The organism is Pseudocolwellia sp. AS88 (assembly GCF_030551755.1).
In the GTDB taxonomy this organism is placed as follows: domain Bacteria; phylum Pseudomonadota; class Gammaproteobacteria; order Enterobacterales; family Alteromonadaceae; genus Pseudocolwellia.
Window position 1 is genome coordinate 57,672 of the sequence record NZ_JAUPEC010000004.1, and the last position, 115,343, is coordinate 173,014.

At 35.7% G+C, this 115,343-nt stretch carries 89 protein-coding genes (1 of these 89 only partly in view); 39 read left to right on the forward strand and 50 right to left on the reverse strand.

The annotated features are described in order from the left end of the window. Nucleotides 1–70: 70 nt before the first annotated feature. Both prsT (Q5N69_RS04350) and prsT (Q5N69_RS04355) read right to left on the reverse strand, forming a co-directional pair. Nucleotides 71–2,833, reverse strand: a complete 2,763-nt coding sequence (gene prsT, locus Q5N69_RS04350; protein WP_304367629.1) for an XrtA/PEP-CTERM system TPR-repeat protein PrsT — start codon at nucleotides 2,831–2,833, stop codon at nucleotides 71–73. A 39-nt stretch (nucleotides 2,834–2,872) separates the two neighbouring features. After that, nucleotides 2,873–5,617, reverse strand: coding sequence for an XrtA/PEP-CTERM system TPR-repeat protein PrsT (gene prsT, locus Q5N69_RS04355; protein WP_304367630.1), 2,745 nt, complete (start codon nucleotides 5,615–5,617; stop codon nucleotides 2,873–2,875). A 324-nt stretch (nucleotides 5,618–5,941) separates the two neighbouring features. Between prsT (Q5N69_RS04355) and xrt the strand changes: the two genes are divergently transcribed. The 5 genes from xrt to Q5N69_RS04380 all read left to right on the forward strand — a co-directional run bounded on the left by xrt (nucleotide 5,942) and on the right by Q5N69_RS04380 (nucleotide 12,872). Then, entirely contained in the window at nucleotides 5,942–7,324 is a 1,383-nt protein-coding gene (gene xrt / locus Q5N69_RS04360) for an exosortase (protein WP_304367631.1), read from the forward strand. Between the two features lie 222 nt (nucleotides 7,325–7,546). Continuing rightward, nucleotides 7,547–9,061 carry a hypothetical protein gene (locus Q5N69_RS04365; RefSeq protein WP_304367632.1) on the forward strand — a complete coding sequence of 505 codons (1,515 nt, stop codon included), beginning with the start codon at nucleotides 7,547–7,549 and terminating at the stop codon, nucleotides 9,059–9,061. A 6-nt stretch (nucleotides 9,062–9,067) separates the two neighbouring features. After that, on the forward strand, nucleotides 9,068–10,147 hold the full coding sequence (locus Q5N69_RS04370) for a GNAT family N-acetyltransferase (protein ID WP_304367633.1): 1,080 nt from the start codon (nucleotides 9,068–9,070) through the stop codon (nucleotides 10,145–10,147). Nucleotides 10,148–10,274: 127 nt separating this feature from the next. Then, entirely contained in the window at nucleotides 10,275–11,624 is a 1,350-nt protein-coding gene (locus Q5N69_RS04375) for an O-antigen ligase (RefSeq protein WP_304367634.1), read from the forward strand. 273 nt (nucleotides 11,625–11,897) lie between these two features. Then, complete coding sequence (locus Q5N69_RS04380; RefSeq protein ID WP_304367635.1) at nucleotides 11,898–12,872, forward strand: hypothetical protein; 975 nt, start codon at nucleotides 11,898–11,900, stop codon at nucleotides 12,870–12,872. Between the two features lie 56 nt (nucleotides 12,873–12,928). Here Q5N69_RS04380 and Q5N69_RS04385 read toward each other — a convergent pair whose 3' ends face one another. The 14 genes from Q5N69_RS04385 to Q5N69_RS04450 all read right to left on the reverse strand — a co-directional run bounded on the left by Q5N69_RS04385 (nucleotide 12,929) and on the right by Q5N69_RS04450 (nucleotide 28,292). Further along, the gene (locus Q5N69_RS04385; protein ID WP_304367636.1) at nucleotides 12,929–13,708 is read right to left on the reverse strand and encodes a hypothetical protein; all 780 of its coding nucleotides are present in this window, start codon (nucleotides 13,706–13,708) and stop codon (nucleotides 12,929–12,931) included. A gap of 79 nt (nucleotides 13,709–13,787) precedes the next feature. Continuing rightward, nucleotides 13,788–14,987 carry a polysaccharide pyruvyl transferase family protein gene (locus Q5N69_RS04390; protein ID WP_304367637.1) on the reverse strand — a complete coding sequence of 400 codons (1,200 nt, stop codon included), beginning with the start codon at nucleotides 14,985–14,987 and terminating at the stop codon, nucleotides 13,788–13,790. Nucleotides 14,988–15,185: 198 nt separating this feature from the next. After that, nucleotides 15,186–16,709: an oligosaccharide flippase family protein gene (locus Q5N69_RS04395; RefSeq protein WP_304367638.1), complete on the reverse strand. Its 1,524-nt coding sequence runs from the start codon at nucleotides 16,707–16,709 to the stop codon at nucleotides 15,186–15,188. Nucleotides 16,710–16,736: 27 nt separating this feature from the next. Continuing rightward, nucleotides 16,737–17,018: a serine O-acetyltransferase gene (locus Q5N69_RS04400; RefSeq protein ID WP_304367639.1), complete on the reverse strand. Its 282-nt coding sequence runs from the start codon at nucleotides 17,016–17,018 to the stop codon at nucleotides 16,737–16,739. Between the two features lie 299 nt (nucleotides 17,019–17,317). Continuing rightward, nucleotides 17,318–18,241: a glycosyltransferase family 2 protein gene (locus Q5N69_RS04405; protein WP_304367640.1), complete on the reverse strand. Its 924-nt coding sequence runs from the start codon at nucleotides 18,239–18,241 to the stop codon at nucleotides 17,318–17,320. 27 nt (nucleotides 18,242–18,268) lie between these two features. Next, nucleotides 18,269–19,345, reverse strand: coding sequence for a glycosyltransferase family 4 protein (locus Q5N69_RS04410; protein WP_304367641.1), 1,077 nt, complete (start codon nucleotides 19,343–19,345; stop codon nucleotides 18,269–18,271). Nucleotides 19,346–19,365: 20 nt separating this feature from the next. After that, nucleotides 19,366–20,712, reverse strand: a complete 1,347-nt coding sequence (locus tag Q5N69_RS04415) for a phenylacetate--CoA ligase family protein (protein ID WP_304367642.1) — start codon at nucleotides 20,710–20,712, stop codon at nucleotides 19,366–19,368. Between the two features lie 2 nt (nucleotides 20,713–20,714). Further along, nucleotides 20,715–21,713: a polysaccharide deacetylase family protein gene (locus Q5N69_RS04420; protein ID WP_304367643.1), complete on the reverse strand. Its 999-nt coding sequence runs from the start codon at nucleotides 21,711–21,713 to the stop codon at nucleotides 20,715–20,717. 16 nt (nucleotides 21,714–21,729) lie between these two features. Continuing rightward, complete coding sequence (locus Q5N69_RS04425) at nucleotides 21,730–22,893, reverse strand: hypothetical protein (RefSeq protein ID WP_304367644.1); 1,164 nt, start codon at nucleotides 22,891–22,893, stop codon at nucleotides 21,730–21,732. Then, nucleotides 22,893–24,035, reverse strand: coding sequence for a glycosyltransferase family 2 protein (locus Q5N69_RS04430; RefSeq protein WP_304367645.1), 1,143 nt, complete (start codon nucleotides 24,033–24,035; stop codon nucleotides 22,893–22,895). Before Q5N69_RS04430 ends, Q5N69_RS04425 begins: the two co-directional genes overlap by 1 nt. Beyond that, nucleotides 24,029–24,550, reverse strand: coding sequence for a serine O-acetyltransferase (locus Q5N69_RS04435; protein ID WP_304367646.1), 522 nt, complete (start codon nucleotides 24,548–24,550; stop codon nucleotides 24,029–24,031). Before Q5N69_RS04435 ends, Q5N69_RS04430 begins: the two co-directional genes overlap by 7 nt. Further along, complete coding sequence (locus tag Q5N69_RS04440) at nucleotides 24,531–25,658, reverse strand: glycosyltransferase (protein WP_304367647.1); 1,128 nt, start codon at nucleotides 25,656–25,658, stop codon at nucleotides 24,531–24,533. Before Q5N69_RS04440 ends, Q5N69_RS04435 begins: the two co-directional genes overlap by 20 nt. Next, the gene (locus Q5N69_RS04445; protein ID WP_304367648.1) at nucleotides 25,658–26,860 is read right to left on the reverse strand and encodes a TIGR04063 family PEP-CTERM/XrtA system glycosyltransferase; all 1,203 of its coding nucleotides are present in this window, start codon (nucleotides 26,858–26,860) and stop codon (nucleotides 25,658–25,660) included. The genes Q5N69_RS04440 and Q5N69_RS04445 overlap by 1 nt, the downstream gene beginning before the upstream one ends. 28 nt (nucleotides 26,861–26,888) lie before the next feature. Continuing rightward, complete coding sequence (locus Q5N69_RS04450; RefSeq protein ID WP_304367649.1) at nucleotides 26,889–28,292, reverse strand: TIGR03013 family XrtA/PEP-CTERM system glycosyltransferase; 1,404 nt, start codon at nucleotides 28,290–28,292, stop codon at nucleotides 26,889–26,891. A 216-nt stretch (nucleotides 28,293–28,508) separates the two neighbouring features. On the opposite strand from Q5N69_RS04450, the gene Q5N69_RS04455 reads away from it, so the two are divergent. The 6 genes from Q5N69_RS04455 (at nucleotide 28,509) to Q5N69_RS04480 (ending at nucleotide 34,732) form a co-directional block, all read left to right on the forward strand. After that, nucleotides 28,509–29,150: an XrtA/PEP-CTERM system exopolysaccharide export protein gene (locus tag Q5N69_RS04455; RefSeq protein ID WP_304367650.1), complete on the forward strand. Its 642-nt coding sequence runs from the start codon at nucleotides 28,509–28,511 to the stop codon at nucleotides 29,148–29,150. Between the two features lie 47 nt (nucleotides 29,151–29,197). Next, nucleotides 29,198–30,787, forward strand: coding sequence for an XrtA system polysaccharide chain length determinant (locus Q5N69_RS04460; protein WP_304367651.1), 1,590 nt, complete (start codon nucleotides 29,198–29,200; stop codon nucleotides 30,785–30,787). 3 nt (nucleotides 30,788–30,790) lie between these two features. Then, a complete protein-coding gene (locus Q5N69_RS04465; RefSeq protein ID WP_304367652.1) occupies nucleotides 30,791–31,651 on the forward strand; it encodes an XrtA-associated tyrosine autokinase in 861 nt (286 codons plus the stop codon). Beyond that, the gene (locus Q5N69_RS04470) at nucleotides 31,617–33,194 is read left to right on the forward strand and encodes a TIGR03016 family PEP-CTERM system-associated outer membrane protein (protein ID WP_304367653.1); all 1,578 of its coding nucleotides are present in this window, start codon (nucleotides 31,617–31,619) and stop codon (nucleotides 33,192–33,194) included. The genes Q5N69_RS04465 and Q5N69_RS04470 overlap by 35 nt, the downstream gene beginning before the upstream one ends. Before the next feature lie 4 nt (nucleotides 33,195–33,198). Continuing rightward, a complete protein-coding gene (locus Q5N69_RS04475) occupies nucleotides 33,199–34,239 on the forward strand; it encodes an XrtA/PEP-CTERM system-associated ATPase (protein ID WP_304367654.1) in 1,041 nt (346 codons plus the stop codon). Between the two features lie 133 nt (nucleotides 34,240–34,372). Continuing rightward, nucleotides 34,373–34,732 carry a hypothetical protein gene (locus tag Q5N69_RS04480; protein ID WP_304367655.1) on the forward strand — a complete coding sequence of 120 codons (360 nt, stop codon included), beginning with the start codon at nucleotides 34,373–34,375 and terminating at the stop codon, nucleotides 34,730–34,732. 12 nt (nucleotides 34,733–34,744) lie between these two features. Here Q5N69_RS04480 and Q5N69_RS04485 read toward each other — a convergent pair whose 3' ends face one another. Then, nucleotides 34,745–35,224: a hypothetical protein gene (locus Q5N69_RS04485; protein ID WP_304367656.1), complete on the reverse strand. Its 480-nt coding sequence runs from the start codon at nucleotides 35,222–35,224 to the stop codon at nucleotides 34,745–34,747. A 205-nt stretch (nucleotides 35,225–35,429) separates the two neighbouring features. Between Q5N69_RS04485 and Q5N69_RS04490 the strand changes: the two genes are divergently transcribed. Further along, nucleotides 35,430–35,882: a TlpA disulfide reductase family protein gene (locus Q5N69_RS04490; protein WP_304367657.1), complete on the forward strand. Its 453-nt coding sequence runs from the start codon at nucleotides 35,430–35,432 to the stop codon at nucleotides 35,880–35,882. Nucleotides 35,883–35,957: 75 nt separating this feature from the next. Here Q5N69_RS04490 and Q5N69_RS04495 read toward each other — a convergent pair whose 3' ends face one another. Continuing rightward, complete coding sequence (locus Q5N69_RS04495) at nucleotides 35,958–37,100, reverse strand: MltA domain-containing protein (RefSeq protein WP_304367658.1); 1,143 nt, start codon at nucleotides 37,098–37,100, stop codon at nucleotides 35,958–35,960. 305 nt (nucleotides 37,101–37,405) lie between these two features. On the opposite strand from Q5N69_RS04495, the gene Q5N69_RS04500 reads away from it, so the two are divergent. The 3 genes from Q5N69_RS04500 to Q5N69_RS04510 all read left to right on the forward strand — a co-directional run bounded on the left by Q5N69_RS04500 (nucleotide 37,406) and on the right by Q5N69_RS04510 (nucleotide 42,151). Next, complete coding sequence (locus Q5N69_RS04500) at nucleotides 37,406–37,717, forward strand: BolA family transcriptional regulator (RefSeq protein ID WP_304367659.1); 312 nt, start codon at nucleotides 37,406–37,408, stop codon at nucleotides 37,715–37,717. An 88-nt stretch (nucleotides 37,718–37,805) separates the two neighbouring features. Next, nucleotides 37,806–38,804, forward strand: coding sequence for a 1-aminocyclopropane-1-carboxylate deaminase/D-cysteine desulfhydrase (locus tag Q5N69_RS04505; protein WP_304367660.1), 999 nt, complete (start codon nucleotides 37,806–37,808; stop codon nucleotides 38,802–38,804). 113 nt (nucleotides 38,805–38,917) lie between these two features. Next, nucleotides 38,918–42,151: a DUF748 domain-containing protein gene (locus Q5N69_RS04510; protein ID WP_304367661.1), complete on the forward strand. Its 3,234-nt coding sequence runs from the start codon at nucleotides 38,918–38,920 to the stop codon at nucleotides 42,149–42,151. Between the two features lie 102 nt (nucleotides 42,152–42,253). Here the strand turns inward: Q5N69_RS04510 and Q5N69_RS04515 are convergent, their stop codons facing one another. Next, nucleotides 42,254–43,117 (reverse strand): YicC/YloC family endoribonuclease, encoded by an 864-nt coding sequence (locus Q5N69_RS04515; RefSeq protein ID WP_304367662.1) that lies wholly within the window; start codon nucleotides 43,115–43,117, stop codon nucleotides 42,254–42,256. Nucleotides 43,118–43,382: 265 nt separating this feature from the next. After that, entirely contained in the window at nucleotides 43,383–45,194 is a 1,812-nt protein-coding gene (locus Q5N69_RS04520; RefSeq protein ID WP_304367663.1) for a YfiR/HmsC family protein, read from the reverse strand. Nucleotides 45,195–45,984: 790 nt separating this feature from the next. Between Q5N69_RS04520 and rph the strand changes: the two genes are divergently transcribed. After that, nucleotides 45,985–46,698, forward strand: coding sequence for a ribonuclease PH (gene rph, locus Q5N69_RS04525; RefSeq protein WP_304367664.1), 714 nt, complete (start codon nucleotides 45,985–45,987; stop codon nucleotides 46,696–46,698). A gap of 16 nt (nucleotides 46,699–46,714) precedes the next feature. Beyond that, the gene (pyrE, locus tag Q5N69_RS04530) at nucleotides 46,715–47,368 is read left to right on the forward strand and encodes an orotate phosphoribosyltransferase (protein ID WP_304367665.1); all 654 of its coding nucleotides are present in this window, start codon (nucleotides 46,715–46,717) and stop codon (nucleotides 47,366–47,368) included. Nucleotides 47,369–47,468: 100 nt separating this feature from the next. Here the strand turns inward: pyrE and Q5N69_RS04535 are convergent, their stop codons facing one another. The 3 genes from Q5N69_RS04535 to bioH all read right to left on the reverse strand — a co-directional run bounded on the left by Q5N69_RS04535 (nucleotide 47,469) and on the right by bioH (nucleotide 49,734). Beyond that, a complete protein-coding gene (locus tag Q5N69_RS04535) occupies nucleotides 47,469–48,413 on the reverse strand; it encodes a putative metalloprotease CJM1_0395 family protein (protein ID WP_304367666.1) in 945 nt (314 codons plus the stop codon). A 1-nt stretch (nucleotide 48,414) separates the two neighbouring features. Next, on the reverse strand, nucleotides 48,415–48,699 hold the full coding sequence (locus Q5N69_RS04540) for a hypothetical protein (protein WP_304367667.1): 285 nt from the start codon (nucleotides 48,697–48,699) through the stop codon (nucleotides 48,415–48,417). Between the two features lie 219 nt (nucleotides 48,700–48,918). After that, a complete protein-coding gene (gene bioH / locus Q5N69_RS04545; protein ID WP_304367668.1) occupies nucleotides 48,919–49,734 on the reverse strand; it encodes a pimeloyl-ACP methyl ester esterase BioH in 816 nt (271 codons plus the stop codon). A 53-nt stretch (nucleotides 49,735–49,787) separates the two neighbouring features. On the opposite strand from bioH, the gene Q5N69_RS04550 reads away from it, so the two are divergent. Together Q5N69_RS04550 and Q5N69_RS04555 are read left to right on the forward strand one after the other, a co-directional pair. Next, nucleotides 49,788–50,561, forward strand: coding sequence for a ComF family protein (locus Q5N69_RS04550; protein WP_304367669.1), 774 nt, complete (start codon nucleotides 49,788–49,790; stop codon nucleotides 50,559–50,561). A gap of 124 nt (nucleotides 50,562–50,685) precedes the next feature. Further along, nucleotides 50,686–51,159, forward strand: a complete 474-nt coding sequence (locus Q5N69_RS04555) for a VOC family protein (RefSeq protein ID WP_304367670.1) — start codon at nucleotides 50,686–50,688, stop codon at nucleotides 51,157–51,159. 112 nt (nucleotides 51,160–51,271) lie between these two features. Here the strand turns inward: Q5N69_RS04555 and Q5N69_RS04560 are convergent, their stop codons facing one another. Next, a complete protein-coding gene (locus Q5N69_RS04560) occupies nucleotides 51,272–53,842 on the reverse strand; it encodes a M14 family zinc carboxypeptidase (RefSeq protein WP_304367671.1) in 2,571 nt (856 codons plus the stop codon). 239 nt (nucleotides 53,843–54,081) lie between these two features. Here Q5N69_RS04560 and nfuA point away from each other — a divergent pair, with 239 nt between their 5' ends. Further along, nucleotides 54,082–54,660, forward strand: a complete 579-nt coding sequence (gene nfuA, locus Q5N69_RS04565; protein WP_304367672.1) for a Fe-S biogenesis protein NfuA — start codon at nucleotides 54,082–54,084, stop codon at nucleotides 54,658–54,660. Between the two features lie 24 nt (nucleotides 54,661–54,684). Beyond that, nucleotides 54,685–54,924, forward strand: coding sequence for a hypothetical protein (locus tag Q5N69_RS04570; RefSeq protein ID WP_304367673.1), 240 nt, complete (start codon nucleotides 54,685–54,687; stop codon nucleotides 54,922–54,924). 3 nt (nucleotides 54,925–54,927) lie between these two features. Here the strand turns inward: Q5N69_RS04570 and Q5N69_RS04575 are convergent, their stop codons facing one another. Then, complete coding sequence (locus Q5N69_RS04575) at nucleotides 54,928–55,350, reverse strand: GNAT family N-acetyltransferase (RefSeq protein WP_304367674.1); 423 nt, start codon at nucleotides 55,348–55,350, stop codon at nucleotides 54,928–54,930. 284 nt (nucleotides 55,351–55,634) lie between these two features. Between Q5N69_RS04575 and Q5N69_RS04580 the strand changes: the two genes are divergently transcribed. Next, nucleotides 55,635–56,723: a polysaccharide deacetylase family protein gene (locus tag Q5N69_RS04580; RefSeq protein WP_304367675.1), complete on the forward strand. Its 1,089-nt coding sequence runs from the start codon at nucleotides 55,635–55,637 to the stop codon at nucleotides 56,721–56,723. 193 nt (nucleotides 56,724–56,916) lie between these two features. On the opposite strand, the gene Q5N69_RS04585 is transcribed toward Q5N69_RS04580, so the two are convergent. From Q5N69_RS04585 to Q5N69_RS04605, 5 genes are all read right to left on the reverse strand, one after another. Continuing rightward, nucleotides 56,917–57,555, reverse strand: a complete 639-nt coding sequence (locus Q5N69_RS04585) for an SCO family protein (protein WP_304367676.1) — start codon at nucleotides 57,553–57,555, stop codon at nucleotides 56,917–56,919. A gap of 56 nt (nucleotides 57,556–57,611) precedes the next feature. After that, the gene (gene cyoE / locus Q5N69_RS04590) at nucleotides 57,612–58,520 is read right to left on the reverse strand and encodes a heme o synthase (RefSeq protein WP_304367677.1); all 909 of its coding nucleotides are present in this window, start codon (nucleotides 58,518–58,520) and stop codon (nucleotides 57,612–57,614) included. Between the two features lie 8 nt (nucleotides 58,521–58,528). After that, nucleotides 58,529–59,533 (reverse strand): heme A synthase, encoded by a 1,005-nt coding sequence (locus tag Q5N69_RS04595; RefSeq protein WP_304367678.1) that lies wholly within the window; start codon nucleotides 59,531–59,533, stop codon nucleotides 58,529–58,531. A gap of 67 nt (nucleotides 59,534–59,600) precedes the next feature. Further along, complete coding sequence (locus Q5N69_RS04600; RefSeq protein ID WP_304367679.1) at nucleotides 59,601–60,161, reverse strand: hypothetical protein; 561 nt, start codon at nucleotides 60,159–60,161, stop codon at nucleotides 59,601–59,603. Continuing rightward, the gene (locus tag Q5N69_RS04605; RefSeq protein WP_304367680.1) at nucleotides 60,158–60,931 is read right to left on the reverse strand and encodes an SURF1 family protein; all 774 of its coding nucleotides are present in this window, start codon (nucleotides 60,929–60,931) and stop codon (nucleotides 60,158–60,160) included. Before Q5N69_RS04605 ends, Q5N69_RS04600 begins: the two co-directional genes overlap by 4 nt. 40 nt (nucleotides 60,932–60,971) lie before the next feature. On the opposite strand from Q5N69_RS04605, the gene Q5N69_RS04610 reads away from it, so the two are divergent. Beyond that, nucleotides 60,972–61,181, forward strand: coding sequence for a DUF2909 domain-containing protein (locus Q5N69_RS04610; RefSeq protein ID WP_304367681.1), 210 nt, complete (start codon nucleotides 60,972–60,974; stop codon nucleotides 61,179–61,181). A gap of 62 nt (nucleotides 61,182–61,243) precedes the next feature. Here Q5N69_RS04610 and Q5N69_RS04615 read toward each other — a convergent pair whose 3' ends face one another. From Q5N69_RS04615 to Q5N69_RS04645, 7 genes are all read right to left on the reverse strand, one after another. Further along, nucleotides 61,244–62,128, reverse strand: a complete 885-nt coding sequence (locus tag Q5N69_RS04615; protein WP_304367682.1) for a cytochrome c oxidase subunit 3 — start codon at nucleotides 62,126–62,128, stop codon at nucleotides 61,244–61,246. 41 nt (nucleotides 62,129–62,169) lie between these two features. Continuing rightward, nucleotides 62,170–62,721 (reverse strand): cytochrome c oxidase assembly protein, encoded by a 552-nt coding sequence (locus tag Q5N69_RS04620; protein WP_304367683.1) that lies wholly within the window; start codon nucleotides 62,719–62,721, stop codon nucleotides 62,170–62,172. A gap of 56 nt (nucleotides 62,722–62,777) precedes the next feature. Beyond that, nucleotides 62,778–64,382: a cytochrome c oxidase subunit I gene (ctaD, locus tag Q5N69_RS04625; protein WP_304367684.1), complete on the reverse strand. Its 1,605-nt coding sequence runs from the start codon at nucleotides 64,380–64,382 to the stop codon at nucleotides 62,778–62,780. A gap of 9 nt (nucleotides 64,383–64,391) precedes the next feature. Then, complete coding sequence (gene coxB, locus Q5N69_RS04630; RefSeq protein ID WP_304367754.1) at nucleotides 64,392–65,936, reverse strand: cytochrome c oxidase subunit II; 1,545 nt, start codon at nucleotides 65,934–65,936, stop codon at nucleotides 64,392–64,394. Nucleotides 65,937–66,642: 706 nt separating this feature from the next. After that, complete coding sequence (gene lexA, locus Q5N69_RS04635) at nucleotides 66,643–67,257, reverse strand: transcriptional repressor LexA (protein ID WP_304367685.1); 615 nt, start codon at nucleotides 67,255–67,257, stop codon at nucleotides 66,643–66,645. A 248-nt stretch (nucleotides 67,258–67,505) separates the two neighbouring features. Continuing rightward, the gene (locus tag Q5N69_RS04640) at nucleotides 67,506–68,528 is read right to left on the reverse strand and encodes a DUF1838 family protein (RefSeq protein ID WP_304367686.1); all 1,023 of its coding nucleotides are present in this window, start codon (nucleotides 68,526–68,528) and stop codon (nucleotides 67,506–67,508) included. 131 nt (nucleotides 68,529–68,659) lie between these two features. Continuing rightward, complete coding sequence (locus Q5N69_RS04645; protein WP_304367687.1) at nucleotides 68,660–70,039, reverse strand: M24 family metallopeptidase; 1,380 nt, start codon at nucleotides 70,037–70,039, stop codon at nucleotides 68,660–68,662. A gap of 530 nt (nucleotides 70,040–70,569) precedes the next feature. Between Q5N69_RS04645 and Q5N69_RS04650 the strand changes: the two genes are divergently transcribed. The 4 genes from Q5N69_RS04650 (at nucleotide 70,570) to Q5N69_RS04665 (ending at nucleotide 77,594) form a co-directional block, all read left to right on the forward strand. Then, nucleotides 70,570–72,927, forward strand: coding sequence for a TonB-dependent receptor (locus Q5N69_RS04650; RefSeq protein WP_304367688.1), 2,358 nt, complete (start codon nucleotides 70,570–70,572; stop codon nucleotides 72,925–72,927). A gap of 102 nt (nucleotides 72,928–73,029) precedes the next feature. After that, nucleotides 73,030–75,129 carry a serine hydrolase gene (locus Q5N69_RS04655; RefSeq protein ID WP_304367689.1) on the forward strand — a complete coding sequence of 700 codons (2,100 nt, stop codon included), beginning with the start codon at nucleotides 73,030–73,032 and terminating at the stop codon, nucleotides 75,127–75,129. Between the two features lie 45 nt (nucleotides 75,130–75,174). Next, nucleotides 75,175–76,356, forward strand: coding sequence for a cytochrome c family protein (locus Q5N69_RS04660; RefSeq protein ID WP_304367690.1), 1,182 nt, complete (start codon nucleotides 75,175–75,177; stop codon nucleotides 76,354–76,356). Between the two features lie 2 nt (nucleotides 76,357–76,358). Then, a complete protein-coding gene (locus Q5N69_RS04665; RefSeq protein WP_304367691.1) occupies nucleotides 76,359–77,594 on the forward strand; it encodes a serine hydrolase in 1,236 nt (411 codons plus the stop codon). A gap of 128 nt (nucleotides 77,595–77,722) precedes the next feature. On the opposite strand, the gene Q5N69_RS04670 is transcribed toward Q5N69_RS04665, so the two are convergent. The 6 genes from Q5N69_RS04670 to Q5N69_RS04695 all read right to left on the reverse strand — a co-directional run bounded on the left by Q5N69_RS04670 (nucleotide 77,723) and on the right by Q5N69_RS04695 (nucleotide 83,437). After that, the gene (locus tag Q5N69_RS04670) at nucleotides 77,723–79,795 is read right to left on the reverse strand and encodes a TonB-dependent siderophore receptor (protein WP_304367692.1); all 2,073 of its coding nucleotides are present in this window, start codon (nucleotides 79,793–79,795) and stop codon (nucleotides 77,723–77,725) included. Nucleotides 79,796–79,972: 177 nt separating this feature from the next. Beyond that, nucleotides 79,973–80,578 (reverse strand): DUF1294 domain-containing protein, encoded by a 606-nt coding sequence (locus Q5N69_RS04675; protein WP_304367693.1) that lies wholly within the window; start codon nucleotides 80,576–80,578, stop codon nucleotides 79,973–79,975. A 101-nt stretch (nucleotides 80,579–80,679) separates the two neighbouring features. Further along, a complete protein-coding gene (locus Q5N69_RS04680) occupies nucleotides 80,680–81,387 on the reverse strand; it encodes an SIMPL domain-containing protein (RefSeq protein WP_304367694.1) in 708 nt (235 codons plus the stop codon). 81 nt (nucleotides 81,388–81,468) lie between these two features. Continuing rightward, nucleotides 81,469–82,191 (reverse strand): TonB family protein, encoded by a 723-nt coding sequence (locus Q5N69_RS04685; RefSeq protein WP_304367695.1) that lies wholly within the window; start codon nucleotides 82,189–82,191, stop codon nucleotides 81,469–81,471. After that, complete coding sequence (locus Q5N69_RS04690) at nucleotides 82,188–82,781, reverse strand: RNA polymerase sigma factor (RefSeq protein ID WP_304367696.1); 594 nt, start codon at nucleotides 82,779–82,781, stop codon at nucleotides 82,188–82,190. The genes Q5N69_RS04685 and Q5N69_RS04690 overlap by 4 nt, the downstream gene beginning before the upstream one ends. Before the next feature lie 53 nt (nucleotides 82,782–82,834). Further along, the gene (locus Q5N69_RS04695) at nucleotides 82,835–83,437 is read right to left on the reverse strand and encodes a TonB family protein (RefSeq protein ID WP_304367697.1); all 603 of its coding nucleotides are present in this window, start codon (nucleotides 83,435–83,437) and stop codon (nucleotides 82,835–82,837) included. 223 nt (nucleotides 83,438–83,660) lie between these two features. Between Q5N69_RS04695 and Q5N69_RS04700 the strand changes: the two genes are divergently transcribed. From Q5N69_RS04700 to Q5N69_RS04715, 4 genes are all read left to right on the forward strand, one after another. After that, nucleotides 83,661–85,127 carry a methyl-accepting chemotaxis protein gene (locus tag Q5N69_RS04700; protein WP_304367698.1) on the forward strand — a complete coding sequence of 489 codons (1,467 nt, stop codon included), beginning with the start codon at nucleotides 83,661–83,663 and terminating at the stop codon, nucleotides 85,125–85,127. Beyond that, complete coding sequence (locus tag Q5N69_RS04705) at nucleotides 85,111–85,668, forward strand: DUF6436 domain-containing protein (RefSeq protein ID WP_304367699.1); 558 nt, start codon at nucleotides 85,111–85,113, stop codon at nucleotides 85,666–85,668. Before Q5N69_RS04700 ends, Q5N69_RS04705 begins: the two co-directional genes overlap by 17 nt. Before the next feature lie 99 nt (nucleotides 85,669–85,767). Next, complete coding sequence (locus Q5N69_RS04710) at nucleotides 85,768–86,232, forward strand: copper chaperone PCu(A)C (RefSeq protein ID WP_304367700.1); 465 nt, start codon at nucleotides 85,768–85,770, stop codon at nucleotides 86,230–86,232. A gap of 5 nt (nucleotides 86,233–86,237) precedes the next feature. After that, nucleotides 86,238–87,284: a WD40 repeat domain-containing protein gene (locus tag Q5N69_RS04715; RefSeq protein WP_304367701.1), complete on the forward strand. Its 1,047-nt coding sequence runs from the start codon at nucleotides 86,238–86,240 to the stop codon at nucleotides 87,282–87,284. Between the two features lie 39 nt (nucleotides 87,285–87,323). Here Q5N69_RS04715 and Q5N69_RS04720 read toward each other — a convergent pair whose 3' ends face one another. The 3 genes from Q5N69_RS04720 to Q5N69_RS04730 form a co-directional block, all read right to left on the reverse strand. Next, nucleotides 87,324–88,526 carry an SO_0444 family Cu/Zn efflux transporter gene (locus Q5N69_RS04720; RefSeq protein WP_304367702.1) on the reverse strand — a complete coding sequence of 401 codons (1,203 nt, stop codon included), beginning with the start codon at nucleotides 88,524–88,526 and terminating at the stop codon, nucleotides 87,324–87,326. After that, nucleotides 88,510–88,926: a Zn(2+)-responsive transcriptional regulator gene (zntR, locus tag Q5N69_RS04725; protein ID WP_304367703.1), complete on the reverse strand. Its 417-nt coding sequence runs from the start codon at nucleotides 88,924–88,926 to the stop codon at nucleotides 88,510–88,512. Before zntR ends, Q5N69_RS04720 begins: the two co-directional genes overlap by 17 nt. A gap of 78 nt (nucleotides 88,927–89,004) precedes the next feature. After that, entirely contained in the window at nucleotides 89,005–89,352 is a 348-nt protein-coding gene (locus Q5N69_RS04730; RefSeq protein ID WP_304367704.1) for a rhodanese-like domain-containing protein, read from the reverse strand. Between the two features lie 402 nt (nucleotides 89,353–89,754). Between Q5N69_RS04730 and Q5N69_RS04735 the strand changes: the two genes are divergently transcribed. Next, entirely contained in the window at nucleotides 89,755–89,886 is a 132-nt protein-coding gene (locus tag Q5N69_RS04735; protein ID WP_304367705.1) for a hypothetical protein, read from the forward strand. Here the strand turns inward: Q5N69_RS04735 and Q5N69_RS04740 are convergent. Then, complete coding sequence (locus Q5N69_RS04740; RefSeq protein ID WP_304367706.1) at nucleotides 89,883–90,662, reverse strand: spermidine synthase; 780 nt, start codon at nucleotides 90,660–90,662, stop codon at nucleotides 89,883–89,885. The genes Q5N69_RS04735 and Q5N69_RS04740 overlap by 4 nt on opposite strands. 431 nt (nucleotides 90,663–91,093) lie before the next feature. Between Q5N69_RS04740 and Q5N69_RS04745 the strand changes: the two genes are divergently transcribed. Further along, entirely contained in the window at nucleotides 91,094–104,473 is a 13,380-nt protein-coding gene (locus tag Q5N69_RS04745) for a tandem-95 repeat protein (protein WP_304367707.1), read from the forward strand. Between the two features lie 239 nt (nucleotides 104,474–104,712). Here Q5N69_RS04745 and Q5N69_RS04750 read toward each other — a convergent pair whose 3' ends face one another. Continuing rightward, nucleotides 104,713–106,137, reverse strand: a complete 1,425-nt coding sequence (locus Q5N69_RS04750) for a HAMP domain-containing sensor histidine kinase (RefSeq protein ID WP_304367708.1) — start codon at nucleotides 106,135–106,137, stop codon at nucleotides 104,713–104,715. Beyond that, nucleotides 106,127–106,828, reverse strand: coding sequence for a response regulator transcription factor (locus tag Q5N69_RS04755; RefSeq protein WP_304367709.1), 702 nt, complete (start codon nucleotides 106,826–106,828; stop codon nucleotides 106,127–106,129). Before Q5N69_RS04755 ends, Q5N69_RS04750 begins: the two co-directional genes overlap by 11 nt. 149 nt (nucleotides 106,829–106,977) lie before the next feature. Here Q5N69_RS04755 and Q5N69_RS04760 point away from each other — a divergent pair, with 149 nt between their 5' ends. From Q5N69_RS04760 to ahpF, 6 genes are all read left to right on the forward strand, one after another. After that, the gene (locus tag Q5N69_RS04760) at nucleotides 106,978–108,612 is read left to right on the forward strand and encodes a YHYH protein (protein ID WP_304367710.1); all 1,635 of its coding nucleotides are present in this window, start codon (nucleotides 106,978–106,980) and stop codon (nucleotides 108,610–108,612) included. Nucleotides 108,613–108,760: 148 nt separating this feature from the next. Then, nucleotides 108,761–109,309 (forward strand): hypothetical protein, encoded by a 549-nt coding sequence (locus Q5N69_RS04765; protein ID WP_304367711.1) that lies wholly within the window; start codon nucleotides 108,761–108,763, stop codon nucleotides 109,307–109,309. A gap of 90 nt (nucleotides 109,310–109,399) precedes the next feature. Beyond that, entirely contained in the window at nucleotides 109,400–110,683 is a 1,284-nt protein-coding gene (locus tag Q5N69_RS04770; protein WP_304367712.1) for a TMEM143 family protein, read from the forward strand. An 89-nt stretch (nucleotides 110,684–110,772) separates the two neighbouring features. Next, nucleotides 110,773–111,630, forward strand: coding sequence for an MBL fold metallo-hydrolase (locus Q5N69_RS04775; RefSeq protein WP_304367713.1), 858 nt, complete (start codon nucleotides 110,773–110,775; stop codon nucleotides 111,628–111,630). Nucleotides 111,631–112,052: 422 nt separating this feature from the next. Further along, complete coding sequence (gene ahpC / locus Q5N69_RS04780) at nucleotides 112,053–112,622, forward strand: alkyl hydroperoxide reductase subunit C (protein WP_304367714.1); 570 nt, start codon at nucleotides 112,053–112,055, stop codon at nucleotides 112,620–112,622. 173 nt (nucleotides 112,623–112,795) lie between these two features. Then, nucleotides 112,796–114,400, forward strand: coding sequence for an alkyl hydroperoxide reductase subunit F (gene ahpF, locus Q5N69_RS04785; protein WP_304367715.1), 1,605 nt, complete (start codon nucleotides 112,796–112,798; stop codon nucleotides 114,398–114,400). Nucleotides 114,401–114,635: 235 nt separating this feature from the next. Here the strand turns inward: ahpF and oxyR are convergent, their stop codons facing one another. After that, nucleotides 114,636–115,343, reverse strand: the 3' portion of a protein-coding gene (gene oxyR / locus Q5N69_RS04790) for a DNA-binding transcriptional regulator OxyR (protein WP_304367716.1). Its footprint extends 189 nt past the window's final position; the window shows 708 of its 897 coding nt (coding positions 190–897); the start codon falls outside the window, past its right edge; the stop codon is at nucleotides 114,636–114,638.

Below are 115,343 nucleotides of genomic sequence, written 5' to 3' on the forward strand. Positions count from 1 at the left end.
GCCTAAATAACATTACTGAGTAAAATAGCTTAAATCGAACTGAGATTATTTATCAATTGAAATTAAAATATCAATTCAATTGCTCAGATAACTTATTATATTTTTCTTTTAGCTCATCAGGGATCTGAGTAAATCCATTAAAGATCTCTTTAGCTTTAGTTAATTGATTAAGAGCTATGTAACCTTCAATAAGTATTAACTTCACACTCTCATTTAACAATGATTCATTGTCACTATGGGTGATTAGCTCTATAGCCTGATTTTCTTTCTTATTTGATACCAGAAGCATTGCATACGTATCAAGAGTTGCACTTGATTTACCTACAGTATACGCCTGTTTGGCATAAGGTAACCCATCATCAAACTCACCTAAATTGTAATAAGACAACGCTAAATTATTTAATACCGCAATATTATTAGGATGATCTTTATTTAATTCTAAATATAATTTTTTAGATTTTTCAGTATTTACGTCCAATAATAATTCAGCCAGTAATGCTTTATTAGCTGAACTTAAAGCTTGCACTTGCTCATGCTGCTCAAGGATATTTATCGCTTCAGTCGTATTATTATTTTTAATACGTGATTGAGCCCATTTTAATGCAAATTCATTATTTGGGTTAGCAGAATACAATGCTTCAAATTGCTCCACAGCTTCAGAAGCATTGTCTTGCTTCAAGTTTAGCTGAGCTTTTAAATATAATACTCGATTATTGGTAGGGTACTTCTCAAACAACTCATTTATAAGTGTTGCAGCGGTATCGTTGCGATCTAATATTAATAAAAGGTTTGCTTTTAAAAGTTGTAGACCTTCTTTTGCCTCAACAAAACCTAAAGCTTTATTAATGGTTGTTAACGAAGATTCAATATTACCCATTTTTTCATCAACTAAAGCATATTCTAACCAAAGTGAGTGATCTAATGGCGTTAAATCTACTAAAACACTATAAAGCTCTTTCGCTTCAGAAAACTTAAAGTCTTTAACGTAAAGCTGAGCTAAGTTTCTATTGAATCGTACTGACTTTCTTTCAACTTTCGACTTTTCTATAAGACGAATAGCTTCTTTGGTTTTACCTATTGAGCTTAGGTTAGCTGATAAGTCTATTAATATGTCTTGATTATTCGGGTACTTTAATAACAAGTCATTTAGATATTCTATGGTTTCGTCTTCTTTTCCTAGTTTGGTATTAATATATGACAAACGTGCAACAGAAGCTTTATGCGTAGGCTCAAAACTCAGAATATTAGTAAAGTATGCTTTAGATTCTTCCCATTTCTGTTCATTGAAATCGAACTCACCTAAATAATAGAGTGCTGAAATATTATGTGCGTCTTGCTCTATAACCCGTTTAAATACAGTTTTTGCCGAGTCAATATCATTACTATTTGCAAAAATGAAGCCTTCTAATAATTGACCTTTAATTTGACCTGCTTCTTTATCTTGCCACGCTCTAGCAACTCTCAAAGCGTTATTATAATCTTTATTATTAACATAATAGGTTGCTAAAACCATTGGAGCGTCTTCTGCACCTTCATTACTCTTTACAAGCTCTTCTAATAACGCGATTTGTTCTTTATCTCCATTCGACAATTTCAATGCACTGTACTTTAATGCTAAATCATTATCCCCAAGATCTGCTTGAATAACTTTACCTAATAAACCTTCCGCTACATCAACTTGCCCATTCTGAGCAAAAGCTCTGCTTGCCGCAGTTAAAAGATCTACATCATTCTCTGTGGTTGCCGTCATACCTTCAAAAGATGCCTGTGCATCAGTTGAAAACCCTAATTGTAATTGTAATATGGCTAGTAATTTTTTAATTTCATGGTTAGCAGGTAATAATGGTCCTATCTTACTTAAATAACTATACGCTAACTCAAACTCACCTAATCGATATGCACTCATACCTGCTATAACTTGGCCTAGATATAGAGAGCTGTCATTACTAATCGCTTTTTCAGCAGACAGTTTGGCTTCTGAGAACTTGTCATTATGGTATTCCACTTGAGCGTTATATAAACTCACAAGTGCATGATTTTTATATATCTTATTTAAGAGTTTAAGATGTTGTTCTGCTTCATCATATTTTTTGGCACCCAATAAACTATTGATCAAATATAATTTAATTTGAAACTGACGTGGATGTTTCTCTAAATATAAAGAATACATTTCAATAGCTTTTTCATACTTAAACTGTGCTTGATGTAAATGACCAGACAAAAGCAGAGCATCAGAAAAATCACTCGATTCCGACAAAATAGTGTCTAAAGTGTTAAAGACCTCATTATATTTCTCATTAGAAAAATTCAGCCAAGCATTACCTACTTGGCTATATAATGAATCAGCGCTAAGCATTGATGCTTGGTTAATATAATCTTCAGCCTTATCTTTTTTGTTATCAGATAGAGCAGCCAAACCAGCATAGGTTAAGATCATGACATACTGTTCGTTATCGAATGAGCCAGAATTGTCAGCAATATCATAAGTTTCATCAAACTTATTTAATAACATTTTTACTTTAGCTAGCTTAGGCAATAATAATGGCGCATCAAACCCAAGTTCAATCGCTTTTTCTAGTTCTTTCTCGGCCGAATATAAGTCACCTTCATTAAGATATAAACTACCGAGTTCATAACGGCTATTAGCATCTTTAGGTTGAAGTCTTACTGCATTCTTCAGAGATACGATTGCACTAGAGGCATCCCCTTGTTCTATTTGTGATTGTGCCGCAGTCATATATTCATCATATGATAAGTCTTTAGTACAACCACTTAAAACAGCAACAGACAACACAGCTGATAAGGTTATGAGCTTTATTTTGTTATTTTCCATAATAATATTGCCTTTATTTAGCGTTTATATACGTTAAAATTACAGTTTATTTTGTAATGTTGCTTTGCGCTTTGCTTGAGACGCTGTTGCACCTTTGATTGAAGATAAGATCTCACCCGCTTTTTTAAGTCGACTATTCGTAATCAGTGCTTCAACATAATTCAAAGTCACTTCGTTATCTTTACCTTCAGAAAGATCATAAGCCTTTGCTAAGTGATTTAATGCTTCGCTTTTCTTATCATGCTTTAACAAAATCATGGCATAAGTATCAATAACATTTACAACTTCAGGTGCTACCGCATAGGCACGTTCAGAGAATGATAAAGCCTCATCTAAAGCGCCTTGTTCCATTGATAACCAAGCAACATTATTTAGTACTAAAACATTATTTGGGAACTGCTTCAAAATTTCTTTATAAGCTGCAATAGCTTTATTCGGCTCACTACTTAAATAGAGACTCGCCAAAACTGCTCGCGCATTTTGATCATTCTTATTTGTATCTAAATACGCCTCTAGGTGTTCGATTGCTTGAGGACCTTTATTATCGCCTTGTAGTGCTGACGATAATAAAATCGCATTCTTAGATGTTGGTTGAGCTTTATAGAAGGCAGTAAGCAGTTCAACAGCTTTGCTATAGTTTTTATCGAGTAAAGCTATTTTACCCTCAATTCCCTGAGCAACATATTTCTTCATACTCAATGTTTTAATTTCTTCAAAATAACGCTTTGCTTCTCTTACTGAGCCTTTATCAATCAGTAATTGCATTTTACCCATTTTTAGCATGTTGTTATTAGCATGTTGATTTCGTAACGCTTTTTCAACCAAGTTCAAAGCTGTATCAGTATCTTTATTTCTTGAATAATAATCAGCTAATAAAATAATAGGTTCAACATGATAAGGATTAACTCGCATCCAATCTTCAAGGATAGTTTGCGCCTTATGCACATTATTTAATCCACTATGACTAATAACTTTTAACTGCCATAACTTCTTAGGTGTTTTAACCGAAGTTTCATAAGCATCAATCACATTAACAGCTTCTGTGAATTTTTTACCTTTAATCAATAATTCAGTGTAAAGCATTCCTATAGCTTGATTATTTTCATCGGATTTATATAGCTCTTTAATGCGTTCAAAGGCTTCATCGTTATTGTGGATAGAAAAATATTGTCTTAGGATATTTGCGTTACTAGGAAACTCTTGAACAGCGATACTTGATAGTCTTTTCGCTTCATCTTTATCACTTTCTAACATTGCAAGATTAGTTAGCTCGAGCAATGCGAATGCATTTTTCTGTGATATCTCTAAGCTTTTGGTTAATGCTGTTTTAGCTTCTCCAAGCAAACCTTGTTTTAAATAAACAGCAGCAAGTATGTTATAGCTACCTGGTTGGTCTGGATATTTTTCTTTCCATTGATTAGAAATTTCTATCGCTTGATCATAATCTTTTGATTGAATAGCCGCGTAAGCAAGCGCTAATTCAGCTCCAAGAAGATCAGGTTTAAGAGCAACTGCTTCTTTTAAGTTTTGTAAGCCTGAAGGGTCGTTAAGCATAAGCTTCAAAATACCATCACGCATATTTTGTTCGGCACTTTCTGGTGTTTCAGCCATTGCTTGTTTGGCAACTTCTTTGGCATTATCAAAAGCGCCTAATTCGGCTAATTGATAGCTCAAAGAGGATAAGAACTTTTCATCTTCTTTCGTTGTTGAATTAAAGCCTTCAAGTGTTTCAGAAATATCGTCTACCATTCCTAACTGCAATTGGCTTACGGCAAACATTTTACGAGCAGGATGCTCTGGCACTAAAAATTTAACAATATCTTCTAAATGAAAAAAACTGATTTCATAATTACCCAAAAAGTAAGCACTAACTCCAGCAATAAGCTTTAATTGAGCTTGGTTATATTGTGCTTTTAAAGCTGACTCAGCATGTTCTAATGCTTTCTGGTAGTTTTTAAGCTCAAATTGAGACATAGCTTTTATATAATTTGCTAATGGCTGATTAGGAGCTGCGGCTAAAATACTATCGGCATATCTTTCTGCTTCTAAAAATTTCTTTTCTTGTAATAAAGATTGTGCCAGTAATAAAATAACAATGTTCGATTTAGGTTGTAACTTTGCGTAACGTAAATAGAGTGGTGTAGCTTCAGCATGTTCACGCAAGGCAGTATTAATTTGGGCAAGCAAGAGAATAGCGTCAACCTGATCTGGTAGAATAGTAAGCGTTTTGTTTACAGCTCCTTTTGCATCATCAAACTCTCCTTTTGCCATTTTTAAATAACCATTAGCTAATAAAGCATAGGCATTGTTTGGGAGTATTTGTTCTGCAAGTGTTATATCTTGCTCTGCTTGTTCAACATTATTAGTGCGAATATCTGCTAATACTTTGTAGGCTAAGTAATGTACCTTTGATTCCTTAGATAAAACTGAGAAATCAGCGCTTAGATCAATAACGTCTTCATCAGATGTGGTAAGGATGTATGCTCGTGCTAGAAGAGGAATAACGGCATCTTTATCATAATTAAAGCTATAAGCTTTTTCTAATTCTTTAACCGCTCCAACACCAAACCCTTGAGATAAATAAGTTTCACCAAGTAAATATCGAGCTTCTGCATTCTTAGGCTCAAGCTGTACTGCATTTTTCAATGCGATTAATTTTAAATCGATTTCACTGGCTTTGAAGCTTTTGGCTTTTTCTATGTGAGTAAAAGCGGTTTCACTTTCGCCACAACCGGCTAAAGTTGAGATGACGCCTATACCCACTAATATTTTTGCTAGCTTCATTATTATTTATTCCTTTATCTATTTGTTTTTTAACAAGCTCTAAAATTTAGAGCAAATAAACTAAATTGTTGCTCTTTTATTATTCTAACGCTAATCAAAACTTTTAACAGAACTTTTTCCAATACATTTATTCTCATAATGTTTAAATTTAATACACATAATTTCTCTATGTTTACTTCAAATAAATATGGGTTAAGTGTTATCATAAAATTTGTTATGGGAAAAATAGTTAGATATGGATATTAGAAAAATTTATTCCATGTTTTCATTTCATATTTATCACAGCCTCCCTACCCACTATTGAAGTTCGGTAAAATAAACAGTATGAATATACCAAGTATTTACAAGCCTTTTGTAGGTTTAGTTCTTTTATTTACAGTTGTTTCTGTATTAAACATCCCTATTTTAGAAACACTCTGGCGAAATAGTTTTGATGATGGCACATATTCACACGCTTATTTAATTCCAATTATTACGCTCTATTTGTACTTCAAACTTTCGGCTAATGGTTTACTTGCTTATAGAGAATCTATTTCATATGTTTCTTTTGCCTTATTAATTGGCAGTGGACTTCTCTTATTTGTAACATCAAATGCTCAAATTAGTATAGGTTACTGGCTTTCTTTCTTAGCTGTATTAACATTTGGCGTGATGTCACTGTTTCGTTTTAATTGGTATGTTCTTTTCCCTACCCTATTCTTAATTTTCATTTTTCCTTTATGGGGATTATTAACCGAAGTCTTACAAGCAATATCAGTAACAGCTGTAACTTATATGATGAGTTTTACAGGTATACCAACTTATGTTGAAGCGCAGTACATTACAATACCAGCAGGCGTATTTGAAATAGCAGATGGTTGCAGCGGTTTACGTTACATCATTGTATCGTTAGCAATAAGTACATTATTTATATTTATGTACATCAACAATACAAAGAAAGCAGTGACGTTTTTGTCTATCGCTATTTTAGGTGCATTGCTAACCAATTGGATACGAATTACTGCGTTGATATTAATTGGTGAATATACTGATATGCAAAGTAGCTTGATGGAAGATCACAATACATTTGGTTGGTATTTATATATTCCGTTTATGTTTTTGTTATTTATGTGGGGTAATAAATTAGCGAATCATGATTTACTTTCAACACCTGAAAATGACACTAAAGAACCTGTTGGCATTTGTCCTAAACAATTTAATGTATTATTTCTGCTAGCCGCGATTACTATTTCATCTACAACACTAAAATCATTGTTTCTGCCTACGCTACCAAACAATTCATACGTTATAGCTGCAACAGAGATAAAACCTACCATTGAACGCTATACAAATGTTGAGCAAGTATCGTCTAATACATCTGACATAAAGCCAACAATTTATTTAAAGTACTTCTTTAATGGAGAGCTAGATAATGGAAAACCAACAGGCTTTGGTAACAACTTCATCCCAAAAGGTTGGTATGAAGTCGATCAAGAAATAATTGGACATTGGCGTTATATAAAAATAGCGAACAGAAAAGAAACTGCATTAATTCGATTAACGTTTGAAATTAACGAACTTCAAATCCCTTCTCCTGTTGGTTTCAAGAAGCAACGATTAATGGAAGCATTAACTGGAAATAGTGAAACTTATATTCATTGGCAATTTTTTAAGTGTTTAAGAAATTGTTCGCTAGAGCAAAGCGCTTTACAGAAAGCGCAATTGTAGTAGTGTTCTGTTTAAAATGAATACTGCTGACTCAGAACATTCTTTAAAAGATTGTTTTTTAAAAAAGCATATAGGTTTAAATTAAATAAAACACCACTTTCGTAATGATTTCTGAGTTATAAATAAGGTTTATCGATTTGAGGATAAGTCATATATTATTACTGCTAGAGCTGATTAAAAGAAGGTATTGGTTCCATAAAAAATAAGTGCTGAGCATTAATCATGGTTAATTATATACCGCAATATTCTATATTTACCTTTTTGCTTATAAGTTTCATATCGTTTAAAAGCATTGCTCAAGATTCTTCAATAGCGTTTTCTGCTCCTAGCAACCAAACAATATTGCTATTACCTGTACCAGACAAGCAAATGGAATCTAACTCTTTGCTAAAAATCACTCAACAAGGTAAAAAGGTAAGTGCTTCATATTCATTATTAAATACTTGGAATACAAAAGAAAACCAAAAATTTGTTCGTTTATTAGCTATTCAATTGACTCATGTAAGTAATACCGTAAATAACAAACCTTTGAACTACATATTAAGCTGGAGTGGTTCACACAAGACTATTCAAAAAGAAGCTTTTGTTTTAATAAAACAGCCTTATCTAGTTTTCCCAAATAAATCATGGTTGGCAGAAAGCATCTTATTACATCCTGAAACTAACGAAACCGAAAATAATTGGTATACAGAAGGGCAAACCTTATATGCCAACTTCATTACTAATGAATCTTTATTAAAAGAAAAAGGGTACCCCAAAACAAAGACTTCTCAATGGTTGTTTGATAGACCAAGAGCTATTTATCAATTATATATTTTAACGGGTGAGCTAAAGTGGCTAACAGAAGCCTCTAAGTTAACAGACTTCTACATAAATAATTTAGATAGTTCTGGTAAGTTCAAGTTAAAACAAGATTTTGATTTAAAGTATTTAATGCCTAATGGTTTGCTTTATGACTATTTCCTTACTGGTGATAGCGAAATTGAAGATCTATTAAAAATCCTTTTTGAGCAATCTTTACGATGGACGCCTGAGTATAAAGATGAATATAAGTTTTGGACTGAACGTCACCAAGCCGCAGCATTAAATTTAGCAATAGCTTATTGGGAAATATCCGAAAGCCAGAAAGCGAAAAACAGAATTGATGATATAGTTGAAGCTACAATTCAAATGGTATTTAATCCTATCAACAACTGGCCTTTAAGAGGATGCCCTCAACATACTTATAAATCACACGAAGGTAAATCAGGTAACTCCCCTGTTTGTTCTCCATGGATGATGGCATTACTTGGCGACGCATTATGGCGATATTATCGTTTAACTGATGATAAAAAATCTGCAGCATTACTTAATGCCTTTGGTGATTTTATGCCTAATTATGGTATTCATTTCGCTGACAAAAGATTAAAAAACATGGTACTTCCTCTCTATCTTTCTGCAATGGATGACAAAAACCTTGAAATAAAGAACCAATGGACTGATCGCCAACATGCTTGTGATGTAGCTAGCCTCATAGGTAAATCTATATATATTAAGAAAAAAACAAAAGAAGATACATTATTGTTACAAGAGCTTTTTAATGTATTTGTTCAACAATGCAAAGACATGAACAAACAGAGTAAATACAATAAAAAAGACTTTCTACCTATGCTTCCACCAAGACGTTTTGGCTGGACATATTCTACAACAAGTGATTTACCTTGGTTAACTTCATGGTTAAGCTCTTCTCAAGGTTAAATAGATATGACCTCAATAAAAAAAGTTGAACACAAAATAACATGGCAATTAATTGATAGTATTGATGAATTAATTGCTATTGAACCACAGTGGCAATTATTAGTAGGACAATCATCCTATTTAAGCCCTTTTTCATCTCCGCAATGGATTTTGACTTGGTATAAAATCTACTGGCAAAAAAATTGGCAGCTATCAACCTTTGTAGGCTACATCGACAGTGAACTTGTTGTGATGCTGCCCTGCTATATTCAACATTCGACTAAATGGCCATATCTGAAAGTCTTGTATCCCTTAGGGCAAGGCGAACCGGAAGAAGAAGAAATATCATCAGAATACTGTGATGTCATCGTATCCACAAATATTACAGAAATTACGTTAGTTGGGCTTCAAGAAAAACTAATGGCACTCAATATAGATCAAGTTCGATGGAATGCTACTGTACAAAACAGCTATATAAAAAAATTATTTGAAAAATCATTTGGCTATGAAACGCGATCAACTCACACTCGATATTATGTAGAGCGCTCAAAATGGTCACTAAAATCTCTCAGTAAAAATACAAGATCGCGTTATAAGCGTTCCATTAATCAATTAAATAAAATTGACGCAACGTTTCACTGGGTTGACCCAAAAGACTATGAACAGTACATCACATTACTAATTAAATACCATCAAAAACTTTGGCACAGCAGAAATAAAGACGGTGCTTTTTCTCATGCAAGCTTTAAAGACTTTCATGAAAAATATAGAGCGCAAAGTTCTATAAAAATAAGTGCTATAACTGTTAATGGCACTCCAATAGCAATTAATTATTACTTTTATGACCAAACCAGCCTTTATTTCTATCAAAGTGGCTGGGATAGTGAACAGTATTCAAATTTTTCATTAGGACTCTCCTTGCATTTATGGAGTATCGAAAACTGCCATTATAAATATTATGATTTTATGATGGGCGAGATGAAAGATAGCTACAAAGAAAAGCTTGGTGTTCAACAACAACCTATGATTAACATGAATATAACGATTAATCGAAAAAGAGTTTTCATACTTAAGTTAATGCATAAGATCATGTCTTTTATTCAGTAAAATGTATAATATGCACTATAAAAAATGGAATAAACATTCACTCTTTTAGTAGTTAATCATACTTATTATTACAACCATTGTTTCTCCATACCCAAACTTGACAGATATCTAAAGGACTTAACTTCAAATGGCACGTAAGTTTCCAATGAATCAAGAAAAAGACTCCAATGCCGCATTTTTCTTTTTGTTTCTTTATACCGCTTCAACATTAATTCGTCCTCATGAAATGTTTCAGGCGAGTGTCGATTGGATAGTTATTAAAGTATTTGCCATTATTGCTTTTTGTTTAGTTTTAATCGCTCAAAGACCACTCAAACTATACCCTCAACATTGGATGCTACTGGCTTTACTACCTTTTATTATTATGTCTGGCTTTTTAAATGGCTCAGGTATGTTTGGTATAGAAGAAGCTCAAATGCTTCTCATAAGTGCGATTATTCCCTTGTTTCTTATGAGTACCTGTATCACAACCATAAAACGCCAACACATGCTGATGATAGTTTGTTTAGTTGCTGCATTATTAATGGTACATAATGGTCATGTTCAACAAACGGCTTATGAAGGCTTTGGTTGGGCATTAAATTCTCACTCTGTTGGTTATATTGACTTAGGTGAAAGAAGAATAACGTATCTAGGCTTTTTTAATGATCCGAATGATTTAGGTATGTTTCTAGTGATGAACATCCCTTTTGTTATTTACTTTTATAAAAAAGGTGGTGGATTCATAAAATTAGTGATGTTAGGCATGTTAGGTATATTAGGATACGGTATTTATTTAACAGGTTCTAGAGGAAGTATGCTAGGTGCAGGAGGGCTACTTGGTATATATATATTAGTAGTGAATGCTGGACCAAAACTGTTCATTTCAGCTGTGTTATTAGCCCCTATTGCCGCGACCGTTGTTGCATCATTACAAAGTAGTATTGATGCATCTGCAAATGGTCGATTAGAAGCTTGGTATGCAGGTATCCAAATGCTTATGTCCAACCCTATATTCGGTGTTGGCAAAGGCCAATTTTTTGATAATCATGGCTTAGTTGCTCATAATTCTTATATACATGTTGCTGGTGAATTAGGGGTTCCTGGTTATTCTTTATGGGGAGGTGCTCTAATATTTACCGTATTAACAGGTTATCTATTTATTAAAGCCAGTAAATTAAAAAAAGATACGGAAGCAGATGCAAGTAAAACTAAAATAGATGAAGATAAAAACATAGCATTTGAAAATGAACGATTACTTAATAAAACATTATTCTTCTCTATGATTGGTTTTATGATTACAGGCTTTTTCATTAGTCGTATGTTTACACTGACACTCTTCATTTTTATGGGGATGACGATTGCTTCTCACATTCGAATGGTTAAAGTAAGTCCAGAGTATCAAGAGTATTTTACAAGTTCCTTAGCATTCAGATCTATGGGCTATTGTTGGGCCGTTATTGTAGCTGTATATATATCCTTAAAGTTAGGCTTATGATATTTTATCACATGGTATAAAAGTCGTTATCATAGAACAAACTAATATTAATATAATACGTAAATACTTTCATTAACGATCATAGTAAATTTGTTAGTGCTGGTATTACTCTGACTTCAAAAACCTATACCCATCTCCTCAATAAAAAGTAACTCCATTCTCACGCCTTTGGCATTAAATATAAAAATAAAAAGCAATAAAAAATATGTAACAAAATATTTATTTATTTTATAATAATCAAAACTATAATTTTATTATTAACAAGGAATGTTAATGCCTCACAGAAAAAGCAAACTAAAAGTTTTTTTAACTATCGACACTGAAGTATGGGAGTTTTATCAGGATATACACGAGAATATTTCTAGTGGTCTATGGGGAATTACTAAACAAGGGGAATATGGTCTTAATTTTCAACTTGAGATATTTAGAAAATATAACTTAAAGGCGTCATTCTTTGTGGAGCCCTTATTTTCTCATCAGGGAGGCGGCAAAGCATTAGAAAAAGCTATCAATAAAATAGCCGTTGAAAATCAAGAAATTGGATTACATATTCATACCGAATGGCTGAAAGGTGCAAGAAACCTCCCTTTTACGCTAGAAAGCTTACATAGAAATATAGGTGATTTCGATCTATCAAATCAATTAAAATTAATTGGTCATGCAAAGAATATGATTGAAAAGTATAGCGAAAGTGATATTTGTTGTTTTAGGGCAGGAAATTACGGTGCAGATAACAACACACTGAAAGCTTTGCATGAATTGGGGATCTCTTTCGATACTAGTTATAACAAACCTTACTTGAATAACCCTTGTAATATTATAATAGAAGGAACTTTAGCATCCCCGAAGTTAGTTAATAAAACCTTTGAGGTACCTGTCACTTACTTTGAAGACTATCCTAATCATAACAGACACCTACAACTAACAGCTTGTTCTTTCTTGGAGATAAGAGATATCCTGTTATCTAACTGGAAAGCGAAATCATTTTCTTGTGTTATTGTATTACATTCTTTTGAGTGGATTAAACGAAATAAGAGAACAGGCAAACATAGTTTAGATAAAGTTTGCTTAAAGCGCTTTTTAAAACTATGCAGGTATTTATCAGAAAACACAGATAAATTTGAGACACTTCATTTTAAGGATCTAATTAAAAGTGAAGTTTTAGCCCTAAAAAAAAGTACATTTATTGCAAAACCAAAACCATCAAGTACTCTTATAAGACTAATTGAACAAATATTAAGAAAGTAACTTTTAGAAGAGTGATAGTCTGTATATACTAATGTAACAAATTGTATGGTAGCTAGTTAGAGTCCTGAACGGTTCTTTATTTTATAAAACTCAACAGCTTCAATTATCTCAAAATAAGGCTGCGATAAAAGACACCAGATTATTTGGCACTCTGGTTGTTCTAACTTCATACAGGCATTATATACTTCGTCACAAAGTGCTCTTATTTGTTCACCTTTTCTACCCATAGAATAAGCGATAATGCCTGTGTTCATTACTCTATTATTAGCTATATAATCTACCATCAATTTCTCATTAATAAAGTCGATAGTTATATCCATATTCTTAGTGTATCTTTCCTGCCCTTTTGCTTCAGCTACTTCGTGCCATATAGTTGGTTTAAGCTTAGCCTCGTACCGAATAAGAATACCTTTTTGGTTCATCTTAAGTAGGTGAATGATATCATCAGTAATTCGTCGACTGTCCATATATATAATATGTTCAAAATAACTAAAACTAGTATCATCAACCTGTAAAAACTTAACTTTCTTAGCAAGTAATGAGGAAGCTATACTTTCCCCATTACTAAGCTCCCCCTCAACAAAACAGAAAAGCCACCCCTTAAACTGAATTTCAGTTTTTAACCTTTTATTATTTGAATAAAAATAACAACTATCAACACCTTTTGGTGCCTGAGGAATTATAGATATAAACCCTAATACATCTAATATTCTAAATGATAAATGGTTCTTTATTGTTGCGTAAATCCATATCTTACAGGTGTTAAATGAATTAACTTTTTGCGGTTTATTAAATCTAAGACCAAACCAGCACGACAATACAGCTACGTTCTTCATTTATTCACCCCCAGTAACTTTGAGTTCAAAAGTATAATTCTCCATAATTACGCTAGGAGGGCCTACACAATATATATATCTAGGAATTAATCAAAGCGCTAATTCTGTCAAAATTCTCCATATATTTATCAGTTAGATATTGTTCTTTATTAACAAGCTCTTCCTTAGGTATACCCATTGCTCTATCTATTGCATCTGATAATTCATTAGGTAAAACACCGCTAGGCATTTCAGCTAAGTCCCAAGTTGCCATATAATTTCGTTGTTTACGTAGTTTTGGTAATAAACCGACTCTTGGTACATGAAAAGCCATTGAAGTTATAAGACCATGTAAACTCGTACCGCAGTAACACTCTGAATTTTTTATAATATTCATCACATCGAATACACCACCATCAAGATATTCAGCAACCTTAATATTATTATCTAAATAGCGCTTTATTTTCTCTATTCCGTGAGAGTCGCTATGACCCGCGGCATTTCCAATTGCAATAAAAACAATAGTTAAATCATGTTTATTTGCTATAGCAGTTAAGTTCTGAGCAAACTCCTCTTCTAAACCTGCACTATGACCCGATGAAATTTGGAAAACTAAATATTTTTTTTCTAATTTATTGATCAATGAACTTGCCTTCTCTCCTGTTTTTTTGTTTATTTCCTCTTCAGAAAATATACTTGACATCACAGTCGCAGAATCAGGATATATATCATTAACATTAGCACCTATTCTTCTAATATTATCAGATGAAAACTCGTCTCGAACTGTTAAATAATCAGCATCATTTAAAGCTGCCGAAAGAGATTTAGCAGATTCACCTTCAACGCCTGATACAGCTGTAGCGCCTACAGAGTTATAAATTAACTTCATGTTACTACTAAGATCTTTTGACGTTAGATCGAATGGATTATCAGATTTCAAACCAATAATATTTTTTATTATTTTTTCAGTTAATTTAGGAATGTAACGAGCAAATGTGCGTTGAAATACTGAAAAAGAAAAATCAGATAATAAATAGCTATAAGCCGATAGCCAATCACATGAAACAACATCACCACCGGCAAGAATAACCGTAACATCTTGCTTACTCTGTTTTAATGCTTTCTTGATACCAACTGTACGTAACGCATTAAACTCAGTTAAGTCACTGTCAATTAACCCCGCAATTACAATTTTTTTATCAGGAAACCTTTCAGATAACATTCTCTCCATAACAAGAGGGAACAATAGGTCACCATAATTGTGCCTATCAAATGCGCCATATAATACAACGTCATACATATTTATATTTCCTTTAAATATTTTCATACAAATCAAACAAAACACTGGTTAATTAACTCAACCTTACTTATCCCTTACATCCTTATTCTATTATCTAAAACTAATTAGAAAATACATAAGTAAAATTACCGTACAGTTAAACTCAACACCACTTCAAGAACAGGAATTTATATTTATTTAATATCTTACAATATAAACTCATTTAAAATTAGTTCGATTTCTGGTGGTAATCTTCTTACTAATAGTCATAAAATAATCACCCGATATTTTTCTTAAATTAGAATCTAATACCAAAAGCCAACTAAGTATCAAGAACACAGTAAAACTTACGGCGCCATATATAACAAGTTCAAACCAAGAGATCTTTGTCATAACATTAAGAGCGAGCCATAAACCAACGCCAAAAACTAAGAAGTTAGCCAAAAATAACTTTCGTATGATCAACCAAAGTTTTAACTGATTATAATAACTATACAACCATAGACTTAGTACCACATTAGCGATAAATGAACCGATTGAAGTACCTATAGCAACACCAATAAGTCCATACTTCAAACCAAGTACGATAGACAAAGAAATATTAGTTATCGCCCCAAAAAGACTCACCAAAGAAATATATTGGTGTTGTGCTTGTGCAAGTAAGACCTGATTAACTGAGGTATAGATTGCTTGACAAAAGAAGGTGAAAATCAAGAAATATAGAATATTGGCGGCAGATTCAAACTCTTCGCCAACCCAAAGCACAATAAAAGCTTTTCCTAAAATAATTAAAGGAGCTGAAAAAAGTGTCGCAAAGAACAAATTTATCATTATCGCATTGTGAAATAAGTCATCTAAGTTTTCATTCTTCGACATTTTCTTCATAAAAACCGGAGACAAAAAACCATTCACTGTAAAAACAAACGACTTAATATGCTCAGCTAGGCGATTAGCTACACCATAAACAGCAACTGATGAGAGACCAATAAGCTTAGTCACTATAAATGGATCAGCTTTTGAATTTAAGGTATTAGCAACACCATTTGCTACAACATGTTTTGAAAAGGCAAAAAGTGATTTCAACTCGTCTTTAGAAACTAATTTAAAGCTGAATCCCATTGCAGGGTAAAGTTTCTTTATGTAATAGATCTTCACTCCATTCGTTAATACATCTGCAAAAAGAGTGGCGATTATAGCCCCCCAGATATTCATCGTAGGTATCAATAAAAAGATCAAAACAGACTTTATTAACACATTAACCATAACCAAATTAGAGTCAATATCTAGCCTTAAGAAGGCCGTAATGAAGCCATGAAAAGGGTTCATTAGAAAGTCCATCAGTATCTTTGCTGAAAGAACAAATAAAGCCATCCTCAATGCATCAGCATCAACTGTAGCTCCAAAAAAATCAGCTGAAAATAAAGCAACGCAAGCTAATAAAGCAACAGCAGCAAAACCAAGACAACCAAAAAGTACAATACTTGTGGAAAAAACAGTATTTACTTCTACAGGATCGTCCTTCTCCAAAGCTAATATAGTATGTCGTTGAACTGCAGACGGAAAGCCTAGTTCAATCACATTAAACCAACCAATTATCGAAAGAATCAGCAACCAAAATCCGTATCCATTAGCGCCAAGTACATTGATAAAATAAGGAGTAAGTAATAATGAAGATATAACTAATACTATTCTTTCTATAAATCGAAAAACGGAACTCTTAAAAAATAGTTTTTTAGTACTCATTGTTCAGTACTCGTGACATATTAATCATTATAAACACTTAGCGGGATTACCCACAACAATGGAATTAGATGGAATATCTTTTACAACAACTGCACCTGCACCTATCAAAACACCATCCCCAATAGAAACACTACCTAAAACGATAGCTCCAGTAGCAATACGTACATTATTACCTATGGTAGGCACACCAAAATCTTGCTTATTCCCTCCTCCTTTAGCACCGACGGTTACTCCGTGATAAATGGTGAGAAAGTCTCCATATATTGCTTTATGATTAAGTACAATTAAACCATAATGAGGTAAAAACAATCCTTTCCCAATCTTAGTTCGTCTAGGTATTTGTACCCCACTAAATATTCTTATCATTTTATATACAGGAATAGACAACCATCTTATTAATCTATTATCACTATTCGATAACCTATAAAATAAAACAATTATAAAGGTTGTCTTTAACAGCAAAGACAATAACCTTTTGATACGTGAATACACTGCCAATTCATGCTGTTCCACATAAATCAAATAGTCTTGATATAACGCTGACATAAAGAATAATTCTCTTCCGTTGTAGAAATAAATTAGGTAAATAAAAACAGATTAATTAGCTATCAGATAGCGCGTTTTGTTTTTTGCATGAATCGCCAAATAAAATTAGGCACGATTTTAAATAACCTGCCTTTTACTGACAATTTACTGTTGTTTTTCAATTTAGATGCTTCGAGCAGAGTGTCACCTGCTAGGTTAAACATCCCATTGTAAATATAGGTATTGGCGTATCTCACATGCAGGTTCTGTTTTATTTCATTCCAATCTACTGACTTATTATGTTTCTCAGCCATTGGTTGAATTTTATCTAAACAGACTAACTCAGCAGCATGCATTTTTTCTTCATTTGATGAATAGTTATCACCATGGAATACATGAATGGCTAAATGCTCAGGTACAAAATCAAGTTCACAAACTAAAGAAAGTTTTAACCATGCTAACCAGTCATCAACCCCCATCAAGCTTCGTTCATCATCAAATGCTTGTGTTTCTTGTAATAAGCTTTTACGTGCAATGGCTGTGCAGCACGTGAACATGTTAACTTGGATAAGCTTATCAAATACATCACCACGATATTTACGATCAAAACTTGGCTTATCTTGCTTGTTTAAATGTGCATAATCAGCAATAGCACCACAATAAACGAGCCCTACTTTAGGATTTTCAAATAAAGGAACTTGTTTACTTAACTTAGTGGGTAACCAGAAGTCGTCTTGATCACAAAAAGCGACAAGATCTCCATTTGCTCTTTCTATGCCGTAGTTTCGAGCTGCAGCTACGCCACCATTTTGTTTATGAAAACCATTTATAGAGCTATGCTGTTCTACTAAATTATTTATCAGTTGTTCAGAGTTGTCTTTACTACCATCGTTAATTAGCAATATTTCAACGTTATCGTAGTCTTGAGCTAAAATGGTATTAACCGTAGCTTCTAAGTATTCGGCTCCGTTATATACGGGTATAACAACAGAAACTAATGCGTTCATGCAAAGTCCTTAAGAATTAGTGTTCAATCAGCTATAAAGCTTCATATATTTTTGTGCGACTGTTTCTAGTGAGTAGCCTTGTTTCACTAGTTGATAAGCTTCACTCCCCCACTTTTCAATAAGTTGAGGGTTTTCGGCTATATCAGTCAACAATCTTGAAAGCTCTTTATCATCGTTATAATTGAATAACTGACCTGTTACATTACTTTCTACTAGTTTAGGGTTTCCACCAACTTTCGTTGCTAGCACAGGTATATGTCGCGCCATAGCTTCTAAAATGGCAATAGATAAGCCTTCCATTTCAGAAGTAACAACCATGACATCAATGTCTTTATAAATGTTTTCTCGGTCGACTAACATGCCATGGAAATAAACATTGTCAGGAAAAGCACTCTCAGCTGCTGCAGACTTTAATAACTCTTCACACGGACCATTACCAAAAAAGTGAATTTCAAACTTATTTGCTAATACTTCAGGCATTAATGAAATAGCTTTTAACAAACAGATCTGATTTTTCAAAGGTACCATTCTAGCGACGGAGCCTAATTTGATTTTAGAGTTTTGTTGTTCAACTGGTTGTTGATAACTTTCTCTTGGAATTAAGATTCCGTTATCAACAACTGACTGTGGCTTACTTTGCCAACCATTTACTTGATTAAATACTTTTTGTCCTTCATTTGAAACGAAGGTAATTTGATCAACAATTGAATGGGTTATTTTATGCATAACTCGCCACTTAAACTGATTAAATGGTTCAGCTCCGTGACGTGTATAAATAACTTTTTTTCGTCTACATAATATTGGGCCATAACAAGTAAACAATAAGGTAAAGGGTGAATGAAAATGTAAAACATCAAACCCGCTTACCACACGTTTAAATGTTTGTATTTTTTCTAATCTACTGCCTTTAACAAAATGTACTGGGATGTTGTTTTTTATACATTCTGCAACTAAAACATCATCCTCTTCACCAAAAGATAAAATAGCACTATCTAGCTTTAATGATTGACGTTGTTCAATAGCTAAGTCGATAACAAAACGCTCTGCTCCACCTATATTTAAACTTGATAGGATATGCAATACACTTTTAGGCTTAATAGTCACGTTTTCTCCTGATGTGCTTTCTATATTTTGCACACTGTTACTCGTCTTTTACCTGAAGGAGTTAGAGGAATATCATCCACAATATCAAAATTAATGGCTAAACTATCTTCCGAATATTTATTGATTATTTTCTCTATCGGCTGAAAATTTGGCGATGTACTTTGATCATTAAGTACAATTTTTACGTTAATAGATTCTAACTCTGTTTGTACAACTTGAAACTTTGCAATCCAAGAAAAATCTTTAAACATATGTGGAAATAACTCTCCTGGAAGTAACTGACCATTAGGACATTTTATAATGTCTAACTTCCTTCCATCAACAGAGTTCATCATAGGTAGCGGGTTACCACAGTCACATGTTTCATGAGATAAGGTTGCGCAGTCACCATTAAGATATCGAACAAGTGGCATTCCGTAATTCGTTAGGTCAGTTATGGCAATATCACCACTTTCACCCATTACACTTTTGCCATCAACAAGAGTTTCAACTACGAGTTGATCAATGTTGATGTGCAAGCCTTGCTGTTTTTTACATTCAGAAGAGATAAGCATCACTTCACGACAGCCATAAGTATTATGCACAGGACAATTAAAAGCTTTTTCGATGAGTTCTCTTTGATGTTCATAAAGAGCTTCAGCACCTGTAACAATAGTCTTTGGCTGATGCATTTTGATATTGTTAGCGATAATATATTTTGCCAATTCAACAAGAGGATTTACGTAGCTTACAATCGCATCAGGTTTTATTTTATTGATACGCTTGGCATATTCATCAATATTACTGCTGTTCATTTCAAAAGAGTTAAGCATGTAGTTATTGAAAAAACGGTGATAAAGATCTTCTTTAAGCTGACGAAATGCAGATACCTTACCTAAACTAGCACCCCATAAATATACAGCTTTAGTACCTAAATCAGCACCGACTTCACCATACCCGCGCCAGGCGATAGCTAACCTGGCTTCATGGCTTTCCATATTTAACTCAAAATGAAAAGGTTGCCCTGTAGAGCCGCCTGTAGATTTTTTTATGTTTGTTGCTTTATTACATGCCGGCACAAGCTCGTCATAGTAGGTCATAACATCTTGTTTAGTTAATACAGGTAATGTTGAAAATTTCTCGAGGCTGTCTATTTGTTCTACTGATTCGATACCGATACTTTGCCAAACTCGCTTGTAGTAAGGTACATTGTTCCAACAAAAGTGGAGGAGTTTCTCAAGTTGTTGCCATTGATAAGCTTTAAGTTCGTCCTGCTTCCAACTTAAACGTTCATTCGCCTCATTAACCTTTTCTACAACATTGCTTTTTTTCAAGGTTGTGTAATAAAAAGGGAACAACACTTTAATAAAAAATTTCTTATAATTCATTTCTACTTCCAAACACTTTTATGTACTTTTTTTAATAAAAGCTTTAATAACTTATGGGACAATTGTGTGGCGTTACAATTGCTATCGACTGATATTCTTTCAATACAAAATTCATTCAAGTTTTTAGAGGTATTTATGCCTGAAATAAAAGAAAATGATATTTGGTAATATTTCTTTATGATTCTGACTGTCTCTTGAGTAAAACTATCTTTGCCACCCACTGGATAAGCAAAAGCTTTAATACTTGTATTGAGCTCTTTTTCTATCAGTTCTTTGGAAGTTTTTGCTTCATAATCTTGTTCTTCGACACTTAAATGAGACATGATTCTATGACTACAAGTTTGTGAGCCAAACTCCATACCTGCGGCGCTCATTTCTCTTGCCATATCCCAAGTCATGAATAGAGGCTCTTGGTCCATAAGTTTAGAGTCAGGTATTTGTAATTTTTGCTCTAGCTCTATGAGTATTTCTTCAATAGTTGAACCATTATTTATTTTAACAACATCAAGCACTTTTCTAATACTTGTAGGCACATCTTCTTTAGAAAGAGTAATGCTATCAGGCCAATTATTAAGTTTAATTTCATCAACTTGAGCATGACGAACTAGGTAAGCAATTCTATCCCACCATGGAATTTCAGCATTATTCATGAAATTAGTAGCTAAAAAGAAAGTTGCCGTTATTTTATTTTCTAACAAAATAGGAAATGCTTTACTGTAGTTATCAATATAGCCGTCATCAAAAGTAATTAATGCGTACCTTTTATCTCGGATTTTTCCATCAAGTATTATAGAAATGTCATCAAGAGTAATAACAGTAAAATGCTGCTGAATATATTCCATATGCTCAGCAAAATTAGTTTCATCACAACTAAAAACATTAGGATCATACTCAGTTAGGCTAGCTTCGCCTATCCGGTGATAGTTAAAACAATAAAGTCCATTCGGCAGAACTGCATTAGCTATATATCTACCGACTGCATGTTTAACATTTGTAAGCATCCGAGCTCCTCTACAGCTATAGCTGTTTAAATGTCGGTTTAGCTAAAATAAAGTCTCTGTACTCATTAGGATTGCCGTCTTTACCAGCCTCTGCAGCTTTAGCAATATTGTACATTTCTCTTGCTGATACATAATGAAGAATGTAATTTTCACCATCATTATATTTCGTTTCTAAATAGGTATGCATGTCATGTCTAGGTTGACCAAGCAAGGTATCCATATCAGCTTCTTGAGTACCATGAGTATGCACTTTTATAAACGTCCATTCTGGTCGACCTTTCACATGTATATGCGAACTAACCCATTGATCAATTCTACTTTTCAGTGGTGGGCATGCTTTTCTCACGTCAGCATTTTCTACATGCGGTAAACCTTTTGCCGTTCGCCACTTAAAGTTTATTCCGATAGGCCCTTGAATTAACATGATATCACCGGACTCTTCTTTACCCACTTCAACGTCAACGCCAGTGTCATGACTTTTACACCTACCAGGTCTTCCGGTTGCGTAATAAATCGAATTGATCTTACTGGTTTGTGCTGGACTTGGTGTTGCAGGCAATGTCATATCAACATAACACCCTGTTTGATTTAACAAAGCGAGTTCGTTATCAATACCACACATATAACCATCGGGTAGTGAATTATCAAGTGACCAATTACCATGGATAAAGGCATACATTATTTGCTCAGTTTCAGGATGAACAGGTAATGCACCATGATCATGATGTAACTTATTAGCAAAATCAGTCATCACTTTAGTGAAGTTTTCTGGTGTGTCATTATCGTGATGTAAATGTATTTCTATTTCGCCAAAACCGCGATAACACATGTCTGATAATTTAGCTAAATGTTCATGCCTATATTCTTCTTCTGGATAGAAAAACGAATGTTGTGGCATTACACCATCTGCATCTTTATGTTGCTCGGCCATTAGAGGGTAATCTTTAAACCAGCGATCTACTCTTTCACGTTCTAATTCAATGTTATCGCGATTTTTCCATTGAGGTTCGAAATGGTCTACAAAACAAAATAAAACATGTATAGGTTTATCTGTTTTGGGATTGTTTAATCTATTTTTTAAATAAGGAAAAAACCACATTTCCATATTTTTCTTTTTTAATACTAGCCAAAATAAAGCACTTGCGGCTAACAATAATACTACAGTGATAAAACCTAACATTATTTAGTTTCTCCTTGTCTTGCTGTGCGTTGCCAGCCACCGTTTTTCTGGCCTTTTAAAAAGAGTAAAAAGCCTTTTCCTAATGCTGTATTCATAGATAAAAAGAAGCTAATAATAGCGACTATACTACCGACTTTAATACCTTGACTGATCTTCTTCGTTCCATACCACCCTGTTGCATAAAAAGCGATTTGCCCAATTAACAAACTCATATATAAAGGACTACTTAATAGAAACAAATTAGATATAAATACTAAAACCATTAAATGGGGGGCATACCATCGAAAAACTTTATGAGACCAATAACAAAAACTAAACCAACCTTGAGTTGGAGACAATGCCCATAAATTACTATTAAAGGCTTTATAGTTTCCGACTCCAATTCGAACTCTACGACCCACTTCATCATTCAAAGACGGAGCAACTTCTTCAGATGCAATAGCTTTGTCATTATATAAAACATCATAGCCCTGCTTTTTAACATTCATGGCTATACAAAAGTCATCAACAATGGTGTCTTTAGATAAAGGAATATATAACTCTCTTCGAATAGCATAAATGGCACCATTGGCGCCTAATATACCACCTAGAGCAGATTCACATTTTTTAAGGAATTGTTCGTACTTCCAGTACAAGCCATCTTTATTTTGATTACCATCATCAGTAATTAATACAAGCTCACCGGAAACTGCACCCGTTTTCTCTGAAAAACTTTTAATAAGTATATCAACAGCATTAGATTCAAATTCGGTATTAGCGTCAGTAAAAACTAAAAATTCAGCTTGAGATTCCGCGACTAGATCATTAAGAATAGAGATTTTCCCACGGTTCTCTTCAAAGTTAAATGCTTTAACTCTTGGATCAGTGAAGCTTGTAATAATAGCTCCGGTATTATCTTTACTACCATCTGAAGCAACAAGGACATTCAATTTACCAGCATAATTTTGAGCTAATGCATTTTCAATGCGTTCTTTTATACATGACTCTTCGTTATACGCTGCAATAATGATATCAACATCAGGGTATTCTTTAACATCAGTACTTTCGATACTTTTTGGAGTAACAAAAGCTTTCAGCAATAAAGGAAAAATAAAATATGAATACGCCAATAGAGCTAAAGAGATCCAAAATAGGGTTAGCATTTTTCTTCCTGAGGTTTATTAATTATTCTTGCGGGAATACCAACAACAGTTACGTTGCTAGGCACATCTTTAACTACAACTGCATTAGCGCCAACTTTAACGTTGTCACCAATAGTAATACCACCAATAATTTTCGCTCCTGCGCCAATAAAAATATTATTCCCTAATAGCGGAGCTTTCCCTTTTTCGTCGCCAATAACTACACCGCTTTCAACGGTAATATTAGTTCCGCCACGTACTTTCGAGTTTATAACGACACCTACAGGGTGCATTATAACAAAACCTTTATCGAATGTAGCTTGAGCGCCAATAACACACCCATTAATCACTCTATTCAACCAGAGTGTAATTAATGCGACTGGAGATAAGCGACACTTCATTAAGAACTGAGTAGCTCTATAAAAAAAGTTAGCTGAAGTACCATCACTCACTAATGTTCTAAAAGTAGATACTTGATAACCTTCACTCATCAATATTTGCTGTTTACGTTTTATATCACTTTTTAGGTATTGCATTAGCTGCTTCCATTCTTTGTAGAACACATTCTACGTTTTGTTGCCAATCAAACCTACTTGAGTGCTGCAAAATCTTACTAGACTCCCAATCCGCAATAAGCGCTTCTGTGATTGCCTTTTCTAGCTGAATTGTATTTTTAGATTCAACCAATAAGCCCACATCTTCTGTCACCACCTCAGGTATTCCGCCTACAGTAGTAGCAACAACAGGAATACCACATGCAAAAGCTTCAAGTAGTACATTAGGCACACCTTCTCGATAACTTGGTAAAACAAGTAAAGAGCTGGTTCTCACCTTTTCAGCAACAACATTTAAAGGAATTGAACCATGTAGATTAATATTTAAGTTATGCGATAAAGCACGTTCTTGAATAGATTCTTTTAAGGGACCTTCACCAATAATGTCTAAAATCACATCAGGATTTTTTGCTTGTACACTTTCAAAAGCTGAAACTAATTCATTAACTCCTTTAGTAGGGATCAAGCTACCAACAAATATGACACGTTTTTCTTTAGACAATTGCTCACTTGGGTAAAATATTTCGCGATTTACGCCATTGTAATTCACTAATAATTTTTCTTTAGCAATGCCTGTGTTTTCAAGAGAATTAGCTAGAGCTTGGCTAGCACAAAAGATGGTATCGGCATTTGAAAGCCACTTTTTAATAAGTTTGCGTCTCGAGGGAAATAAAGTATTTTCATTAACATCAGTGCCATGAACTTTTACGAATAAAGGCAACTTTAACCATTTATTAATCATAGAAGATGCTACAGCATCAGGAAATCCCCATGATGTATATAAAACGTCTGGCTTGTGTTTCTTCATCCAAGGCAACATAAAGAACAATGAAAATGCCTGAAAAAAAGGTACCAATCTTCGACCTATCTTAGGTATATAAAAATATGGACAATATTGAAGATTATTACTCGACTTACACGCTGAGCGATTTTTAAACCATTCAGCCCAAGGGAGTAACAATACAATTTTAACATCGCTACTCTTGCTCAATAGGTCAAACTGCTGCTTATTAAAACTTGCGCGGTTCGGTCCCCAAGGTACTGGGTACAAGTTAGTAATGATTAATACATTTTTACTTTGCGCAGGCATTACTTAGACAGTCTCTCATAAACAGGAAGGTACTGTTTTGCTGTATTTAACCAATTTCTTTCTTCAGTAACAAAAACTAATCCAGCTTCACTTATTTTGGTTAATAGCTCAGCATCATCAATTACATTTAAAATGGTATTAGCTAGCGCATCAGAGTTATCGGCTTCAAAAAGAAAACCTGTTTTATTGTGTTCAATAAGCTCTCGGTGCCCACCAATATCTGAAGCAATAACGGGCTTGAATTGTGCCATAGATTCTAAAGGTTTAAGTGGTGTCACTAGTTCTGTTAATCTGATACTTTCGCGAGGAAACACCATAACATCAGCTAAACTATAATAGTCTCCAACATTTTCAAAAGGCACTCGGCCAACAAAAGTTACAAACTTATCTAAATTTAACGCAGAAACTTGTTTCTTTAAATTGTCTAGCTCATTACCTGCACCTACAAGTAGAAGATGGATATCATCTCGAGTTTTCGCAATAATGTTTATGGCATCAATAGCATAAGATAAACCCTCATACTTAAAAAATGTACCTATAAAGGCAACCACTTTTTTGTCTTCTAGGTTTAAAGACTTTTCCAACATATCATTACGTTTATATAACGGTTTAAAGTTATCAATATCAACCGCATTAGGCGTAACATAAAGCTTAGATTCAGGGATGCCACGTTTGATTAAGTCTTCTTTTAAGCCATTACAGATACAACTTACCGCATCAGCTTTATCAAAGGCGCTTTGTTCGATAGCTTTGATTGTTTTGTATTTTAAGCTACCTTCAGTAGTTTTTCCTGTATCAACCGCTGCATCTTCCCATAATGCTCTTACTTCATAAGTTACAGGTATATTGTATTTCTTACCTACTTTGATTGCGGCTAATGCATTAAACATAGGTGAATGCGTTTGAATAACATCTGGTTTATCTGCAATCACAGCTTGCTCTATTCTTTTAGCTAAGTGATTGATGTGATGAAGATAGTTTACAAACGGTATTTTAGTGAGGAATGACTTCGATGCTTGAGTACGTTCGTATATAACTCCATCTACATTTTCTTCCATTTCCTTGAAGTCTTGATATCGCTGACTTGTAATCTGCCTAGTAACAACGCCCAACTTTCTTTGATGCCTAATAATGGCATCAGATCGTAATGAATAACCACTGATGTTGGGACGTGAATATTCTAATATATGTAAAATTTTCAAATGTAAGCCTTATAATTTAACCTAACGGTTACCTACCTTTACCAAATAAAACTATTTCAACTGTTCTGATCAAAATAAGTAAATCTAATAAAAAACTACGATGTTTTATATAATATAAATCGTATTTCAGTTTTTCTAATGAATCCTTTTCAGTAGAACCGTAAGGGTATTTTAACTGAGCCCAACCAGTTAAGCCGGGTTTAACATTGTGTCTTTCATTGTAATAAGGAATGTTTTTAATCAATTGTTGAACAAACTCTGGTCTTTCAGGTCTAGGACCAACAAACCCCATATCACCTTTAATTACATTATAAATTTGTGGTAATTCGTCAATTCTATATTTTCTGATAAATTTACCAATCTTAGTAGTTCTATCATCGTTTAACTGAGCCATCTGTGCGCCATCTTTCTCGGCATCAAGTCTCATACTACGAAATTTATAAATATTAAAAGCTTGTCCATCTAAACCTACACGCTCTTGTAAATAAAAAATAGGAGCTTTTAATCCTTCATCAAGTTTTATTAAAAGCGCAGTGATCAACATAACGGGCCAAGTGAAAAGTAATAACACAAAGCCCATACTTGCATTGAATATCCAATCTAAAGTATTTCGTAAATGATTCGCTGAAGCAAAACCGTTTGAATAGATAACCCAACTTGGATAAATAAGATTAACAGCAATTTGCCCTGTTTCTCTCTCGATAAAGTCTAATATTTCAGTAATTTCTACACCACGAATTTTACAGGCAAAAAGTTCATCGACAGGTAGGTTATTTCTTCTTTCATCACTAGCAACAACAATTTCATCAATTTCATTTTCAAGAATGTAGTTAACTAACGAGCCATCAAATTCAATACGGTTCTCGTTAACGACACCGACATCTAGGTCACCTTCCATGACAATAAAACCATGTACATGAAAACCTTGTCGATCAACATCCCTTCTCATACGTTTTTCAATAATAGAAGCTCGTTGACCAGCACCTAAAACTAAAATTTTCCGCTTATTAAAGCCAAAAAAATCTAGTTTCAAAGTGAGATAACGAAAAAAACCCACCCAAATAAGACTAAGTAAAGATGAAATGGCCAATATATTTACGGGTAAAGCATTGTCCCCATAAAAAGGATTTATAAGTGTTACGATAAAAAAACCAACAGCGATAGAGACCAAAAGTCTGCGAGCAACCCCTCTAAAGTTTTCTCTTAATTTAGAATCATACAAACCCAAAGCAAGTGAAGATAATTGTATAATTAATGCAAAGACTACGGCATGGATAAAAAGCGCCTTTGTTGTAATAGATGCATCTTGAATTAAATTGTACAAATTATTGATATAAACAGTGAGGAGAAAAGAACCTGAGAATAAAATTAATTCAACTAAAACAATGGTTTGACTTCCTGATGACATATCTCGAAAATTAGGGCTAGACATAGGTTCTAAACTTTCCTTTTATACTATGGGTATGCTAAAACTTTTAGAATTTGCGCGTATTACAATTGATAGCGTGGCAAATGTAAAGATACATCAATATATAGTATCAATATCGTTAAAGTTTAACATCACTTAAATAATGTGCATCCGAGTTAGAAATCAAATACAATTGTAACTATGTATATAAATTTGGTTTTGATAATAAAGGTTGCAACCATGGATAATTGCTTAATTAAACGAATAATATTTACTGGATTTTTATTGGTCGCTCAACTTCTTTCGGGTTGTGCTTCTACTACTTCAACACTTCCTTCAGCGACAGTTCACTCCTCAACAACTACTGACGTAGCTTCATACAAATACCTGATTGGCGCAGGTGATGTAGTTAATATTTTTGTGTGGCGTAACCCTGAAGTTTCAGGAACATTTACCGTAAGACCTGATGGCATGATCACAACATCTCTTGTTGAAGACATTGAAGTATCGGGTAAAACTCCAACAGAATTAGCTAGAACGGTTGAAAGTATCTTAAGTACTTATATAAAAGAACCTGTAGTTACCGTTACGGTAAATCAATTCAACGGTCCTTTTAGTGAACAAATAAGAGTCATTGGCGAAGCTTCAACACCTAGAGCAATTAACTACACTCAACATATGACTTTACTTGATGTGATGATTGGTGTTGGCGGTTTAACTGAATTTGCTAATGGTAATAGCTCAGTATTGGTTCGTGTAGAAGATGGCGTTCAAAAACAATATCAAATATTTATTGATGACTTAATAAAGAATGGACAAATATCAGCTAATGTTGACGTGTTACCTGGTGATATTATTGTTATTCCTGAAACATGGTTTTAAATGAAAAGTTTAATAGTAATATTTTATTCCATATTTAGAGGTAGGGAATGCAAGAAATAATTGAACAAGCGGTAGATTATCTAAAAGGTATTTGGAACAAACGTAGATATTTAATGCTATGTACGTGGATAATTTGCCCTATTGGATGGATTTTTGTTGCACAACTTGATGATGTCTATGAATCTGAAGCAATTGTATTTGCTGATACACAGTCTATCCTAGGTCCTTTACTTAAAGGTATAACTGTTGAAACCAATACAGAAGCACAGATTCAGCTTATGGTTAAAACGTTATTAAGCAGAACCAATCTTGAGCGTATTACTCGCATGACTGACTTTGACGTACGAGTAAATAGCGACAAAGAATACGAAAGTCTTATAGATGCTTTAAAAGAAGGCATTATCATCAAAAAGACAGGAGGAAAACGTCAAAACATTTTCCGCATATCTTTTGAAGATAAAGATCCTGAAATGGCTAGAGATGTTGTACAAGCTGTATTAACTGTATTCATTGAAACCACGATTGGTGAAAACAGAAACGACTCTGATTCAGCACAAAAATTCTTAACAACGCAAATAAATGATTACGAGAGTCGTCTACTTGCTGCTGAAAGCCGTTTAACAGATTTTAAGCAAAAATATAATGATGTATTACCTAACCAATATGGTGGTTACTATCAGAAATTAACCATTGCTAAAGATCAATTAAAATCTATTGAACTAGGCTTATTAGAAACACAAACTCAACTTGCATCAGCTAAAGCACAACTGCCTGATCAAAATAGTGAATCTAATAAAACTTCTGATAACATCAAAAATAATAACTCCATTGAAACTACATATGATGAACGTATATCAGAATTGGAAGCATCATTAGATAGCTTATTAGTTAGGTATACTGAAAAACATCCTGATGTTAAAGAAATCAAGAATAGATTAGCTCATTTAACAAAACAACGAAGTGATGAAATTGAGCAATACCTGAATGATTCTTCAAATGAGAATGCAAGCTATTCATCAAGTCAAAGCCCGGTTACTCAAGGTATATTGATGCAGATTAATCAGCTAGAAACTCAAGTTGCCTCTTTTACTGTTAGAGCTGAAAACTACAGAAAAGAAGTAGTTGACCTTGAAAGTAAGATTCATATTTTACCTGAAATAGAAGCTGAATTAGTGGCTCTAAATCGTGGGTATAATATTACTAAAGAAAAATATGAAGAACTACTAACTAGAAGAGAAACAGCTCAGTTAGCCAAACAGGCTGATGATTCTAATAGTAAAATAAAATTCAATGTGATTGAGCCACCAAGAGTTTCTTCAGAAGCTGTTGGGCCAAAACGTATTTTATTTACAATAGCTATTCTATTTTTAGGGGTAGGTGCTGGTACTGGATTATCTCTTCTTGTTAGCCAAATAAACCCTGTTGTTACGTCAAGTAGCCAAGTAGCAAGACTAACCGGTATTCCTATTTTCGGTATAGTTTCGGCCTCAGAAAACTTAGGACTGCAGAAATGGCATAGGAAGAAAACCTTAATCTTCATACTTTCAAATGTATTATTGTTAATGCTACTAGCCGTATTTTTAGCTTATGCGCTTTACCCTGAAGCAATAAAAGCACCATTAAGAGGGTTAATGTAACTTATGAGCACTATAGAAAAAGCACTAGCCAAACAAAATAATACTGAAACATCTTCTACTGAAGTATCTTCTCAAGAAGAAGTAACTTTAACTTCTGGCGAAGAAACTCAGCAAGTTTCAAGTAGCCATGCAGAGACACTTAACTTAGACAAAGAATCTCTTGAAGAAAGAGGATATTTGATTGATAACGGTACTCGAAAAAGCATTAAAGATGAGTTTAGGCAGATTAAGCGTAAGCTATTAAACAATGCTTTCGGCGCTGCATCTAAAACATTAGATAACAGTAACTTAGTTATGGTAAGTAGCTCTAAGCCTAATGAAGGTAAAACTTTTGTTTCGATAAACCTAGCATTGAGTATAGCTCTTGAGCAAGATAAAACCGTGTTGCTTATTGATGCTGACGTACTAAGACCAAGTATCAACCGAGAATTAGGTCTTGGTAATGTTCCTGGTTTGATTGAATATTTACTTGGTCAAAAAGAAACTATTGGCGATATTATCTACAATACCAACATAGATAAGTTAAAAATTATTCCAGCAGGTGAACCTCACCATTTGTCGAACGAATTACTTGCTAGTGACAAGATGGAATCGTTAGCGAAAGAACTAGCTGAGCGTTATCCTGATAGAATCGTCATCTTTGATTGCCCGCCATTAATTGGTGTGACTGAAACTCTTGTACTTGCTAATCTCATGGGACAGGCAATTGTCGTTGTTGAAGAATCAAAAACACAACTTTCTGATATTCAAAAAGCTACTGAAAACTTAAGTGATGATTTAGCTTTAGGTATTGTCTTAAATAAAGCAATAAAATCTCATAAGGATATGTATGGCTATTACGGCTATGGGTATGGTTCAAAATAATCACGTTTATTTACTAGCGGCTTTATTATTAACTCCCTCATTAGTTTCTGCTAATGAGTGGACTTTTGAGCCGTCAATAAAAACAAATGAAACTTATTCTGATAACATTAATTATGACAGTCAGGATAAGGAATCGAGCTTTGTTAATCAAACCAGTTTAGGCTTGGTTACAAAATATAAGAGCGCTAGCACGACTTATAATATTGATTTTGAAGCTATAAACGCTACATATAGCCATGACAGTGCTTTTAATGACATCTACTATAATTTAACTAGTAATGCTGAAGTGCAGTTGTGGACAAACGGTTTGTCACTTATTGGTACCGCATCAATCAACAACGAGCCAAGAAATACAGTTAATAACATCTATGCTGATATCGTTTTCGGTGACACCATTCAAGTTGAAAGGTATTCAGGCGGGCTCGCATATTCAATTGATAATAGTAAATACAGTTTAGACACTAATTTAATCTATAACATCACTAAGTCTGAAGATGGTATTGGTGAAAGTGAAGGTTATTCTGCAATACTCAATTCTAGAAGCGGCTCAAACTCAGCCCCTATTTTTTGGGACATCACCAATAACTATCTAGAAAGAGAGAATAACAGTAGCGACGGTCGCTCTTATCAAAGTGAATTTAAAGTTGGTTACATTACTCCTTACAAATTCAACCCTTTTATTCGCTATTACGATGAAGGTAATTCTGGAAATGTAGGAAATGGAACAACTTCAGAATCTAACTCATATGGTGCTGGTTTCAGATGGTTAATGGCAACAAGGCTAACGCTTGATCTATCTTACAATATACCTGTTGATGATGATTCGACAGACAGTGACGAAGAACAAGATAATTACTACGATGTAAATTTGAGTTGGCAACCAACACAACGCACTTCACTAAATGCTGGTGTTTCACAACGCTTTTATGGCGACAGTTATAGCTTTAATCTAACGCATTCAAATAAACGATTAACTAATACCATTACGTACAATGAATCTCTTCAGGTATTTACACGTGATAACCTTAATTTTCTGATTGGTGGTGATCTATGTTCATTTAGCGATGCGACTACAGATTGCTTTGCGTTACTGCAAGAAGCACTCATTAATGACCCACAACAAGATATTCCATTAGTTATTACAGAGGACGAATCTTTCTCTTTATATAAAACTTTCAGCTGGAATTCAGTATTAAACCTTAGACGTACCACATTTGCTCTAAACGCAGAAAGAAGTGATCGAGAAAATTTAGCAACACAAATAAAAAGTTTAAGAGAATCATTAGACTTCACTGTTTCTAGAGATGTTAGCCGTTATTCTTCTGTAGATCTTAGCGCTACATACACTAAAACGGATGATGTGATAGGTTTTCCACAAGAAAGAAATAGCCAATATAGATACTACAAAATGAGTTACAATCGAGAGCTTAATAAAACATTAACGTTTGATGTAAGTGTATCGCATTTGAACAGAGCCTCTAATTTTGCAGATTTTGTGTATAAAGAGAATCGTATCAGTTTCGAATTGAAAAAGGTTTTATAGCAGCATGTACGAGAGTTATTACGGATTTAAAGAGCGTCCATTTCAGTTAAGTCCTGATCCACGCTTCTTTTTCGCTTCTAATCATCATCAAAGAGCTATGTCTTATCTACAATATGGATTAGATCAAGGTGAAGGATTTATTGTTATTACTGGACCTATAGGTACAGGGAAATCAACATTAGCCCGTAACCTATTAAATAACATTAGTGACTCTAAAATTGTTGCGGCACAATTAGTAACCACAAAGCTTAACCCTGTTGAACTATTAGAATTAGTTATTTCTGAATTTAATATTCAATCTAAAGGCGACAGCAAAGCGGAATTACTACAAGCTATTGAAAAGTTTTTGATCTCTTTACATCAACAAGGTAAAAAAGCTTTACTGCTCGTTGATGAAGCACAAAACTTACCGTTAGAAACAGTTGAAGAGTTAAGAATGTTATCTAATTTTCAGTTAGATAATAAACCGCTTATCCAAAGTTTTTTACTTGGACAAGAAGAGCTTAAAGGTATTATTCAAGCACCTACAATGGAGCAATTTAGACAACGAATTATAGCTTCAGCTCATCTTAAGCCGCTAACAGAAGATGAAGTTAAAGAATATATTAACCATCGACTTCAGCAAGCGGGTTGTACACGAGAAAATGTATTTTCTGAATCAGCTTTTGGCATTATTCATGAAAAAACATTAGGTGTACCAAGAAAGATCAACATTTTTGTCGATCGCCTTTTACTGTTTGGTTTTCTAGAAGAGTTAGACTGTATTGATGAAAATGCCATTAAAGAAGTTGCTGTAGAAATGGAAATGGAACTAACCGGTTCTATTAACAACAATACACTTGAAAGTAATGAGCCGTCACAGCAACAACAGGTTGTTGTAAATTCGACTGAGAAAGTAGAAAACATTAAAGATGTTTTACGTGAAGTTGAAGAAATATTAGAGACTTCTATCAAGCAAAAAATCAAGATGGCTCGATACGTCGACAAGTTATTAAAGCATAAAAATAGGCTATATGCTGAAACAAACTTTGAAGATAAAGAATAAAGAAATATTAAAAATGAGCTTTGATTTAAGCTCATTTTTTATTTGCACATTAAGCTTACTTATAAATCACCAACAATGTCACTTCAAATCAAACACACCCGCTTAACCTTTGGATGTAACGAGATTACTTAACATGAAAGTATGGATCCATTTTGTTAGAGCTCCAATTCGAGTAACATCGATAAGTCGAAGACGTACTTACTCGAGATTAAAACGCCAAATGATCCGTTTAAAGTTAGCACTGTCTCAAGAGAAAGCCGAAACCAAAGAAATGCTTAGTATTTATAGGAAATACACGAGAAGACAAGCTACTCCTGAAGAAATAGTTTTAGCTAACAAACAATTGGTCGATATTTTAAAAGGACTAGGTCTAGGCGTTTTCGCAGTATTACCTTTTGCTCCGATCACAATTCCTATCTTAATAAAAGTAGGACGATTAGTAGGTGTAGATATTTTGCCAAGTTCATTTAATCGAGAACAAAAACCTAAATAACAACCCAATCATCTACTCTAAATATGAAATAGACTGATCTGTTACGCATTGTGTAAAACTTTTCTTTTTCTCATCTAAAGAAAGTGAATTTATAGCCTTTCTAACTAAGGTCATTCTTTCTGCTTTTTCGTTAGCTGGTAAATCATTCAGTTGATCACTAAAACAGCCTAATAAGCCATAATTAATAGCTTGTTCAGAGCTAACCGATTCATCGCCTAAACAACTACTCAACTTCTCAGCTAATCGAGTTTTATCCATCTTTGTAATGAGAATATCTAACGAGTATTCACCATAACCTTGATCATTATTTTTATTGCAGGCAAAAAGCATATCGGCAACAGCCACAACAGGAATTAATTTATTATGTTGTTCGGCAAACTTATTCTTTAACCACTCTTGGTGTTCAGACAAATCATTTTCTTGTGCTGACATTACGTTAAAGCTGCATACTAAGCTTAACAATGGAATAAATAGTTTGGAATATAAACTCATTTCACTTCTCACTAATTTAAACGGATACACTTAACTCTTATTGGACTTAAGTAATTTTATTCAATAACTTCGGTAACTATTTTAGCTTATTTTCTTAGTTAATCATTATTATTTAAAAATACGAAACTCTTGTTTTGATAAAGGTTACTTTTCATTGATGCCGCCTCATGTTTAAATAACATCAAACTTTATGTTGGATAATATCATGTTTAGATCTCTACCGATTTTAGCTCTTCTTTTTCTTTCTTTTTCAAATAGCAGCTTCGCCAAGTCTTCTCCTGAGCAGTTACAAGAATTATTGCAACAACATAAGGGCAATGTTATTTACGTCGATTTCTGGGCTTCTTGGTGTGGTCCTTGTCGTAAATCATTTCCTTGGATGAACGAAATGCAAAGTAAATATGATAATTTAAAAATAATTAGTATTAATCTTGATCAAAACAAAGAACTCGCAACTGAATTCTTAACCAAAACACCTGCTAACTTTTCAATTATTTACGATCCAAAAGGTCAGCTAGCTAAACAATATAAAGTACAAGGTATGCCAAGCAGTTACATTTTTAATAAAGATGGTGAACTCGTTAATGCTCATATAGGTTTTACAGAGGCTAAGCAAAAAGCATATGAGTCGGAACTGCAAGAATTTATGAAAGAGTAATCTTTCACTTTCGTTTTTTCATAGGACAAGTAGCCGTGCTTATAATTTTTGCTTATTAAAACAATTAACCTAATATTACTTTTTCAATAACAACCAGGCTTGCGCATAGTCAGGCATAGTTTTATTAGCTTGATGATAATCTTCCCAACCTTTATAGCTTTCCACCAATAAATCTAATTGAAATAAATTATCGTCGAAAGCACCACCTTGATCAGCTAAAACGCCCATTCGGCTTATTCTTTCCCCTTGCTCAACAAAGCTCACTAAGAAGAGCTTCCCCAAACCAAGATCTTTCACATTGCCGGCAAAAGTGACATGAGGTTTAACAGCAATTTTACTCGCTAATGTTTTACCGTAACCCATAATGCTTGGTACTTCAGCAAAGTACCAATAACGAGATTGCTCTCTTTTACCTATGCTGTAATCATAAGCAATACCGTTATTACGATGAACATTAAAGTAACGTAACTTGCCGTTTACCGTAAGTACGCCTGTACCTTGTAATAGAACATCATGTAGTGATTCTTCACTTATCCATACCAAAGGTTCGGCTAAGTTATCTTTAAGTAATGCACCATCAATAACCTCTTGGCGAGTAAACTTAAATCGCGTTAAGGATTTATCTTTATCAGCTTCTTCAAGCGATAAATCTTTTTCATCAAAAGGTAATTTATAAAGTGCTTGGTTATATTCATCTGTTTTCACCGGGCTTGCTGATAAGGTTTTAGTGTAATACTTAGTTAAAAAAATCTTATCATCAGGAATATTATTCAACATCCGAGATTTCACTGCATTAGTACTTTTAATCGCTATTTCTTTTGCCGTTTGCACATCAGGCATCCAACGATAAAAAACAAAGTTTTTCTTTAAAAATTTGGCATCATGTAATCGGCTCGGTCTTTGAGCCTTTATATCATCACGATATATTTCACAGATATAATTGAGTGTATATTTAACTTGATCCAGTGAGATATTTTGTCCGAAAACATCGCCAGCTTTAACACCAAAAGTATCAGCACTATGTTCATCAAGGTAATTCTTAGTGTTTTCAGCCACAGAGCATAACTGACTACCTTGGAAATTTTTCAGCACACCTAAATTCAGATCAAAACCATTTTCATCAGCTTTAACTTCAACAAATTCATATGCATATGAAGTACTAAAAACACTAAAGTTAGAAGATAAAAGAAATAACAATAAACAAAATTTATTTAGCATGAAAAAATCCAGGTGAGGTGTTCATCAACATAGTAGCTTAAAAGTAATACCCTTTTCATTACTTAATTGATCTATTTTGTTTCAAACAATAACAACAAAATTAACGACATATATCAGATAACAGGTAATTCTGTTTGTATAGAAGACGATGCCAAATCAGTTGGAATTAATACATAAAATCAACACCTTGCCTGTAAACATCGAGATTGTTTTATAGCTTTAGCTTTGTTCTACTTTGCTCCTAAAACAACAAACTGGCATAATGGAGTACTTATAAATAAATGCACTTTTACTGGTTCTAACTTATGACTATTGAAGATACTTTACAGACAAAATTACAAGCTGAATTCTCTCCATTATTTTTAGAAATTGAAAACGAAAGTCATAACCATGGCGGGAGCTCTACAACAAGTCATTTTCGAGTGGTTATCGTTACTGAGGCCTTTGAAGGCTTGCGATTAATAGGCAGACATCGCAAAATAAATAGTTTGTTAGCTCATGAACTTGCCAACGAAATCCATGCTTTAGCGCTTCATACATTCACACCAAAAGAATGGGAAGACAAAGGTCATACAGCAACACTTTCTCCAGCTTGTGCCGGTGGTTCTAAAGGTTAAAAAAGCTTTTATTATCTTTTAACTAACTCTTTTTATCTTTGCAAAGACCAACCCCAAAACTCAAGCCAATTCAGAAGATGGAGATATTATGAAGATTACAGCAGCTTTATCTGTATCTCCAATTGAAATAATCAGTGTCGCGGGACAGAAAATTTACATCAAGCGTGATGACCTACTTAATACCCATTTTTCAGGTAATAAAGCGCGTAAGTTCGCTTATTACCTTCAGAATAATCAAGACTTAGATAGTATCACTCACCTTGTCAGTTATGGTTCAATTCAAGCCAACTCATTATATTCTTTAGCTGCTTTAGCTTACCTCAAAGGTTGGCAGCTTGATTACTACGTTAATCGCATCCCTAGTTGGTTAAAAGGCTCTACTTTAGGTAATTATGGGCAAGCAGTAGCCTTGGGCGCAAACATTATCGAATTAGACGATGCTTTGCTCGACAGCATGAATATTAATTCGAAAGTAAAAACTGAAAACCTTGATAGCATCATGACTTTATTTTCAAAAAGCCTATCAAACAACAACTTATTTATCCCTGAAGGTGGACGTCATTCTTTAGCGCAAATAGGCATTAACACTTTAGCGCAGGAAATATCGGATTATTGCCTTAATCATGGTCTATTCAGTCATCCCAATAAGATTCAAATAATGCTGCCCTCAGGTACAGGAACTACCGCACTATTTTTACAAACCTGGTTTAAAGAAAACAACATATCAATTGAAGTATTAACCTGCCCTTGTGTTGGTGATGATAGTTATCTACAACAGCAATTTTATCAACTCAATACCAATAAGAGCCACTGGCCAACAATATTGAAAAGTAATAAGAAATTTCATTTTGCTAAGCTCGAAAAAAGCCACTACCAACTATGGCAACAACTATTACAAGAAACAAAGATTGAGTTTGATTTATTGTACGACCCTATTGGTTGGCAATATTTACTAGAATATATGGAAACACTCTCAATAGAAGAAAATAAAAACTCCACAACCATTTTCTACCTTCACCAAGGAGGCTTAGTGGGTAATCAAACCATGTTACCTCGTTACAAACGGAAATACCCTGAGATATTCTAAACAATTTGTTGCGTTTTTAATCACAATACCACTAAAAGAATAAAGCTATTTAATAACGCCTTTGATAAAATTAGCACACTTAAATTAAGTCACTATTTACCAAGGTTTTTTACATGTCATCACCTGCTTTACCTTTCTATAAACGACTATTATTTATAATTGCAGCCGCTGTATTCACTTTATATTGCTTAATTTGGGTGCTTTCTTCTCCTCTTATTAAATACTTTGCAAAAGAGCCTTTAGCTGAATACGGATTAACCTTATCTGAAGATGCTTATATCAGCTACAACCCCTTCCTAACACGTATAGATATTAACGATTTAGTTCTATTCAAAGATAATGAAGTGGTATTTAAAACCGATCAATTAGCATTACAAATAGCCTTACATAAAGTACCTTTCAAAATAATAGAGTTAGAAGAATTTTTAATTGATGGTGTATTGGTAAAAATAGATAAAAATCAGAATGACCTGATTGTTGCAGGAGTTAACCTCACACCTAAAGAGTCTAAAGCTGGTGAAGAAGAATTAGCAGTAGAAGAAAATACAAGTGAATCAGCTGAAGAAGTATCAACAGAGCCTTCAGCTTTTGAAGTTCAGCTTGAAAGTTTACTGTTATCAAATGCAATAATAACGGCTTTAGTCGACGGAAATGCTCACGAGTTTAATATAAAGAAACTGCTGGTAAGTAATGTTCAAGCAAGCCAAACTCAGCAATCTGCAACTATTGAACTCACGTCTTTACTTGATGATGCAAAAATAAATCTCACCAGCCAACTTAATTTAGAAAACAATGAAGGCAATATTAATAGTACCCTCAATGTAAGTGAGTATTCGCTTGATAAAATCAACCATCTTATTCAACCGGTAGAAACTCTGAGTGGCTTATTTTCCTTTTCAAGCACACCAAATATCACCATTACCAATAAGGCTATAAAAGTTAATATAGAAAATACCAAATTAACCACTGAAAGCATTATTGTAGAAGCTCAAGAACAACATATTAATTATGATAATTTAATGTATGTGATTAGTGACATGGCACTTAGCATGAGTAAAACGGATGATGATCAACATTCTGCAAGTAAAATCACAGCAAAAATTAATAACGCGCAGTTAACTGCCAACAACTTAAAAGCGAAAAACGCAGAGCAAAATATAAATCTAGATGATTTTGTTTATAGTATGGACGGTGTGGCTGTTAGTTTTGATCAAAGTGAAGTAAACCCTACACAACCACAAGCTACTGCCGCGAATAAAATTAATGCGACAATTCACAAAACTCAATTATCAACTACAAACCTTAAAGCCGATACCAAAGAGCAAAGTGTTCATTTAGATGACTTTTCCTATAATATGGATGAAGTTGCAGTAAATATTGACCAAAGTGAACTTAACACTACAGAACCCAAAGGGACGCCTGCCAGTAAAATTAATGCAACGATTAAGGCAACTCAATTATCAACCAATAACTTAAGTGCTAACACAAAAGAACAACGTGTTAACTTAGGTAGTTTGCTATACAACATTGATAATTTATCAGTAGACATAAGCCAAGATGAATTTACAGGAACTGATACATTACCTAAAAATGAAATACAGGTTAATGTTAACAGCACAGATTTAACTACTAAAAATCTCGCTGCATACACTCAAGGGCAACGCATTCATTTAGATAACCTACTTTATAGTATGACTGGCTTCTCTATAAATATGGGTAAAAATGCGCAGCAAAAAGATCAAATAAAAAGTATTGATGCGCAAGCTCAGTTTATTTTAACTAAAGCCTCTATAGAAGCATTACCAGAAGTATCTACGGAGAATAATGAAGCTGACCACACCAACTTACCTAAAATCCTCTTTTTTGAGGAATTAAACCTAAGTAATATATCGCCAAAATTATCAGATAATCCAACAGGAAATATTCAAGCAGATCTTTCTGTTCTTGTAGATTCATTAAATATTAAGCAACTACTGTTCTCACAAACCAATGCTACGGAACTACCGCCTGTTGCGACCATCGACAACATAAGTATAACAGATATCAATGGTTCAGCAGTTGCTTTATCACTGAACGAAATTAATATCGACACAATCAAAGGCGATATTATTCTAAATAAAGACAAAGTCTTAGCTAACTTAGTTAACATAGCAACAGCCAACAAAGCTGAACCCACTATACAAGAATCTCAAGAAATAAAAGTTGCAGACAAAACGACGAAAGTAGTTAGTAATAAAAAAACTAAGAAATCAAAGAAAGCTAAGAAAACAGAAATAGCGCAGGAGAAACCTGTCGAGCCAATTAGCACCGAAGCGCCGTTTTACATTAGCTTAAATGCAATCAATGTTATTAATACCAATCAAATCAATTTCATTGATAATAGTGTAAATCCTACTTATAAGCGCAGCTTCATGATAGATGAACTTTCTGTAGGTAAACTTAGTAATATTAAAGAAAATGCCAATAACAAAACACCTATATTGTTAAAAGGTAGAAGTAACAGATACGCAAACTTCGCATTCGAAGGTTTTATCCAACCTTTTGCCACTAAAAAAACTTATCACCTTAAAGGTAACCTAAACGAATTATCTTTACCTGATGTTTCTACCTACATGAAAGATGCATTAAAACTTGTTCTCAAAAGTGGGCAATTAAACACAAAACTCGACGTTACCTTAGTTGACGACGAAATAGATGGCGACGTTAATATCAATATAAATGGCCTTGAAACAGCTGCAGCTAATGACGAAGTCAACGTAGTGAAAGACCAAGTAGGCATCCCCTTCAATGTTGCTTTAGGTATGCTTAAAGATGGTAATGGTGATCTAGTTCTTGATGTACCCTTATCAGGTAAAACATCATCGCCATCATTCGGTATTAGTAGCTTTATAGCACTTATTACCAAAAAAGCCGTAATGTCTGCTACACAAGACTATTTAATGACAACCTTTGTACCATACGCCAACATAGTATCGGTTGCTATGACGGCTGGAGAGTTCATATTGAAGTTGCGTTTTGAAGACCTTCCATACGATCCTCAGCAAGTAGAACTTAATGAAAAGCAGCAAATATACATACAACAGTTTGCCGCTTTAATGAAAGATAGAAAAGATACCCGTGTAAAAATTTGTGCTATCAGCGTACCTGGCGACATTGGTTTACCTGTAGGACAAAAGTTAACGCCTGAAGAAATCAAAACACTCAAAGATATAGGCGACCAACGCGAGCAAGCTTTTAAAGATCACGTTGTAGAGCAAGCGCAAATTGAGTCAGGCAGAATACTTTTATGTACACCACAAATAGATAGCAGCAAAGACGCAATACCAAGAATGGTAATTTCAGTTTAAGCTAGACTTTATATAGTTAAAATCTATCTCCTAAAACTAAAAAATCCTGTTGAATTGAATCAACAGGATTTTTAACATTGAGATCAAATTATCAGCGATGAACTATTCTATATTCTGGATCTGCTCACGCATTTGCTCAATCAAGACTTTTAATTCAACAGCTGAGTTTGTGATATCTGAGTTGATTGATTTAGAGCCAAGTGTATTTGCTTCACGGTTAAACTCTTGCATCATAAAGTCTAAACGGCGACCTTGAGCGCCACCTTTTTTAAGAATACTTTTGGTTTCTTTTACATGGCTGTATAAGCGGTCTATTTCTTCATCAACATCCATCTTTTGTGCAAGTAAAACTAACTCTTGTTCAACACGAGTTGATTCTAGTTCTATTTTAGCGCTATTGAATTTATCGATAATGCGGTTACGTTGCCATTCAATAACTTCAGGCATGAAAGCTTTTACTTTTTCAGCTTCAGCAGTTATTCCATCAAGACGTTGTTCAATTAACTGCTTCATGTTTTCGCCTTCACTTGCTCTTGCAGCAATAAAGTCTGTAAGGGCTTGATCAAAACCAGCTAATATTTCTGTTTGGATTTTACTCATGTCAGCTTCTTCAGCTTCCATAACACCCGGCCAACGCATAATCTCAACAGGATTAAGTTTACTATTGAGTGTTTGTTCATTTATCCAACCAGCATGTTCAATAAGCTGAAGTGCTAAATCTTTATTTAACGTTAGATTGTTCTTTTCAGATGCATTAGCATTAAAACGAAGGTTACATTCAACTTTACCGCGGTTTAATTGCTTTCTAAAACGTTCTCTTAATACAGGTTCAATACTACGAAATTGCTCTGGGAGCCTAAAGTATGTTTCTAAAAATCGTTGGTTTACGCTACGAATTTCCCATACGGCGTTGCCCCAATCACCTTTCACCTCAACACGTGAAAATGCAGTCATACTATGGATCATAATTTAGCCTAATAAAATATTTGGTATAATTATGCCCGAATGAGGTAAATGGCGCTAGTATTGCTCGTACTTCTCTTATTCAAGCTTTTAACTATTTAATGTTAGGAATTTAAAAATGTGTCGAGCAGTAGAATATTAAGGAAATAAATTCCTTTATTTTGGAAGGAATAACTGATGTTGTAAAAATCGAGTAATAAAATAATCGTACTTAAATTACTCGACGTTATTAGCATTCATTAGGTGTTTAAATTTAACTAAACTACAATTAAGGTAAGGTAATAATTACTGATGTACCCTTACCTTCTTGGCTTTTTATTTTGATATCGCCCGCTAGTTTATTTTTGATCAGGTCATAAGTCGTGCTCATACCCACACCTACATAACCACGATCACTACGAGTAGTAAAAAAAGGTTTAAACACTTGTTCTAATGTACTTTTATTCATTCCTTTACCGTCATCAATATAAGTGATTTTAGCTCCACCCTTCGCACCCTTTTCAATTTTCAAAGCTATTTTACCTTTACCGTTATTATCAAAACCGTGTTTTAATGAGTTATTAATTAGATTTAATAAGGCTAATGCAATATAGCTAGGAACTGACTTAATCATTAATTCTTTTTCACCTGAATAATGATAATCAATATCACTTTGATCAAATTCAAAATCATAAAGCATCATCATTTTTTGTGCGTAAGCAATTACGTCAAAATTCTGAATATGAGTTTCATCTTGATCTGCCGCAATAAGGTTAAAATGTTCTAATAAAGTCACTACAGGTTTAAGTATTTCAGCTTTTTTAATATCATCGGCTGATGTAAGTTGATCCTTGAGGTTATCTAAAGATAAACTGATTGCATAGGTAATATCAGAGGCTATATACCCTAAAGCAGCAATATTTTCTGATTTAATTAATTGATTCTCTCTAACTGACAATAATAAATTATCATCATTCTTTAATAATTGAGTGTTTTGTGTCGAAGCATTTTTAACTTTATTCCACATCATGTACGTAATAATTAAAGCAATAACCAACATAATAAGAAAAATATAAAATAAAATTTTATAAATAGATAAATTCTTATTATCTTGAGTCATACCTGTTAGCTTTATTGCAGTATTATTTGCCATTCGTTTTTGTTTTTCTAAATTGGCAGTTAAATCTATTATTATTTTCTCTTGCTCTTCAATTTTTCCTTCATCAGCTACGTGCAAATCTTGCTTATTCATTTCTAATTGTGATTTTTGATCTTGCAATTGCTTTTCTAAGCTCTGTAACTCCTCATTTTTCGTCTTAATTTCACTATTCTTTTTAGCGATTGTTTGTTGCGCGATTTTTAAACGTTCCGAATGTTTTTCTAAAACAAAATTATATTTCTCTGAGCTTTCTTCACTTAATTTCAACCTATGATTTAATAGGTCTAATAACGCTTCTTGTTTTATAACTTTAGCTTCAAGTGCCTGTTGTTCTATTAACTTTTGTTTTTTTTGGGTTTCTAATAAAAAGGTAGGACTTGCTGATAGTAAGTTCTGGTTGTTCTTTTCATCCATAAAATAAGATAATTCAGGCATGGTTAACTTTTCATCAATAATATTGGGATAGTTAACCTCAAAAATCATGTTCGATCTTTGTTCATTATATTTAATATTCACCATCATATCAGAGTTCAATTTAGTGCCTTCGGTAATAATTAAAACATGTGAACCACTAATCTTATTTACTAATATTGATAAATTTCTTTTATTTGATAATGAAGATATATACAAAATATTAACGGCTTTAGCTTCATCAACATCTTTAACCAAGCGAACTATAATATCTTTACCTTTAATACCTTTGTAGGCAAAAAAATCACTAAAATATTCATATTTTTCGGCATCATTATATACACCAACAATGAATGCCGATTGCCTATCTTCTTCAGGCCAACTTACATGTTTTAAAAACTTACTTACTAACGTAGCTTTTTCAAACTCAAGTGTTGAGCTTTGTGCCCAAGTTTGACCTCCTGTAGAAAAAAACATACTAACAATTAACAATATCCAATTTGATTTTAATCGCGCAAAATTTGCTTTCATAACATACCTTGTAAAACTGGTTTAAATGAGACCAACTACATTTTAACAAATGTATACATTTGACTTTAATGAACCAAGTGGCCGGATTCCCTTCCACTACTCTTTAACGCTGCTGTTTTAAGTTTAAAATAATGACTTGAAAACAATTTAACTCAATGCATCAACTTCAACAAATTTCTAATTTCATATATCACAAATCAACAATTTAAATGTTAGGAAAATCAATCATACAAGATAGGTGAGCTATATAAAAACACCGCTATTTGTATGTTTTTAATTACTTAATTATACATATTGAAGCGTTAATAAAATTTAATATATCGATATAGTTGCATAATGTATACGCCCTCTTTAATTAACAACACAATAACAATTAACCCATAAGTTTATTTACAAGCATAAACATAAAGCTATATCCCCGTCATCACTGTAAATGTAGGACTTCAGCAGGAATTAAAATTCATTGAGGAAAATATTAATTATTTTTGTTTTATGACGATATCTAGTTATGGAAATACTACAAAGCGTTTTTCAGAGATGGATTTATTTGAAGAATATTATTTATATTGGCAATACAAGTATTAACGTACTAAAAACCTTATAGTTACTTACATTAGAGCTTATAAAAACTTACTCATTATTAGATATGACTAGACGCAGCGAAGTATAAGTAAACGTAATAACAGCTTTAATTCTTCTTAATATAAAGAATATTTAGCACCTCATTATGTCAAATTACAAGCCGAACGATTATAATGCTCGGCAATTATTTAATGTTAGGAATTTAAACATGCGTCCAAGCGGCAGAACACTAGGGCAAATCCGCCCAGTTACTATTACTCGTCAATTCACTGCACATGCTGAAGGTTCGGTATTAATCGAATTTGGCGACACTAAAGTTATTTGTACTGCCTCAGTTGAAGTAGGTGTTCCTCGTTTTTTAAAAGGCCAAGGTAAAGGTTGGATAACTGCTGAATATGGTATGTTACCGCGTTCAACACATACACGTATGAGACGTGAAGCTGCAAACGGTAAACAAAGCGGTCGCACACTAGAAATTTCACGTTTAATCGCTCGTTCTTTACGTGCTGCTGTTGATTTAAAAGCATTAGGTGAAAACACAATTAGCTTCGATTGTGATGTTATTCAAGCAGACGGCGGTACTCGTACAGCTTCTATCACAGGTGCTTGTGTTGCATTGGTTGATGCCCTTAACTATATGCGTGCTAAAGACATCATTAAAACTAACCCACTTAAGCACATGATTGCTGCTGTATCAGTTGGTATATACAAAGGCGAAGCTGTTGCTGACTTAGACTACCCTGAAGATTCCGTTGCTGAAACTGATATGAATGTTGTAATGACAGACACAGGTAAGTTAATTGAAGTTCAAGGTACAGCAGAAGAAGAACCGTTTAGCTTTGACGAAATGCAAGAAATGCTAACACTAGCTAAAGCGGGTATTAACGAGTTATTTGATATTCAAAAATCAGCTTTAAGTTAATTAGGACAAAAAATTAATGAAAAATTATCAACGTGAATTTATTGAATTTGCTTTAGCTAAAAACGTATTACGCTTTGGTGAATTTACTTTAAAATCTGGCCGAACAAGCCCATATTTTTTCAATGCTGGTTTGTTTAATACTGGCGGTGATTTAGCTAAGTTAGGTCGTTATTATGCGTCCGCTTTAGCTGATTCGTCAATAGAGTTCGATTTACTCTTTGGACCGGCTTACAAAGGTATTCCTATTGCTACAACTACAGCAGTTGCTTTAGCCGATCATCATAATTTAGACATTCCATATTGCTTTAACCGTAAAGAAGCTAAAACTCATGGTGAAGGTGGCTCTTTAGTAGGCTCTCCACTTGAAGGTAAAATTATGTTGGTTGACGACGTAATTACCGCAGGTACAGCTATTCGTGAATCAATGGAGATTATTAAAGCCCATGGTGCTGAGTTGTCAGGTGTACTTATCGCTTTAGATCGCCAAGAAAAAGGCAAAGGCGAACTATCAGCGATTCAAGAAGTTGAACGTGATTTTGGTACACAAGTTATTTCAATCGTAACTTTAGCTGATTTAATTACGTACTTAGAAGAGAAAGTAGATGAAGATCCGAGTTTAGTTGATAGCTTAAATAGCATCAAACAGTATAGAGAAACTTACGGAATTTAGTTCACTGTATTTAGGTTAAACGCAAAGTTATTGAGTATTTAACAAAAATGATGCAATAAAAAACCCGCTTTTTAGCGGGTTTTTTATTAACTAGAAAAACTTAAACACTTAACTCAAACTGATGCGATGGCTGCTTCTCATAAGCTTGTATAATATTTGAGTAATAACCCTCTATACGCTCAGATCTTGCTTTCACATCATTAGAAATTGAAGGTGCAACTTCTTCTTGAGCTTTCAAGGTTTGGCTTATTTGCGTGTCAAATAGCCTACTTTGACTTTCTGAACTGGCTTCATCACGAAATACACCACTATTACCAATATAAGGTGATGCTTTTTGTGGCTGATTATTACCCTCACTTTCATCTAACTCTACAGTTGCTAAATCAACTTGAGCTTGGGCTATTAGATCTGCAGCTTGTGCCGCAACTTTTAAATCTTGAGCAGACGGATCAGCAGGCGCAAGTGCCGCTGCGTATACTTGTTCCATTTTAGCGATAGTCGCTTGTGGGTCATCAGGAACTGGCGATAAGTCTACAGAAACTTCTCCAGCAACAGCGTATTTATTACCATCAGGGCCTATTTCAAATTCATACGAAGGAGAGCCAGTTGCGCTTCCTCCTACCGAGGCATGCGCTAATTCATGAGCTCTAACTTCTTGATCACGCGCCTTAAGTTGTTGGATCTCTTTTTCGTTTTGAACCGCTTCTACACTTTCTTGGCTATTTTCAGGTTTTTCTTCTGAGCTTTGATTAGCACTTTCTTGATTGTTTTCTTGATTGTGCTCTTGCTCACCTCGCCCCGATCTTTCAGCAATTTGGTTAGCATTTTTCTCAGCAGACTTTTGTAACTCAGTAAAATTAAACTGATCACCTGATTGATCAGATGCCTTGTGCTTATCAGCTGTGCCTTTTTCTGCAGGCGAACCATTGGTTTGAGTGGGTGCAGTAATAATAGGTCGGCTAGCATTTTCTTGACGCAAGTTATCCGTAGGCGGGTTAACCGCCGTAGCAACAGGTAACGGATTAACATGCGGTGTGATGTTCATTTTATACTCGAACGTCCAGTAAAGTACCTAAGGTTTCATCAGCAGTTTTTATAACGTTAGCAGAACCTTTCGCTTGGAATTCAGCAACTTTTAAATCTACAATCGACTGTGTTAAATCTGGTTGTGTTTGCGTTTGTAATTGTGCTGTTGCTGTCGTTTCACTTTGTTGTAAAGATTCAGAGCGATAAGATGTACTCGCCGCTATATCTGATGCCGCTTTACTTGCGTCTTCATTCGCTTTTTGAAAACCTTGTAATCCACTGCTAAATGCAGATTGTATTTCCATAAATGCCTCCTAATTTCTCTTCATAAAACATATAATTTAAATGTTATGTCTGAAGAAAAATATTTGTATTTTTAACGCGTGCCCATAGTTTAATTATTAACCATAAACGCCAAAAAGTAAATGTTATGGCCCCTTTATAACCAAGATAAAACCTAAATGTAGGATAATCCTAAAGTAATAGTTTAGGCTTTATTCGTCTTCAAAAGTTCAATTGAAATTTTATAGATGTTTTTGCGCCCATGACAAGAGCACCTCATTAAATTCATCACCATGAGAAATAAATGGAGCATGGGAAGCTTTATCAAAAATATGTTTGTCGCTATTAGGAAGTAAATCATCTATTTGTGCAATTGCTGCCTTTGGAACTAAGCTATCTAACCTGCCATATAAGCGTAAAAAAGGTAAGGTTAACCTTGATAAGTCATTACGTAGATCGACCTTCTCAAGTAATTGTAATGAGTCACTTAAAGTTTGCTCAGTAGGTACAGGATATTGCATCACGAGATTTCGAATCGTTTTTATATCTTGTCTTATATTTGGGCTCCCCATTGCTTGAATCTTTAAGAAACCCTCTAAAGTTTTTTTAGTGTCTTGTGCTAATTGTTGATAAAACATAGTTAGCACACTAGGTAATATACCAGGCCATGATGAGGCTTCACGTTCTTGGCTGAGAAAACATGGGGAACTAGCTACAGTTACGCAAGCTAACACTTTTTCGGGAAAACTTAATGCTAACTGTGTAGCAACTAAACCACCTAATGACCAACCAACATAAATAGCAGGCATACCAACTGCTGATTGGATTTCATTAGCAACATTCTCCAATGAATAGTCATTTAATTTATGGTTTATGTTTAACCCAAAGCCTGGAAGATCTACTGTTATAATATCAACGTCTTGCTGTAAAATTTTAATCGTAGGTTGCCAAACAGCAGAGTTAAGCCCCCAACCATGAATAAAAACTAACGGGATATTTGAGGTGTCTTTGTGATTATTTTTAGTGGGATATCGAGTTGTAGTTAGCGAATTACTCATTTTATTTATATACTGATTTAAATGGGTTTAAGTTTACTTGAAGGCTGTTCAAAATGGAATTTGATACTGTAAGTTTTAAACGTGGTACATATAGTTATATTAATACCCTTAAACGGTTTATACATAGGTCGTCATTGATTTTATCATCATGCGATTTATGTGGAAATAAATGCCAAGAATACCCTCTAATCTGTCAATTTTGTTTACAAGATTTACCTACTTTTAATTATCCTATCATATCTTCTGACTTGCTTAATTGGCCTGCCATTAATAAGTTAATACCAAAGCAAGCTTTTGATCATTTGTATTCATTATCTCCCCATACTTGGCCTTATAGTCAGTGGATAGGTTCATTAAAATATAACGGTAGGTTTGAGTTAGCGGGTTTATTAGCTCGGCTTCTTAATGATAGTTGGCAAACCAATATCAAAAGTATCAACAAATTAAATGACCAACCAAAACCTGAACTTGTATTAGCTGTTCCTCTTTATCTGACTAAATGGCAATTTAGAGGTTATAACCAAGCTCACTTAATTGCTAAAAAGTTTGCTAAGTACAGTGGCATAAAATATAAAAACAATGTCATTAGCCGCATATTAGAGACTGAAGCACAAGTCGGTAAAACGGGAACAGAAAGACGTAAAAACATTAAGAATGCATTTGCTATAAATACTCAAATAATGGAATTACCCAAACATGTCATTTTAATTGATGATGTAGTTACCACTGGTACCACGGTTAATGAAATATCTACATTACTTAAGAGAAATGGTGTAGAAATAGTATCGGTGATGAGCGTAACTATTGCATTGCCCAAATCTGAATAATCTTCATTAATAATTTAATTCATAGGAATAAGAGGTTCAGTATTGAAAAATAAGTCTTATCTATAAAATTTAATTACGTTTGATCAGGTCTGTTTTAGCATCAATCATTTACGTACTTAAAATCATGAACCATCATATTATTCGTTTACTTATAATCACTCTTACTTTATTCACCAGCCTGAACTTATCAGCAAAAGATGCCATTTTAACTACCGGTTTTAACCATGTAGGATTAACGGTTACTGATTTAAACGCTTCAACGAGTTTTTTTGTTGATACTTTAGGTTGGGAGCTAAAAGGCAAAGACACTTCTTACCCAGCAAGTTTTGTTAGTGATGGCGCAATGCTAATTACACTCTGGCAAGCCATCAAACCTGATGAAGCCGTAAGTTTTGATCGAAAGAATAACGTAGGTTTACACCACTTAGCCATATCAGTTAAAAATATAGAATCTTTAAATATATTGTATGAACGTTTTAAGACAGTACCAGGAGTTGTTATAGAGTTTGCACCAGAGCTTTTTTATAAAGGTCCTTCTCAACATATGATGATAAGAGAGCCAAGCGGTAATAGATTAGAGTTTAAATCTATCAACTGAAGGTGATTAGTAAATTAACCAATCACCTTAATCCCTCAACTTGTTAGCATAACTGAATAATCTAGCGCTACAGTATATTCTCGATTGGTGATCATAAATGTCTTTTTGAAACTTAGCGCTTTGCAGGAGCGCTAAATACCTTACCAAAAAATAAACTATTCGCTAACAATTTTGCACTACCATACCAATAACCTCTGAAAACAAAATTATCAGTAGTTGCAATAACACGCCCTTCTCCAACATTATGCGCAACTAAAGAAGATGTGTTTGCAATTCTAGCGATCAAGCTCTTATCAGTATAACCACTTAGTAAAGGCGATGAAGAGTAAGTTCCAACATTTGTAAATGGGTAATGCAAAGGCTCCATAATCAAAGTGTTATTTTTATATACTGGTAGTTTTGCTTTATTAAAACCGTAAGTTAGCGGATGAGTTGTATCTAAGTTTGTTTCATAAATAGCACCTGCAATGCGTTTTCTAGCAGCTAAATAATCTTTATCTTTATAAGTAAGCTCTGAGGTGTCAAACAATTGATTAATTTGATTCCTACTGACAAACGACGCTTTTAAAATATCTTTACTTGATAACCATTGCGCTGCATATTTTTGCGCAAAAACAACACCGCCAGCTTTTAACCAACTTTCTAATTTAATAACAACAATAGGGCTTAATGTTTGGTAGTTTCCATTAACCATTACAATGTGTGTGTAATCATTTAACTCAATGTTATCTAAGCGATCTTTTTCTACAACGGTTATAGGAATATTTAAGGTATCGTCTAAGTAAAAAAGAATTTCTCCCGCTTCTGTTTCAGACACCCCTTTTCCACCAATCAGTAACACCTTAATCGACTTAAGATTTTTTAAAGATGGACTGCCAAGATCAACACCTTGTGCTGTATATCCTGAAGTTAAAGCAGTAAGCGCAATATGATTTTTTTGAGCAAGTTCATTTAAGCTCTTTTGCCAATGGCTTTCTGTTTGCAAAGCCGTAGGAATAACAATGCTGCCTGCTTCAAATTGTTGTTCTTTACCTCTAATGACGCTAGTAAAACCTTCAATGGCAACTTTAGCTTTAATATTAGAGCTCAGTAATTGATTAAGTAGTTTAGGTGCTAAGAAATCATTCCATTCAAATATATAGGCATATGCTGAACTTGTTAGGCTTGGGTTTTCTGTTGTTAAATTGGATTGTTCTGCTGTTTCTTTCCAAGGAGATTTAGCAAGCTCCAATCCTCGGGTACTATCAATCTTATGAAACTCAATATTCATAGCTAAAGGTAAAGTCCAACCTGAAACATCATAAAAGGTGTTATCTTCAAATGTGGTTGGTGTATCAAATAAAGTTTTGATGACTTTAAATTTTGGTTGATTTAACGGGATGTAATAACTGTAAGCGGGATCGAATACAGTAGATTTAACTTTAAAGTCATCAGTTAATTGGTACACATCAATATGATGTTGCTTCAATTTATTTAAGAAACTTGTTAAACGATAATGATCGTATTTTTCAGTAATTAAATACCCATTAAAGTTTTCTTCTTTAACTTCTTTTTCAACATTTTTATAAAACGATTTCCTATGTTCAATAAACTTATCTTTATTAACCCAAGCACCTTCAATAGTAGAAAGGGAAGTAAGCACATGATTCTTAATGCCATATTCTAGTGTAAGTATTCCACTACCAGTTTCGATTTGCATGCCCATGCTACTGGCCTGCTCGAATAAAATGCCGACACTGCCGTTAATATCGGGGTAAGTAGAGCCTTTACCATAATAAAAATCGTCGAATTGCTCTTGGCTAAAATATAAATGATTTTCCTTATCTAATGCTTTAGCGTGATAAGTTGCCATTAGGTGTGTCAGAGTAATATTGTTTTTCGGGGTTAGTGGGTTAATACGTGAAGCAACTCCTGGTTGAAAGAAGTAACTTTTATCTGAGCCTAATTCATGAAAGTCCCCCACAACATTTGGTTGATAGCGTTGAAAATATGTCATTCTGTTTCGCGTTTCAACCTGAGAAAGTAACAACCAATCACGGTTCAAATCAAACTCAAAGTGATTCCCGCGCCCGGTTCTCCAGCCTTGATGATGTTCAATATGATTAGGATCTGGATTAGTAACTGTGCCTTTATTATCGCTAGCCCAGCTAACAAATCTGTCCATTCCATCGGGGTTACTGCTAGGTTCCATTACAATAATAGTGTCGTCTAACCATGTTTTTACCGACTGATTTTGGCTTGCTGCTAAATGATAAATTACAGCAAGGGCTGCATTGGCACCGCTTAGTTCATCGCCATGTACGCTATAACCTAACCAAATAACTAAAGGTTCATCAGCTTTTTTAATTGAGAAATCAGCTCTGGAATTTAAAATATCATTTAAATTAGCCTGATTCTTTTCACTTGTGATAGTAACAAGTAATTGCTCCCTAAAATGATTTGTTCTCCCCATAACGCTTGTTTGAACAAGCGCTGAGTTACTATCTACAGCCTTAATATAGCTATAAAGTTGATCGTATCGGATATGTCTTTCACCTAGACCAAAACCTAAAATATCGTGAGGTGTAGGAATTTCTTTTTTATAAACATGACCTTCAGGTAAATATTCAGTAATAGATGCAGCCTGAGCTAAAAATACAAAGAAAAATGATAAAACTATAATAGTTGTGCGGGAAAAAGACATTCAATCATCCTTAAAGTGATGCCAAGCTGTTAAGAATCATCTTAAAAACTCGACTTATAGCTAGTAAAAATAACAAAATATTAACGTCTAAACTAGGCTTAACAGTGAAATTAGAGCTTTTATTTTAATCTACCACTAGCACCAATCATCTTTGGAGAGTAAAATGTACATACTTGAGTGTTTTACTCAGGTATTTTCATCTTTTCTGTTAACGCATATCGAGAGAGTAGAATAAAGCTATGATCAATATTTCTGAAACCGCACAAGAGCATTTTGTTAAGTTATTATCACAACAAGCTGAGGGTACAAGTATTCGCGTATTTGTTGTAAACCCAGGAACAGCTAGCGCTGAATGTGGTGTTTCTTATTGTCCTGCTGACGCTGTTGAGCCTGAAGATATTGAACTACCTTTTGAGAAGTTTTCCGCTTATATAGATGGTGCAAGTAAGCTTTTCTTAGAAGACGCTGAGATTGATTTTACAACAGATCAAATGGGTTCACAGTTAACACTAAAAGCACCTAACGCAAAATTACGTAAAGTAGGCGATGATGCTCCATTATTTGAGCGTGTTGATTACTTTTTGAAAGCAGAAGTTAACCCACAGTTAGCTGGCCATGGTGGCGAGTGTACTTTAATGGAAATAACCGAAGATGGTTATGCCATTCTACAGTTTGGTGGTGGTTGTAATGGCTGTAGCCAGATTGATGTAACGGTGAAAGATGGTATTGAGAAACAGTTAATTGAAGTTATGGGTGACGAAATTAAAGGTGTTAAAGATATGACTGAGCACGAACGTGGTGAACACTCTTACTATTAAGCCCTTTTAAACTCAGTTTAATCATTGAATAGACTATTAGAAAAACTAGGCCAAAACCCGCAACGCAGCTTGTCATTTTTTATGCGTGGGCTTGGCCTTTTTATTATTGGTGCTTTACTTATTTTTGTTGGCTACTATTTTCATCATTACTGGCAAATAGTAGGGTTGTGTTTTTTGATACCAGCCATTTTATTAGCTGCATACGGGTATATCGGTATGTTTGCTAATCGACTACTTAATATATTTCAAAGAAGAAAATATTAATTTTTAAAGTGGGCTCATGGAAAAATGATGGCTAGCAATAATAAAGCCTTCACGTAAGTAAAACTTATGAGCCATATAACGCTGTACTCCAGAGTCTATATGTAATTGCTGACAACCATTAGCCTTAGCATGCTCTTTAAGCCATTTAACCATAACCGCACCTGCAGATTTAGAACGTGCGTTCTCATTTGTTATTAAGTCATCTATATATAGATACTTACCCCAAGCAAGCTTTTGACCTATAACAAAACCACCTACACATACTATTTCGCCATTTTCTTCTATGTAAGCGATATTGTAGCCATCTTCCATTTGTTCACGGATTTGTGTTTTGATATAAGCAACGGGAAACTGAGTGCGTAACTGTTGAAGAACAGCCGCTATTCCTTGAATATTTGAATTGCTATCGGCTAATTTCACTTCCATTTTAGTTCCTTAATACGGTTGTCTACTCGGGAAATTTAAACTGTAACGTTTATTTATACAAAAGTCCCATCTCTATCTCATATAATACGACGATAGGTAATAATTTAACGGTCTAATAACACAACGTTATCGATCTTAACTTTGTTCATCAACTTAGAAACATTTTCTTAATTAAACGTCTGACAATAAGTACTTATCTAGATTAATATTAGTCATTTAATAATAGATAAGTGATGTAACATTTGCACATTATTATATTCACCTTACCTGAACGAGAGATTAACATGCTCATTAAAAAGCTCACTTTCCTATTTTTTATATGTACTCTAATATCTTCATTATTTATTACCAGTAAAGCAGCAGTAATCTTACAGTATCATCATGTAAGTGACTCTACGCCAAAAAGCACGTCAATATCTCCAAAACAATTTGAAGTTCACTTACAATATTTAGCTGATGAACAATTTAATGTGATCCCGTTACCTCAGTTAGTTAACGCATTAAAAAACAAACAAAGCTTGCCAGATAAAACGGTCGCGATAACTTTTGACGATGCCTATAGCAATATTTTGTCGCAAGCTAAGCCTATACTGGATAAATTTAAGTTTCCTTACACAATCTTTATTAATCCTCAATTAATCAACTCATCTCCCAAACCTTATCTTTCATGGGATCAAATCACCACACTGTCAGATTTACCGAATCAACAAGTAACGATAGCCAATCATGGCTTAACTCATGACTCGTTTGCTAGACAAACCAAAAACAAATCAAAAGAAGAATGGTTCACGCAACAAACCAATAATTTACTTTTAGCAGAATCAATTATTGAAGAGCACACAGGGAAAAGCTTTAAGTTCTTTGCTTACCCTTATGGTGAATATACATCTGAGTTACAACATTGGTTAAATGAAAATGATTTTGTTGCCTTTACACAACAATCTGGAGCAGTAGGACTAAGTACAGATTTAACCGCTATTCCTCGTTTTCCTGCTTCTCAACCTTATGATCAAATAGCAAGTCTAAAAGATAAGCTTTATTCAATGCCACTTGATTTATCAATGTTAATTACAGATACAAGTAACCATCAGAGCCCTATTACAACTTACAGCAGCATTAAGGATGTAACTTTCAATGTAAAAGTTGAAGACTTTAATCGTAATTTATTAACTTGTTATATATCAGGAATAGGAAAGCAGGAAGTTGAATGGATAAGCGCTGACAAGTTTACTTTAACTTTTTCTAAATCTTTGCCTATAGGTAGAGTTCGCAGTAATTGTACGGCACCCAGTATAGAGAAGTCAGGTCGATTTTATTGGTTTTCACAACCTTGGTTTGTTTTAAATGCAGATGGAAGCTGGTATCCACTATAGTTATATATCAAAAAAGCTTAATGTAATGATTACATTAAGCTTTAGATATTTTGTATCACACCATTTTATGAAATTTACTTAACCTGAACTCGGTTTAAAATGTTTTAATTCATTAAAATTATTACTTATAAAATTTAACGATGAAGCAAGTAAAAGTAGCTGTTAGAGAATAATATATTAGGCCGAACTCAGGTTACTTAATATTTAATGCCACTATTTTAGAAAAATCACTTACCAATTTATCGCCTTCTACAGTAGGTAATTTACCTAATACCTGATGAGGTTGAAAAATAGCAGATATGTTTCCATTTGGATTAATAAGCACTATGGATGCACTATGATCTACGGTATACATACCATCTTCAGAGCGTTCACCATCATTAATCGCGTACATTAAACCTAAGTTACGCGCAAATGGAAACAACACCTCATGACCACTATTTAGTGCGATAAATTCACTATTAAAATACTTAATATAACCTGCAAGTCTTTCTGTTGTATCGCGCTTAGGATCGACTGAAACCAAAATCACTTGAGTATTACTGGCAATAGCTTTCATATCATCATAAACAAAATTAAGCTCTTGTAATGTTGTAGGACAAACATCTGGGCAAGAAGTGTAACCAAAAAACACCCAAGACCATTGACCTTTAAGTTGCTCGTTAGTAAAACTTGTGTCGTTATGGTCTGTCATTTTAAATGGCTTGATCACTCGCTCTGTCTCATAATACAAAGCATATTCAGGTTTAGGTCCTTGGCTAAACTGAGAAAACATCAAAACGCCGGTGATCAATGCGGCTACTGCAACCACAACATATATAATTTTGTTCATAACTTACTTTAGACTCATTACTTTATAGTAAACCTTAGTGGCTATTATTCTATACATCAAGATAAAGGCAACAAGTAATGATCTACTAACAAGATAATAAACAGTAACATTAGATGTATTATTGAAAACCTAAAAGTGTCCATTGCAGTGTTTTCATCAGCATTAAATTTAAGTTTCCATGCATAAGCAAAGAAAATTAAATTTAGTGAAACAGCCCCAATTAAATACAACCAATTACACATACCAACTAAATAAGGCAGCAAACCTACAACAAATAATAAAACGGTATAAAGTAAAATTTGAGTTTTAGTAAAACTGACACCGTGAGTTACGGGCATCATAGGAATATTTACCTTGGCATACTCATCTTTACGATGGATTGCTAATGCCCAGAAATGTGGAGGTGTCCATGTGAATATAATCAAAACAAGAAGCAAAGCATGAGGATGGATTTCGTTAGTCATTGCAGTCCACCCCAGTAACGGAGGAATAGCTCCAGCTAAACCACCAATAGTAATATTTTGAGAAGTAGCACGTTTTAAATACATGGTATAAACAAAGCTATAGCCTACTAACCCAGATAAAGTTAACCATGCTGTAAGCGGATTAACTAATCCATAAAGAGTTACAAAACCAATAACAGCAATGCTTACCGCAAAAATAATGGCGTTCTTTGACGTTAGCCTGCCATTAGGCAAAGGGCGATTATAGGTTCGGCCCATTTCCCTATCAATTTTCTCATCAACAATATGATTAATTGCCGCTGCAGCTGAAGATAATAAACCTATACCTAACATAGCAGGTATTAAGAGTTGCCATGGAATAGTGCCTGGAACCGACAAGCTCATCCCAACTAATGCGGTTAATACCAGTAAAGCGACAACCTTAGGTTTAGTTATGTCGTAATAATCACGCCATGTGGCATGTGAAACTTTGATGTTTAACTCTGACGTTGTTGTATTCATATTAACCCCTATATTTTACGCTGTAAGCCGTACGTGAGGAGGATCAACGTTAACATTAAACATGCAGCCACCACATTGTGTGCAACCGCTACGCCTAATGGTAAAGAAAACCGAACATTACTTATACCTAACCCAACCTGACAAACTAAAACGGTAACGAGTGCCAAAGAAGTTTGCTGGAAAAAAGATGAAGATGCCTTACTCATTACCAAGAAAGACAACCACAGTAAATAAAGAGAAACAACAATAGCCCCAAACCTATGCATAACATGGATAGTAATCCGTGAAGCATGGCTCAAATGCCCATATTCATAAGTCTCTAATTCTGGTGGAATCAAATCAAAAGAATCTTCAAAAGTCAGCTGTTCTTGCCAACCTGCTTGGCAGATCGGTAACTCTGTACAAGTTAGCGCCGCATAATTTGAAGAAGTCCATCCGCCTAAAGCTATTTGTCCTGTAAGTAAAACAATACCCAACAAACCAAACTTGGCCATTCGTCTTAATGAGGTATTACCTTCGCGTACATGAAAACGCTTTATTCTCAAATACAATAAAAACAACAGACATAATGTTGTTAAACCTCCCAATAAATGAGCCATAACAACAATAGGCATAAGCTTCATCGTAACAGTCCACATCCCTAAAGCTGCTTGAAAAGTAACAACACATAAGATCAAAATTGGTAGAAATACTGGACTACCTACCTCTCTATTTTTAATTGATAAAAAGGTAATAAGAAGTATCAATAAACCCAACGCACCTGCGAAGTATCTATGGATCATTTCATTCCAAGCTTTTTCAGGTTCTACAGGCCGATCAGGAAAGGCTGCTTCTGCCTTTAATATTTCTTCACTTGTATGTGGAACATCATGAAAACCATAACAACCAGGCCAATCTGGACAACCTAACCCCGCATGAGTCAAGCGCGTATATGCACCTAAACTCACGACTATAATGGCTAATAAAATACTAACTAACACCAATGTTTTTATATTTGTAATGTTACGGCTCATCACGACTATCCATTTTAATGTGTATCAATCTACATTTAATCGAACAAATACCTAACCAATTTACTAGTTAACCAATCTTTGAATATTTGAGTAATTTCTTCATATCAGCAAGAATTCCTTTACCAAACATCGCCTGTTCTTCGACAAATTCAGGCGGTTTATGCTCTAAAATAATATTACCTAATGGGTCGATTAATAATACCGTTGGTTGTTGAATAAGAAGATGTTGCTTACTAGGAGATGGGATAACTGACCATATTGCTTGGTCTAAATGGCTTAGTTGATCGCTAGATAAACTATGTTTATAAAGAGCTACATTTCTAACTTTTGGTTTATCTTTTCCTAAAGCTACAAGCGTATTGTTTACGCTCAATAATGTTTGTTCGCAATGTTCGTTACAATCGTCAGGTAAGGCATATAAAATTAACCACATGTTATTTAATTCGTCATCAACAATACCAAGTTCTTGTAAAGTTAATTCATTTTCAACAAGAGTGCCTTTATTAGTAACTCCATATTCAAGCCAGTTTTGAGTTAATGCTAATTTAGCTAAAACAATAGGTAAAACAAACACGGCTATTACCAGTAATAAATTACGACGAGATTTATGTTTTTGTACATCACTCATACATCCAGATCCTTTATTTTATTATTAGCTTTTTCGTTTATTGGATTTTCTTCATCACAAGTTCGATTAAATTTAATTGAAGCCCAAAACATTAGAATTAGCCAGGCTAGCGCTAAACTAAACCACTGAAATGCATATGCTCGATGTTTTTCAGGTGGCATCACAATGGGTTGCCAATTTTTCTTATACCCTAATGTTTCTTCTTCATTCACATACACAATAAAAGGTAAAAGATTTTTTTTAATCACAGTAGAAAACTTATCTAACTCTACTTGCTGCACTCTTAGAGGCCATGAAACTTCAGTAAAGTTTTGTTCCATTAACAATATGCCTTTGTCCATTAATCGTATATGACCATTTATTTCAAAAGCACCTTTTATAGGTTTTATATCAGGTATCTCGGCACGATTAATTGATCCCATAACCCAACCCAAGTTCACGAGTACAGATTGGTTATGATCAGTAAAAACTTGATAAACGCGATAACCTAATTGCCCTTCATTCGTTTGATTATCGAGAAGAAATAAAATGTCTTGCTCAAACTCACCTTTAAGTTTAATCGGATAATCGTTTATCTCTTTTAAAGGAAAATTTTGTATTTCAGTTAATGACATTGCTGTGGTTTGACTCAATTGAGTTATATTTTTCAAACGAGTTTCTTTTTCTATAGCTCTATCACTTTGCCATAATCCTAATTTTACTAATGCTATAAAAACCAGTAGTGTAAATATCAACCAAGGCAGACGAATGTTTGAGAACAGATTTTTCAAACAATTAATTCCTTAAAACAAAACAATAGGAAACGGCGAATTGATCATTAAAATAATACTTGTTGGTTGTTTGATTTTTATGGTTTACAACCTCTTTAAAACGTTAATTATTATGAATAAAAACGATCCTAATCAGCCATCAATGTCTAAGTTTATTGGTCGAAGAGTTATGATGTCCGCATTCATTGTTATATTAATACTAGTGGGAATTATGACGGGGCTTATTACACCAAATCCTACACCCCATTAACGAAAACTAGAGCAAAGTAAAATACTCACAATTTACCTTGCTCATGTTTTAAAAATTCACCTTTATATAACGTAAACAAAAACAAATAATATTACCCAAACCACATCAACAAAATGCCAATACCAACTTGCTGCTTCAAATGCAAAGGCATTAGTTGAGCTAAAATGCCCTTTCCAAACTCTAATAAATACAACAATTAACATTATGGTACCAAGAGTTACGTGCATCCCATGAAAACCAGTTAATAAATAAAAAGTTGAGCCATAAATACCACTTGTTAAATAAAGCTGCATTTCTTCAGAATAACCATGAGCATATTCTTGAACTTGAAAAAATAAGAAAACCACACCTAAAACAATAGTTAAACCTAACCAAAGTTTAATGCCTTCTCTATTATCTTTTGCTAAAGCAGAATGAGCGAAATGTGCGGTAATAGATGATGTTAATAACAATACGGTATTAATTAGCGGTAATCCGTACCAGCCCATCTGAGTAGTTTCTGTGCCACCAGGAGTAGTAATCAATGGCCAAACAGCTTTAAATTCAGGCCATAACACTGCACCTGTCATTTCATTATTGCCTGCGCCACCTAACCAAGGTACTGATAAGGTTCTTGCATAAAATAACGCGCCAAAAAAAGCGGCAAAAAACATAACTTCTGAGAAAATGAACCAACTCATACCTTGTCGAAATGAGTTGTCCATTTGGTGACTATATTTACCTGACATAGATTCATTTATTACATTACTGAACCAGCCATATAACATATAAACCACTAAACCAATGCCAGCAATAACTAAATAACCGCCTACACCACTTTCTTCATTATTCATATTTGATACAAAATTTGCTGCACCGATTGCTATTAAAAATAGCGCAACTGCACCGACTATTGGCCAATGACTTTGAGCCGGCACATAATAATTTTCATATTCTTTAGTAGCCATTAAATTTCCCCTAATTATGAGCTAAACACGCAATATTCTTTTTACGAGTCAACCTTGCCTGTTACATCATATAAAGTATAAGACAAGGTCACTGTTGAGATATCTTCGGGTAACTCAGGATCAACATAAAACTGTAAGCCCATTTCTACTTCTTCATTACTTTTCAAAGGCTGCTGGGTAAAACAAAAGCACTCTATTTTTTGAAAATATGCTGCTGCTAAACCTGGCGATACAGAAGGAACCGCTTGCCCTACAATCGCTCTATCTGACTCGTTTTTAGCGTAAAATGTTACAAACTTCACTTCACCTGGATGTACCGTAATTTCACGTTGAATGGGTTCAAACTTCCATGGAATTCCTTGAGACATCCGACTAATAAACTGAACGTTAACGGTACGAGAGGTATCAACTCCACTGGCAGAATAACTAGCTGCCGTTTCATTTGTTTTTCCGTTTAATCCAGTAATGTCACAAAAAACATCATATAAAGGCACTAACGCAAAGCCAAAGCCAAACATACCAAATACGATAAGTATTAATTTAGTTAATACCGTTTTATTCTTTTTAGTATTTTCTGCTTTTTGTTCTATCACGTTAACCGCCTTATTAAATCACTAACTCGTCATAATGAATGACGAGTAGCTCATTACTAATCAATTTTTGGTGGTGTAGAAAACGTATGATATGGTGCAGGGCTTGCCACTTCCCACTCTAGCCCTTCAGCGCCATCCCATGGTTTAGCCGCAGCTTTTTCACCGCCACGAATACACTTAATAACAACAACTAAGAATATTAACTGTGATAAACCAAATGCAAATCCGCCAATACTTACCCATTTATTGAAATCTGCAAACTGAAGAGCATAGTCAGGAATACGACGAGGCATACCTGCTAAACCTAAGAAATGCATTGGGAAAAATAGTAAGTTAACTGAGATGAGTGAACACCAAAAATGCCATTTAGATAAAGCGTCGCTATACATATGCCCAGTCCATTTAGGTAACCAGTAATAGGCTCCCGCATAGATAGAAAATAATGACCCTGTTACTAATACATAATGAAAATGCGCAACAACAAAATAGGTATCGTGATATTGAAAATCGACAGGAGTCATCGCTAGCATTAACCCTGAAAACCCACCAATAGTGAATAAAATCACAAAGGCAATTGAGAACAACATAGGTGTTTCAAAAGTTAAAGAACCACGCCACATAGTTGCTACCCAATTGAATACTTTTACACCCGTTGGTACCGCAATCAGCATAGTGCAATACATAAAAAACAGTTCACCAAACAACGGCATACCAGTTGTAAACATATGATGAGCCCACACGATAAACGACAATAAAGCGATAGAAGATGTCGCATAAACCATTGATGCATAACCAAACAGTTTTTTACGTGAGAATGCTGGAATGATCGTAGACACAATACCAAAAGCTGGCAAGATCATAATATATACTTCAGGATGCCCAAAGAACCAGAAGATATGCTGGAACATAACGGGATCACCGCCACCTGCCGCATCAAAGAAACTTGTCCCAAAATACGTATCAGTTAATACCATAGTCACTACACCCGCGAGTACCGGCATTACCGCAATCAATAAATAAGCAGTAATAAAAAAGGTCCAAACGAATAAAGGCATTTTCATGTATGTCATGCCAGGAGCACGCAAATTCATGATGGTTACAACGATATTGATAGCCCCCATGATGGACGAAATACCCATAATGTGAACAGCAAAAACGAAAAATGCTGTACTACCATTTGAAAACGTTGTTGATAACGGAGCATAGAATGTCCAACCGAAGTTTGGCGCGCCTGACTCCATAAAGAATGAACTTAGTAAAATCCCAAAAGCAAAAGGTAAAATCCAAAAGCTCCAGTTATTCATACGTGGTAAAGCCATATCTGGAGCACCGATCATCATAGGTAGCATCCAGTTAGCAAAACCAGTAAATGCAGGCATGATAGCGCCAAACACCATAATTAATCCATGCACGGTGGTTAACTGATTAAAAAAGTCAGGTTCAACTATTTGTAATCCAGGCTGAAAAAGCTCAGCTCGAATTACCATGGCTAATGCTCCGCCAGTGAGTAACATAATAAAAGAGAACCACAGATATAACGTTCCTATATCTTTGTGGTTAGTGGTATACAACCAACGTTTTACACCTGTCATTTTATGATCGTGATGCTCGTCGTGCGAATCGTGATCAGACTGCTCTGTTGCTATATTTTCTGTTGTCATGTCTACCTCCTACTTCGCACTGGCAGCATCAACTGCTGCGGGTTGAACTACATCACCAGTATCGTTACCCCATGCATTACGTTCATAGGTAACTACTGCTGCTATTTGTGTTTTTGTTAATTGGCTACCAAAAGCCACCATAGATGGATTTTTCTTACTGCCATTAACAACTATATCGATATGAACCGCTACGTCGCCAAGTACAATTGGACCGCCTTTCAGCGCTGGAAATGCAGGAGGTAATCCACTACCTGACGCTTGATGACAAGCTACACAAGCCGTCATATAAACTTGTTCACCCATCTTCATTAATTCATCTTTGGTATATTCTTTTGATAAGTCTTCAGCAGGAATTACTTCTTTAGCAACTTCACTGACCTGACTTTCTTCATCAGTAGTAGCCTGCACACTGCTAGCTGCGGCACCCACAGCTGCTTGCACATCTGCGGCTTGTACTGCGTCACCTGTATTATTACCCCAAGCATTACGCTCGTAAGTTACAACCGCTGCAATTTGTTTTAACGATAATTGCTTGCCATAACCTTGCATGCCTGTACCAGCTATGCCATTGAAGACCGTTGTTATATGCCCATCGACACTCCCCGTAGCGATAGCACTACCTTTAAGCGCAGGAAATGCAGGAGGAAGACCTAAACCTGAAACCTGATGACATGCTGCACAATAGGCAACATAGGTAGTTTCACCCAATGTCATTAACTCATCCATAGAAACAGATGCGTTTAAAGAGGCTTTTTCAGCTTCAGCTGCTTTGGCTAATAATTCATGTTGTTCATCAAGCCACTGTGCATAGCCCTCTTCCGTTCTCACTTCAACAACGATCGGCATAAAACCATGATCTTTACCACATAGCTCAGCACATTGACCTCGATAAATACCCGGCTTATCAACTTTGGTCCATGCTTCGTTAATAAAACCTGGGTTGGCATCTTGTTTAACAGCAAACGCAGGAACCCACCAAGCATGAATAACATCATCAGACGTTATCAAAAATCTTACTTTTTTATTAACAGGTATAACGAGGTGTCTATCAACTTCAAGTAAATAGTTTTCACCTCTATCGGCGTGGTTTTCTAATTGATTTTCGTATTGATCTCTTGGCGTTGATAAAACAGAGTAAAATTCGATACCTTGATCGAAGTATTTATAGTGCCATTTCCATTGAGATGCAGTTACTTGAATGGTGACGTCTGAGTCGTCGTTATTTTCCATTTCAATTAAGGTTTTAGTGGCTGGGATAGCCATAGCAATTAGAATTACGATTGGGATAGCGGTCCAGAGTATTTCTACCTTGGTGCTTTCATGAAAAGAAGCTGCTTTTGCTCCTTTGGATTTCCGGTGGAAAGCTATAGACCAAAACATAGCGCCAAAAACAACAACACCAATTCCGGTACAAATATACATAACCAGCATATGTAGGTCATAAACTTCCCTACTTATTTCGGTTACACCTTTCGTCAGATTTAACTGCATCTCTGCCCAAACTGAACAGGAAAACAAACTCCCCAAGATCAGTAAACATAGGTTACGTCTTATCACACGACATCTCCCTCACTCCTCTATTTAACTTAACGCAAAAAAGACAAAACCTGCTCAATGAACAGTCATACTTTGTACGTTTCGCTACACTATTATTATTATTTTCTTTACGAGTGTTGAGTATTAGCCAGCTACTCAATATTATTTTTTTGTATACTTTCTATTCTAGAATTACTCAAATATCAAACTACGTCAAATTTTAAATTAGAGTAGCTACTTAAATAAAAACATAATAAATACAATAGAGTAAGAGCTCTAAGACAGCTAAGGCCTTATAAACGCTGAGGATACAAGTTGTTTTATTTTTAAACAACGTAACAATATGAAGAAATTTAAATTTTATTTAGATAGTTTTTTTGTGTTCAATTTTTATACTAACCTATCAACATTCATTTGAATTATGAAGATTGAAGTATAAAAATAAGAAACTAAGGTGAGATATTGAACTAAAGGAGGGAAAACAGAGTTTACTTTCAACTATGATTGTTTAAAAAGTAAACTCTAAGTAACTAAGTCTATATAGTTATACCAATTTGATTAATGAAGTGATCTACTTTTTCATGAGGAAAAATGGATAATTACAAGGCATAAAATTTAGTAAGTAGTTATTCTACTTATAAATTTTATAACGCCGTCATTATTAATTTTAACCGTTAAAAATGAGCAGTTAATTAATCAACTTGGTATTAACAATAAATTAGTATTACATCCAGTCTGCTGCGCGAATAACACCTACAGCAATACCTTCAACATTAAAGTGTTGGGTAGCAAGATCGACAACAATAGGAGAGAAATCTTCATTCTCAGCGTGTAAATAAACAACATTACCTTCGCGTTTAAAACGCTTTACCGTAACATCATCTTCAACTCTAGCAACAATTACTTGGCCATTTTTAACATCAGTCGTTTGGTGTACTGCAAGTAAATCACCATCAAGAATACCAATATCTTTCATACTTTCACCATCAACACGAAGTAAATAGTCTGCGCTTGGTTTGAAAAGAGTTCCATCTATTTTGTAATGCTCTTCAACATGCTCTAACGCAAGAATAGGTTCACCCGCAGCAACTTTACCAATAAGTGGCAAACCATCTTGCTCAACAAACTCATCAGCTAAACGAATACCACGAGAGGTGCCTGGTAACATGTTGATATAGCCTTTTTTAGCTAATGCTTTTAAGTGTTCTTCAGCAGCATTTGCAGACTTGAATCCAAAAAAATCGGCTATTTCTGCACGTGTTGGCGGCATACCCGTTTCAGATATTTTTTCTTTAATTAAATCGAAAATTTGTGATTGTCTAGGAGTTAGTGGGCGCATTATATTCCTTAGGTTATAACCTGTATTTTTCAACAGTAATAACTGTCAGTATATACAGCCTGTAAATAAACGCAAGCCTGATGTATTTACTCATTTTTTTCTATGAACAAATATATGAATTTAGAAATAATGAAGTGATAAATGATGACTATGTAACCTGAACCTAACATAAAAAAGCCAGTACACTTATTATAAGTGTACTGGCCATTTAAATAATTTTTATAACTTTCGTTATTTAAAAACGGTTACTAACCTTTTTTCACTGGAGCAGGTGTTTGCTCATTAGCATAATGCTCAAGGCTAGACCAACTTGGATCTTTCCATTCAGTTGGTGCTTCAAAATATTCTGGATGATGCTTTTTAGCGTAAGCACGTATTTTAGGTGATAATACTTCATCAGTATCATAACAACCCATCACACAGTCATAAGAAATATGACCTGGCGCTTGCCCCATTAACATCCACGGTAACCATGGTGTTATGCGAGTCCAGTTACCTGAGAACTCTAAACTTGTAACATTAGGGTTAGCTAAATCATCTTTATCAATTACGTAGTTAAACATTTCTGATACTTGATTCATTTTACCAGCAGATTCGCGTGGCCATTTTTCAGGTTGTAATGCTGATGGATAAAACAAATTAATGTTGTTCTGCATTAATATGCTACCACTTCCAGTATCAATCCACTTTTTAATAAATGGAATTTTTGGTGGCTTTTTCTCACCATTTAACCCGCCGTATGAAGGTGGTTGTGGGAAGAAAGGTGATATTACATGATTAAACGGGTCGTTAGCTATATGTACAACTTTTACTGTTTCATCAAGAAATGGATTATGATATTCCTCAAGAACTTCACCTGTTTTAAGATCAGTATAATAGCCTACTTCTCGTAAAAGTTTTTGGTAAGTACCGTCACCATTATCTTTTAATCTAGCGTAAGAAAAACCTTCAAAACCTAAAATGTCTTGTATTTTTTGACCAGGGATAACAGCTTTTACTGTACCTTTGTACCAACCAAACTTCTGTTTACCGAAATCTAAATCACCCATTAAGCGAGCAAATGCATCACGGTTCCATTCATTATCATCGTACTTCAATGTTGAGTAATCAACACCAAGTGCTTTCATATCTTTTGGTTTACCTGAAGACGCCATCGCAGTACCAATACTTGCGCCGGCTACAGTACCACCAATGGCGACACTAGCGGTTTTTATAAAATTTCGTCGTGAATTAGGCACAGTTGAATCGACCTCATTGGATTTCTTTTGCATTATTTCTCTCCAGTTATCGTTAAGTGAGGCGATCTTGTCTATCTTTTCCTGACCACCGAATTGTTATAATAGTATATCTTTATCGTTAATTACAAATGTATTTTCAGGTTAATTAAATAATAAATGTAAAATTATATTATCACCAAAGGATCATCTATTGTTGCTAAGGGCTCAACCCCATCTTTAGTAATTCGTACTAAGTCTTCTAAATGACAATTACCCCAACCAAGCTCTAAACAAGGGAAATCAACAGTTAATGTCATATTTTCTTCTAGCACTAGATCATCTTTAACCAGAAAAGGAACATTATCTCTATAAGGTTCATCAGTGTGTTGTAAACCTACAGAATGAGGAATAACACCTATTGGAGGAACAGTTACGCTCTTACTTGCCATGGCATGTCGAGCGACTTTTTCTATCTCGCTATAACGTACACCTGGACGCATAATTTGCAATGCAGCTTGCCAACCAACTTGTAAGAGTGCTGTTCGTTCTCGTACTTTTTTACTTGGCTCTCCAAGTACTATAGTCCGCGCAAAGTCACCATGGTAATAATTACTTTGGCTAACAGCATCAATCAAAAATGGCACACCTTCTTCAAGCTCTCCATTTGGAAACCCACCAACAGAGCCTCCCACCAACCAAGTCACCATAGCTCCTTGTTTGGCAGCTTCTACCCTAAAAATATGATCCATTTCATGATTATTAACACCTTTATCCAGCTTTGAAAGCATATTCATGGCAGCTTTTTGATTCATTTTTGCTATATTGGCCATATGCCCTAATTCGACGTTTGATTTAACTACTCGAATTTTTCTGAAAATGTTGTCACCTTCTATACATGTTGTTTTATCATGACCAGCTCGAGCTAATGTTAGCTGTATACTTATATCATCAACGGCCACTTTGCTTTTGTCTAAACCAGCCTCCTTCAATGCTTTTACCAACGCATGCTCTGGAGTAGGTGAAAACTCGCCTTTAAACTTCTCGTCCATCGCTACCCACTCTTTTTCTCTAGAAGAGAAACCTGACGGATTTTGTGCCCAAATTGTTGAAAATCCAGAATAAGCCTCAGGAGCCTTGGCGCTTTGAGTTTTACCTTCAAAATCTTGCCAATTAGCTGGTAGTGAATAAGGAATAATCATTGGATATTCTTTGGCTGCATTAGCAATTGTCCAAAGGTCACCGCTACCAACAACTAAAATAGTAGGTTTTGATTTATCACGAGGAAACACAGCAAAGCTTGCATCACGGCGCTGCATTTTGTCATAAAAACTCACATGGTTAGTTAAGTAGAATACATTAATAGGGTTAACTGCGACTAAACCGTCTAAATTATTTTCCTCAAGTATCTTGTGAATATGAGGTAAATTAATAAGGGAGCGTCCATCTGTATCTATACTTGTTTCAGGCATGCCCCAGTTTGCAGAGGCTGAATTCGAGGTTACACCGCCAATAGCAGCTCCACCTAAAACTAAAGTACCTTTTAATAAATCTCTTCTACTAAGCATATTCACTCCTTTTTATGCATGCTTCCACACACATTAAAAAATATCAGTCATCAAACTTTAAATAATCTACAAAAGAGCTTTATAAAGATTTATAAGATTTGTATAGAAAGATTATTCATAAAATAAATTATAAGTACATTTATGGCTTATAAAGGAATGTATAGCCTTGATCTTTGTCAACTTAACAACAAAACTCATGTTATGAATAGACGTTAATTTCAATATTTCTGTATGCTATTAAAGTATGTTTTTTATGTATATTTGAGCGTAATTAAAAATAATTTTATATGTAAAGAACACTAATTTTTGTATATAAAAACAATTAAACCAATGTTTTATAAGAAAAAAACAAAAACATAGGCACGTTTGTTTTTTAATCAGGTAATGCTTGAAAGTCATAATGATATATACTAGTATCATTATGAAGTTCAAAAACAATAACAATACCGAACGATTAAATGAATGCTCACAATACTTAAAACTAAGAGCACTTTAATACGACAATTACAACACAGCAGCGGGAACATCACATGAGCACTAACTTTAAAATTAAAGCTTTACCCTTAGCAGTAGCGACAATATTAAGTTCACTACATAGTCTTCCTACAATGGCTCAAGAAGCTGAAACACCAGAAGCAGAAAAGAAAGAGTATATTGAAAGTATTACCGTTACAGCACGTAAAGTAGCAGAGAGAATAGTTGATATTCCTTTATCTGTGAGTGCATTCTCAGCAAAAGATATGCGCCAAAAAAGTATTGAAGAGTTAGACGATATTGCACTATATACACCTGGTTTATCCTTTGAAGATTTTTCTAATGGTAGCTTTGGTTCTCCTGTTGTTCGTGGTGCATCACAATTTAGTGTTGACCAATTAGAGCAAAATGTTTCTACGTTTATCGATGGTGTCTACATACCACGTCAATATGCATTAGACCTTGGTACATTAGATATGGAACGTGTAGAAGTTGTAAAAGGTCCGCAAAGTGCTTTATACGGTGCGAACGCATTTTTAGGTGCAATAAATTATGTAACACGTAAACCTGATCTATCTTTTATGTACGGTGATGTTGAAGTCACCATTGGTGACGGCGGACGCCAAGATCTTTCTGGTGAAATTAGTGTACCTCTTATTGAAGACGTATTAGCAGTTAAAGTTACCGGCTCAATCAGTGAATATGATGGTGATTGGGATAATTCACACCCAGGCGCTAATTTAGCAACAGACTTAGGTACTGATGAAGACCTAGGTGGTTGGGACAACGATTCGTATGGCATATCTTTTGTAGCGCAACCAACAGATTCTCTTAACTTAGAACTTGCTTACAATTCTTTTAACGCTGTAACTGAAAGTAAAGCACAGTCAAGATTATCGGCTTTTTCAGGCGATTTAAATTGTGGTGGTTCATCGTTTGGTTTCTCAAAAGTGCTTTGTGGTGAAATACCAGACACACCAAGAGAAGCTGGTTCGGAAACAGAAGTTGGATTCCAAATAGACCCACGTTCATATACTAAATCGGAAAATGATATTCTTCGTATTGCAGGTACTTATGAATTAAGCGCAGAAATGAACCTTAAGTATCAGTTTGCCAATATACAAGGTGAAGTATTTAGTGCTGGTAACTCAGATCGTAGCCCATTAGTAGGTACTGCTGACTTCTTTACAGGTCAAGTGAGTAACTTTTTCACTGTACTGCCTGTTGGTGAATTTGATTATGACTCTCATGAACTTCGCTTAGAATATACGGCTGAAGATGGTCTGTATATGATGGTAGGCCTTTATACAAGTGATGGTCGTGATCTAGATGATGGTGAAGCAGGCTTTGCTGCTCCACTTTGGTTTGAGTCTGCAGAACCAATAACTGAAGATGATTTAGGAGTAACAAATAACGCATTAACTGAAACGAAATCAAAAGCGATTTTTGGTCGAATTTCAATACCATTTATGGATGATAAGCTTGTTTTCGCTGCTGAAGGTCGTTATACCGACGAGGAGAAAACAGGTTCTGATGCAACGGGTGAGTTTGTTTACGAAGATTCATATTTTAAACCACGTGTTTCTCTTGATTACCACGTAAATGATGACAACTTATTATACGTTTCTTACGCTCAAGGTTTAAAATCTGGTGGTATCAATAATGCAGTAGTTCAAGACGCAACTTTCGCATTTGTTCCTTTACCTGACGATGAACGTTTTTACGGTCCTGATGAAAACACTAGTTATGAGATTGGCTCAAAAAATAGATTTCTAGATGGTCGACTTTCATTAAATGCCGCAATTTATTATATCGATTGGAGTGATTTACAAGTAAGTGTTGCAGCAGAAGGCGCTACAGCAACGACTTCAACAATCACAGCTAACTTAGGTGCTGCTACTTCAAAAGGTATTGAGATTGAATCTACCTATGCGATTACAGACAACTTAACATTAAACGCAGGTTTAGCATTAAATGATGCAACCTATGATGATGGAACAGTATCACAACGTCTTGTGAGAGCAGGTTTATGTGACGGTATAGTATGTGATGCTGAAGGAAATATCGGTGGCAATACATTACAAAGAAGTTCAGATACACAGTTCAATTTTGGTATACAGTACGATGGCCAAATCAATAATGACTTAAATTATTATGGTCGCGCTGATGTAGCTTATCAATCTGAGCAATACTTATCAGAAATTAACGCTGCAACTATTCCATCAAGAACACTACTTAACCTACGTGCAGGAATAAGCTCAGAAGATTGGTCTGTAGAGTTGTGGGTTAAAAATGCGACAGATGAAGAATATGTATCAAATGCATTCTATATCGCGAGTCCATTCTTCGTAGATTATGTTCCTGCTTGGGGTAATTTACGTCGTATTGGCCTTTCAGCTAAATATAGCTTCTAATAAGCTAGCTAAAAATATAATACTGCAATGCTAAAAAGAGGGCTATTAGCCCTCTTTTTAGTTAAAAATTAAATTTTGTTAATTGTAAAAAGGTAAAAGTAAATGTTCAAAAAAGCGCTCAAATCTTTAGGGCTTGTTTTATTAACCGCTCTAATAGTTATCACCATTTTTGTTACCTTCAACTTTACCTACCTAAAACGTATTGTCACGAGTAAAGATATTGAACAAGTGAGGGTTGTTGATTGGTACGAACCCACTGTTGAGATGGCATTTAATCAAAAAGCTGAAAAGCTTGATCATATTCCAAACAACAATAATGCGATGAACGAACAATATGCAGAAGCAATTGACTATGCAGAAAAAATTAATAGTAGCGCATTTTTAGTATGGCAAGGTGGCGAGTTGATATTCGACAAATACTGGGCTCCATACAGTAAAGAGAATTACACACAAACCCACTCAATTCACAAATCACTGTTATCAATGTTGGTTGGTATAGCAGTTAAAGAAGGAAAAATTACTTCTCTTGACGATCCCGCTTCAAAATACATAAACGATTGGGTAGAGCAACCTTTAGGTCAAATTACAGTTAAAAATCTATTAACGATGACTTCAGGTTTAGGAGAAAAAAAGCCTCCTAACTTCTTCTTATTTAGTCAATTTATGCGTTTATTAAACGACCCTGATATTTCAGCCGTTGCTCGTTCATTACCGCAAAAAATAGCTCCAGGAACAGAATTCGAATATATAAACACCAATCCTCAATTATTAGTTGATGTACTAGAATCAGCTACAGGACAGGCATACGAAACTTATTTGCAAGACAAAATTTGGTCAAAAATGGCTGCTAATCCTGGCTATTTATGGATGGATAGAAAAAACGGTACACCTCATGGTTATTGTTGCCTTATAGCGCAACCTGAAGATTTATTACGTATTGGTCTGCTGGTATTAAATAAAGGAAAAATCAATGGTGAGCAAGTTGTTCCAAAGCAATGGATTGAAGAAGCAACGAGTCCATCTGCAAATAATCCAAATTATGGATATTTAATGTGGCGTGGCACACCTTATTCAGAGCGTCGAATCTATTCAGCATCAAGTCCTTTTAAAGCTTTGCATTCAGAACCTTACATTGCTGACGATGTACTTTTCTTTGACGGTTTTGGTGGCCAACGTGTTTATATTATTCCTTCACGAGATCTCATTATTGTTAGAGTTGGTGAAACTCGCATGGACTTTGATGATGCCATTTTACCTAATAGAGTAATCAGTGCTTTAGATGCAGAGAAACGTGTAGAAAATCACACTGCTACTCTTGAATATAGTGTAGGAGTTAGTAATACAACCATTAGTGCAGACCATAACAAGGCTATTAATTTACAAATAACTTACCCTACAAATGTTTCTGGTGAATTTCCACTTATCGTATTCTCACATGGTAGTTTTTTAGCTGCAGATACATACCACAACTTAATCGATACTTGGGTTAAGCAAGGTTATGTTGTAGCTGCACCTACCCATCTTGATTCTGGTGGTGTTGAAGCAGGAACAAAAGCACGAGAAGAGCATGGAAGTGATTGGTTAACTGCATCACGTGTGCTTGATATGAAAGTTACAGCAGATCAGGTAAACACAATACTTTCAAACATTGACGATTTTAATGGTCAAGTTTTAAATAACCAATATATAGCAGCGGGACATTCTTACGGCGCCTTAGCTGCACAAATTCTTGGAGGTGCAAGTCTTCAAGTTCAAGGTGATTCAACTCGAGCTATCCCTGAAAATTTAAAAGATGATAGAGCGACAGCAATTATAGCGGTATCTCCTCCCGGTACTATGGGAGAAAGACTGAAAGCAGAAGCTTGGTCAACGTTAGATACACCTCAACTTGTTATCACAGGCACTAAAGATGTACTTCCTCCATTTTGGCCTGATTACAAGATGCATCAAATATCTTATGAAAGTGCAAAACCAGGCAATAACTACCTACTGGTGTTAGATGGTGTTGATCACTATTACGGCAATCTAATCGGTAGACTAAATAAATCAGAAGCTCCACAACAGCAAGCCTTAGATGATGCTGCTGATATATCTTTACGCTTTATTCAAGCTCATTTAAATAACAAAAATTTGGTTCCAACTTCTTTCGCTAGTATGCCACTTGATGGTTACTCAACAATTGTAAGCTTTGAACATAGATAACCCAAATACATAATAATTATCAATCATAGAAGTAGGATAGTAGATATGACGACTAACAAAAAAAATGGTGGTTTTTTAGAGCAAGCTGGTTTGTTCTTTTCAGCTTTATTTTATATTTTATTCTCATGGCACTATTGGTGGTCAGGTGTTGCTCCTCGACTAATTCGTGGAAGTGCAGAGCGTGACGCCATTCATCATGCTCATTTAAGTATAGGAGCTACTCTTTTTGTATTTCTAATATTTTGTTTTCTTATCTGGTTATTTAAGCCTGGTGGCTCTGTAGTTTCAAAATTAAAAGCAGCCTTCAGTGACGGCAAAAGAACAGGCGTAAGCTTATTCTTTATTTTAATGTTTTTCAGTATGTTAAATGGCTTAGCGCAAGCATGGGCTAAAGATGAAGAAACGGCTTTCTTAGGTGTATTTAATTTACCGCATTTTGTCGATTGGTCATGGGGTACAGCAGGTTATATGCATTCTGCATTTTCAAATATAGCCGCTGCATTATTTTCTGGTATTGTATTTGTTTATCTTTATTCTCATTTAAAAAAATATGTAAGCCCTGGTATTGCAGTTGCTTTATTAATTATCTTACATTTACTAATTAACTTACCTAAACCACCATCAATTCACCCAATAGCGGCTTTTGGTACTTATGTTTTAACGCCAATGTATTACTTTATTGCACTAGCAATATACAGTTTGGCAAATAATCGTAAATTGGTTTACTGGCCAATCTATGCAGTATTCTTTGTGCTATTTATGTACCTGCCTTACTTTGCTTTTAAAGTATTACCACCTTGGCATCAAACTGCAGCTGCAGAAACTGTTTTAGTTGAATCAAAAACGGCACTAATACCAGCTCGCGCTAAAAGTGAAATATTTCCAGATGAAGCAAGTTTAGCTGAAGCTAAAAAAGCAGCATCGTGGTGTACTCAATGTCATAACGCAACTGTAAGCGAAACCCATTTATTAGGTCCAAATTTAGTCAATGTATACAACCGTCAAGCAGGTACTGTAAAAGGTTATGGTCGTTATTCCAAAGCAATGATAGACGCAGGCTTACGTGGTACTTTCTGGACAAGAGATAACTTATCTGAATTTTTATTACATGGACAAGAACTTGTTCCTGGTAATTTAATGAACCAACAAACAGACTTATCAGATCCAGCTAGACGTGAGAAAGTCATCGACTTCTTAGAATACATTTCAGCTACTGAGCAGGACTAATTATGAGTAAAGTAAAAACGGCCTTTAAAGTTCTTGGCGCTACATTAGGTGTATGCATCGTCGTAGCCGGTGCTCTTTACTTACAAGATACTCGTTTTTGGGACCGCTACTACTTAATCGCCACTAACAAAGGTGTATTACCACAGTCAGGTTGGGAAGATTCAGAATATACAGTTAAAGGTGGAGATCACTCTCTTCTAAAATTAGTAAAACCTGAAGAACGCACGATTTCATCTCAAGCAATTGCTGATGTCACTGATTATGCCGCGGCAAGAAACTCTACATCTTTACTCATTTGGCATCGAGGAAAATTACAAGCTAGAGAGCACTTTAAAGATTACACACCCGATTCGTTAATTGTCGGAAAAAGTATGGCAAAAATGGTTGTAGGTATTGTTATTGGACGTGCGATAAAAGATGGTTATATAGAAAGTCTAGATGAACCTGCTTCAAACTATATAACCGAATGGCAAGGTAGTGAGAAAGCCAAAATAACCATACGTAACATGTTACATATGGCAGCAGGTTTTGAACCTTTCTATACTTTAGACATGAGCCCATTTAGTAACTTTACTCGCTCATATATTGCAGGTAAAAATGAAGACGTCATCATTAATGGTTACGAGCTGATTAATGAACCTGGTACTGTGTATGATTACAGCCAAGTAGTGTCAGATTTACTTGGTTTAATTTTGGAGCGAGCGACCAAACAACCTTATGGCGAATACTTATCTAAATCACTTATTGTTCCTTTAGAGGCACAAGGTGGTCAAGTAATGATGAATCGCCCTGAAGGTCTTGCTCATACAGGATGTTGTTTACTACTTCCATCTGAAAGCTGGTTGCGTATTGGCATCATGTTAGCTCATCAAGGTGTTGTTAATAATTCATCTTTATTTCCAGATAATTGGATGCAAGAATATTTAGCACCTTCTCCAGCTAATCCAGCGATGGGTTTACACATTTGGTTGGGCGAACCTTACTTACCAAAACGTTCATGGACTGAAGTAGGCACACCTAAAAAGTTTGGTGTTACTCATAGCGAGCCTTACTTAGCTTCTGACTTATTCTTATTTGATGGTAGTGGACATCAAGTGGTGTACATTATACCGTCATTAGAACTAGTGATTGTACGTACAGGCGGGTTTACCTGGTCTGTGGGTAAAGAATGGGATAACGCATACATACCTAATACCATTATTAGAGGTATATTAGACGACCAATCTACCGAAGATTAATCTTATCTAATTTCAAATATAGTGTTTGATAAAAACAAAAAGCCCTTGCTGAATATTTCAGCAAGGGCTTTTATATAATTTGAGCAGACTAAGTTAACCTCAGCTCGGGATAAGCAAGTTCAACTTAACTAGAACGATGTTTTAATTTCAAATCTAGCTGTTGCACCATCGCCAATGGTTACATTGTTTATACCACCGCCAGCTAAGTAATCTTCATCAAATAAATTCTCAATATTTAAACGTAAATCAACATCTTTGCCCATAAATTTAGTTTTATAAGCAGCACCTACATCTACTCGGCTATACGCACCTTTCTCAACAGTATTTGCACTATCAGCAAAGCGTGTGCCTTGGTAAAAAATACCGGCATTTAGTGCTAACTTTTCAGTTAACTCATAGCGTGACCACAAAGAGGCTGACCATTTAGGTGCATCAACAGGTGTATTACCTTCAAAGCTTTCATCTTCTTCAAATTTTGCATCTAAATACATTACCGATGAAATCACAAACCATTTATCAGTAACGGCTCCTTGCGCAGAAAGTTCGATACCTTTATGAACTTGTAAGCCTGATTGAGTTGTTACAGTACTAAACTCAGAGTTATCAAGAAGATCTTCAGTTATGAGTGTACCGCTCTTTTCAATATCAAAAGCTGCAGCATTGATCAATAAATGTTCTGAAACTTGCCATTTAGCACCAATTTCAATTTGCTCAGAGGTAACAGCGTCAATCTCCATACCAAAGTTTTGATCAAGCTCGTCGTTAATCGTTTCGCTTGATTGTGGTTCAAAACCTTCCGAATAGTTAACGTAGATAGTACTACCTTCATTTGGGTGATATAACACGCCTGCTTTTGGTAATAATGACTCATTATCTGCACCTTCTCTATTTTGTTTATCGTAACGACCACCAATAGCAACTTGCCATTGGTCATTGAAGGTAATCAAATCTTGAAAGTAAATACCATAATAATCGTATTCAGTTTCACTCACTGTTAGATCTCTATTGTAGTCAAGATCAGGTCTTGATGGTTCAGTTTGCCCAGGAGTGAAAGTAATTGAGTCACCTCTTTCAATTAACTGACCGTAGTAATAATCAAGGCTGTTAGCTCCAATTAAGATATTGTGTTCAACACCAGCAAAAGATACTTGACCATTAATATCGATGAAAGCTGTTTTGAATTTCCAATCGTCATGACGGTCATATGGGTTTGAAGTATAGCTAGCTTCAGTACTGTAACTAGGGCTTGACTCAAAACGTTGTCGTTCAAAGTCTTGTTCGTTATAACCTACTTTAACTTCCCATTCAGGGTTAACAAAGTAAGTTAATTTAACACCTTTGTTTTCAACCGTAATATCTGTAAATGCCCAAGAAAAATCGTTAATAACATTTTTATCACTGATAACATCGCCATCAGTATTTATCCATGCGCCTGTATCTAAACCTGCTTTATCATTAGTCCTGTCGTAATAAGCATTAATAATAAAATTATCTGTTAGTTTATGTTCAACAACTAACGAGCCTAAAAAGCGATCACGTTCACGCTCTTCACCATTATAATACTCACGCTCAAAATCAACATCTTGTTTAACGACAACTGCACGGTAATTTGTATCTTCAAAAACTTCGCCGGCTGCATCTAACATAAAACGAGTTGAGCCGTTTTGATCAACATCTGCACTCAACTCTAATAAAGGTGTTGCTGTTGGTTGCTTAGTTACCATATTAATCAAGCCACCAGGAGCAGATTGACCGTATAAAATACTTGATGGGCCTTTGATCACTTCAACACGAGACAAAGTTTCAATAGGTTGTTGGTAATGAGACCAATGCTGATGACCGTCTCTTAAATAACCTGTAGACGAGCTTAACTCAAAGCCTCTCGAGCTAAAAACTTCGCGGTTTCTTTGTTTAGAACCTGGCGATAAACTCGCATCATTGTTTAGCACTTCGCCTAACGTAGTTGCTAACTGTTCATCAATAATTGTTTCTGGAATAACGGTGACTGATTGTGCAGTTTCTAGCAAAGAAACATTCGCACGCATCGCACCTGAAGCGTTTTCAACTTGGTAATTATTAAAATAGGTTCCTTTTACTTTAATTACTTCAATATCTTTTTCATTATTGTCTTTTGTTTCAGCTGCACTCGACAACGAAAAAAGCGCAAGATTAACACTAATAAAAACATGACTTAACTTCATTACAGTTCCATTCATTTGTTCAATTATTTTAAGTGGCACGGATAATAACACAAACGCGAATGATATCAATTCCTATTTGTAATAATGAAGTAAAGAAATCTTTATTAAGTTGATCAGGGGGAAATTGTAAGACGTAAAAACAATAGAACTAAGTGTGAGGATTGAGGTTAAAAACTCTTAGCTAAATATTGCCAAAAGATTATTACCATCAGATGACATAAGCCAAACTAAAACACTGCAATTTATAATAACAGTGAGCCAATAGACGATTCTGAATTCTTTTTTCTGTGATTTATGACGAAGTGCTTGTTGCGCAAGAGCAGCACCTGGCCAACCACCAAGCACAGCAATAAAATGTAAGGTGCTTTCTTTAATTCTCCATGCGTCCCGCTTTGCTTTTGATTTATCTAATGCATAGGCGAGGAAAGAAAGTACACTGGTTATGACGTAGAGCAAAAGTAAGTTCTGAGGGATATTACCTAAAATAAATGCTAGAGATAGAAATGCCATAAAAATGAAAGACAAATAAATTGAAAACCAATTAAACTTTTTCGACTTTTTAGGTTTTATATTTTCACCTGTAAAGTAAGCATTATCGGCACAATAACGCTCTTGTTTGTCTTTAGTGATAGAAAAAGTAATGATGTCATTAATCTGAGGTGTACGTTGCTTGTTAGAGAAGGCATTTTTGTGAATAAACACATGCTTTCCTCCTCCATTAGGTAAAATGAAACCAAAAGCTTTGGCTTCATCCCACTTAATTAACTTCCCTTTTAATTGCATTTAATAATCCTTTATTAATACTTCACCTAAACGCTAGTTAAATATTAGGGCATAATCCGTATTTAGCCATATTTAAAATAACTATTTTGATAAAACATTATTTAATCAATAAGGTATACCGCATAAATCGATTGAACAACGTCTATAGAACCGGGCTCAAAAGCACCATTAACTATATTTGCTGGAGCTGAATCTCGTTTCATACTCATCATCGCACTGCTTGAATAAGCAGCTTCACCACGAATAGCTTCTGCAGATGCACGATATAGCTGACCTAGGTTTACCTCAAAGCCTTTTGCTAATTCCTTCGCTGCTTCTTTAGCGTCAGCGATAGCAAGTAATGAAGCTTTTTTAGTTAATTCATCAATATTAGATGCCATCAACTTAACACCTTGCATTTCAGTAATACCGGCATTAACTAAGCTCTGAACTAAATAAGAATAACGACTTAAATCTTTAAGGTACAACTGAACAGAGCGTGTGACTTTATGGCCAATAAACACCTGCTTACGGGTAATATTGTCGTATTGAGTTTCACGTTGAATATAAAGCTCAGATGCTGAAATATCTTTTGCATCCAGCTTATAGTCTTTAGCTATTTTGATAACCGCTGCCGATAAAGTATCAGCTTCTTTTTTTGCTTCTACAAGATCCTTACTGCGTGTAACAATTGAAAAAGATACTTGAGCTGTATCAGGTACTACCGTTATTTTGCCTGTACCTTTTACATAAAAGTGGGGAACATCGGGTAATGATGCGGCAGTAGCAAAAAAACTCATACATCCTAAAAGTGCAATTATGTATCTCATTATATTTTCCTTAATTAAAATGTCGTTAAGTTAAGCTAGGAGTGTTGAACACATGCATATAGATTTAGCTAAAAGATATCGCTAATCATTAAACTTAAATTCAACTTGTAGCTCTTTATCTTTAGTTTCCTGTTGAGGATATCGCCACTGAGACAAAGCTCTTTTGGCTGACTTCTCTATATCTCTAGGTACATTACTTTGTATTATTTTAATGTTTTCTACCTTACCTTCCTTAGTTATATTGTAAGCAAGTTTTACTCTCCCATTAAAATTTGATGATAAAACACGATTAATAGAAGGCATAATCTTAAAAGTTGGTTGTAACACTTCATGCTCTAAAGCATTTGGAATCAATGCTATCTTACTCACTTTGCTGCTGTCTAAAGTTATGGCTTTGGCTGGTTGCGGTTTAACGTGAATATTCGCATTTAATTCAAATACTCTTTCAGGCTGTTGCTCAAGCGTTGGTTTTACTCGAGTTGTCAGATTTTCTTTTTGCATATTAATCGCTTGGCTGTCTTTATCAAAACGTTCAAGTTCAATCGTATCTACAAATACCATAGCTGCGACATCTTGTTCGATAGTTTGATCAGGTAAATAAGCAAAATGATTAATAACCGCAAAAATACCAAATGAGGCTACACCGCCTAAAGCTAAAATAGAAAATACTTCTTTTATTCTCAACCTTGGTTTTACAGACTTTTCAGAAAAGTTTATTTTAGGTGCTTGAATCGTATTTTTCCGCTGCGAATAAAGAGCATCGATATCTTTATCAAACTGATCTCGACCCTTTTCAGTGTTCATAATTTAGCTCCAACTTTACTTTTAAGATGATTTCTAGCGTAACGTAAGCGACTTTTTATGGTTTCTTGTGATTCATGAGTCAACTCTGCTATTTCCATTAAAGAAAAGCCTTCTTGTTGAAAGATAAAAGCTTCCCTTTGCAAAAAAGGTAAAGCCGATAACGCTTGGTTGAAGAGGTTAAGTTGCGTTTCTTTTTCAAATGCAAGTTCGAGATTATGAGAATCAGATAGTTGATCATCAAATTCTGCATATTGCCACTTATTCTGCTTTCTTAATTCATCAATTAACGTATTCCGTGCAATTGTAAACAACCAGCTTTTTATATGGGTAGGAGTCATCTGACTTTGGCTATTCATAACTTTAAGCCAAACTGTTTGTACAACATCTTCAGCAGTCGTTTTATCCGACTGAGTTAATAAGTAGTGATACAAACTGCCATTAAATTCATTTACCAGTCGTGTTAAATAATATTTTTTACCCGTAGCAATATACTGCGCCATGACCTCTTCAGGACTAGCACTTTGCTTCAAATAAGGAAGGCCAACTTGAGCAGAGCTCAGCCAGCCTTTAATTTTTGATGGCAAGTTCAAATAATTACCATCATATTTTTTACATGAGAATTAAATAACTTCAAATTAACACCTTATATTTGTTGGTCCATATTAAAATCCAATTGCACCGTTTGATTTGTTTGATTCACAAACTCACCCGCCATTGATTTAGCTTTATACTTCCATTTTTTAAGTGCTTGTTTCGCTGCCCGATCAAATATACGTTTTGGATTTGAGTCAAGTATTGAGATATTAACTACTTCGCCTAACTTATTAATATCAAATGCTAACTTAACCCAACCTTCAATACCATCACGTGCTGCAGTAATAGGATATTTAGGACTAATACGTACGATAGGTCGAGCGTCATGATCTGGCGCAATTGGTATTTCTCCTATAACACTCGTATTAGTCGGTGGTTTAATACTAATAACGTCGCCTAACGTAACACCTGTGCCTTTATCAACAGCCGTAATAAGTTTTGGCATAGGCTTGGGAGCTACTGGCGGTTCTAGTAATTTTTTTACTTTAGTTCTTGGTGGTGTATCAGGTTTGTTCTGATTTACTTCAACAAAAACAGGCGGTAAAGATTCTGTTATTCTGACCTCATCACTACTCACTAAATACGCCATAAAAATAAATAAGCTAAAGGTAACGATACTTGCTGCCGATATTATACTGAATGTCTTTTTCATTTTGATTCCTCTGTTTATCTTTAATTAATAAGAGCGGTGATCACACAGATTTTGTACTTCTTAGAAACATGTTCTTTAGTAGAACGAAGAGAAAATGAAAAAGGGGTTAATTATTTATTTAAATAATTATCTTTAGAACATTAAGTGCTAACATCACACCCTTACTTTCGATATAACAATGACTTAAACAGGCCTGAATGTGCCTTTATTAGGAAAATAAGAAATGCAGAAAATAACGAATCTATTCACCTGTTTACTTGTGATTTTATTTATAGAATCAATAGCGCTAGCAATATTACACGACACTTACATTGAAGCACTTGTGATCGGCTTGCCTACGCTACTCATTCCATTATTTATGTTTAACCAAGCTCCTAACTCTGCTTTAACAAGACATACAGCGGCACTTGCCACCATGATCTTTGCTTGTTTGCATATTCATCAAACTAACGGGTTGATAGAAGTACATTTTGAAGTGTTTATTTTAATGGCATTCTTAATTGTATTTAGTGACTGGAAAGTATTTGTTACCGCAGTAACCTTAATAATTGTGCACCATTTATCTTTTTATTTTATGCAATCAGCTGATATGGGGGTTTATGTTTTCACTCCAGGAAACCTTATTTTTGCCACTATCCTGATTCATGCTGCCTATGCCATAACGGAAGGGGTTGTTGCCGGTTATGTAGCTAAACTTTTAAAAGACGAAAGTTATTTAGGTAATCAGTTATCTCAAGTATCAGAAAACATTATGACAGATGAAAATGCAATTGATGTACATGTACGTGCTATCGAGAATTCGAATCCTATATTATCTAACTTCAATCGCTTATTGTCATTATTCAGCACCATGGTTACACAAGTTAAGAGCATCTCTAACGATTTAGAACATAACGCTAATGCACTAAATACAACGAAAGATGAATTAGAAACCTCCGTTAACCAGCGCCAACAAGAAACAGAAATCATCACAGACTCTATTGAGCATATGGTTGTTAACGTGGCATCAATTGCCGAAAGCGCATCACAACTTAGCGACAAAATGCTTGAAGCAAACCAGCTTACGCAAAATGCCAACGAGCAAATATCGACTGTAAATAAACAAAATTCTGAGCTAACCTCATCATTACAACAAACAAGTAATGAAATTAGTGAACTGGCTAATTCAAGTGTTGCTATTGCGACCGTATTATCTGAAATTACTAGCATCGCTGATCAAACAAATTTATTAGCATTAAACGCTGCAATTGAAGCAGCCAGAGCCGGTGAACATGGTCGTGGTTTTGCGGTTGTAGCAGACGAAGTTAGAGCATTAGCGACAAGAACAAAAGACAGTACGAATAAAATTTCAGATACTGTTAATCAGTTATCTGGTTATTCAAAACGCTCAACTGAATCAATGGAAGTAAATATTAACGTGATCAACGAAATTATCAGTCGAACTGATGAAGCTTCTAATATTATTTATCAAGCTTCAGCGTTAGTATCAGAATCAAGTGCTGTTGCTGTTGATGTTGCAGCAGCTGTTGAAGAGCAGTCGAAAACAACGGATAGTATTTCACAAAGTACTAAAAACTTACGTGAAATGGGTGCTCTAGATGCACAAAAAATTATTATGTTGGTTGATGAAGCTGTAAGAATTCAATCAACATCAGATGCGATGGGCGAAAGTGTTGCAAACTTCAAATAAAACATATTCAGAGAGCAAAAGTAAAAGCAGTGCCCCGCTACACTTATATATTATTGTATTTGTGTGGTTAGCTTTTACTCTTGTCGCTGCAGCATATTTTATTACAGATCGTTTAGTACCCTTCGACCCTAATCAAAAGCTCAACAATATGTCGCAATATGCTTTAGTTAATAAAATAAAGAGTGACTTTGAATTGTCTGCTGATTTATCAAATACCCTAGTTAACTTTGTTAGTGAAAACTGCCGATGTAATCAAACCAGTAGTACGCACTTATCTGATGTAAAAATGACAGCAGAAAGAGAAAACATGTCAGTTATCAATGTTGTAATTCCTGATGGTTTTTCAGGTGTTATTCCTTCTACTCCAGCCGTATTAGCTTTAGATGATAACAGCGAGCTTATCTATTTTGGCCCTTATTCTGAAGGTTTGTCGTGTGGTAGTGGTGAAGGCATCATTGATTTAGTTATGTCTAACTATAAGAAAGGCTTTAACGCAAAACTTATCATGACAACAACCGAAGGCTGTTACTGTAATATATAACTAAGGTGACGACGCTATAATTAAAAGGTATTAAAGACCTATTGTTAATGGCACACTTTAACATCGAAATTTTAAATCCCCGTCGACAAGGATGAAATAATGTTTATTTATAAAAAATTATCAAAATCTCTCATATCGCTATTTACACTTTTTATTATTATGTCGAGTCAGTTTACATTCGCTGAAACTACGAAATCAAACGAGCATATTTCATTTAATGCACCTTGGGTAAGAGCAATGCCACCTATGGTTATGCATACCGCAGGTTATGTTGAAATACATAACGCTAGCACCGTTGCTGACAAGTTAATCAGGGTATGGAGCCCTGCAATCAATACCATAGAAGTACATCAAACCAAGCAGGTGGATGGTGTATTTAAAATGTTAGAGGCTAAAAACACTCGCATACCGCCTAACGGAAAACTTATATTACAACCTGGTGGTTATCACCTCATGATGATGGGCATAAAAAGTCCGTTAATTGAAAACGAAACGCTAGTGATCAACTTTGAATTTGAACGCGCTGGTGTTGTACAAATGAATTTTCCAATACGTAAAAAGTAAACCGTATGCAGCTATCGCGTTTATACCCGTTTCACTTTAATTCAACGGGTGTCTCTCAGCTAAAAGTCAAAGTAAGAGTTATCGTTACCTCGCTAACGATTTTACTGCTTACTAGCTGTGATATGACAGATGTGCATACTTCTAGCCCAACCTCTTCTTTCCCTCAAACCGACTCATTAGTTGAAACGTCTGATATTTCTTATGATGGAAAATATACCTTAACTGTCGACGAAGAGCGGGTTTGCTTGTGGAATAATCTAACTCAAAATCCACAATTACCATGCTTAACAGGCGAAGCGAGAAAATATATAGAAATTGTGAAAGTCGCCAAAAACAATCAATACTTTATTACATCTAACCGTGTTTCGGTGCGCTTATATTCAATACAAAGTGGCTTACTTGTTGGAGAATGGTCGTTACCAGATCACATTATTACAGACATTGCTCTATCAAAAGACTCTGACGTCATCTTACTAGGGTTTAGAAGCGGAAAAGTAAGTGTTATCAACCCGTTTACCAAGGTGATGGCGACTTACCAAAAGCATAAGCTAGATATTAATTCTGTGAGTATGTCAGACGATGGTTTAACGGCTTTTACAGGCTCTAGCGATAAAACAGCAAAATACTGGGATGTTATTACTGGCGAAACAATTTATAGCTTTAATCACATGTCACGCGTTAATCATGTGGCATTAAGTGCAGATCAAAGTATTGGCTTTTCAATTGATGGGATCAAAGATAAAAATATATGGAATTTACAAACAGGCGAGTTAATTTCAGAGCTTGATTCTCATGTGCGCTTTATGGTGTTTAACGATTCAGAAATTTCAGCTGACAATAGCTTATTACTCACAGGCTCACCTAAACAGACTATCCAACTATGGCGACTAATCGATGGAAAACTTATTGCAGAATGGCAAGCAACTCATCTTAAAAAACGAGCTTCAGTGTTAAGTGTTGCCTTTAAAGGAAATTCGATATTAAGTATTACCAGCGACGGTATTTTAGAAGAGTGGCAGTTACCGTCGCCTTCTATTATTAATCAGCCTTAACTTTTACTTTTAGCCGATTTATAAGTTTAGCAAGAACAATTAAACACTTTCAGCATGAACATGTTTAGGCTGTGAAAAATGCTTCCACACTAACCTTAATAGTAATCCAGCTAAAACAAATGATGTCATATACATAAACCATTGAGGTAATATTTCGTGATGCTCACCTAACATAGGGGCAACCACAATACCGTAATGTTCAACAAGGTAATCGGTTAATAAACCAAACAATACCGCAACACCAATCACACCAACTAAGTAAGCTACAATCGCTCTTCTACCTAATTCTTTTGCCACTATACCTAAGGTAGCAACATTAGTTGCAGGACCCGCTAACATGAACACAAGCACTGCACCTGGCGATACACCTGATAGTAATAAGCCAGCAGCAATAGGTGTTGATGCCGTTGCACATATATACATTGGAATACTCACTAAAATCACAACAACCATAGCAAGAATACCGTTACCCCACTGCAGAAAGAAGTTTTCAGGAACATAGGTTTGTACTAAAGCAGCAAAAAATAAACCAATGAGTAACCATTTTGCTGTATCAGCTAATAACGAAGTACTGCTATAGGCAACAGCTTGACTAAACTTAGCCCAATGACTTTGATTTGTAGTACCTGCATTGGCAGTATTTGCATCTGTTTTAGCGCAACAAGACTTTTTAACTGGCTCTGGTGTTTTAGCACAGCAAGATTTCACAGCAGGTTCAGCTTCAGTTTTTGTACTACAACATGAAGTTTTAACAGCTTCTACTTTTGCTTTGGTACTGCAACAGGCACTTGTTACTGCTTGAGTGTTTTTTTCAGGTAAAGATTCAGCAGTAACTTCAGTTGGTTTCTTCTCACTACCTACTAATACACCCGCCACTATAGCACTACTTATTGCCGCTATAGGTCTTATGATCGCCATAAATGGACCAAGTAAAACATAGGATATGGTAATGGAATCTACGCCTGTTTCAGGTGTAGAAACAAGAAAGGCCGTGGTTGCACTTTTCGATGCTCCCGCTCGTCTTAACCCTAATGCCGCAGGTATAACACCACACGAGCATAATGGCATAGGCGCACCTATTAATGCTGCTTTAACGGTAGTTAAAAAGCCTTCTTCGCCTAAATGTTTATTTAAAAAGTTTTTAGGCAAATAAACATTAATTAAGCCTGCAATGAATAACCCCAACAATAACCATGGAGCTGATATTAAAAACAGTTGACCAAAATTAGTGAGTAATTCCATCGTCGTCCTCCAAAGTTGTCAAAATAGAGCAGTTAGCCGCGCTTTTGTCGCCACCATCACATGCTTGTATCAGTTTTTTTAAAGATGATTGTATTGCTATCAGTTCACTTATTTTTTCGTCAACTTGTTGTAATTTATGTTCGGTAAATGATTTAACGTCGTGACAACTGTGGCTACCTTTATCTACCTGAATAGACAATAACTCTTGGATATCTTTTAACGTAAAACCACACTTTTTAGCACTAATAATAAACTGCAAGCTACGCAAATTACTGTCGTTATACAATCGATAACCCGTTGCAGAACGAGCACTTGGTTTTAACAAACCGTGCTTTTCGTAATATCGTAAAGTATCTGTAGTTACCGACAGCTTTTTTGCTAATTCACCTATTTGATACATAACCTACTCAACATCACTCTTTAAATTTATTCTAGCCTTACTTTACACCTTAGAGTTAGGTCCAAGGTCAATTATTTTTTAATCTTTAATCTTTTTAATTTCATCAATATTACAGGTTATGGCTTTCACATTTTTATAACCAACACGCTGAAGTTGTTCCGCAGCGAACATAGCCCTAACGCCTGAAGCACAATGAATATAAATGGGAAGTTCAGCATTTGGATAGAGCTGAAGCATTTTCATCTCTAATAAACCACGTGGAATATTGATTGTCCCTTCGATGATATTCTCGACAACTTCACTCGGTTCTCTCACATCAATAACAACCCCATTATTTTGCTTAGTGTCATTAAAAGCATTGATAGCGGTAGTAATTTTAACCTTGTTTTTTATTTCAGTAACTAATGTAGGGATAGTTTTAAGCATGTTAATGTCCTTTTAAATAAAGATGATAATTGAGTGTAAACCTAATTTAGCGATATGCATTATAAATACACGAGTTTCAAACTTCAGTTATAATGAATATCTAAGAAAATCCAGGTTAAATATTCCATTAGTTTTCTATTATTTAAAGTATATTCATTTTGAGATTTTATGCTGCCATCCCTTGTTGAAAATTAATAGAAAGCTGTATCCGCGAAGACCACGTCGATATTAAAGCCTTTTGTGAGGCTTTAGGGGTAACCAACTCTAAGGCCTGAAATCAAAAAACCTGTGTGAAATACATTTAGAAGGTGAAGAGAAAAGCCCGTTATTTCATTAAGCCCTGCATTAGATAGAAAGACAAAATTCACTTTTGTTGTTATCGCTTTAGCTGAATATATTTTAATGCCAGACCGTTTGGCACGTATGGGGATTTGCTACGACATTTTCTTTCTACAAGATATTTGTCAGCAACCTCATGGCTACAGAAGAACTCATCTTATGCTCATCTGTTTTGATATGGCCATTTCAAATTAGCCACTGTATGGAATGTAACGAATTTTCTTAATCACTTTATTTAGCTCAGTGAAGTTTATTTGATCAAAGTTTTTAAGCTGTTCATTCAAGATATTCCTGTTAGGTATTTCAGCTAAACTACAAATCAGCACAATATTTTTATAATCATCAAATTCAATTAGAGCGATATACGGGAAATGTTGTTTAATACCGATTAACGCGGTTAACAGTTGCTCATCTGACTCCGCCTGAAGGTTAATCATAACCACAGCTTTATCGTTGGTAATATTGTTAAGGTGAAAATAGAAATCTTGGGTAAACAAAAATTCAGGGCTTTTTTCTTCTAAAAACAAATCACATAACACCACATCATATTTTGTATATGTTTCATTATGAGGTTGTTGAATAAAGTCTTCAGCTTTTTGACAAACTACATGGACTTTTTTAGGTAAATTAAAATAACGTTTCGCCATATCAATAACAGCTTGAGATGATTCAACCGAGGTAATTATAACACTAGGAATAGTTGCCAAAGCACGCTCTAGCGAAGCTCCGCCTAATCCTAAGTTTAAGACTTTAAGTGGTCGATTCTTCCATAATAAAAACACTAATAACGATTGAGATATCGGCGTTAATATATGCTCCGGCGTGGCTTTACACATTAACGATTGCACAACCTCGCCACCGTATTCAAACCATCGGTAATCTGTAGTTTCTTTAACATTTAACACACTGCCATTTACATCTTGCTGATGCACTAAACTATGTTTCTTTGTTAATAATTTTTTAAAATCCATAAAAATATATAAAACCTATAACCCATCAAAAATACTGTTAAGCGCAACTAAACTTAATATTAACAAACTTAGCTCTTATAGGAGTAAATGATCACATAATTTAATGTAAGCTTTCGTTTTTACCATTGTATTTTAGTCCTCTACGACGTCATTTAATTCAAGTTCTGCTCATAAGTTTTGTAAACAATATGTATAAAAAAAAGTTACTGCATCTAACTAATTTATATATCTTTTACTTGTTTTTATTTTCTCTTTAAAGCTAACAAAAAGGCTATTTATATAAAATATCCAATTTTTCAGCGACAAAAAAAATAACTGCTATTCTTATTATTAACGTCTGTCCCCTTTTAATATTACCTATAAATAATAATTACAATAAAAGCAGTTACGTAAGTTAAAGGAAGTTAATAATAAAAAAGGAAATCTCAAACATGCATAAACATGTTCTAGGTATTTTAGTTTGTATGCTGTTACCTATTTGCACTTCTTCTTTAGCAAAATCTCCAGAAGAACAAGCTATAGCGGCATCTGATAAAAATAAAACAAACAAAGTCTTAACTAAAGAACAAAATTCTTTAGTTAATGAACTAGTTATTATTGATGCTGCAGTGCCTAATAAACATTTGTTTTTTCAACACCTAAAAGCAGGAACAGACGTTGTTGAAATAAACTCATCTCAAAGTGGCTTCAAACAACTAGAAAGCACTCTTAATAAATATAAAAACCTCTCAGCTCTCCATCTAATTTCTCATGCTGATGATGGTGTTTTATATTTCGGCGATAGCCAAATTACCCAACAAGCCTTGTCTGAAAAAATCACGTTATTATCAACAATGAATCATGCACTGACGGCCAACGCCGATGTATTATTTTATGGTTGTGATTTAGCAAAAACAGAAAAAGGTAATGCACTTTTAGACTTTATTTCTCAACAAGCCAATGTAGACGTTGCTGCTTCAAACAACCCAACAGGTTCGGCGTTACAAGGTGGAGATTGGCAGTTAGAAGTTCACAAAGGTGATATTAATACATCCCCCTTATTTACTGCTTCAACGATGCAGGATTTTGATTCTGTTCTAGCTTTTGGTGCAACTTTAGATTTAACAGCTTTACCTCTTTTTACTGGTCCAGTTATTGATGTCAGCATCGGTGGCACCGACCATGTGTTAAAAATTGAATCTTCAGGTGATGGCTTATTAGATATACAGGCTGTACTAGGTCATGTTTTATTAGCAAGTGCTATATCAACACACACCAGTGTCGATATTTATTTAGATAGCGGTGAAACGTTTGATTTAACAAGCCTTGTCATGTTGAATTTAGATGGAGTTCCTCTGTTCCCAATAGATCACCAAGTTCGTATTACTCCTTATAAAGGTGTTGTGGCAGGCACCGCTTTCGTTAGTGATACATTTAATCTTCTCGATCTGGGTGTTACTCTCGCTTTTTCAGGCGCTAATTGGGAAGGTATAACTAAAATAACTATCGAATCTAGTGACGGTGCAATACTTAAATTATTGGCTTTATCCCATATCTCAATAGCTAATGTTGTTAGCTTACCTAGCATTTCAAATTTAGATGGCGATGCTTTTACCTATACCGAAGGCAGTGGCGTTCAAAAGATAGATCAAGGTGTTGCGGCATTACTTACTGACCCAGGTTTATTAACTGGCGCATACACAGGCGGTACATTAACAGCAGAAATAACGTCAGGGCTTATATCTACAGAAGATACATTAACCATTGATACAGGAGTGGTTTCACTAGCTAATAATCTCGTTGGTGGTGCTTTAACCGTAAGTGGAGTCATTATTGGTGAATTGGTAAACGAAATTTTACCGGGCAATGCTTTATCTTTTACCTTAAATGAATTTGCTACTCCTGCGTTATTACAAATATTACTACAAGGGTTAGCCTACGAAAATATCAATACAGATACTCCGACAGCAGGAGTAAGAGTTGTTAGTGTTACCTTAACTGATACTGATGGCGAAACTTCAAATGTTAGCGATGTAAGCATAACGGTTGCGTCGCAAAATGATGCGCCAACACTCACTAATTTAGATACAGATATATTAAGTTACGTACTCGGTAGCGAAGCACAATATCTTGACCAAGGTGACTTAACCCTAGTGGCTGATGTCGATTCTCTTAACTTTCTTGATGGTTACCTTTCAGTTTCAATTACCAACAATAAAGACAACAGTGAAGATATTTTAAGCTTAGGTGCAGGTGTTGATGTTAGCGCATTGGTCAGTGTAGCGGGTTTAACTGTTGGCAGTGAAGTGAGTGTCGGTGCTCTTGTTGTAGGTACACTCGCTAATAAGATTATTGAAGGTAATGATTTACTCATTAACTTAAATGCCGATGCAACCATCTTAAATATTCAACTACTTATACGAGCTTTAGTTTACGTAAATACAGATATTGTTGATCCGAGCCTTCTTAGCCGTACCATTGCCATTACGCTTAATGATGGCGACGGTGGAACATCTACAGCGCAGCTATTAACAGTAAACCTTGCTGCTCCAACGTATGATAACGATGGTGCGTTAACCGCTGCGGCAGTTGTTCTTGAGCCTGTAGCTCTTCCTTTGTCAGCTGACTCAATTGGCGAAGCAGTCGATATATTTGACTTTACAATTACTGATGGCGGCAGCTCTGACAGCACACCTATGGTGGTTTCTCAAGTTGTGGTGAATGTAGCTGGTACCATCAGTGAAACAGATCTAGCTAAAATCACATGGCGCCTAAACAGCAACACTCCAAATACTGACGTAGAAAATGTAGCGGGCGTTTATAGTTCATCAAACAATACAATAACTTTCTTAACACCTGCCCTTTCTATTGCTAATGGCAGCAGTGAAATTCTTACCGTTAATGCTTACTATAACGACCCAACAGGCTTAACTCATGGCAATACACTGCAACTCAGCATTGATGGCGACACTGACTTAACCTTAGCCGTAGGCAGTACAATGGATGGGAATTCGACTCCTGTTACCAATGGTTCTGGATCCCTTATCACTGATGATGTTAGTCCAACCGTTACTTCAGTTTTAGCTCCTGCCAACGGTACTTATGCAATTGGCGATATTCTATCTTTTACGGTGAATTTTGATGAAGCGGTTAACGTTGATATAACAGCTGGAACACCAAGGTTAGCAATCACAATCGGCGAAAACACTCGTTATATAGATTATGTTTCAGGCGATGGTAGCACTGCTCTTGTTTTTACCTACACACTTGTTGCAGGTGATATCGATAACGATGGATTAGTATTAAACACAACCTTAGATTTGAACTCAGGTACTTTATTAGATGCCGCAGGTAATGGGATTAATACAACTCTCAATAATATACCAACACTAACGGGCGTGCTTTCTGATGGTAGTGCTCCTGTATTAGCTGAAGTAACAGCTGTGGTTTCTCTGACTATGGATACTACGCCAGCATTTACCTTTTCTAGCAATGAGGCAGGAACTCTTGATGTAGGTGGTGCTTGTGGCAGCTTAAATGAAGGCTTAATCTCTTCAGGTGATACAACAATCATATTAACCCAAGCAAATAATCTCACAGCTTTTGCTTCAGGAACCTATTCAGATTGTACGGTTACGGTTACTGATGCTGCTGGTAATGCAACAATTTTAACATTAACCCCTTTCACTATTGATTTAACGGCACCTAATGTTGATGTAAGTGCACCAAATACTCTACTTGAGGGAGCATCAGATGTTGTTATTACCAATACAAATTTAAGTAGTTCTGATGATAATGCTAGTGCGGCTGATATTACTTACACTCTGGTTACAGCGCCGATCAATGGTACGTTAAGCAATACGAGTGTCGAGCTAGGTTTAGCCGATACTTTTACTCAAGCTGATATTGATAATGGTGATATCACTTATTCTCATAATGGTGGTGAATCAACTTCAGATAGCTTTATTTTTACCGTGTCTGATTCTGTAGGCAATGTGAATAATAATACAACTCTAAACTTTAATTTTGAGCTAACAATAACACCACAAAACGATGCACCTACCCTACTTCACCTTCATGACGATACATTAAATTATGTACTTAATAGTGGAGCACAATATCTTGATCAAGGCAGTTTAACTCTTGTTGCTGATGTCGATTCACCTAATTTTGATACTGGTCGCCTTTCCGTTTCAATAACAACCAATAAAGACAGCAGTGAAGATAAATTAAGCTTAGGTTTGGGCCTTGATGCTAGTGCAGCAGTAAGCCTAGTTGGCCTGACTGCAGGTAGTAATGTAAAAGTCGGACTTGTTGTAATCGGTACTCTTGTTAATGATGTTACCGAAGATAACGATTTATTGATTGACTTAAATGCCGATGCAAACATTGCCAACATTCAACTACTTATACGTGCTCTAGTTTACGTAAATACAGATTCAATTGATCCGAGCCCTCTTAATCGCACCATTACCATCACCCTAGAAGATGGCGACGGTGGAACATCTACACCACAAACCATAAATGTATCGGTTACCAGCGCACCAATAGACAGTGACGGTACTTTAACATCGGCTTCAGGCGTTTCTGAACCCGTAGCGCTTCCTTTATCAGCTAACACAGTTGCTACCGCTGTAGATATATTTGACTTTACTATTACCGATGGCGGCACCAGTGACGGTACACCTACGGTGATTTCTCATGTTGCTATCAATGTTTCAGGCACAACAAATGATACAGATAAAGCCAAAATTACATGGCGCTTAAACAGCAATGCCCCTAACACGGATGTAAATAATGTTATCGGTGTTTATAATGCCATTGACGATACAATAACCTTTGATACGCCAACACTTTCTATTGCTGATGATAGCAGTGAAATTCTTACCGTTAATGCTTACTATAACGACTCAACAGGCTTAACTCATGGCAATACACTGCAACTCAGTGTTGACGGTTCTACAGATTTAACTTTAGCGGCAGGCAGTGAAATGAACAGTACTTCATCTCCTGTTACCAATGGCTCAGGTTCAGTTATTACTGATGATGTTGGTCCAATTGTCACTTCTGTTTCTGCTCCAGCAGACGATATCTATGCAATAGGTGATATCTTAACTTTCACCGTTAATTTTGATGAAGTGGTTGAGGTTAATACTGTAGGCGGAACACCAAGATTAGCAATTACAATTGGGGAAACTGTTCGCTATGTAGATTATGTATCAGGCGATGGTACCAATGCACTTATATTCAACTATACACTTGTTGATGGTGATATCGATTCTGATGGTTTGGTATTAAGCGCAAGCTTAGATGTAAATTCAGCAACCTTAGCTGATACATTAGGTAATGTAGTAAATACTAGCCTTAATAATATCGATGACTTAAGCGCTATATTATTAGATGGCGATTCGCCTGTTTTAGCTGAAGTAACCGCTGTAGTAACTCCAACCATGGACACTACGCCGTCGTTCACTTTCTCTAGCTCTGAAGCAGGAAATCTTACGGTAGGTGGTTCATGTGGTAGTAACAATGTTGGTCCAGTCTCTTCCGGTAATACAACAATAACGTTAACCCAAGCTGATGGTTTTACGCCATTAGCCTCAGGTGATTATTCTGATTGTACGGTAACCGTTACTGATGCTGCAGGTAATGCAACAGAGTTAACATTAACGGCTTTCACTATTGATGCTATCGCTCCTGTAGTGAGCATTTCTGAAATTACTTTGGACGAAGGTGCAACAGATACTGTAATTTCAGCTACTTATTTATCCAGTACAGATAACAACGGCGATGCAGCTGACATTACTTACACTCTAGTTACAGCACCGAGCAATGGTACGTTAAGTAATGCCAGTGTCGAACTCGGTGCAACAGATACTTTCACTCAAGTGGATATTAATAATGGTGATATCACTTATTCTCATGATGGTGGTGAATCAACTTCAGATACTTTCACTTTTACAGTATCTGATGCTGTAGGTAATGTGAATAATGACGGTGGTTCATACTTAACCTTTACGGTAGCCGTTACACCACAAAATGATGCTCCAAGCGTACTTCATTTAAATGGCGACACCTTAAATTATGTGCAAGGAGATGCAGCTCAACTGCTAGATCACTCTACGCTCGCAATCATTGCAGATGCTGATTCATTGCATTTTGATAATGGTAGTTTGGATGTTTCTATTACTGATGGTCTGCAAGCAACTGAAGATCTATTAGGTTTAAACACAAATGTGACATTAGGCGGGTTTTTAGCAGATAGTTCAGTAACGATTAACGGCGATGTGATCGGTACATTAAACCAAGATTTAGCGGTAGGTACAGATCTGAACATTGATTTTAATGTGAATGCTACCCTGGCAAATGTGCAAGATCTTGTTAGAGCAATAACCTACGTTAATACCTCAATTACAACAGTAACGGCTGGCACACGTACGCTGACATTTACCCTTAACGATGGTAATGGTGGTACATCACTACCGCAAACTTTAAATATTTCGGTTACTAACGCACCAATTGACAGTGACGGTACCTTAACATCGGCTTCAGGCGTTTCTGAACCTGTAGCTCTACCTTTATCAGCTAACACTATTGCTGAAGCTGTAGACATATTTGACTTTACTATTACCGATGGCGGCACCAGTGACGGAACACCTACAGTAGTTTCTCATGTTGCTATCAATGTTTCAGGTACCGCAAATGATACAGATAGAGCCAAAATTACATGGCGCTTAAACAGCAATGCCCCTAACACGGATGTAGGCAATGTTATCGGTGTTTATAATGCCATTGACGATACAGTAACCTTTGATACGCCAGCACTTTCTATTGCTGATGGTAACAGTGAAGTACTTACAGTTAATGCTTATTATAACGACCCAACAGGCTTAACTCATGGCAATACACTATTACTTAGTATTAACGGCTATACAGATTTGACCTTAGCCGCAGGCAGTGAAATGAGCAGTATTCCATCTCCTGTAACCAATGGCTTAGGTTCAATTATTACTGATGATGTTGGCCCAGCGGTTACTTCGGTTTCTGTTCCAGCAGACGATACCTATGCCATAGGTGATGCCTTAACTTTTGTCGTGAATTTTGATGAAGCGGTTGTGGTTAATACTGCAGGCGGAACACCAAGATTAGCAATTACAATTGGGGAAACTGTTCGTTATGTAGATTATGTATCAGGCACAGGCACCAATGCCCTTACCTTTACCTATACGCTTGTTGCAGGTGATATTGATAACGATGGTTTGGTATTAAGCACAAACTTAGATATCAACTCTGGTACCTTATTAGACGCATTAGGTAACGCGATAAATACTAACCTTAATAATATACCAACACTTGCAGGTGTGCTTTCTGATGGTAGTGCTCCTGTATTAGCTGAAGTAACAGCTGTTGTTTCTCCGACTATGGATGCTACGCCGTCGTTCACTTTCTCTAGCTCTGAAGCAGGAAATCTTACGGTAGGTGGTGCTTGTGGTAGTACCGATGTAGGCTCAATCTCTTCAGGTAATACAACAATCACCCTAACAAGTACCGATGGCTTTACGCCATTAACCTCAGGTGCTTATTCTGATTGTACGGTAACCGTTACCGATGCTGCAGGTAATACAACAGAGTTAACATTAACGGCTTTCACTATTGATGCGACAGCACCTACGGTAAGTGTTGCTGACATTACTTTAGACGAAGGCTCTACAGATACTGTAATTTCAGACACTTACTTAACGAGTTCAGATAATAATGCAAGTGCACCTGATATTACTTACACGCTAGTTGCAGCACCAAGCAACGGTACGTTAAGTAATGCGGGTGTTGAACTCAATTCAGACGATACCTTTACTCAAACTGATATTGAAAATAGTGATATCACGTATTCTCATGATGGTAATGAGTCAACTTCAGATATCTTTACTTTTACAGTGTCTGATGCTGTAGGTAATGTGAATGATGACAATGGTTCAAACTTAACCTTTACGGTAACCGTAACACCACAAAATGATGCACCAAGCGTACTTCATTTAAATGACGATACTTTAAATTATGTACAAGGAGATGCAGCTCAACTGTTAGATCATCCAGCCTTCGCACTCATTTCAGATGCTGATTCAGCAGACTTTGATGGCGGTAGTTTGAATGTTGCTATTACAACAGGTAAACAAGCTTCTGAAGATCTATTAGGTTTTGATATAAACGTGATACTCGACGGTTCAGCAGCAGGTAGTTCTGTAACTATTAACAGCATTCTTGTTGGTACGTTAACGGAAGAATTAGTCACTGGCAGTAATTTAGTTATCGGGTTTAACACAGATGCGACATTAGCTAATGTGCAAGATCTTGTTAGAGCAATAACTTACGTTAATACGGCAGGAACAGTAACAACAGGTACTCGTACTCTTAGTTTGATACTTGAAGATGGTGACGGTGGAACATCTACATCACAAACCTTAAACGTATCAGTTACCAGTGCACCAATAGACAGTGACGGTACCTTAACATCGGCTCCAGACGTTTCTGAACCCGTAAATCTGCCTTTATCAGCTAACACCGATGCTAACGCTGTAGACTTATTTGACTTTACTATTACCGATGGTGGAACAGGTGACGGAACTCCTATGGTGGTTTCTCATGTAGCCGTCAATGTTGCGGGTTCTATTAGTGACACAGATATAGCTAAAATCACATGGCACTTAAACAGTAATGATCCAAACGCGAATGTAGACAATGTTATCGGTGTTTATAATACGAATGACAGTACAGTAACCTTTGATACGCCAGCACTTTCTATTGCTGATGGTAGTAGTGAAATCCTTACGGTTAATGCTTACTATAACGACCCAACAGGCTTAACTCATGGCGATACTCTGTTACTTAATATTGACGGATATACTAATTTAACTTTAGCGGCAGGCACTGAAATGAGTAGTACCTCATCTCCTGTGAATAATGGCTTAGGTTCAATTATTACTGATGATATAGGACCAATTGTCACTTCTGTTTCTGCTCCAACAAATGGTACCTATGCAATAGGTGATGACTTAACCTTTACCGTGAATTTTGATGAAGCGATTGTAGTTAATACCGCAGGCGGAATACCAAGATTAACAATCACAATTGGCGCAACCACTCGTTATGTAGATTATGTTTCTGGCTCGGGATCTGATGCCCTAACCTTTACCTATAGACTTGTTGCTGGTGATATTGATTCAGATGGTCTGGCATTAAGCACAACCTTAGATGTGAATTCAGGTACTTTAGCTGATGCATTAGGTAACGCGATTAATACCAGTCTCAACAATATACCAACATTAACGGGCGTACTTGCTGATGGCGATGCACCTGTGTTAACTGAAGTGACAGCGGTGGTTTCTCCAACCATGAATGCTACGCCAGCATTTACTTTCTCTAGCTCTGAAGCAGGGAATCTTACGGTAGGTGGTGCTTGTGGTAGTAGCGATGTTGGTTCAATCTCTTCAGGTAATACAACAATCACATTAACGAGTACCGATGGCTTTACGCCATTAACCTCAGGTGATTATTCTGATTGTACGGTAACCGTTACCGATGCTGCAGGTAATACAACAGAGTTAACATTAACGGCTTTCACTATTGATGCGATAGCACCTTCGGTTTCTATTTCTGAAATCACTTTGGACGAAGGTTCAGCAGATACTGTCATTTCAGGTACTTATTTAACTAGCTCTGATAATAACGATAGCGCAGCTGATATTACTTACACCTTATTGGGAGCGCCAAGTAATGGTACTTTAAGTAAAAACACAGTAAGCCTGCTAGTAAATGACACATTTACACAAGCTGACATAGATAATGGAGTGATAACTTATACTCACGATGGAGGTGAATCAACAAGCGATAGCTTTGCTTTTTCACTATCAGATTCATTAGGTAATGCGAATAATAATTCGGGTGATAACTTCGTATTTACTTTAGTAGTAACACCACAAAACGATGCACCCAATACAGCCAACGATATTGCATCAACCAACGAAGATATTACGGTTATTATTGATGTATTAGCTAATGATAGTGACGCAGATGGCACGGTTAATAAAACCAGTGTATCGGTAATAAGTCTACCTACTAATGGCAATGTTTCGATAAATATACCTACCGGAACAATAACTTACACTCCTAATCCAGATGTAAGTGGAACGGACGTTTTCTCGTATACTGTTGAAGATGATCAAGGTCAAGTATCTGAGCCTGCATCAGTTACAGTCACCATATATGCTCAGAACGATGCACCTGTTGCGCAGTCTGATACAGCATCTACACCTATGAATACTTTAGTTTCAATTGATGTTGCTGCTAACGATACCGACCGAGATGTAGGTGATAGCCTGAATCCTGCCACTATCGTTATTGTAGGTGCTGCTTCAAACGGAACAGCTGTACTAAACACAACAACCAACAATATAGATTACACGCCTAGTGGCGCATTCTCTGGGGTTGATACGTTTAGCTACACAATTAAAGACAGCACAGGAGCCACATCAAACCCTGCGACGGTAAGTGTTACGGTTACTTTTGTAGCAGGTCCAGCGAATGTTGCACCTACTGCAGGAGATGACAGTGCCAATGTACAAGAAGATTCGTCAATCATTATTAATGTTTTAGCCAATGATAGCGACAGCGATGGCACACTAAACACCAACTCTGTCAGCATAGTAGCTATGCCATCAGACGGTATTATCAGCGTTAATATGACCACAGGTGCGATTACTTACACGCCAAATGCAAACTTTAATGGTAGCGATACTTTCTCTTATAACGTTAAAGACAATAGTAACGACACTTCTAATACCGCGACTGTAGCGATTACCGTTACTGCTGTAGCTGATGTACCTGTTATTTCAGGTGTACCTACTGGCTCGATTAATGAAGACGAAACCTATAGTTTCACACCTAGTGTTACGAGCGATGATGGCAATGTAATATTCACCTTTAGTATTGAGAACAAACCTAGCTGGGCAGTTTTTGATACAACTACAGGTAGATTAACTGGCACACCAACAAACGCCGATGTTGGCACCTTTAGTAATATTCAAATCACAGTCTCAGATGGCACTAATCAAGCATCTTTACCTGATTTCTCTCTCGTTGTAAGTAATGTAAACGATGCCCCAATTGCGATTAACGACAGTTATTTATTGACGCAAAACGCATCAGGAAGTTATTCGCTGAATGTATTAGAAAATGATTATGATGAAGATTTAGATGACTCAATAACACTAGTGAGGGCTACCACAAACATAGGTAGCGTTAGCATCAATGAAAATGGTTTAACCTACCAAAATAGCGCAGCTCAAACACCATCGACCATCCAATATACCATTGAAGATGCCTCAGGTGCAGAAGCTACGGCAGAAGTGTCTATCGCCATCTCACCAGAAGAGACAGACGATACGCCTCAACTCATATTGCCTGATGATATAGAAACCGATGCGACGGCACTATTTACTTGGTTAGACATAGGTACAGCTGAAGCCTTTGATAGCAGAGGTAACCAGCTTGCTGTTGAAATACTTAACGGCGGAACTCTCTTCCCTCCTGGTAACAATAAAGTTTATTGGCGAGCAGAAGACAGCGAAGGTAACTTCGTCATCAAAGCACAAACGGTTAAAGTTCATCCATTAATCAACCTTGGACAAGACAAGAGTATCCTTGAAGGGAAAACTATTATCACTACAGTTTACTTAAATGGTGACTCTCCAGACTATCCATTAACAGTACCTTATTCTGTATCTGGTACAGCAAATAGTAATGATCACAACTTAACCTCTGGTGAGATTACATTTACTAGTGGACGCCAAGCTTCAATTAGCTTTAGCATCTTTGATGATGCAAATGCTGAAGAAGATGAAAGCATTATTATTTCATTAGGCGAAGCGATTAATCGCGGTAGTAAAACCACACAAATATTGACGGTAACTGAAAGCAATTTAACACCAGAAGTAGACCTGCTTGTTACTCAATCAGGTGAGAAACGTTTTATTATTATTAAAAGTGGAGAAGAGGCATTAATTCAAGCCACAATTACTGATGATAATAGTCAAGATACACACACTACCACTTGGTCATCTACTATTGTTAATACCAGTATTGAAGATACCTTATTTAGCTTCAATCCAGCGTTATTAGATGTAGGTATGTATACAGTAGAAGCTACAATAATAGACAGCGGTACACCTGCATTATCAGTTACTGAAACAGTTTACTTAGAGATAACCGATGAATTGCCGAGTCTTAGCGATATAGACTCTGATGGTGACTCAATACCTGACAATTTAGAAGGTCATTCTGATGACGATAACGACGGCATTCCAAATTACCTAGATAACATCGACGACTGTCAAATACTACATACCAAGGTTGTTGATTTAAACTCTTACCTTATGGAAGGTGAAGCGGGTGCTTGTTTAAGAATAGGTGGTACGGTAGCTAATGTAGATTCAAAAGCCTCTCTTATTAACACAGGCGAAGTTGATACTAACTTAGGTACAGATACCGAAGCATTGCATACAGGTGGTATTTTCGACTTTATTGCCTACAACTTGCCTAAGGCAGGTCAAAGCTATCGCGTTGTAGTTCCGCAAAGGTTGCCTATACCAAGCTCTGCAGTATATCGAAAGCATAACCCCGTTATTAACTGGCATGACTTTATAAGTGATGAAAAAAATAAAGTTTATTCAACCCTAGGATTAATGGGTTATTGTCCTCCTCCGGGTAGTGATTTATGGACTGAAGGACTAACAGCTGGTAACTGGTGTGTTCAATTATTAATTGAAGATGGTGGACCAAACGATGATGATGGATTGGCAAACGGAACTATTATCGATCCAAGCGGCGTAGCTTCTCCCTTAGCAGAAAATACACTACCTGTAGCATTAGATGATGAAGCAACTGTACGTATCAATTCATCCATATTCATAGACGCTCTAAACAATGATACCGATGCGGATGATCATGATTTGACACTGATGAATGTTAATGTTGATTTTGGTACTGTTACTATTGAAAACAACCAAGTCCTTTATTTAGCAGACTCAGCATTTATAGGAACAACAAATATCACCTATACGTTGATGGACAGTTTAGGTGGAACAGCAACAGCAACTATTGTACTTAGTGTAGTAGTCAATCAAGCACCTACCGCTAATGACGATAGCGCTGCAACCAGTGATGTACAAGCGATTACCCTTGATGTATTAGCTAACGATACCGATCCTGAAAATGACACCTTAACCATTACGGCAGCAAATGCATCTTCAGGCAGTGTAATATTCACCAGCACTGAGATTGTATTTACACCATCAAGTGGGACCGAAGGTATTGAAACCGTTAATTATGAAATTTCAGATAATAACGGCGGAACAGCAACAGGTGCAGCTTATATTGTGGTAACAATTAATGAAGCGCCAATAGCGAATAGTGACGAGATCACTATCAATAGTCCGGAGGCTGTTACCATCAATGTATTAGAAAATGATAGCGATGCTGATAACGATACCATTAAAGTAACTGCAGCAACTGCCTTAGCAGGTACAGTGACATTTGTAGATGAACATATTGTTTACACGCCGCCTAGAGAACCTACTGAAGCAGATACTATCACTTACGAAATATCTGACGCTTACGGAAATACCGCAGAAAGTACAGTTAACGTGACGATTATTTTGAAATATAAAACTGAATTCAAAATATCAAAGAGTGGCGGAAGTTTAGGTTATCTATCCATTCTATTCTTTATGAGTATGATGCTTATGCGTCGACAACTTAAAGTGAATAAAAGCAGATAAGTTATAGCTCGCAGTTTGGTTATCGTTAAAAGACGAGCCACCTGATTGCGAGCTAATTTGCTCATCTATGCTGTAATACCAAACGGATTAATAGCTTTGAGAGGAAACACGATGAGCAAACTAATGGCTCATGCCTAGATAATGAAGGCTAGCTAATGATTAAGTAAGCTGAACTCACTTAATCTGTGTTGAAATCCTTCTAAGCCAGATGAACTGACACCAACTTTAGTCAGTAAGACCTAACCCAATTGACCTTTTTCTTCAAAAGAAATGATCACCTGACTACCTTTGTGTTTATCTGAAGATAACGCAAGCTGCCAACCTTGTTGCTCTACTATTTTTCTCACTATATCTAAACCTATCCCAAATCCTTGGCATGTTTGTTCATCGCCAGCATTGTTATAACCGTCAGTTAAGCCTGAGCTAGAATTAGTGATCAATACGCTCAGCCCTGAAATCTCTACATTTACAATACCTGCGGATGTATGTTCAAAAGCATTTCTTATAAGGTTACTTAACGCAATTCGGCACAAGGCTTTGGGTAATTCATGAGATGAATCATCATCGCCTATTATCTCAAAATTAACGTTTTTACCTTTAAGTAAATAACTATGTTCATCAGTAATAATTGTTGATAACTGCTTAAGGTTTACTGTATCTAACCCCATTTTAGTACCATCTTTACGACTGAGTAATAACAAGGCATTCGTCAATTCAGCCATGTTCTTATTGGCTCTACGAATATTAGTGTGTTGATCAAAAATATTGGTATTACCTTGGCTTGTTCTTAAATCAATTATGTCTAATGAAGAAGATACAACAGCGATTGGCGTACGAAGTTCATGACTCGCATTTTGTAAAAATTGCTTTTCTCGCTGATGATATTGATGAATTCGGTCCATCGTTAGATGTAAGGTTTTTGCTACCTCGCCAATCTCTGTTTTGTTATTTACGACTTCAAACGACAACTCAGGATTATTTTCATCTAAACTTTTCGCCATAACAGTAAGTTCATTTAGCGGTTCAAGTACGGTTTTAATTAAACGTCGAGCAACACCATAAACTAATAAAATAGCCAATAAAGTCACAAATACTATAGAAATAGGCACATTGAGAAAGGGTCCTGGCTTAGGCAATTCAGGTCCAAAATGAGGAGGAGCACCTTCAGGTCTTTCTAGTCTAGGCGGAGGTGGGAAATCTGAACCATGTGGTGGAGCGAAACCTGCTTTATGTGGCGGACCTCTTCTTTTAGGGCTGTCATCATATAATAGATAAAGTCTTTGTGAGTTATTACGGATCGGATGCTTAACAATAAAAACAACTTTATCAGCCTTAGAGGTTTTTATGACTTTACCGCCATCATTCACCGACAAACCATAATCTTTCATGGTATCAAAATCGAATAATGTAGCTATATCTTCAGGGATATTTTCTTTACCAAGATAAACAGAATAGGTGGCGTCGTTAGGTAATACAAAGTTAGCATCGCGCTCAACTTGCTTAGCGTAATGACCTGCCATCGACATCATAGTGCGATGCATAGTAGAACCAATGCTGATCAAAAATATCTGATACAGTAAAAAGGAGAAAACAATTACCAACAAACCAATACTCAAGGCTAATTGTTTTTTGAACTGGTATTGTAAACTGTTCTTATTTTTCACTATTCTCTCCTTGAATATCACTGTCGTGTTCATGCTTTAGCACCAAACCAACACCTCTCACAGTTTGAATAAGCGACTTGCCAAAGGGTTTATCTACAACCTGTCGTAATTTATAAATATGAGACTTAAGGACGTCAGAATCAGGCAATTGATCAGGCCAAATAATCTGTTCTATTTGTTGGCGGGTAACCACTTTTGGGTAGGTTTTCATTAAAGCTTCTAATATTTGCCAGCTGGCTTTATTTAACTCAATTTTTTTACCTGAGCGAGTGACTTCTCTTAAATCAATATCCATCACTAAGTCGAATACATTTAATCTAGTATCATTTTTTCCAAAGCGTTTAGTTAATACTTTCACTCGGGCAACCAGTTCAGGTAAATCGAAGGGTTTAACTAAGTAGTCATCTGCTCCTGCTTCAAAGCCTTGTAGTTTATCGTCTAAGGTATCTCTAGCAGTTAGCATTAAAACAGGTGTATTTACGCCAGCTTGTCTTAGCTCAGTACACAGTGTCATGCCGTCTTTTTCGGGCATCATAATATCTAAAATGATGGCATTAAATGACTGATTCATTGCCAGTTTGAAGCCTAATGCGCCATTGTCAGCGTAATCGCATTCAAAGCCATAAGCTTCAAGAAACTCAATCATATTAGCGGCTAACGCCCTATTATCTTCAACAACCAGTACAACCACTTAAATAACCTTATATGCAGAAATTTGATGCTAGGTTAGTCCATTATAACTTAGCTGTAATAGCTCAGTTCACCTAAAATTCACCTACCTTTTGATAAGCTCCTGCCATCAAATTTATTTTACTCATCACACTTTTAATGGAAGTTTATATGAAAAGATCGATTATAGCCTTGGCTTTGATCCCTATATTAGGATTAACAGCTTGTGGAGGTAGTGATTCGTCAGATGCTACTGACACTACAGATACATCTGAGACAACTAACGCAGCACCGATTGTAGATGCTGGAGCAGATCAAACGGTTGAATCAAGCCAAGAAGTTACCGTAACGCCATCAATTACAGATGACGACGTTGTAACATCGACTTGGACTCAAACTTCAGGAACAAGCGTTACCATTAATCTATCAGACGACGATGTGATTATATTTGAAGCGCCAAGTGTTGATACGCAAGAAACACTTACTTTTGAACTATCAGTAGACGATGGCACCAATGCAGCAGTTTCAGACAGCATTGATATTATTGTAAACCCAGCCAATACAACACTTGTATCAAGCTGGATAATTAACAACGAAACCAGTTCAGATAAGATTTCATCCACTTCAGGTAGTGTATTAGAAAACGTGCAAATTGCTGAGATTGTTACTGTAGTTGAAGATAGCGTTGACGTTGAATATGCGTATGTTGAAACAACGGGTATTCCTAAATACGACGTAACAATCACTGAATCTATGGTTGAACAACTTAACCAACGTCCTAAAGCAGCAACAGATTTTAGCTCTGGCAGCACTTCTGCTGTAGAAGGCCAATTGGTTACTTTTGGTGAAGATATTGGTTACAACAGTAGTACTGAAAACTGTTTAGATACAGGTGGTGATGGTTACTGGCCTCCAGGTCCAGGTTGTCCTACAGCACAAACAACTGAAGCTTACTTTCCAGCTGAACCAACAGTACTAGAAGAAACTGAAGAAGCATGTGAAACAGGCTTAGGTAAAATTGGTTTAATGGTTAACGGCACCAGTATTTATAACTGGGGCGACGGCATGAGTGAAGGCAACAATGTTTGGTATAGCTTAGCGCCTGTTGCCGAGCAATACGATGTAGACATTTGTGGCGGTCATGCTGCTCAAGGCGATTATCATCATCATTTTTACACAAGCTGTTTAGCAACATTAGTAGGCGATAGTAGCGATGCTCATTCTCCTGTTTATGGTTTTGCTGCTGATGGTTACCCACTTTATGGACCATACGAAAGCGCGAACACTTTAGCCGTAAGTGGCTGGAAAATTCGTGACTACGGTTCAGATGCAAGCGAAGGCGGTTGTAGTACAGAAGGCGAAAGAAGCTGTGTTTTAGTTGACCCTGCTGATATTTCTCTGGGCGTTGAAACTGCAGAAAGTGGTCCAGCGATTGGCGAAGATGTAAATACCTTATCAGGTAATGTTATCGCTGCAGACGATGGTTATTTTTACGAAGATTACTACTTTGCAGATGAAGCTGTAACAGGTGCTCAGTTAGACAAACATAACGGTCACGATACTAACGATGGTAAAGGTTATCACTACCATATTACGTTAACACAGGATGCAGATGGCACATTAACCCCATCTTACCCTTATACGATTGGACCAGACTTTAAAGGTGAACTTGCCTCAAATTCTATAAGCCAATGTGGTACTTCTGTTGCAGGTGGCGGCCCTCCAGATGGTGGTGGTCCTCCTGATGGCGGCGGTCCCCCTGATGGTGAAACTCCTGCAGACGGAGAACTTCCTCCAGCGGGCTAATTGATACCCATGCGAGCTTATTGATTGAAAATAAAGCGACCTGATAAACAAAAACTAACGTAGATAAATATTTCTCTGCGTTAGTTTTATTTTGGTTCTATACTCAAATAACACATTAAAAAATAGGTTCAAGTAAATGGTCAAGCACATGATAAAGAAGTCTTTTATTATTCTAGCTATCGCATTAAGTACACCAACAAGTAACCTCTATGCTCAAGCAACATCTCCCGAGCAAGCTCCAGCAAAAACCATGACAATGGATCATTCTCATCTCCCTATTGCCGTACCCTCTGATGTAAAAACACCTGCAATAAGTTTAGAGATATATGAAGACGCTATGTCAGGCTATAACCTACATATTAAAACTCAGCATTATAATTTAACACCTCCGCCGCGTGGTGTTTTGAGTATGGCTGATCTTATGTCTGCCTCTATCAACAAAAAAACAGGTTTTGTTGAAGGTCATGCCCACTTATATATTAACGGCATAAAAATTCAGCGTGTGTATGGCGCAGATTTACATATACCTGCTAAGCATTTTAAAAATGGGATTAACACCGTATCGGTCACCTTAAATAATCATGGTCATATGTTTTGGACGGCTCAAGATAAAAAGATAGTTTCAACCCTTTATATTGATGCTAGCCTACCTGATCTGATCAAACATAAGTTTGAGAGTTTTCCAGTAAGTGAATAGCAAGTAGGTGTATTAAAAGCATATTTATCAACACCTCTATAAAACAGTGATAAACTCAGCAGTATAATATAAAAAAACGTTATTTAACTTATGACTGCTGAACGATTTATCCCTTTTACCAAGCAAGACGTTATTGCTTTATGTACAGAAGATATCAGTGAAAACACATCACACGATATAGATGCCTTCTCACAGGTATGCCAAATTTTATCGAGTGTTTTACATTTCCAATATCACCACTTGCTTGAAAATCTCAAACGTTCGTACGCGCCTTTTGACCCAAATTCAGACACTCGTCAACTAACTACACTCACAAAAAGTGAACTCGCTGAACATCAAGCTGATTTTGCTAAAGACTTCGAGAAAGTGCTGACTGCAGCCAATTTCGAAAAAATAACAGAAGCCGATATTCAAGCTGCATTAACTGAAGAGTCGCTGTTTAAAGTAAGGCTTGAAGTCGCCTTTGACGATTTCGACGAGATTGTATTTTACCGACGTGGCGAGTCTCAAAAAACAGAGGTACTCCAGCAATTTTTTGGCTTAAAGAAAAAGCCCTTAACCTTCACCAATTACGATCGTGTTGCCGTTTACATTAAGTTTAAAGGTAAAGAGCATTTTGCCAACAAACCCTTACCTGCAGGTTTTGAGCCTGGGGCAACGGTGATCAAGTTATTTCAAAACGTACCTAAAGCTGATTTAGAAATGTTATTTCCTAATAGCGAAATACGCATGCGCCCTATCGACAAAGTGATTATTGGCGCATCAGCTATAGTAGGTGGTGCGGTAGTTTTAATTACCAAATTAGGTGCATCGTTAATTTTATTAGCTACTTTATTCGCTTTTTGGATAGGCATGAGCGACGAATCTGTTGAAATGAATCAAAAACAGCTGATCGCATTAGCGCTAGGCTTTGGTGTATTTGGCAGCTTTATATTTAAAGAGTGGAGTAAATTCAAAAACCGTAAAATTAAGTTTATGAAAGCTCTAACCGATAATTTGTATTACAAAAATTTAGATAATAACGCAGGCGTATTTCATACCTTAGTTAACGAAGCTGAAGAAGAAGACTTTAAAGAAGCCCTACTCGCCTATTCTTTTCTTTTGAAACATCCTGAAGGCTTAACTGAGCAAACACTAGATCAAGCCATAGAAACATGGTTCGAAAGTAAATATCAATGTACATTAGATTTTGAAGTGGATGATGCTCTACAAAAACTAGAAGCACTACAATTAGTAACTAAAAGCTCAAACACTCGTCCAGACAATAAGTTAGGAACGAATACGGCGACTAACCCGGTCACCTATTGTGCAGTAGATCTGCCAAAAGCTAAAAAGACATTAGATCACTATTGGGATAATATATTTCAATATTAAGGTTTGCTGATGTAGCAGTTAACGCTAACGGATTAACAAATAAACTTACATCCATATAAACTCACACTCATATAAATTATAGGTATCACATGAAAAAACTTATTACAGGTATTGCGCTCAGTCTCAGTTGTCTTGTTGCATCTTCAGTACAAGCAGCTCAATTCGACGAAGTTAAAATTAAAACTCATGCGGTAGCAGGCGATGTTTATATGCTTGAAGGCGCTGGCGGTAATATAGGTGTGTTAGCAACAGCAGACGGTTTGTTACTTGTAGATGATCAATTCAAGCCACTGGCAGAAAGAATTGAACACGCCATGGTTAATATAGTAAATAAACCATTAAAATATATAGTAAACACACATTTTCATGGCGACCATACTGGTAGTAACAGTCACTTTGCTAATCATGCGCCTATCTTTGCACATACTAACGTGAGAAAACGCTTATCAAGTGCCGAAGATCACGACCATGCAGCACTACCTGTAGTAACTTACGACGATGGCATTACCATTCATTTAAGTGACGAAACCATTGCTTTATCTCATTACCCAAGTGGTCATACTGACGGCGATAGTGTTGTGTTCTTCAAAAAAGCCAACGTTTTACACATGGGTGATTTATTCTTTTCAGGTCGTTTCCCGTTTATCGACTTAAAAAGTGGCGGCTCTGTAAAAGGCTATTTAGCTAATGTGCAAAGCATTGCTAAAACTTTCCCTCAAGATATAAAGATAATTCCAGGTCATGGTGAGTTAACTGATATGAATGGCCTACACGATTATATCGCCATGATAGATTTTAGTATTAAACGTGTAGAGCAAGCGATTACGAAAGGCTTAACGCTAGAACAAGTCATTGAGCAAGGTATTGGCGACAAGTATAAAAGCCTAACATGGAACTTTATTACTGAAGAAAAATGGTTAACGACTTTATATACCGACTTAAAGTAAACCTCTATTACTATACATTCAGCTTGCCCTTGCATTTACGTAAGCAAAATACAGCTAATAAATAGAATAAAACGATAAAAATCCCCCTGTAAAGTAAGAAAATAGAGTTTACAACTGTATTTTCTTACTGATTTACACAAAATTTCTTTTGTACCTCTTTATCCTCACAATTTATCTAAAACTCCAAAACCAACCATAACCACCTGTTAAATAACAAATTACTACCCTTTCCCCTACAGAGTATTCTCTATATTTCATCTAATAAGTCAGTTTTACAAGTCAATCTATAGATAAAACCTATAAATAAAATAGATTCATTCGATTATACCTATTGAGTGTTGTTCCATATACTTATCACAACTTAAACGAAACCACTGAACAAAACGTTCAAACATACATTTAAATTAACTTTGGAGCTCAACATGACACAATCAATTATCAACTCAAAAATCTTACCATTCAACGCTACTGCATACAGCAACGGCGACTTTGTTGAAGTAAGTGAAGCTGACATCGCAGGAAAATGGGCAGTATTCTTTTTCTACCCTGCTGATTTCACATTTGTTTGTCCTACTGAATTAGGCGACATGGCAGACCACTACGCACAACTTCAAGAGATGGGCGTTGAAGTTTACTCAGTATCAACTGATACACACTTTACTCATAAAGCATGGCACGACAGTTCAGACACAATTGGCAAAATTAACTACCCAATGATTGGTGACCCAACTGGAAAAATTACACGTAATTTCGGTGTAATGATTGAAGAAGATGGCTTAGCACTTCGCGGTACATTTTTAGTTAACCCAGAAGGTGAAATTAAAGTTGCTGAAGTACATGACTTAGGTATAGGTCGCTCTGCTAAAGAACTAGTTCGTAAAATCCAAGCAGCACAATATGTTGCAGCGCATGACGGCGAAGTTTGTCCAGCAGCATGGGAGCCAGGCTTAGAAACATTAGCTCCTTCTTTAGACTTAATTGGCAAAATTTAATTAACCCTATTACTACTGAGTTCTTCATCAATCATACAGAACTCAGTAGTTAACAAGAGTTAAGAAATAATTTTCCAATAACCTCAAACCTTGTTTTACCTACAGTAAACAACGTTAAAAACAAGGTTTGAATATTTATTATACATAGCAACATTCGCTAAGGAATTTTCAACATGTTAGATGCAAACTTAAAAGCCCAATTACAGAACTACCTACAAAATTTAACGTCTAGTGTTGAATTAGCAGTGTTTCTTGACGATGGTCCAAAATCAAAAGAATTAAACGAATTAGTGCAAGAAATTGCAACAATGTCACCACTTATCAACCTAGTAAAACTAGATGGGAGCAACGAACGCGCTCCGTCAATGCTAGTCAGATCGGTTACCAACAATACTGAAATACGTTTTGCCGGTATTCCAATGGGACATGAATTTACCTCACTTGTTTTAGCTTTATTACACAGTGGCGGACACCCAATTAAATTGAGTGAAGAAATTATAGAACAGGTACGCAACTTAGAAGGTGATTACGCGTTTGAGACCTATGTATCCTTAAGTTGTCAGAATTGTCCTGATGTTGTTCAAGCATTGAATATGATGTCAGCAATCAATCCACAAATTACCAATGTAATGGTAGATGGATCTGTATTCTCACAAGAAGTTTACAGTAAAGATATTTTATCTGTACCCGCAGTGTACTTGAACGGACAACCGTTTGCTCAAGGCAGAATGTCGGTTATAGAAATACTAAACAAAGTGGATGTAAACGCACATTCACGCCAAGCGGAAGCGATTAACAAGAAAGAATCTTTCGATGTATTAGTGATAGGTGGTGGTCCAGCGGGCGCATCATCAGCAATATACAGCGCACGTAAAGGCATAAAAACAGGTGTAGTAGCAGACCGTTTTGGCGGACAACTACAAGACACCATGGCAATTGAAAACTTTATCTCCGTTAAAGCCACGGAAGGCCCCAAGCTTGTTGCCAGCTTGGAAGAACACGTAAAAGAATACGACGTAGACATTATGAATGGTCAACGCGTTAAAAAGATTATTGAAAGCGATGTACCTGGTGGCCTAATTCAAGTTCAGCTTGAAAACGACGCCATTCTTCAAACTCGCTCAGCCATTATTGCCACCGGTGCAAGATGGAGAGAAATGAACGTACCAGGCGAGCAAGAGTACAAAGGTAAAGGCGTAGCATACTGCCCACATTGTGATGGACCATTATTTAAAGGTAAATCTGTAGCCGTAATTGGTGGTGGTAACTCAGGTATAGAAGCGGCAATTGATTTAGCCGGTATTGTTAGCCACGTAACGGTTTTAGAATTTGATACAAGCTTACGAGCTGATGCTGTTTTACAAGAAAAAGCCCGTTCGTTAGGTAACGTTGAAATTATTATGAATGCTCAAACCACTGAGGTATTAGGTAACGGTAATCATGTAACAGGTCTTAACTACTTAGACCGTCAAACAAACGAAACTAAAAGTATAGAACTAGCCGGTATATTTGTTCAAATTGGTTTAGTACCTAACTCACAGTTTTTAGAAGGTACAGTAGATTTAACACCACGTGGCGAAATTATTACCAACAGTCACGGCGAAACAAGCATTGCAGGTGTTTATGCTGCAGGTGATGTAACTCACACACCTTACAAGCAAATCATTATTGCAATGGGAAGTGGCGCAACAGCAGCACTTGGCGCTTTTGATTACTTAATCAGAACACCAAATGCAGAAGAAGAGTTGGTAGCAGAGAAGGAAACTCAAGCGGCTTAATTAACCTCTGCTCGGATTAAATCTTCTAAAGAGTAAACCTAAAATTTATTACTAGCTTATAAATTGCAGGACATAGCCCTAACTTGAACCTCCCCGAGTTTAAGTTAGGGTGAATTTATTTAACAATTCCCCCCAAGCACTTTCGTCACTGTATTCTTTTTTTGAAGGATACTATAGTGGCGTTAGTGCTTTTTTATATCTATTACGGTTTACAAATTACAGTTTACAAAAACAATCAAATAACCTCTTTCATCGAGTTTTTAACACTACTCACAACTGCTCGAATACATTGCATTCTTGAATAGCCCGATCTCAACATGAGTGATATTTGTCGATTAGGTTTTGGATCTTCAAACGGAATATAATTAATTGTGTTAGTAATGTGATGATTAACCGTTGCAAGTTGCGGTAATAAGGTGATGCCCATATTGCTTGAAACCATATAACGTAAAGTTTCTAAGCTTGTTGCCTGAAAACGATGATCTTCTTTCGCACCTGCGGTAAAACAAAAACCTAAAGCTTGATCTCGTAAACAGTGACCATCTTCTAATGTTAATACTTCATAGTCTTTTAACTCACCTAAACTTACCACCTCTTTCAACGAAAGCTGGTGATCTTTTGATGTGGCCAATACCAATGGTTCTTCAAATAAATCGTAGCGATCAAATTTATCCATTTCTTCCAGCCAAGGTAAAATAATTAAATCTAACTTACCGTCATCTAAAGACTTTAAAAGATTTTTAGTTTTATCTTCGTGTAAATAAAATTTTATATTCGGTAATTTATCGTTTAAATCTTTCATGATGTGAGGCAACAAATATGGCGCTAAAGTAGGTATTAATCCTATATGTAAATCTCCAGAAAAGGGATCTAACAATGCTTTAGCAGACGCTTCAAAATTATTCGCTGCACGTAATACTTTACGAGCCTCAGCAACTAATTC

Coding starts and splice junctions, on each gene's coding strand:
- Q5N69_RS04390 (WP_304367637.1), bottom strand. CDS start 14,987: ATGTATGACGTTGTATTATATGGCGCATTTGATAGGCACAATTATGGT.
- Q5N69_RS04745 (WP_304367707.1), top strand. CDS start 91,094: ATGCATAAACATGTTCTAGGTATTTTAGTTTGTATGCTGTTACCTATT.
- Q5N69_RS04660 (WP_304367690.1), top strand. CDS start 75,175: ATGACGACTAACAAAAAAAATGGTGGTTTTTTAGAGCAAGCTGGTTTG.
- Q5N69_RS04380 (WP_304367635.1), top strand. CDS start 11,898: ATGCCTCACAGAAAAAGCAAACTAAAAGTTTTTTTAACTATCGACACT.
- Q5N69_RS04415 (WP_304367642.1), bottom strand. CDS start 20,712: ATGAATTATAAGAAATTTTTTATTAAAGTGTTGTTCCCTTTTTATTAC.
- Q5N69_RS04735 (WP_304367705.1), top strand. CDS start 89,755: ATGCCAGACCGTTTGGCACGTATGGGGATTTGCTACGACATTTTCTTT.
- Q5N69_RS04510 (WP_304367661.1), top strand. CDS start 38,918: ATGTCATCACCTGCTTTACCTTTCTATAAACGACTATTATTTATAATT.
- Q5N69_RS04455 (WP_304367650.1), top strand. CDS start 28,509: ATGGATAATTGCTTAATTAAACGAATAATATTTACTGGATTTTTATTG.
- prsT (WP_304367629.1), bottom strand. CDS start 2,833: ATGGAAAATAACAAAATAAAGCTCATAACCTTATCAGCTGTGTTGTCT.
- xrt (WP_304367631.1), top strand. CDS start 5,942: ATGAATATACCAAGTATTTACAAGCCTTTTGTAGGTTTAGTTCTTTTA.
- Q5N69_RS04435 (WP_304367646.1), bottom strand. CDS start 24,550: ATGCAATACCTAAAAAGTGATATAAAACGTAAACAGCAAATATTGATG.
- Q5N69_RS04650 (WP_304367688.1), top strand. CDS start 70,570: ATGAGCACTAACTTTAAAATTAAAGCTTTACCCTTAGCAGTAGCGACA.
- Q5N69_RS04685 (WP_304367695.1), bottom strand. CDS start 82,191: ATGAACACTGAAAAGGGTCGAGATCAGTTTGATAAAGATATCGATGCT.
- Q5N69_RS04520 (WP_304367663.1), bottom strand. CDS start 45,194: ATGAAAGCAAATTTTGCGCGATTAAAATCAAATTGGATATTGTTAATT.
- Q5N69_RS04405 (WP_304367640.1), bottom strand. CDS start 18,241: ATGAACGCATTAGTTTCTGTTGTTATACCCGTATATAACGGAGCCGAA.
- Q5N69_RS04500 (WP_304367659.1), top strand. CDS start 37,406: ATGACTATTGAAGATACTTTACAGACAAAATTACAAGCTGAATTCTCT.
- Q5N69_RS04385 (WP_304367636.1), bottom strand. CDS start 13,708: ATGAAGAACGTAGCTGTATTGTCGTGCTGGTTTGGTCTTAGATTTAAT.
- Q5N69_RS04420 (WP_304367643.1), bottom strand. CDS start 21,713: ATGCTTACAAATGTTAAACATGCAGTCGGTAGATATATAGCTAATGCA.
- Q5N69_RS04665 (WP_304367691.1), top strand. CDS start 76,359: ATGAGTAAAGTAAAAACGGCCTTTAAAGTTCTTGGCGCTACATTAGGT.
- prsT (WP_304367630.1), bottom strand. CDS start 5,617: ATGAAGCTAGCAAAAATATTAGTGGGTATAGGCGTCATCTCAACTTTA.
- Q5N69_RS04670 (WP_304367692.1), bottom strand. CDS start 79,795: ATGAAGTTAAGTCATGTTTTTATTAGTGTTAATCTTGCGCTTTTTTCG.
- Q5N69_RS04505 (WP_304367660.1), top strand. CDS start 37,806: ATGAAGATTACAGCAGCTTTATCTGTATCTCCAATTGAAATAATCAGT.
- Q5N69_RS04540 (WP_304367667.1), bottom strand. CDS start 48,699: ATGGAAATACAATCTGCATTTAGCAGTGGATTACAAGGTTTTCAAAAA.
- ahpC (WP_304367714.1), top strand. CDS start 112,053: ATGACACAATCAATTATCAACTCAAAAATCTTACCATTCAACGCTACT.
- Q5N69_RS04740 (WP_304367706.1), bottom strand. CDS start 90,662: ATGGATTTTAAAAAATTATTAACAAAGAAACATAGTTTAGTGCATCAG.
- nfuA (WP_304367672.1), top strand. CDS start 54,082: ATGATCAATATTTCTGAAACCGCACAAGAGCATTTTGTTAAGTTATTA.
- Q5N69_RS04595 (WP_304367678.1), bottom strand. CDS start 59,533: ATGAGCCGTAACATTACAAATATAAAAACATTGGTGTTAGTTAGTATT.
- Q5N69_RS04470 (WP_304367653.1), top strand. CDS start 31,617: ATGGCTATTACGGCTATGGGTATGGTTCAAAATAATCACGTTTATTTA.
- Q5N69_RS04450 (WP_304367649.1), bottom strand. CDS start 28,292: ATGTCTAGCCCTAATTTTCGAGATATGTCATCAGGAAGTCAAACCATT.
- rph (WP_304367664.1), top strand. CDS start 45,985: ATGCGTCCAAGCGGCAGAACACTAGGGCAAATCCGCCCAGTTACTATT.
- Q5N69_RS04715 (WP_304367701.1), top strand. CDS start 86,238: ATGCAGCTATCGCGTTTATACCCGTTTCACTTTAATTCAACGGGTGTC.
- Q5N69_RS04775 (WP_304367713.1), top strand. CDS start 110,773: ATGAAAAAACTTATTACAGGTATTGCGCTCAGTCTCAGTTGTCTTGTT.
- Q5N69_RS04580 (WP_304367675.1), top strand. CDS start 55,635: ATGCTCATTAAAAAGCTCACTTTCCTATTTTTTATATGTACTCTAATA.
- Q5N69_RS04480 (WP_304367655.1), top strand. CDS start 34,373: ATGAAAGTATGGATCCATTTTGTTAGAGCTCCAATTCGAGTAACATCG.
- Q5N69_RS04600 (WP_304367679.1), bottom strand. CDS start 60,161: ATGAGTGATGTACAAAAACATAAATCTCGTCGTAATTTATTACTGGTA.
- Q5N69_RS04365 (WP_304367632.1), top strand. CDS start 7,547: ATGGTTAATTATATACCGCAATATTCTATATTTACCTTTTTGCTTATA.
- Q5N69_RS04550 (WP_304367669.1), top strand. CDS start 49,788: ATGGAATTTGATACTGTAAGTTTTAAACGTGGTACATATAGTTATATT.
- Q5N69_RS04765 (WP_304367711.1), top strand. CDS start 108,761: ATGATAAAGAAGTCTTTTATTATTCTAGCTATCGCATTAAGTACACCA.
- Q5N69_RS04710 (WP_304367700.1), top strand. CDS start 85,768: ATGTTTATTTATAAAAAATTATCAAAATCTCTCATATCGCTATTTACA.
- Q5N69_RS04495 (WP_304367658.1), bottom strand. CDS start 37,100: ATGCTAAATAAATTTTGTTTATTGTTATTTCTTTTATCTTCTAACTTT.
- Q5N69_RS04720 (WP_304367702.1), bottom strand. CDS start 88,526: ATGGAATTACTCACTAATTTTGGTCAACTGTTTTTAATATCAGCTCCA.
- lexA (WP_304367685.1), bottom strand. CDS start 67,257: ATGCGCCCACTAACTCCTAGACAATCACAAATTTTCGATTTAATTAAA.
- pyrE (WP_304367665.1), top strand. CDS start 46,715: ATGAAAAATTATCAACGTGAATTTATTGAATTTGCTTTAGCTAAAAAC.
- Q5N69_RS04760 (WP_304367710.1), top strand. CDS start 106,978: ATGAAAAGATCGATTATAGCCTTGGCTTTGATCCCTATATTAGGATTA.
- Q5N69_RS04680 (WP_304367694.1), bottom strand. CDS start 81,387: ATGAGATACATAATTGCACTTTTAGGATGTATGAGTTTTTTTGCTACT.
- ctaD (WP_304367684.1), bottom strand. CDS start 64,382: ATGACAACAGAAAATATAGCAACAGAGCAGTCTGATCACGATTCGCAC.
- Q5N69_RS04485 (WP_304367656.1), bottom strand. CDS start 35,224: ATGAGTTTATATTCCAAACTATTTATTCCATTGTTAAGCTTAGTATGC.
- ahpF (WP_304367715.1), top strand. CDS start 112,796: ATGTTAGATGCAAACTTAAAAGCCCAATTACAGAACTACCTACAAAAT.
- Q5N69_RS04425 (WP_304367644.1), bottom strand. CDS start 22,893: ATGTTAGGTTTTATCACTGTAGTATTATTGTTAGCCGCAAGTGCTTTA.
- Q5N69_RS04695 (WP_304367697.1), bottom strand. CDS start 83,437: ATGAAAAAGACATTCAGTATAATATCGGCAGCAAGTATCGTTACCTTT.
- Q5N69_RS04730 (WP_304367704.1), bottom strand. CDS start 89,352: ATGCTTAAAACTATCCCTACATTAGTTACTGAAATAAAAAACAAGGTT.
- Q5N69_RS04770 (WP_304367712.1), top strand. CDS start 109,400: ATGACTGCTGAACGATTTATCCCTTTTACCAAGCAAGACGTTATTGCT.
- Q5N69_RS04675 (WP_304367693.1), bottom strand. CDS start 80,578: ATGCAATTAAAAGGGAAGTTAATTAAGTGGGATGAAGCCAAAGCTTTT.
- bioH (WP_304367668.1), bottom strand. CDS start 49,734: ATGAGTAATTCGCTAACTACAACTCGATATCCCACTAAAAATAATCAC.
- Q5N69_RS04575 (WP_304367674.1), bottom strand. CDS start 55,350: ATGGAAGTGAAATTAGCCGATAGCAATTCAAATATTCAAGGAATAGCG.
- Q5N69_RS04560 (WP_304367671.1), bottom strand. CDS start 53,842: ATGTCTTTTTCCCGCACAACTATTATAGTTTTATCATTTTTCTTTGTA.
- Q5N69_RS04615 (WP_304367682.1), bottom strand. CDS start 62,128: ATGGCTACTAAAGAATATGAAAATTATTATGTGCCGGCTCAAAGTCAT.
- Q5N69_RS04370 (WP_304367633.1), top strand. CDS start 9,068: ATGACCTCAATAAAAAAAGTTGAACACAAAATAACATGGCAATTAATT.
- Q5N69_RS04535 (WP_304367666.1), bottom strand. CDS start 48,413: ATGAACATCACACCGCATGTTAATCCGTTACCTGTTGCTACGGCGGTT.
- Q5N69_RS04440 (WP_304367647.1), bottom strand. CDS start 25,658: ATGCCTGCGCAAAGTAAAAATGTATTAATCATTACTAACTTGTACCCA.
- Q5N69_RS04465 (WP_304367652.1), top strand. CDS start 30,791: ATGAGCACTATAGAAAAAGCACTAGCCAAACAAAATAATACTGAAACA.
- Q5N69_RS04645 (WP_304367687.1), bottom strand. CDS start 70,039: ATGCTTAGTAGAAGAGATTTATTAAAAGGTACTTTAGTTTTAGGTGGA.
- Q5N69_RS04460 (WP_304367651.1), top strand. CDS start 29,198: ATGCAAGAAATAATTGAACAAGCGGTAGATTATCTAAAAGGTATTTGG.
- Q5N69_RS04655 (WP_304367689.1), top strand. CDS start 73,030: ATGTTCAAAAAAGCGCTCAAATCTTTAGGGCTTGTTTTATTAACCGCT.
- cyoE (WP_304367677.1), bottom strand. CDS start 58,520: ATGAATACAACAACGTCAGAGTTAAACATCAAAGTTTCACATGCCACA.
- Q5N69_RS04375 (WP_304367634.1), top strand. CDS start 10,275: ATGGCACGTAAGTTTCCAATGAATCAAGAAAAAGACTCCAATGCCGCA.
- zntR (WP_304367703.1), bottom strand. CDS start 88,926: ATGTATCAAATAGGTGAATTAGCAAAAAAGCTGTCGGTAACTACAGAT.
- Q5N69_RS04640 (WP_304367686.1), bottom strand. CDS start 68,528: ATGCAAAAGAAATCCAATGAGGTCGATTCAACTGTGCCTAATTCACGA.
- Q5N69_RS04475 (WP_304367654.1), top strand. CDS start 33,199: ATGTACGAGAGTTATTACGGATTTAAAGAGCGTCCATTTCAGTTAAGT.
- Q5N69_RS04395 (WP_304367638.1), bottom strand. CDS start 16,709: ATGAGTACTAAAAAACTATTTTTTAAGAGTTCCGTTTTTCGATTTATA.
- Q5N69_RS04700 (WP_304367698.1), top strand. CDS start 83,661: ATGCAGAAAATAACGAATCTATTCACCTGTTTACTTGTGATTTTATTT.
- Q5N69_RS04430 (WP_304367645.1), bottom strand. CDS start 24,035: ATGCTAACCCTATTTTGGATCTCTTTAGCTCTATTGGCGTATTCATAT.
- Q5N69_RS04490 (WP_304367657.1), top strand. CDS start 35,430: ATGTTTAGATCTCTACCGATTTTAGCTCTTCTTTTTCTTTCTTTTTCA.
- Q5N69_RS04555 (WP_304367670.1), top strand. CDS start 50,686: ATGAACCATCATATTATTCGTTTACTTATAATCACTCTTACTTTATTC.
- Q5N69_RS04585 (WP_304367676.1), bottom strand. CDS start 57,555: ATGAACAAAATTATATATGTTGTGGTTGCAGTAGCCGCATTGATCACC.
- Q5N69_RS04515 (WP_304367662.1), bottom strand. CDS start 43,117: ATGATCCATAGTATGACTGCATTTTCACGTGTTGAGGTGAAAGGTGAT.